The sequence below is a fragment of the Streptomyces sp. 35G-GA-8 genome (assembly GCF_023534745.1).
Taxonomy (GTDB): Bacteria; Actinomycetota; Actinomycetes; order Streptomycetales; family Streptomycetaceae; genus Streptomyces.
On sequence record NZ_JAMHJQ010000012.1, the window covers coordinates 112,007 to 226,570 of the forward strand.

The 114,564-nt window shown below is 68.5% G+C and carries 102 protein-coding genes and 11 pseudogenes (2 of these 113 only partly in view); 54 read left to right on the forward strand and 59 right to left on the reverse strand.

The genetic code is table 11. The features are described from left to right. From M1203_RS26785 to M1203_RS39085, 3 genes and pseudogenes are all read left to right on the forward strand, one after another. Positions 1–488, forward strand: partial view of an aldo/keto reductase gene (locus M1203_RS26785; RefSeq protein WP_249952376.1) — the 3' portion only. The gene continues 565 nt to the left of window position 1, outside the view; the window shows 488 of its 1,053 coding nt (coding positions 566–1,053); its start codon lies off the left edge, out of view; it ends in the stop codon at positions 486–488. 116 nt (positions 489–604) lie between these two features. Next, positions 605–952, forward strand: a complete 348-nt coding sequence (locus tag M1203_RS26790) for a hypothetical protein (RefSeq protein ID WP_249952377.1) — start codon at positions 605–607, stop codon at positions 950–952. Positions 953–959: 7 nt separating this feature from the next. Next, positions 960–1,120: pseudogene (locus tag M1203_RS39085) on the forward strand (IS5/IS1182 family transposase); the annotation flags it as partial. A gap of 421 nt (positions 1,121–1,541) precedes the next feature. Here the strand turns inward: M1203_RS39085 and M1203_RS39295 are convergent. From M1203_RS39295 to M1203_RS26815, 4 genes and pseudogenes are all read right to left on the reverse strand, one after another. Further along, positions 1,542–2,228: a transposase gene (locus M1203_RS39295; protein ID WP_374404067.1), complete on the reverse strand. Its 687-nt coding sequence runs from the start codon at positions 2,226–2,228 to the stop codon at positions 1,542–1,544. A gap of 55 nt (positions 2,229–2,283) precedes the next feature. Then, positions 2,284–2,847: a GNAT family N-acetyltransferase gene (locus M1203_RS26805; protein WP_249952378.1), complete on the reverse strand. Its 564-nt coding sequence runs from the start codon at positions 2,845–2,847 to the stop codon at positions 2,284–2,286. A 44-nt stretch (positions 2,848–2,891) separates the two neighbouring features. After that, a pseudogene (locus M1203_RS26810) lies at positions 2,892–3,714 on the reverse strand (IS982 family transposase). 445 nt (positions 3,715–4,159) lie between these two features. Then, positions 4,160–4,630 (reverse strand): DIP1984 family protein, encoded by a 471-nt coding sequence (locus M1203_RS26815; RefSeq protein ID WP_249952516.1) that lies wholly within the window; start codon positions 4,628–4,630, stop codon positions 4,160–4,162. 461 nt (positions 4,631–5,091) lie between these two features. On the opposite strand from M1203_RS26815, the gene M1203_RS26820 reads away from it, so the two are divergent. Continuing rightward, entirely contained in the window at positions 5,092–5,688 is a 597-nt protein-coding gene (locus tag M1203_RS26820) for a hypothetical protein (protein ID WP_249952379.1), read from the forward strand. Between the two features lie 21 nt (positions 5,689–5,709). Here the strand turns inward: M1203_RS26820 and uppS are convergent, their stop codons facing one another. Then, a complete protein-coding gene (gene uppS / locus M1203_RS26825) occupies positions 5,710–7,326 on the reverse strand; it encodes a polyprenyl diphosphate synthase (protein ID WP_249952380.1) in 1,617 nt (538 codons plus the stop codon). Positions 7,327–7,601: 275 nt separating this feature from the next. Beyond that, positions 7,602–7,919, reverse strand: a pseudogene (locus tag M1203_RS26830) (SAM-dependent methyltransferase); the annotation flags it as partial. A gap of 222 nt (positions 7,920–8,141) precedes the next feature. Between M1203_RS26830 and M1203_RS26835 the strand changes: the two are divergent. The 3 genes from M1203_RS26835 to M1203_RS26845 are packed head-to-tail and all read left to right on the forward strand — an operon-like array spanning position 8,142 to position 9,856. Next, positions 8,142–8,567, forward strand: a complete 426-nt coding sequence (locus tag M1203_RS26835; RefSeq protein WP_249952381.1) for a DUF4259 domain-containing protein — start codon at positions 8,142–8,144, stop codon at positions 8,565–8,567. A 39-nt stretch (positions 8,568–8,606) separates the two neighbouring features. After that, positions 8,607–9,011 carry a hypothetical protein gene (locus M1203_RS26840; protein WP_249952382.1) on the forward strand — a complete coding sequence of 135 codons (405 nt, stop codon included), beginning with the start codon at positions 8,607–8,609 and terminating at the stop codon, positions 9,009–9,011. A 32-nt stretch (positions 9,012–9,043) separates the two neighbouring features. Beyond that, complete coding sequence (locus M1203_RS26845) at positions 9,044–9,856, forward strand: DUF4253 domain-containing protein (RefSeq protein WP_249952383.1); 813 nt, start codon at positions 9,044–9,046, stop codon at positions 9,854–9,856. Here the strand turns inward: M1203_RS26845 and M1203_RS26850 are convergent. The 9 genes from M1203_RS26850 to M1203_RS26890 all read right to left on the reverse strand — a co-directional run bounded on the left by M1203_RS26850 (position 9,853) and on the right by M1203_RS26890 (position 17,423). Continuing rightward, on the reverse strand, positions 9,853–10,179 hold the full coding sequence (locus tag M1203_RS26850) for a transposase (protein ID WP_249952384.1): 327 nt from the start codon (positions 10,177–10,179) through the stop codon (positions 9,853–9,855). The two genes, M1203_RS26845 and M1203_RS26850, sit on opposite strands and share 4 nt — an antisense overlap. 324 nt (positions 10,180–10,503) lie before the next feature. After that, positions 10,504–11,346 (reverse strand): RimK family alpha-L-glutamate ligase, encoded by an 843-nt coding sequence (locus tag M1203_RS26855; RefSeq protein ID WP_249952385.1) that lies wholly within the window; start codon positions 11,344–11,346, stop codon positions 10,504–10,506. Continuing rightward, entirely contained in the window at positions 11,343–12,248 is a 906-nt protein-coding gene (locus tag M1203_RS26860) for a RimK family alpha-L-glutamate ligase (protein WP_249952386.1), read from the reverse strand. Before M1203_RS26860 ends, M1203_RS26855 begins: the two co-directional genes overlap by 4 nt. Before the next feature lie 121 nt (positions 12,249–12,369). Beyond that, positions 12,370–13,431 (reverse strand): sodium:calcium antiporter, encoded by a 1,062-nt coding sequence (locus M1203_RS26865; protein WP_249952387.1) that lies wholly within the window; start codon positions 13,429–13,431, stop codon positions 12,370–12,372. A 421-nt stretch (positions 13,432–13,852) separates the two neighbouring features. Continuing rightward, on the reverse strand, positions 13,853–14,560 hold the full coding sequence (locus M1203_RS26870) for an inorganic diphosphatase (RefSeq protein ID WP_249952388.1): 708 nt from the start codon (positions 14,558–14,560) through the stop codon (positions 13,853–13,855). Positions 14,561–14,709: 149 nt separating this feature from the next. Continuing rightward, entirely contained in the window at positions 14,710–14,829 is a 120-nt protein-coding gene (locus tag M1203_RS26875; protein WP_249952517.1) for a hypothetical protein, read from the reverse strand. Then, positions 14,826–15,140: a hypothetical protein gene (locus tag M1203_RS26880; RefSeq protein WP_249952389.1), complete on the reverse strand. Its 315-nt coding sequence runs from the start codon at positions 15,138–15,140 to the stop codon at positions 14,826–14,828. The genes M1203_RS26875 and M1203_RS26880 overlap by 4 nt, the downstream gene beginning before the upstream one ends. A gap of 532 nt (positions 15,141–15,672) precedes the next feature. Continuing rightward, positions 15,673–16,767 carry a serine hydrolase domain-containing protein gene (locus tag M1203_RS26885; RefSeq protein WP_249952390.1) on the reverse strand — a complete coding sequence of 365 codons (1,095 nt, stop codon included), beginning with the start codon at positions 16,765–16,767 and terminating at the stop codon, positions 15,673–15,675. Between the two features lie 173 nt (positions 16,768–16,940). After that, a complete protein-coding gene (locus tag M1203_RS26890) occupies positions 16,941–17,423 on the reverse strand; it encodes a DUF4396 domain-containing protein (RefSeq protein ID WP_249952391.1) in 483 nt (160 codons plus the stop codon). Between the two features lie 48 nt (positions 17,424–17,471). Between M1203_RS26890 and M1203_RS39090 the strand changes: the two genes are divergently transcribed. The 3 genes from M1203_RS39090 (at position 17,472) to M1203_RS26905 (ending at position 21,761) form a co-directional block, all read left to right on the forward strand. Beyond that, a complete protein-coding gene (locus M1203_RS39090; RefSeq protein WP_308404909.1) occupies positions 17,472–17,669 on the forward strand; it encodes a hypothetical protein in 198 nt (65 codons plus the stop codon). Positions 17,670–19,356: 1,687 nt separating this feature from the next. Next, the gene (locus M1203_RS26900) at positions 19,357–20,466 is read left to right on the forward strand and encodes a PLP-dependent cysteine synthase family protein (RefSeq protein ID WP_249952392.1); all 1,110 of its coding nucleotides are present in this window, start codon (positions 19,357–19,359) and stop codon (positions 20,464–20,466) included. Beyond that, positions 20,463–21,761 (forward strand): MFS transporter, encoded by a 1,299-nt coding sequence (locus M1203_RS26905; RefSeq protein ID WP_249952393.1) that lies wholly within the window; start codon positions 20,463–20,465, stop codon positions 21,759–21,761. Before M1203_RS26900 ends, M1203_RS26905 begins: the two co-directional genes overlap by 4 nt. A 157-nt stretch (positions 21,762–21,918) precedes the next feature. Here M1203_RS26905 and M1203_RS26910 read toward each other — a convergent pair. Further along, a pseudogene (locus tag M1203_RS26910) lies at positions 21,919–22,020 on the reverse strand (SAM-dependent methyltransferase); the annotation flags it as partial. Positions 22,021–22,173: 153 nt separating this feature from the next. Here M1203_RS26910 and M1203_RS26915 point away from each other — a divergent pair. The 4 genes and pseudogenes from M1203_RS26915 to M1203_RS26935 all read left to right on the forward strand — a co-directional run bounded on the left by M1203_RS26915 (position 22,174) and on the right by M1203_RS26935 (position 24,787). Further along, positions 22,174–22,509, forward strand: coding sequence for a metalloregulator ArsR/SmtB family transcription factor (locus tag M1203_RS26915; RefSeq protein ID WP_249952394.1), 336 nt, complete (start codon positions 22,174–22,176; stop codon positions 22,507–22,509). After that, positions 22,509–23,216: a cation transporter gene (locus M1203_RS26920; RefSeq protein ID WP_249952395.1), complete on the forward strand. Its 708-nt coding sequence runs from the start codon at positions 22,509–22,511 to the stop codon at positions 23,214–23,216. The genes M1203_RS26915 and M1203_RS26920 overlap by 1 nt, the downstream gene beginning before the upstream one ends. A 256-nt stretch (positions 23,217–23,472) precedes the next feature. Next, positions 23,473–24,192: pseudogene (locus M1203_RS26930) on the forward strand (transposase family protein). Positions 24,193–24,280: 88 nt separating this feature from the next. After that, complete coding sequence (locus M1203_RS26935; RefSeq protein ID WP_249952396.1) at positions 24,281–24,787, forward strand: hypothetical protein; 507 nt, start codon at positions 24,281–24,283, stop codon at positions 24,785–24,787. Positions 24,788–25,001: 214 nt separating this feature from the next. Here M1203_RS26935 and M1203_RS26940 read toward each other — a convergent pair whose 3' ends face one another. Then, positions 25,002–25,742: an SDR family oxidoreductase gene (locus tag M1203_RS26940; protein ID WP_249952397.1), complete on the reverse strand. Its 741-nt coding sequence runs from the start codon at positions 25,740–25,742 to the stop codon at positions 25,002–25,004. A 172-nt stretch (positions 25,743–25,914) separates the two neighbouring features. After that, positions 25,915–26,859, reverse strand: a complete 945-nt coding sequence (locus tag M1203_RS26945) for an NADP-dependent oxidoreductase (protein WP_249952398.1) — start codon at positions 26,857–26,859, stop codon at positions 25,915–25,917. An 82-nt stretch (positions 26,860–26,941) separates the two neighbouring features. Between M1203_RS26945 and M1203_RS26950 the strand changes: the two genes are divergently transcribed. Beyond that, a complete protein-coding gene (locus tag M1203_RS26950) occupies positions 26,942–27,511 on the forward strand; it encodes a TetR/AcrR family transcriptional regulator (RefSeq protein ID WP_249952399.1) in 570 nt (189 codons plus the stop codon). A 156-nt stretch (positions 27,512–27,667) separates the two neighbouring features. Further along, positions 27,668–28,096 (forward strand): annotated as a pseudogene (locus M1203_RS26955) (IS630 family transposase); the annotation flags it as partial. An 86-nt stretch (positions 28,097–28,182) separates the two neighbouring features. Here M1203_RS26955 and M1203_RS26960 read toward each other — a convergent pair. The 9 genes from M1203_RS26960 to M1203_RS26995 all read right to left on the reverse strand — a co-directional run bounded on the left by M1203_RS26960 (position 28,183) and on the right by M1203_RS26995 (position 35,179). Beyond that, on the reverse strand, positions 28,183–28,560 hold the full coding sequence (locus tag M1203_RS26960) for a hypothetical protein (protein ID WP_030216423.1): 378 nt from the start codon (positions 28,558–28,560) through the stop codon (positions 28,183–28,185). A 256-nt stretch (positions 28,561–28,816) separates the two neighbouring features. Further along, positions 28,817–29,290 (reverse strand): hypothetical protein, encoded by a 474-nt coding sequence (locus M1203_RS26965; RefSeq protein WP_249952400.1) that lies wholly within the window; start codon positions 29,288–29,290, stop codon positions 28,817–28,819. Between the two features lie 135 nt (positions 29,291–29,425). Then, positions 29,426–30,409: a BtrH N-terminal domain-containing protein gene (locus M1203_RS26970; RefSeq protein ID WP_249952518.1), complete on the reverse strand. Its 984-nt coding sequence runs from the start codon at positions 30,407–30,409 to the stop codon at positions 29,426–29,428. A 547-nt stretch (positions 30,410–30,956) separates the two neighbouring features. Then, complete coding sequence (locus tag M1203_RS26975) at positions 30,957–31,289, reverse strand: hypothetical protein (protein WP_249952401.1); 333 nt, start codon at positions 31,287–31,289, stop codon at positions 30,957–30,959. Between the two features lie 240 nt (positions 31,290–31,529). Further along, the gene (locus tag M1203_RS39300; RefSeq protein ID WP_374404129.1) at positions 31,530–31,958 is read right to left on the reverse strand and encodes a DNA/RNA non-specific endonuclease; all 429 of its coding nucleotides are present in this window, start codon (positions 31,956–31,958) and stop codon (positions 31,530–31,532) included. Beyond that, a complete protein-coding gene (locus M1203_RS26980; RefSeq protein ID WP_249952402.1) occupies positions 31,955–32,347 on the reverse strand; it encodes an RHS repeat-associated core domain-containing protein in 393 nt (130 codons plus the stop codon). Before M1203_RS26980 ends, M1203_RS39300 begins: the two co-directional genes overlap by 4 nt. Then, entirely contained in the window at positions 32,314–33,024 is a 711-nt protein-coding gene (locus tag M1203_RS26985) for an RHS repeat domain-containing protein (protein WP_249952403.1), read from the reverse strand. The genes M1203_RS26980 and M1203_RS26985 overlap by 34 nt, the downstream gene beginning before the upstream one ends. Before the next feature lie 311 nt (positions 33,025–33,335). Then, positions 33,336–34,007, reverse strand: a complete 672-nt coding sequence (locus tag M1203_RS26990; RefSeq protein ID WP_249952404.1) for a response regulator transcription factor — start codon at positions 34,005–34,007, stop codon at positions 33,336–33,338. Further along, positions 34,004–35,179: a sensor histidine kinase gene (locus M1203_RS26995; RefSeq protein ID WP_249952405.1), complete on the reverse strand. Its 1,176-nt coding sequence runs from the start codon at positions 35,177–35,179 to the stop codon at positions 34,004–34,006. Before M1203_RS26995 ends, M1203_RS26990 begins: the two co-directional genes overlap by 4 nt. A 225-nt stretch (positions 35,180–35,404) precedes the next feature. Between M1203_RS26995 and M1203_RS27000 the strand changes: the two genes are divergently transcribed. Together M1203_RS27000 and M1203_RS27005 are read left to right on the forward strand one after the other, a co-directional pair. Next, complete coding sequence (locus M1203_RS27000) at positions 35,405–36,325, forward strand: ABC transporter ATP-binding protein (protein WP_249952406.1); 921 nt, start codon at positions 35,405–35,407, stop codon at positions 36,323–36,325. Next, positions 36,322–37,155 (forward strand): ABC transporter permease, encoded by an 834-nt coding sequence (locus M1203_RS27005; protein WP_249952407.1) that lies wholly within the window; start codon positions 36,322–36,324, stop codon positions 37,153–37,155. The genes M1203_RS27000 and M1203_RS27005 overlap by 4 nt, the downstream gene beginning before the upstream one ends. An 85-nt stretch (positions 37,156–37,240) precedes the next feature. On the opposite strand, the gene M1203_RS39305 is transcribed toward M1203_RS27005, so the two are convergent. From M1203_RS39305 to M1203_RS27015, 3 genes are all read right to left on the reverse strand, one after another. Further along, the gene (locus tag M1203_RS39305) at positions 37,241–37,597 is read right to left on the reverse strand and encodes a group II intron maturase-specific domain-containing protein (RefSeq protein ID WP_374404078.1); all 357 of its coding nucleotides are present in this window, start codon (positions 37,595–37,597) and stop codon (positions 37,241–37,243) included. 77 nt (positions 37,598–37,674) lie between these two features. After that, the gene (locus M1203_RS27010) at positions 37,675–38,073 is read right to left on the reverse strand and encodes a hypothetical protein (RefSeq protein ID WP_249952408.1); all 399 of its coding nucleotides are present in this window, start codon (positions 38,071–38,073) and stop codon (positions 37,675–37,677) included. Positions 38,074–38,212: 139 nt separating this feature from the next. Next, entirely contained in the window at positions 38,213–38,875 is a 663-nt protein-coding gene (locus M1203_RS27015; protein WP_249952409.1) for a M15 family metallopeptidase, read from the reverse strand. Between the two features lie 96 nt (positions 38,876–38,971). Here M1203_RS27015 and M1203_RS27020 point away from each other — a divergent pair. Next, positions 38,972–39,278 (forward strand): annotated as a pseudogene (locus tag M1203_RS27020) (IS5/IS1182 family transposase); the annotation flags it as partial. A 25-nt stretch (positions 39,279–39,303) separates the two neighbouring features. Here the strand turns inward: M1203_RS27020 and M1203_RS39095 are convergent. Together M1203_RS39095 and M1203_RS39100 are read right to left on the reverse strand one after the other, a co-directional pair. After that, positions 39,304–39,456 carry a hypothetical protein gene (locus M1203_RS39095; RefSeq protein WP_308404910.1) on the reverse strand — a complete coding sequence of 51 codons (153 nt, stop codon included), beginning with the start codon at positions 39,454–39,456 and terminating at the stop codon, positions 39,304–39,306. A gap of 23 nt (positions 39,457–39,479) precedes the next feature. Then, a complete protein-coding gene (locus M1203_RS39100) occupies positions 39,480–39,701 on the reverse strand; it encodes a hypothetical protein (RefSeq protein ID WP_308404911.1) in 222 nt (73 codons plus the stop codon). A gap of 143 nt (positions 39,702–39,844) precedes the next feature. Here M1203_RS39100 and M1203_RS27030 point away from each other — a divergent pair, with 143 nt between their 5' ends. Together M1203_RS27030 and M1203_RS27035 are read left to right on the forward strand one after the other, a co-directional pair. Then, the gene (locus M1203_RS27030; protein ID WP_249952410.1) at positions 39,845–40,066 is read left to right on the forward strand and encodes an SDR family oxidoreductase; all 222 of its coding nucleotides are present in this window, start codon (positions 39,845–39,847) and stop codon (positions 40,064–40,066) included. A 92-nt stretch (positions 40,067–40,158) separates the two neighbouring features. Next, positions 40,159–40,911, forward strand: a complete 753-nt coding sequence (locus tag M1203_RS27035; RefSeq protein WP_249952411.1) for a transposase family protein — start codon at positions 40,159–40,161, stop codon at positions 40,909–40,911. A 41-nt stretch (positions 40,912–40,952) separates the two neighbouring features. On the opposite strand, the gene M1203_RS27040 is transcribed toward M1203_RS27035, so the two are convergent. Further along, a complete protein-coding gene (locus M1203_RS27040; protein ID WP_249952412.1) occupies positions 40,953–41,195 on the reverse strand; it encodes a hypothetical protein in 243 nt (80 codons plus the stop codon). Between the two features lie 318 nt (positions 41,196–41,513). On the opposite strand from M1203_RS27040, the gene M1203_RS27045 reads away from it, so the two are divergent. Further along, positions 41,514–41,888, forward strand: coding sequence for a hypothetical protein (locus M1203_RS27045; RefSeq protein WP_249952413.1), 375 nt, complete (start codon positions 41,514–41,516; stop codon positions 41,886–41,888). A 12-nt stretch (positions 41,889–41,900) separates the two neighbouring features. Here the strand turns inward: M1203_RS27045 and M1203_RS27050 are convergent, their stop codons facing one another. After that, positions 41,901–42,050 carry a hypothetical protein gene (locus M1203_RS27050; RefSeq protein WP_249952526.1) on the reverse strand — a complete coding sequence of 50 codons (150 nt, stop codon included), beginning with the start codon at positions 42,048–42,050 and terminating at the stop codon, positions 41,901–41,903. Between the two features lie 61 nt (positions 42,051–42,111). Here M1203_RS27050 and M1203_RS39310 point away from each other — a divergent pair, with 61 nt between their 5' ends. Then, a complete protein-coding gene (locus tag M1203_RS39310; protein WP_374404131.1) occupies positions 42,112–43,185 on the forward strand; it encodes a tyrosine-type recombinase/integrase in 1,074 nt (357 codons plus the stop codon). Positions 43,186–43,757: 572 nt separating this feature from the next. Here the strand turns inward: M1203_RS39310 and M1203_RS27060 are convergent. From M1203_RS27060 to M1203_RS27075, 4 genes are all read right to left on the reverse strand, one after another. Then, positions 43,758–44,789 carry an aldo/keto reductase gene (locus tag M1203_RS27060; RefSeq protein WP_249952414.1) on the reverse strand — a complete coding sequence of 344 codons (1,032 nt, stop codon included), beginning with the start codon at positions 44,787–44,789 and terminating at the stop codon, positions 43,758–43,760. A 108-nt stretch (positions 44,790–44,897) separates the two neighbouring features. Beyond that, on the reverse strand, positions 44,898–45,320 hold the full coding sequence (locus M1203_RS27065) for a VOC family protein (RefSeq protein WP_249952415.1): 423 nt from the start codon (positions 45,318–45,320) through the stop codon (positions 44,898–44,900). Positions 45,321–45,575: 255 nt separating this feature from the next. Further along, positions 45,576–46,808 carry a serine hydrolase gene (locus tag M1203_RS27070; protein WP_249952416.1) on the reverse strand — a complete coding sequence of 411 codons (1,233 nt, stop codon included), beginning with the start codon at positions 46,806–46,808 and terminating at the stop codon, positions 45,576–45,578. Between the two features lie 722 nt (positions 46,809–47,530). Continuing rightward, entirely contained in the window at positions 47,531–48,208 is a 678-nt protein-coding gene (locus M1203_RS27075) for a TetR/AcrR family transcriptional regulator (protein ID WP_249952417.1), read from the reverse strand. A 24-nt stretch (positions 48,209–48,232) separates the two neighbouring features. Between M1203_RS27075 and M1203_RS27080 the strand changes: the two genes are divergently transcribed. Then, a complete protein-coding gene (locus tag M1203_RS27080; protein WP_249952418.1) occupies positions 48,233–48,496 on the forward strand; it encodes an SDR family oxidoreductase in 264 nt (87 codons plus the stop codon). Positions 48,497–48,567: 71 nt separating this feature from the next. Beyond that, the gene (locus M1203_RS27085) at positions 48,568–49,632 is read left to right on the forward strand and encodes an aldo/keto reductase (RefSeq protein ID WP_249952419.1); all 1,065 of its coding nucleotides are present in this window, start codon (positions 48,568–48,570) and stop codon (positions 49,630–49,632) included. A gap of 386 nt (positions 49,633–50,018) precedes the next feature. Here the strand turns inward: M1203_RS27085 and M1203_RS27090 are convergent, their stop codons facing one another. Further along, a complete protein-coding gene (locus M1203_RS27090) occupies positions 50,019–50,924 on the reverse strand; it encodes an NADP-dependent oxidoreductase (RefSeq protein WP_249952420.1) in 906 nt (301 codons plus the stop codon). A 158-nt stretch (positions 50,925–51,082) separates the two neighbouring features. Here M1203_RS27090 and M1203_RS27095 point away from each other — a divergent pair, with 158 nt between their 5' ends. Beyond that, positions 51,083–51,448: a MerR family transcriptional regulator gene (locus M1203_RS27095; protein WP_249952421.1), complete on the forward strand. Its 366-nt coding sequence runs from the start codon at positions 51,083–51,085 to the stop codon at positions 51,446–51,448. A gap of 411 nt (positions 51,449–51,859) precedes the next feature. On the opposite strand, the gene M1203_RS27100 is transcribed toward M1203_RS27095, so the two are convergent. Together M1203_RS27100 and M1203_RS27105 are read right to left on the reverse strand one after the other, a co-directional pair. Then, positions 51,860–52,180: a hypothetical protein gene (locus M1203_RS27100; protein WP_249952422.1), complete on the reverse strand. Its 321-nt coding sequence runs from the start codon at positions 52,178–52,180 to the stop codon at positions 51,860–51,862. A gap of 247 nt (positions 52,181–52,427) precedes the next feature. Next, positions 52,428–55,328, reverse strand: a complete 2,901-nt coding sequence (locus M1203_RS27105; RefSeq protein WP_249952423.1) for a glycoside hydrolase N-terminal domain-containing protein — start codon at positions 55,326–55,328, stop codon at positions 52,428–52,430. 400 nt (positions 55,329–55,728) lie between these two features. On the opposite strand from M1203_RS27105, the gene M1203_RS27110 reads away from it, so the two are divergent. Continuing rightward, positions 55,729–57,480 carry a beta-galactosidase gene (locus M1203_RS27110; protein ID WP_249952424.1) on the forward strand — a complete coding sequence of 584 codons (1,752 nt, stop codon included), beginning with the start codon at positions 55,729–55,731 and terminating at the stop codon, positions 57,478–57,480. A 60-nt stretch (positions 57,481–57,540) separates the two neighbouring features. On the opposite strand, the gene M1203_RS27115 is transcribed toward M1203_RS27110, so the two are convergent. Next, positions 57,541–59,979, reverse strand: coding sequence for an RICIN domain-containing protein (locus tag M1203_RS27115; protein ID WP_249952425.1), 2,439 nt, complete (start codon positions 59,977–59,979; stop codon positions 57,541–57,543). Between the two features lie 137 nt (positions 59,980–60,116). Further along, positions 60,117–61,553, reverse strand: a complete 1,437-nt coding sequence (locus M1203_RS27120; RefSeq protein ID WP_249952426.1) for an RICIN domain-containing protein — start codon at positions 61,551–61,553, stop codon at positions 60,117–60,119. Positions 61,554–61,946: 393 nt separating this feature from the next. On the opposite strand from M1203_RS27120, the gene M1203_RS27125 reads away from it, so the two are divergent. The 5 genes from M1203_RS27125 to alaS all read left to right on the forward strand — a co-directional run bounded on the left by M1203_RS27125 (position 61,947) and on the right by alaS (position 69,784). Further along, a complete protein-coding gene (locus M1203_RS27125) occupies positions 61,947–62,930 on the forward strand; it encodes a LacI family DNA-binding transcriptional regulator (protein ID WP_249952427.1) in 984 nt (327 codons plus the stop codon). 515 nt (positions 62,931–63,445) lie between these two features. Beyond that, a complete protein-coding gene (locus M1203_RS27130) occupies positions 63,446–64,372 on the forward strand; it encodes a carbohydrate ABC transporter permease (RefSeq protein WP_249952428.1) in 927 nt (308 codons plus the stop codon). Positions 64,373–64,376: 4 nt separating this feature from the next. Then, a complete protein-coding gene (locus tag M1203_RS27135; protein WP_249952429.1) occupies positions 64,377–65,354 on the forward strand; it encodes a carbohydrate ABC transporter permease in 978 nt (325 codons plus the stop codon). Between the two features lie 62 nt (positions 65,355–65,416). Then, a complete protein-coding gene (locus M1203_RS27140; RefSeq protein ID WP_249952430.1) occupies positions 65,417–66,739 on the forward strand; it encodes an ABC transporter substrate-binding protein in 1,323 nt (440 codons plus the stop codon). Between the two features lie 384 nt (positions 66,740–67,123). Then, the gene (alaS, locus tag M1203_RS27145; RefSeq protein WP_249952431.1) at positions 67,124–69,784 is read left to right on the forward strand and encodes an alanine--tRNA ligase; all 2,661 of its coding nucleotides are present in this window, start codon (positions 67,124–67,126) and stop codon (positions 69,782–69,784) included. 277 nt (positions 69,785–70,061) lie between these two features. Here the strand turns inward: alaS and M1203_RS27150 are convergent, their stop codons facing one another. Then, on the reverse strand, positions 70,062–70,370 hold the full coding sequence (locus M1203_RS27150; RefSeq protein WP_249952432.1) for an immunity 53 family protein: 309 nt from the start codon (positions 70,368–70,370) through the stop codon (positions 70,062–70,064). A gap of 72 nt (positions 70,371–70,442) precedes the next feature. On the opposite strand from M1203_RS27150, the pseudogene M1203_RS27155 reads away from it, so the two are divergent. The 5 genes and pseudogenes from M1203_RS27155 to M1203_RS27175 form a co-directional block, all read left to right on the forward strand. Next, positions 70,443–70,676: pseudogene (locus M1203_RS27155) on the forward strand (IS630 family transposase); the annotation flags it as partial. Positions 70,677–71,368: 692 nt separating this feature from the next. Next, entirely contained in the window at positions 71,369–71,731 is a 363-nt protein-coding gene (locus tag M1203_RS27160; protein ID WP_249952433.1) for a hypothetical protein, read from the forward strand. Between the two features lie 377 nt (positions 71,732–72,108). Beyond that, positions 72,109–72,687, forward strand: a complete 579-nt coding sequence (locus M1203_RS27165) for a carboxymuconolactone decarboxylase family protein (RefSeq protein ID WP_249952434.1) — start codon at positions 72,109–72,111, stop codon at positions 72,685–72,687. After that, a complete protein-coding gene (locus M1203_RS27170; RefSeq protein ID WP_249952435.1) occupies positions 72,684–73,556 on the forward strand; it encodes an RNA polymerase sigma-70 factor in 873 nt (290 codons plus the stop codon). The genes M1203_RS27165 and M1203_RS27170 overlap by 4 nt, the downstream gene beginning before the upstream one ends. 516 nt (positions 73,557–74,072) lie before the next feature. Next, entirely contained in the window at positions 74,073–74,426 is a 354-nt protein-coding gene (locus tag M1203_RS27175) for a hypothetical protein (protein WP_374404092.1), read from the forward strand. Positions 74,427–74,488: 62 nt separating this feature from the next. Here M1203_RS27175 and M1203_RS27180 read toward each other — a convergent pair whose 3' ends face one another. After that, on the reverse strand, positions 74,489–74,959 hold the full coding sequence (locus M1203_RS27180) for a glycosyltransferase (protein WP_249952436.1): 471 nt from the start codon (positions 74,957–74,959) through the stop codon (positions 74,489–74,491). Between the two features lie 368 nt (positions 74,960–75,327). Here M1203_RS27180 and M1203_RS27185 point away from each other — a divergent pair, with 368 nt between their 5' ends. Next, positions 75,328–76,245 carry a MerR family transcriptional regulator gene (locus M1203_RS27185; protein WP_249952519.1) on the forward strand — a complete coding sequence of 306 codons (918 nt, stop codon included), beginning with the start codon at positions 75,328–75,330 and terminating at the stop codon, positions 76,243–76,245. 136 nt (positions 76,246–76,381) lie between these two features. Here the strand turns inward: M1203_RS27185 and M1203_RS27190 are convergent, their stop codons facing one another. From M1203_RS27190 to M1203_RS27200, 3 genes are read right to left on the reverse strand one after another with little or no spacing between them, the layout of a single operon-like run. Beyond that, positions 76,382–79,309 (reverse strand): hypothetical protein, encoded by a 2,928-nt coding sequence (locus M1203_RS27190; RefSeq protein ID WP_249952437.1) that lies wholly within the window; start codon positions 79,307–79,309, stop codon positions 76,382–76,384. A 2-nt stretch (positions 79,310–79,311) separates the two neighbouring features. After that, the gene (locus tag M1203_RS27195; RefSeq protein ID WP_249952438.1) at positions 79,312–81,159 is read right to left on the reverse strand and encodes an HSP90 family protein; all 1,848 of its coding nucleotides are present in this window, start codon (positions 81,157–81,159) and stop codon (positions 79,312–79,314) included. A 59-nt stretch (positions 81,160–81,218) separates the two neighbouring features. Continuing rightward, on the reverse strand, positions 81,219–82,205 hold the full coding sequence (locus M1203_RS27200) for a hypothetical protein (protein ID WP_249952439.1): 987 nt from the start codon (positions 82,203–82,205) through the stop codon (positions 81,219–81,221). A gap of 689 nt (positions 82,206–82,894) precedes the next feature. Here M1203_RS27200 and M1203_RS27205 point away from each other — a divergent pair. Next, positions 82,895–83,254, forward strand: coding sequence for a carbohydrate ABC transporter permease (locus M1203_RS27205; RefSeq protein ID WP_249952440.1), 360 nt, complete (start codon positions 82,895–82,897; stop codon positions 83,252–83,254). Positions 83,255–83,262: 8 nt separating this feature from the next. Here the strand turns inward: M1203_RS27205 and M1203_RS27210 are convergent, their stop codons facing one another. Further along, the gene (locus M1203_RS27210) at positions 83,263–84,147 is read right to left on the reverse strand and encodes a LysR family transcriptional regulator (RefSeq protein WP_249952441.1); all 885 of its coding nucleotides are present in this window, start codon (positions 84,145–84,147) and stop codon (positions 83,263–83,265) included. Between the two features lie 224 nt (positions 84,148–84,371). Between M1203_RS27210 and M1203_RS27215 the strand changes: the two are divergent. Together M1203_RS27215 and M1203_RS27220 are read left to right on the forward strand one after the other, a co-directional pair. Further along, positions 84,372–84,847: pseudogene (locus M1203_RS27215) on the forward strand (M20/M25/M40 family metallo-hydrolase); the annotation flags it as partial. 145 nt (positions 84,848–84,992) lie between these two features. Then, the gene (locus M1203_RS27220; RefSeq protein WP_249952442.1) at positions 84,993–85,499 is read left to right on the forward strand and encodes a hypothetical protein; all 507 of its coding nucleotides are present in this window, start codon (positions 84,993–84,995) and stop codon (positions 85,497–85,499) included. 158 nt (positions 85,500–85,657) lie between these two features. Here the strand turns inward: M1203_RS27220 and M1203_RS27225 are convergent, their stop codons facing one another. From M1203_RS27225 to M1203_RS27255, 7 genes and pseudogenes are all read right to left on the reverse strand, one after another. Further along, positions 85,658–87,358 (reverse strand): discoidin domain-containing protein, encoded by a 1,701-nt coding sequence (locus M1203_RS27225; protein WP_249952443.1) that lies wholly within the window; start codon positions 87,356–87,358, stop codon positions 85,658–85,660. A gap of 453 nt (positions 87,359–87,811) precedes the next feature. Beyond that, on the reverse strand, positions 87,812–88,390 hold the full coding sequence (locus M1203_RS27230; protein WP_283959096.1) for a GNAT family N-acetyltransferase: 579 nt from the start codon (positions 88,388–88,390) through the stop codon (positions 87,812–87,814). Between the two features lie 141 nt (positions 88,391–88,531). Then, positions 88,532–89,152 (reverse strand): annotated as a pseudogene (locus M1203_RS27235) (DUF6000 family protein); the annotation flags it as partial. A 159-nt stretch (positions 89,153–89,311) separates the two neighbouring features. Next, a complete protein-coding gene (locus M1203_RS27240; RefSeq protein ID WP_249952444.1) occupies positions 89,312–90,703 on the reverse strand; it encodes an MFS transporter in 1,392 nt (463 codons plus the stop codon). Positions 90,704–90,939: 236 nt separating this feature from the next. After that, on the reverse strand, positions 90,940–91,395 hold the full coding sequence (locus tag M1203_RS27245) for an RpiB/LacA/LacB family sugar-phosphate isomerase (protein WP_249952445.1): 456 nt from the start codon (positions 91,393–91,395) through the stop codon (positions 90,940–90,942). 311 nt (positions 91,396–91,706) lie between these two features. Further along, positions 91,707–92,702, reverse strand: a complete 996-nt coding sequence (locus M1203_RS27250; protein ID WP_249952446.1) for a LacI family DNA-binding transcriptional regulator — start codon at positions 92,700–92,702, stop codon at positions 91,707–91,709. Between the two features lie 196 nt (positions 92,703–92,898). Beyond that, positions 92,899–94,707 carry an enoyl-CoA hydratase-related protein gene (locus M1203_RS27255; protein ID WP_249952447.1) on the reverse strand — a complete coding sequence of 603 codons (1,809 nt, stop codon included), beginning with the start codon at positions 94,705–94,707 and terminating at the stop codon, positions 92,899–92,901. Between the two features lie 630 nt (positions 94,708–95,337). Between M1203_RS27255 and M1203_RS27260 the strand changes: the two genes are divergently transcribed. Continuing rightward, a complete protein-coding gene (locus M1203_RS27260) occupies positions 95,338–96,234 on the forward strand; it encodes an aminoglycoside phosphotransferase family protein (RefSeq protein WP_249952448.1) in 897 nt (298 codons plus the stop codon). A gap of 356 nt (positions 96,235–96,590) precedes the next feature. On the opposite strand, the gene M1203_RS27265 is transcribed toward M1203_RS27260, so the two are convergent. After that, entirely contained in the window at positions 96,591–97,439 is an 849-nt protein-coding gene (locus tag M1203_RS27265; protein WP_249952449.1) for an endonuclease/exonuclease/phosphatase family protein, read from the reverse strand. Between the two features lie 2,275 nt (positions 97,440–99,714). Between M1203_RS27265 and M1203_RS27270 the strand changes: the two genes are divergently transcribed. Continuing rightward, positions 99,715–100,092: a hypothetical protein gene (locus M1203_RS27270; RefSeq protein WP_249952450.1), complete on the forward strand. Its 378-nt coding sequence runs from the start codon at positions 99,715–99,717 to the stop codon at positions 100,090–100,092. A 102-nt stretch (positions 100,093–100,194) separates the two neighbouring features. On the opposite strand, the gene M1203_RS27275 is transcribed toward M1203_RS27270, so the two are convergent. Beyond that, positions 100,195–100,611, reverse strand: coding sequence for a hypothetical protein (locus M1203_RS27275; RefSeq protein WP_249952451.1), 417 nt, complete (start codon positions 100,609–100,611; stop codon positions 100,195–100,197). 34 nt (positions 100,612–100,645) lie between these two features. On the opposite strand from M1203_RS27275, the gene M1203_RS27280 reads away from it, so the two are divergent. Next, positions 100,646–100,990, forward strand: a complete 345-nt coding sequence (locus M1203_RS27280; RefSeq protein WP_249952452.1) for a hypothetical protein — start codon at positions 100,646–100,648, stop codon at positions 100,988–100,990. A 172-nt stretch (positions 100,991–101,162) separates the two neighbouring features. Then, positions 101,163–101,747 carry an isochorismatase family protein gene (locus M1203_RS27285; RefSeq protein WP_374404100.1) on the forward strand — a complete coding sequence of 195 codons (585 nt, stop codon included), beginning with the start codon at positions 101,163–101,165 and terminating at the stop codon, positions 101,745–101,747. A gap of 367 nt (positions 101,748–102,114) precedes the next feature. Here the strand turns inward: M1203_RS27285 and M1203_RS27290 are convergent, their stop codons facing one another. Then, positions 102,115–103,089, reverse strand: coding sequence for a hypothetical protein (locus tag M1203_RS27290; RefSeq protein ID WP_249952453.1), 975 nt, complete (start codon positions 103,087–103,089; stop codon positions 102,115–102,117). Between the two features lie 665 nt (positions 103,090–103,754). Between M1203_RS27290 and M1203_RS27295 the strand changes: the two genes are divergently transcribed. The 9 genes and pseudogenes from M1203_RS27295 to M1203_RS27335 form a co-directional block, all read left to right on the forward strand. Then, positions 103,755–104,732, forward strand: coding sequence for an SGNH/GDSL hydrolase family protein (locus tag M1203_RS27295; protein ID WP_249952454.1), 978 nt, complete (start codon positions 103,755–103,757; stop codon positions 104,730–104,732). 117 nt (positions 104,733–104,849) lie between these two features. Further along, positions 104,850–105,281: pseudogene (locus tag M1203_RS27300) on the forward strand (SAM-dependent methyltransferase); the annotation flags it as partial. A 1,021-nt stretch (positions 105,282–106,302) separates the two neighbouring features. Next, positions 106,303–107,496 (forward strand): M20 family metallopeptidase, encoded by a 1,194-nt coding sequence (locus tag M1203_RS27305; RefSeq protein ID WP_249952455.1) that lies wholly within the window; start codon positions 106,303–106,305, stop codon positions 107,494–107,496. Between the two features lie 82 nt (positions 107,497–107,578). Then, the gene (locus tag M1203_RS27310; protein WP_249952456.1) at positions 107,579–108,496 is read left to right on the forward strand and encodes a GNAT family N-acetyltransferase; all 918 of its coding nucleotides are present in this window, start codon (positions 107,579–107,581) and stop codon (positions 108,494–108,496) included. Then, positions 108,493–109,599, forward strand: a complete 1,107-nt coding sequence (menC, locus tag M1203_RS27315) for an o-succinylbenzoate synthase (protein WP_249952457.1) — start codon at positions 108,493–108,495, stop codon at positions 109,597–109,599. The genes M1203_RS27310 and menC overlap by 4 nt, the downstream gene beginning before the upstream one ends. A 76-nt stretch (positions 109,600–109,675) precedes the next feature. Further along, positions 109,676–111,355 (forward strand): helix-turn-helix domain-containing protein, encoded by a 1,680-nt coding sequence (locus M1203_RS27320; protein WP_308404912.1) that lies wholly within the window; start codon positions 109,676–109,678, stop codon positions 111,353–111,355. 300 nt (positions 111,356–111,655) lie between these two features. Beyond that, positions 111,656–113,311 carry an ABC transporter substrate-binding protein gene (locus M1203_RS27325; protein ID WP_249952458.1) on the forward strand — a complete coding sequence of 552 codons (1,656 nt, stop codon included), beginning with the start codon at positions 111,656–111,658 and terminating at the stop codon, positions 113,309–113,311. Then, positions 113,311–114,333, forward strand: coding sequence for an ABC transporter permease (locus tag M1203_RS27330; RefSeq protein ID WP_249952459.1), 1,023 nt, complete (start codon positions 113,311–113,313; stop codon positions 114,331–114,333). Before M1203_RS27325 ends, M1203_RS27330 begins: the two co-directional genes overlap by 1 nt. Before the next feature lies 1 nt (position 114,334). After that, a protein-coding gene (locus tag M1203_RS27335; RefSeq protein WP_249952460.1) for a dipeptide/oligopeptide/nickel ABC transporter permease/ATP-binding protein crosses the window boundary here: on the forward strand, positions 114,335–114,564 show its beginning. The gene runs 1,750 nt beyond the window's last position; 230 of the gene's 1,980 nt are visible here — the first part of the coding sequence; its start codon is at positions 114,335–114,337; the stop codon falls past the right edge of the window.

Here is a 114,564-nt window from a genome sequence, read left to right on the forward strand (position 1 = left end):
TCATCGGCCGCGACTACGAATGGGAGCTGATGCCCCTCGGGCTCGATCAGGGCCTCGGAGCCCTCGTCTGGAGCCCGCTCGGCTGGGGACGGCTCACCGGCAAAGTCCGCCGCGGCCAGTCGCTACCGGCCAACAGCCGACTGCACCACACCGCGGACTACGGCCCGCCGGTCGAGGACGAACACCTTTACCGCGTGGTCGACGCCCTCGACGAGATCGCGCAGGAAACCGGCAAAAGCATTCCGCAGATCGCCATCAACTGGCTGCTGCAGCGACCGACGGTCTCCTCCGTCATCATCGGCGCCCGCGACGAAGACCAGCTTCGCCAGAACCTCGGTGCCATCGGCTGGACGCTCACGCCCGACCAGATGGCGAAACTCGATGCGGCGAGCGGCAAGACAGCGCCCTACCCGTACTTTCCTTACCAGCGCCAAGAAGGCTTCGCCCGCCTCAACCCACCAGTTGTCGCGGCTCCGCCTACTGCATGACATCGGCGTCAAGTAACTGGGCGTATAGCCACGGCATCCCGGACTCGGACTGAGGATGCTGCCCCGCCCAACGCCTGGCCGGGGCCTGTGACCGGGTGCTGTGGCAGCCTGCCATCATGCCAGCAGAGCTGAGAGAACATGCAGGTCGTCACTACGCCATCCAGTTCCACTACGCCTTGCCCGACGATTCCTGGGCTGTGGAGCTGAGGGAGGCTGTGCCCGCGCCAGCCGCGTGGGCTGAGACGCCCAACGCGGCAACCCATCTGCCCGGGCCGGCCTTCCTGGTGGCGCTCATCCCCGACGAGGACCCTGATCTGGAGCCGACCGTCCGCCTCTATAGCCCTGACGAGCACGTCATCCCCTACAAGATCATGCAATGGTTCATGGAGCAGGTGGCTGACCAGGTGGAACGCTGCCTCATCGCGTTCGAGGAGGGTGAAGGTGAACCCGAAGCTGTGGAATGATCATGCAGTGGCTGGTGTGATCACGGCGTCGGAGCCGTCCTGGACAGCCCCGTTCACCGGGCTGAGCCCGCGACAGTTTCGGGAAACTCGTGACAGCGCTGCGGCGGGAAAGCACCAAACCGGTGCGCAAAGGCCGACCGTGGAAGCCTTCCGCTGGAGGATCGGGCCCAACGCGGGAGGAGGCGGCGGCCGTTCTGGCAGGTCATGATCTGGCCGAAGACGGGTTCGACGATGGCCTTGCGGCGACTGTCAGCGGCCTGTCTGGCTTGGTCCGCAGCTTGCGGGCCATCCGTTCCTTCAGCGTGGCGTCCGCTGGTATCCGTCCGCGCGGGGCGGGCGGAGCCTGTTCGTCGTGGGCCAGGCGGCCGGTGGCCATGAACGTATCGGTGGCGCAGGCCAGTTGACGGTCTCTCGCGGCGTTGGAGCTGGTCTCGGAGCAGTATCCGGCGTCGACCAGTGCCTGCTTGGCGTGGCGGGCCGCTGCTCCGGGCCGACCGGTCGAGCATGGTGGTGTGGTTCAGCGCGTCCGAAGGGTTGGTCGACACATCGGCGGCGGTGATGACCTGGTGCTTGGCGCCGTCGCTGCTCTTCATGATCCGCGACTCGGGGTCGGTGAAGTTGGCCTGCGCCTTGGCCTTGGAGCGCGCCTTGGCGGCGGCCTGCTGTCCGGCGTCGGTGACGGTCTGCTCGTCGCTGGTGGCGGCCAGCCTCTGGCGGCGGCGTCCCTTCTCCTCGGCATAGCGGCGTGCCCATTCGGCGGCTTCGGTCTCGATCTGCGCGCGGGCTGCCTGCAGTTGGCCAGGCGCTTGTCGCGGCGGTCGAGTTCGGCGGGCAGGTCCACGTCCTCGGCATCGGCCAGCAGCGCGTGGGCCTGGGCCTCCAGCAAAGCGATCTCGGCCTCGACCCACCCCTCCTTGTGGGCCAGGCGGCCGTAGCTCATCGCCTTGCGCTTCGAGGCGTTGGCCTCCCGTTTCGTGCCGTCCAGGGCGACGCGGCCCATCGTGACCATGCCGAGCTTGGTCACGAGGTGCAGCGACTGGGTGAACAGGTCGACGATCGCGTCCAGGTGGCGGCGGGGGAACCGGGCGATCGAGCGGTACTCCGGGGCGTGGTCGGCGGCCAGCAACCGGAACGCGACGTCGTCGGTGCACTTGCGCTCGATCGCCCGCGAAGAACGGACACCGGTGGTGTAGCCATAGATCAGCAGCCGCAACATCAGCCCCGGCTCGATCTCGAACAGTCCGTCCCTGCCACGCGTATCGGGATCATCTCGCATGAAAGACCGCGAAGCGCCGGCGGGTCGCCCGGCGGGCTCTCGTGCGTGGTCGTGGTCAGCTGTGGCGACGGAAGTCCAGCATGTAGAAGACCTTGTCGTAACGGTGTTCCCCGACAGCGACAAAGTCGGGCAGGCGCCCGTATTCGGTGAAGCCCAGCGACCGGTAGAGGTGCAGGGCATGGGTGTTGTCGCCGCGGGCGTCCAGAGTGAGGACCTCAATACCCGTCTGCCGGGCATCAGCGATCAAGGCAGCGGTCAGCGCCCTGCCGACACCACGACCATGGGCAGCGGCGTCCACCGCGATCTTCTCAAGATCGGCGTGCGGCCGATGGGTCGGCCGGGCGTAGCGGAGCCAGTACCCCAGCCCGACAAGCCGACGGTCGAGGTAAGCGGCCCGCAAAGCCGCATCCCCGGCCCGTACCGCAGCCACGACGTGGCCGAGAAGATCCGCCACCTCATCCCGCGAGGGTGGTTCGACCCAGCCCAGCGCAGCACCTCCACCGACCAGGTCCGCCATGATCTGATGCGCCGACTCCGCGAACCGGACCTCCAGCTCCGGATCGCAGGTCACCTCCATGGCGTCGAGGATGGTCGGCTCAGGAGTCACACCGCTGATCATGGCCTGATTCATGCCCCGCAGCCTAGATGATCAATTCCAAGGGGTCAGCAATCGTACGAGGTGAGCGAACGGAGGGTGGCTTGTCCGGTGTGGTCGTTGTGCCAGATCACGGCGGTCAGCGCGAGTATTCATTGCATGACTCGGGCGATGACACCGCAGGGTGTGCGCCCTCGGTGATGTTCGAGGTCGAGCCGTCCCTTGAAGGTCTCGTTCTCCGATTCGATGACCTGCCGCATCGGCTTGAACAGAGAACCGCCCGGCCGCTGCCGTTCGCCCTTGCGAGTCGGTCGTAGCAACTGAACGCCCTGCTGGGCGAGTTCCTGTTCGAAGTCGCGGCCGAAGTAGCTCTTGTCGCCGATCAGTGTCTGGCCGGGCCGGATGGCGATGAGGTGCGATTCGGCCGCGAGCAGGTCCAGCAACAGTCGTGCGCTCGTCCGCCCTGGCACCGGTCAGGGCGTAGGAGATCGGCATGCCCTGGAGAGCGCACAGCAGGTGCAGAGGCGGGCCCCAGAAGATGCGGCTGGGACGGGCGCAGTACCCGTACTGGGCCCATGTGGCCAGGTCGGAGCGTTCCACGGTTTCCCGCGAGCGGCCACATTCCACGGGTGTGGAATCCACGATCCAGACGTCGTCGCTCCACACCGAGGTGCGGTATTTGCGCAGTCGCTTGTTGTAGCCGGGCTGCTGTGGCAGGTACGGGAAGAGATGCCGCAGATGGGACCGCGCATGCCGCAGCCACCTGGCCTCGGAGGTGAAACCGAGCATGGCCCGCATCATCGCAAGGGTGACCAACTCGGCGTCGGTGAGCTGCGGCGCGATGCCCACGGCGGGCCGCCGCCGCGGCCTCAAGTCCCGACGCTCCTTCAGTAGATCGTCGGTCGCCGCATACTGTCCTGGCGCGCTGCGTCTGGCGCATGGTGAGCTGCTGACCTGCGCGGTTGCCGGGTCGTTTGAGACCGCCGGTGACCAGCGGTCTCAAACGACCCGGCGTTCGCGGAAGTCTTGTTCGCGATAGATGTAGGAGCGCCATCAGAATCGCCAACTGTGTCCGTCGGAGATCGCCGTTCCTCATGGCGCTGCGATGTGGAAAGCCCCGAACCCGCCCTCGCCGCCTCGGATCTGCACGTGGTGATGTGCTGTGCGATGTGCACTGTTACCTGTACGCGGTGCTGAGCTGCACTGTAATAAGGGGATTCGAACCCCCGCGTTGCTCTTCACGCGCCAGGAGTGGGCTGGAAAACCGCCAGCCCTCGGTGTGTGCACGCCTCCGAAGCTGCTACCTGCTCCACATCGTCCCAGCTTGCCGGACTACTCAGTCCAGCAGATCGACATCCCAGTTCGTACGCTGGATCCGCACATCGACCTCGCGGATCTCCCGGGCGAGCGCATCCGCCTGGCCGCGTAGTTCTGCGACCGGAAGCGCGGAAAGCATCATCAGCTCGGACCGAAGCTGCCGGCCGTATCCCCGATCGCCCTTACCCGCCGCCGCGTCCGCCGACGCGGTGACCACAGAGTGACGCAACCGCAGGACATCCCGGCGTGCGAGGGCATCGGTGAGCGTGCCGTCCGGCCCCATCTCCACGGTGGCATTGGTGCGGTTGATCCGCCGGATCAACGTTTCCAGAGCATCCAGCACCTCACTGACCTCGGCCAGCAGCTGAACTGCATCCTCGGCGGGTGTCTCCCCCTCCTGGTACCGTGCACTGCCGACGACACGCGCTCGCAGTTGTTCTACACGGCGCGTCGCCTCCGCACGTTCTGCCAGTGCCTCAGCAAGCTTCACTGTCTCCACCTCCCCCTCCATGAACTCGCACGAGTATACGAGCGTGAACCGGCTCAAACGCACCTGGATTTTGATCCGCAGAGGCCCTGACCAGCCACTGCATGAGAGCGGACAGCCACTCAGGGCGCGACGAAAGAGAACCCGACAGCACGAACGAGAACGAGTGGGAATCCGCCAACTGCACTGCGACGGGACACATACAGTGCTGCCGTGAGGGTGTCCAGAGTCCCCGAAGCGACAAGTAACCGTACGTAATGGTCTAGTGAGGGCTGGTGTCCGTGTGGTGCTCGGGGCGGGGGTCTTCACCCCTTCGGGTGGATTCAGGCCCGTTTCTCGGTCTGGGTATCCGAGGGGAGCGGATCATCCATCCTTGGGCCGTGTTCTGCGGCCAGGGAAGGATGGTGTGTACACCGATGAGCGCGACACGACGATCAGTTCTGGGCGCCGCTTTGGCCGGACCCATGCTGGCTCAGTTCATGGGGACGGCGTCCGCGGCCGCGGAGGACAAGTGGGGCACGGTCACCGACGGCTGGGTCGAGGTCCGCTGGACCGAGCAGGCCCAGGCGGAGATGGACCGGTTGGGGGCCGTGGTCGAGGCGGTGGCTCCGGCCCAGCTGGTGAAGGACTCCCGTGGTGCGGCGATACGGTTCCCCGTACGCTCCGGCAAGGGCGATCCCTCACTCAAGCGCTTGTCGAAGGCCAAGGGCGACGGCGCTCTGGAAGGTGGGATCGCGGTCCGTACGCCGACAAGCAACTTCCAGATCACCGACCTGCAAAGCGTCCTGCGGGACGAGTGGGCGTCCGGAAAGGCAACCGTCAACGGCTTCGAGGTCGGGCACTCCAAGATGTTCCGGTGGGGTGTGGACAAGAGCAAGCTGTCAACTGAAAGTGTGCCGGCGGGCCAGCCGATGAGGGTCCGGCTCAGCGAGGTGCCGTTGCACCCCACCCCTGAACTGCTGGAGACGTACAGCGCCTCCTTCGGCACGCCCGCGTTCACGCCCGACACGGTCGTGGCGTATCTGACCGCGGAGGGCGTGTATACCCCGCCGAAGCACTGAGGTGAGGGTCGGGCCTGGGCCTCAGGGGGTCCGGGCCGACTCCACCGGCCGGGCGGGGCCGGGAAGACCGCCGCCGAAGCGGCGCCGGCGGCCCGCGTACACCGTGACAGCCTCGCGCAACTGCGTCAGGCCGAAGTCGGGCCAGGGAGTCGGATCGAAGACCAGCTCGGCATAGGCCAGGTGCCAGGGCAGAAAGTTACTGATCCGCTGTTCCCCGGAGGTTCGGATCAGCAGATCGATGTCCGGCAGGTCGGGCACGTACATGCTCCGGGCCAGATCAGCAGAGCTGATGTCCTCCGGCCTGATCGTCCCCGCCACCGCCTCGGCAGCCAGCGCGCGGACGGCTTCGGTCAGCTCCTCCCGTCCGCCATAGTCGACACAGACGGTCAGCGACAGCACATCGTTGTTCGACATCATGCTCTCCATCAGAGCCAACTCGGAGGCGAGCGACGGCTCGATGCGGTCACGCCGCCCGCACCAGCGCACCCGCACACCCAACTCGTGCAGCCACTCGGTGCCCCGGGCGATCCCTTCGGCCATGGCATCGAACAAGGAGGCCACCTCCTCCTGAGAGCGGTCCCAGTTCTCGGTGGAGAACGCGTAAATACTCAAGTGCCGCACCCCCAGCCGCAGGGCAGCATTGACCAGACGCAGCGCGGCCCGCTCGCCCGCGTGGTGGCCCTGGGAGGCCGGCAGGCCCCGCAGCGCGGCCCACCGCCGATTGCCGTCCATGATCACCCCGACATGGCCCGGCACCACCCCCGCGTCCGGCCAGGCCGGGCGACCGCACACCGCACCGGGCGACGTCAGCGGCTCGATACCGCCGGGGAAGACCCGCCCCTGCCGGAGCGTGACCTCGTCGAACTGCAACTGCGCCCCCAGCAGCAGGACATGCAGAAACGGTTGGTATTCAGGACTCACCATCCAGGTCACCGGCACCGCCTGCTCCAGCAGGCCATTCCAGCGGCCGAGCTGGATGCCCACCAGCTCATCCAGCGCCTCCCGCGGTTCACCACGCCGGAGGTCGGCGAGCTCCAGCCCCAGTTGCCGCAGGTCGGCACGCGGCAGGTAGCACCGGCCGGCGGCCAGGTCGCCCCGCAGGTCCTCGAAGATGTCCACCAACTGGCCCGCCTCGCCCAGCACCGAGGCCAAGGACAGCACCTCCGCTCCCCTCACGCCCAACAGCGGCATCATCATCTCGGCGGCCGTCCCTCCGATCCCCCGCAGATAGCGCCGCTGATCCGCGAACGTCTCGAAGACGGGTGGGCAAGCGCAGTCGTCCGCAATGGCGTCGAGGAACTCCTCGATCACCGCGCAATCGAGATCCCACCGCCGCACCGTATCCACGAACGCTCGCCGCAGCGGATGCGTGCTGCGCCGCGCGCACAGCTCCTCCAGAGTCTCGGAGCGCCACCGGGCAAACCTCTCCACACGGTCCGCCTGCGATCCGCCCTCGTCGGCGATGCGGTCGGTCCGCAGCAAGAAGCCGGACACGGCGAGGACGTGGGGACGGATCGCAGCGGGCAGAGCCTCGGTCGCCCGCCACATCGGTGCCAGGTACTGCTCGGTCTCAGCCGCACACAACTCATAGGACTCATCCAGCTCGGACGAACCGAACGCGGCCTCATCCCCCGACATGTGCCCTCCCCTTCAACCACGCTGCCGGTACAAGACCCGCAGCCCCGACAACGCGGCAGGCAGCGGCACCTCGCCGAGCCGGACCTTCAGCCGCTGGCCATCGGTGTACGCGCCCCCTTCCCCGCCGCAGGACACCGCCCGAGGACGGATCATCCGCTCCCCCAGATACCCGAACCGCGAAACGGGCCTGAATTCACCCGAAAGGGCGAAGACCCCCGCCCCCGGGAGTGTCTTCAAAGGCCCCTCCGCCCGGGGCTGTGTGGTGCGCACGCACCCTAGGACATTCCGGGAGGAACGGGCTCCGCGGTAGCGCGCCGCGCCACGAACACGAACTCCCTGCCCGGTCGGTCGGGTGCGTCGCGTACGTCCTCGACGACGAAGCCGTGCTCGTGCAAGTCCCGCTCGATCTCAGTACGTTCGCGGAAGCGCAGTGTCGATTCCGAGGTCAGTACGTCCCCGTCCGCGGCGAACACGTGCGTACCCCGGAAGCTCACCAGCGGCAGGCTCACGTCTGCCAGTTCGGCCCAGGTCTCGACGTGGCCGACGCCCGGGATGTCCGTCACGCGGTACGTGGTCTCGCGCGTCCACTCCGCCCGCAGCAGCGGTCTCGTCGTCGGGGGCGAGGAGGAACACTATGTCGTTGGCCGTCTGTGCATGTTGGCAGCCCGCCGACCTGACGAGGGTGACGGATATCGAGGCCAGGTGACATCTGTCTCGACCAGTCACATGCGGCTGAAACCCCGCTCTGGACTGCACGGCTTCTGTCAGTGGCCTCTGTCAGGATGCACCGGTCAACATCGTGATCAGGAGAGACCATGGGTACTTGGGACGTCGGCCCCTTCGACAACGACACCGCAGCGGACTTTGGCGGTGTCCTTGATGAGGTAGCCGCAGGCGAACGTGAGGGCGTCGTCCGCAGTGCTCTCACACGTGTGATCGACACCGCGGCTTACCTCGAAGCACCAGAATCCGAGGTAGCCGTAGCCGCGACCGCGCTCGTCGCGGCGCAGTGCCCCGGGGGTGAGCCGACCGATCCGATCTATGGGCCGGAAGAGCCCCTCCCTGATCTCACTGGACTGCGCGATCTCGCCCTTCAGGCCCTCGACCGCGTCATGACCGAACCGTCCGAACTGATGGACCTCTGGGCCGAGTCGGATGGCGGGCCCTGGCGCGCGAACATCCGCCGCCTGCAGAACGTGCTCCTGCCGCAGCCATCAGGAGAACAGCTCAGCCTGATCTGACCCACCCCGATCCGCACCCGTCCTACCCGGAAGGTCACTATGAGCTGGGACGTCCTTCTCATACGTCTACCCGCCGACGTCACCTCTGTGCACGAGATCCCCGCCGACCACACCCCGGACCCGCTCGGCCGACACGACGACGTACGCGCGGCTGTCACCCTGGCTTGCCCCGAAGCCGACCTCTCGGACCCAGTCTGGGGCGAGCTTTCCGGCCCGACTTGGTCCGTCGAACTCACCATCGGGTCGGAAGATCCGGTGGACTCGATCATGCTCCACATCCGGGGCTCCGGCGGCGACGTGCTGACGGACGTCTTCCGTCTTGCCGAGGCTCTGCGGTGCAAAGTGCTCGACTGTGCGAATGGGGACCTGATAACCCCTGGGCATACGTCAGGCTGGGAGGAGTTCCAGGAGTACCGAGGTCGAACGCTCGGACCCTCTCAGTGATACCCATTGGTCGCAGAACTAGCATCCGGACCATGCACCCTGAATCCCGATCGAGCCTTGATGGCCCGCTCCCGCCCGGTCGGATGGTCACATCCGATGAAGGCGACGGAGATCGACAGCCCTTGTGGCTCAGTGACGGGCCGGCCGCGCCTGAGCTGTGGACGCGGATGTACACCGAACACGCACGTTCCGGCTTGTGGCCGCTGCTCCTCGACGCGCTGGACCCGAACGACGGCGAGTTCCGCCCTTGGGAGTCCGGGGAGGTCTTCCCTGAGCAGATGTCCTCCCCGGCAAGCCATGATCCTGCCGGTCTCCTCGCACAGTGGTGGGCGACCTACACGGCCGTCGATGAAGACGACGACATGCTCGACGTCAAAGGGCACCTCGCTGTTACGGCCCCCTTCGGACAGGTATGGCCCGGCCTTGCGGCCGGCCGGGAGACCGTGATGAACCCCGAACAACTGGCCTCAGAGTTCGCGGAGGTGTTCCTCACCGACTGCCCGCGGACACGTCTTGGACTGGTTGCCGCACCGTCCGGTGCTGAAGCGCTGACAGCCGTTGGCTGGAATGGCCCCTGCAACTACGAGAACGACACCGCGAAATTCTCTGCGGTCGTCCGGGATTGGGAAACCCGATTCGGAGCCCGTGTCGTCGCGGTCGGGTTTTCCACGCTGCACCTCAGCATCGCCGCGCCACCGGTGACCGAGCATGAGGCTCTGCTGGTTGCAGCCGAGCACTTTGCGTTCTGCCCTGACAACATCTGGCAGGGCAGCAGACCGTACACACTGGCCGCGTATGCCGAGCGGATCACTGGCGCCCACCGCTGGGATTTCTGGTGGGACTAAAGATTGTGCCGGAGGTGCCGCCGGTCTGCGACCTGGACGGCCTGCGGTGCACCAGCGGCGGCGCCTTCGGCGAAGAACGGCGCACGGTCACGGCAGATGACCTCAATGCCCAGCCGTTTGGTGAGCCAGGCCGCGAGGCTGGATGCCTCCCGGTCCGGCAGCAGATCGACGGGGCGACGGGTTTCGATGTCGACCAGGACGGTGCCGTAGTGGCTGCCCTTGCGGGTGGCGTACTCGTCGACGCCGGCCACACGTGGGGCGGCCAACTCGGGCTCGGGGAGGGCGTCCACCAGTTGGAGCACCGTGCTGCGGCTGACGGACACCCCGAGAATCCGGGCGATGCGGGCCCCGGCCCGGCCCGCGAGGGCCAGACCCTCCGCGGCCAGGGTCGAGCGCGGCCGTTCGGTCCGCTGGCAGTGCCGGCGTGTCAGGGCGGGTATCTGCTCGACGAAGGTACGGCGTGCGCGCGGCCCGAGTTCCCGCAGGTGAACCGACGGACCCTCAGCTGGAGAACGACGCTTCGGCCACCGCTCGGCACATCAGCGGGAAACCACAGGCTCGAAGGGGCCCGGCCGTCACTCAGAGTGGCCGGTCATAGAAGCTGAGCCAGAGCCCGTTCTCGTGAACGAAGCCACTGTGGATCGGTGTCAGAACACGTGGCGCCCTGTGGGCCGAGTGGGAGGCGCTCCGGCGCCCGCTCGCAGTGCGAGTTCAGCGACCGCTCGTGGGGCGCCTTCCTGTCCGCCCATGCCGGGGAAGGCGTTGATGTCGACGATCAAGGGGGTGCCGCCGCCCGCGTCGATGACGTCGACTCCGTACACGTCGAGGAAGAAGACTGAGCCGACCGCGCGTGCCAGGGTGGCCCAGCCGTCGGGGAGGTCGTCGGCTGTGAGCGGCAGGTGCGGTCCCCGGTGTGCACCGGTCAGTTCAGAGCGGCGCAGGGCGGCGAAGATCTGGTCGGCGGCGACCCACAGTTTGTGGTCCCACCCGTTGTTCGCGATGAACGGCTGTACCACCACCGGCTCGTCCGCCCAGCTCGTACACAGACGGTTCAGACACGTGGCGTCGTCAACGCGACTCACGAGGTCGTTTCGCCGGCTGTGCCGGCTCTTCACGACGAACGGCCCGCCAGGTCCGGCCTCGTCGGCGAGCTGCCGCAGCGCGGGCACGGCGCGGGTCGGGGCGAATGGCAGTCCCGCGCGACGGGCCAGTTCGGCCATCGCCGTGCGGTCCTGGCACAGTCCAGTTGCCGCAGCCGAGTTGACCGCCGTTGCTCCCCGCTGCTCCAAGGACCGGGCCAGGGCCTGCGTGGTGCGCGCTTTGAGCAGGTAGACGTCGGCAAGCGGGTCGCGGAGGATGCCATCGAAGCTGTGGGAGTGACCGTACGATCCCGGGTCTGCCCATACCACCACGTGGCGGGGGCGCAGCAGTGCCGTTGTGGCGGACAGGAGGGGGTGGCAGGGATGGGGGGTAATCAGGCCGATCCTCATTCGACCTCACCAGCCAGCGCAGAAACCTGCGCAGGGATCCGCAACGAACCGGGCCGCAGAAGGACCTCGGGGGGCGCGAAGGGCGCGATGACACCGGTGCGGGCCAGGTGGAGGACGGTCCGTGCCACTCGTGCTGCCGCGTGGGGCACCTGACGGAAGCTCGGGAAGTCGTTCACGTCGACGACGACCGGGCCGTCAGGCCCGAGCAGCACATCCACACCGTACAGATCCAGGCCGTACACACGGCCCGCCCGGGCCGCTATCGCCGCCACTTCCGCGGTCAGCGGCACGCGCCGTTCGGGGACCGTGCGCTCCGGGTGCAGCGGCGAGCATCGCTGGGTGGCGAAGAGTTCCCCACCGATGCTGTAGACCTTGAGGTCCACTCCCGAGTTGGGCACGTAGGGCTGGGCTATCAGCATCCCTTCCCGGGGTGGCCGGTCGTGCCGACTGGTCAGCTGTTCCGGCGAGGTCACCAGCCTTACCGCTCTTCCGGAGCTGCCGTCCGCGGGCTTGATGACGAGGGGGTATTGCGCCGCCGGTATCTCTCCCAGCGCTTCCTGTTGCGCGGCGGCGTATGTCATGGGCATGGGCAGTCCGTGGTGGCGGCCGATGGCTGCCGCCAGCACCTTGTCCCGCACACCGCGGATCGACCGCGCGTCGTTGATGGTGGTCAGTCCGGCAGTGGCCGCCGCCTCCAGCAAGGTCAGACCCGGCCCGCCGGACACCGTCTTGAGCACCCAGGCATCGTGTTTTCCCGCCTGTGCTTGCTCCGGGATCCGTATCAGGCTATCGGCGGGCCGCAACACGTCCACGTGGTGTCCCCAGGATCTGAGCTGGTGGATCACCTCGACGGGCATGCCGTCGTGCCGGTACTGCTCCTCCACCAGAAAGCAGAGTCTCATCGGTCTCTCCTGCACCGTCATGCGCTGTTACTGGGATCGCGTCGTCCAGTTGGCAACGTTCGTGAAGTGGGCCCGGTCCGTTGCCGCCCTGGGCTCGGGCGGCAACGGACCGGGCAGGGGGTCAGGACAGGATCGGGATCAGACCCACGGCGAACAGAACATAGAAGCCGGATGCCGTCGCGAGGCGGGCGGGAGTGAGCTTGTGGGCGCGCATGGTGGCCAGGAGGTAGACGATCGCGGCCATGGTGATGATTCCGGACCACAGCAGGGCCCCGTCGAAGTGCCACTTGGTGAACAGCAGGCCGATGCCGCTGGGGACGGTGGCCTGGATCATCATCGAGCCCGAGATGTTCGCCAGCGCCAGCTTGATCTTGCCCTGGCGCACCCAGATGACCGCGTTCATGATCTCCGGGAGTTCGGTGGCGATCGGGGACAGCAGCAGGGCGGTCACGGTGGCGGACAGGCCGAGCATCGGGCCGATGACATCGAGCTGTGCCACGAAGTAGTGCGCGGCGAGGAAGATGACGCCGAGGGTGGCCAGGGTCTGCGCGACCACGGCCCAGGTGGCGGGAGATGCCTTCTTGGGCTGGAACTTCAGCGGCTCCAGCTCCTCTTCCTCGTTGCCCTCGTTGTCCTCGTCCGCGCGGCTGCTGCGGATCTCGCGCCAGAAGTAGACGGCGTAGGCGGCGAAGAACAGCAGGCCGAGGGCGGGCTTGAAGGCGAAGGCGACCAGGCCGAGCGAGACCTTCACGAGGAAGATCGGCAGGAACCACTGCTGGTCCTTGGCCAGGCGCTTCATGTCCTTCTCCTCGCCCAGCGCCTCGCCGCCGCCGGGGCCGCTGGGCGGCATACCGGTATCGGCCGGCACGAGCAGCCGTTCCTTGCGGCGCTTGAGGAGGAGCACCGCTCCGGTCACGCCGTAGGCGACGGTGGCCAGCGCGAGGGGGCCGCCCATCGCGGCGCCCACCCCGATGTTCTTGGCCTCCTCGGTCGCGCCGGTGGTGACCGCGACGAGGGTGACCACGGATTCGGGCAGGGCCGTACCGAAGGCAGCGAGGACCGTCCCGACGGCCATCTTGCCGACCTTGAGCCTTTGGCCCAGCCACTCGACCGCGTTGACGAACCACTCGCACGCGAGATAGATCGCCACCGCGCACACGATGAGCAAAACGAAATGGATCACGGGACTCGGTTGTCCTTCCGGTGCCGGCGGGGGCACCGAAGGACGACCAGCGCGGGGCGGTGGCACGACTTCGGCCCCGCCGACGCACTAGTTGTCATCGACAAAGGGCCGAAGGTCTCACCCGCCCTCATCCACGACAGATGCGGGCCCGGCCACCGGGAATCCCGCTCGGGATTCCAGCATGTCGACGACCGGTTTGCGGGGTTACTCCCCTTCGCGGTTGTTTATCCTACACGTAATGCAACTGCGGTAAAACACGAACTATCTGATGAATTCAGGAGCCTGAGGGGCCGGAGGGGCGTTCGCCGCTGCCGGGTCGGGCACGGTTCCGCGCTGCTGGGGGCGGCGCGGAACCGTGAACCGCACGGTGGCCGCAGGGGCATCACCGCGGTTCAGGCCGGGCCCGTCCGGTACGTGGGTGTCAGGACGAGCACTTCGACTGGTAGTTGTTCACGCTGTCCTTGACGAGACGCGTGGCCTTGGAGGCGTTGTCATAGCCGTTCAGCTCGACCTTCTTGTCGCTGCCGAGCTGCTTGTAGACGTTGAAGAACGCCTCGATCCGCTGCCGTTCCATGGACGGCAGGTCCTTGATGTCCTTGACCTCGGAGTAGGTGGGGTCCACGTCGTCGACCGGGACCGAGATGATCTTCTCGTCGGCCTCGCCGTCGTCGACCATCTTCAGTACACCGATCGCCCGCACGTTGATGACCGCGCCGGACTTCAGCGGCTCGCGGGTCAGGACCAGCCCGTCGAGCGGGTCCCCGTCGCCGCCCACGGACTGCGGCACAGAGCCGTAGTTGGCGGGGTAGGCCACCGGCATCGACATGAAGCGGTTGACGACGAACTGGCCCGTTGCCGGGTCGATCTCGTACTTCGTGATGCTGCCCTGCGGGATCTCCACGACGACGTTGAAGCCGTCCTTCGGGATGTCCTTGGCCGCCGGCTGCGGGAAGGCCAGGGGATGCACGTAACCGCCCGGGGCTGACGGCCAGCAGTCCGCCGCCGCGGACGAGTTTGCAGCGGCACTCGACGAGGTCGTCGCACCGGACGCCGTCACTACCCCCACGGCGAGGACGGCGGTGACAGGGGCGGCGATCACGGCTGCGGAACGGAGAAAAGGTCTTGACATGACAAATCCTTACTAAACGCCTCAATGGCGACAGTGAATGTGACAGCTGTAGGTGTACAGGTCCCGACTTCGTGGTGACGACTTGAAGTTGAGGTGTGCGGGCTCTCACGACCCGGAACTGGCCGGCTGATCAGCGCCGGGGCGATGGGTCAGAGCCAGTGTTTGCGGCGGAAGGCGCGATAGAGGAGCGAGCACGCCAGGACAGTGGCTCCGATGACGAGCGGGTAGCCGAAGACCCAGCGATGCTCGGGGACATGGACGAAGTTCATGCCGTACACGCCGGCGACCATGACGGGCACCGCAATGATCGCGGCGAGGGCACTGAGGCGAGGGCACTGATACGGCGGAGGCCGTTGTTCTGCTGCTCACGGGTTCGGGCCAGGGCGAGGTTGAGGGTGGCGTCGACGATGTGCACCAGGGCGGTGATCTGTTCGGCGGCGTGCGTGTGGCGGTCGAGGACATCACGCAGGGCGTGTGCGATGGCGGTGCCTTCGCGGACATCTGAGGGTCGGCGAGTTGCCGCAGTGGTGTCGCGCTGGGCGACGACGGTCACCGCAGGGGCGGTGTCGTGGCCCGTCATGACTGCACCCGCAACGCGTACGTGCCCGCCGTGGTCAGGCGTGCGGGGTGGGTATGCAAGCACACATGGCTGGCGTGAAGCGCGAAGTGCATCACGGGTCTCGTCTGGGCCTTCCCGCGCTACCGGCGGGGGCTTCGAGGACGACCGCTCAAGGGCAAAGGCGGACGCTTCGGCCCCGCCGACTCGCATACGTCGTCGACAATGGGCCGAAGGTCTCGCCCACCCGTACCGTTACGGCACAGGCCCGGCCACCGGGAACCCGTCAAAAGGCTCCAGTATGTCGACGACCGGTATTACAGGGCTACTCCCCTTCGCGGCGGTAATACTACACATGCTGTGGCGAGCAAGTACATGCTGGATGTGGTCGGCGCGGCCCACTGGCAGCCACCCCTTGGTCCCGTTCCGCGAGGCCGTGCTGATCCTGTGGAGTTGTGCCCTCTGTTCGAAACTGCCGGCGTGGTCACGATACGGACGAGGCATCGGTCGTTGACGTCCTTACGCGGCATGACGGTGCGCCACGGACGCTCCGTCCTCAGTGTTCCGGCACCACGGTGAGGTCGTCACCGAGGGCGGCTGCGATCCGGGCGGCGCGGGAGTGATCGTCCAGTCGACGTGTCAGATAGGCGCAGGCATGGCCGTGTTCGATCGACCACCAGGCGGCGGAGCCGCCGATCCCGCCCTTGGCGATCTTGGCGCGGTCGCGCAGGAAGCCCGGCGTCCAGGTGAGCGTGGTGCCGAAGACGGCATCATGGCCGGTGACCTGGGACGAGAGGTACTCGGTGTGCAGATCGGCCCCGAGCAGTCCGCGTACCGGGCCGTCCGCGCTGGTGAGGCGGGAGAAGAACTCCGCCACGGCGGTCGCGGTCGCGTGCAGGTTGACCCCTCCGAAGACCGCCTGCCGCCAGGCCCGGGAGTTCATCCGCTCCACGTCCAGGACGCCGGCGGGAGGCTCCAACCACGGCGCCGAGGGTAGCTGTCGGAGCCAGTTCTGGTCCGCGTACTCCAGGTCGGCGACGCGGTGAAGTGCGTGCGCCGGTACTCCGAACCAGCCGTCCAGCCCGATCGCCGGGCGCACCACGTCGTTGAACATCTCCCCCAGTGTGGTCCCAGCGGCCGCACGCAGGATGCCGTCGATGAGGTGACCATAGGTCAGCGCGTGCTCCCCCAGAGACGTCCCGGGAACGTACTCCGGCGCCGCCTCCGCCAAGCTCGCCCGCAATCCAGTGTCATCCAGCGGATCCAGCCCTGCGGCCACTGCCGGGAAGCGGGGCTGGCCCGCCTGGTGTGTGAGCACGTGGCGCAGCGTGGTGCCCTCCTTGCCCTGGCGCCCGTACCCGCTCCAGTACCGGGCGATCGGTTCGTCCAATGACAGCGCGCCGTCGCGGACCGCCGCCAAGGCTGCGAGCGCGGCAAACGGCTTGGACACCGAGTACGGCTGGACCAGCGTGCCGCTCTGCCACGGGCGCCGCTGTTCGGCATCGGCCCACCCCCCGCTCAGCCGGACGACCTCCCGGCCGTCCCGCCAAACCGACAGACCCGCCCCGGTCTCCAGGCCGTCATCCACCAACCGCTGGAACACCTGACGCACCGTGTCAAAACCGTCCGCGACGAACCCCTCGACATTCATCGTTTCTGTCTCCCTCGTTCGGCGGCCCGGCGCCGCCGGCCAGTCCCGATCTCCGGAAGCCGGAGAACTTCCGTCGCCACTTCAAGCCGTCCCATGGCGGCCATCGTTGAGGTGCCCGGCCCGCTCCCCCGGGTGGCAGCTGGTGCTGACCCGCAGGGGGGAGCGGGGCCCGGTCAGTGGTAGGCGTGGACAACGGCGTGGCCCTTGCCGCGGTCGATCATCCACTTGTTCACCGGTGTGGTGACCAGGGAGGCGACGACGAAGCCCCCCAGGAGCGAGGACCAGAACAGGGCGTCGGTCAGGTGCGCGTCCATCGCCCCGGTGGCGGCGATGATGCCGTTGTCGACCAGTTCCATCACGGCGATGGATACGGTGTCGGCGGCCAGCGCGACCTTGATCGCGGCCTTCCACCCCAGTCCGGCCCGGCGGACGGCGAACAGCGTGAAGGAGTAGCCGAAGCCGAACGCCAAGGCGATCGCCAGGATCATCGTGGACGCATTGCCCCACAACAGCGCGGTGCCGATGGCCATGCCGAGAATCTCACCGATGGCACAGCCGGTCAGGCAGTGCAGGGTGGCCCGGGCGGCGGTGCGCCACGTGGTGCCGTGGGCGGTGTGATCTCGAACGGCGTGGTCGTGGTGTCTGGAGTGCTCCATGGCCTGTCTCCCCTGTGGCAAGTCGCGTCTGACGGCGTCACTCACTAAATGATACCCCCAGGGGGTATCATCTTCCACTGTCAGGCCATCGCGATGGCCGGGCCGGCCGAGAGTCACACCTCCTCACAGAAGGTCAAGACCCGGAAGTCCACAGGTACGTACGGCCCCGCCACCAAGCTCGCGAATGACATAACCACCGCCCAGGCCGCGGAGATCACGCCGATGAACAAGATCCTCGGCAAGTGACGCAAAGATCCGGACAACGGTGCGGCTGGTGGGATCAAGCACCCGACCGCACCGTTCACCGAGGGGCGCGGGCATTAACCAGCGGATTGCCTTTCGTGAATACCCTTGCCCGGTGGTGTACAAGGGGAGCGCGCCTCGGTAGCAACCGTCCGCGCATGGCTTGTTCACGCAGCGCTCGCGACGTCAGGATGTCACGAAGACGGGCAGAGGCTAGGATCACGACGTGATCACGGGGCAGTTACCTTCAGGCGCACGATGGAGTCGCTCATCAGTGATTCCGCAGCGCCTGCTGGGACTGACTCTGGTCCTCTTCGGCCTGTTGTATGCGCACACGGCGAGCCCCGAAAGCACGTTGGGGCACCTCTCCCCGGCCGCCGAGGTCTCCGCTCCGGCCGCCGGGGTCTCCGCTCCGGCCGCCGGCCCCGCGGATTTGGCCCAGGTGCCACGGGTTGCGAATGCTACGCGGAACCCTGATGACACCGGCATGCCGGGCGGTCATCACGGCGGGGGCCACGGACAGCATCCCGCGTTGCAGGAGTGCGCGCTCGGCCAGCCCCCGCAGGGCCCCGGCGTGGGCATGCCCTGCCTTGCCACGCTGAGCTCGGCCGTGGAGGCCGGAGCGCCTCACACTGAACACGTCCACCCGCCGGCGGTGGGAGGCTTTGCCGTCCCGAGACCGAGTGTGGCGGAGTCTCCGGTTCTACGTATCTAGTGCCGCGACCGGCAATGTTTGCCCGTCAAGGAGCGTCGTCCGGTGCGTGTGATCGCAAGGCGGCCGGAAGCCCACGTAGCGGAGCTACCTGGGCTTTTGGCCAACGCCGCGAGCGCGCGTGCCGGACGACGCGACGGGGCAAACATTGCCGGGAGGGGCACTAGGTCAGTGCCCCACTCGGTCAATCCTCGCTGAGGCATGACAAGGCGGCTCGAAGCCGCCGTCACGTCTCTGTCTGTCGACCGGGCCATGGCGTCTGACCTCCCTCGCGCGCTGTTCTGCACGCGGTGCGGGGACGGTTCGACGGTTCGTCACCACCACCCCCCACTCATCACTGCCCCGCCGTGGACGATTCCGGCGCGGGCAGCCGCCACGCGGAGGATCTGTGCCGCTCTGCTCTGCTCACCTGCCCGCCCGCTCCTTATGGGCCACTTCGCCGTCGGAGCGTTGGGTTCTGTCTTGGGTTCTGTCTTGGGTTCAGGCGCTCTGGAAGTACCGGCTCGTGGAGACCGCACTGAGCATCTTGCTGCTCACTTCGGTGCAATGCGCAACGGACGTGTCCCATCCCGCGAATCCGTCGGCAGGGCGCGCGGGCCATGTCTCGCGCCCTCTCTCGATGCCCGAGGAACGACGTATAGCCGATGCCCTCGACGGCCCCCTGGCGCCCGACGGCTGTTCGGTCTCCACCCCCGGCCCCGCCGGGGTCACTCCCCTGTCCGTTCGCGTCCTGCCATGCATGGCCACTACCGCGGCGCCCACGAGCGGGGCCGGGCCACTCATCGCTGAACACCCCGGTGCTGTGTGCAACGGGAAAGCGCACGGCGGCCGTACCACATTGCGCGCGCTGTGCAGATGGCTGATCTAGGAGCCACCCCCAGCGGCCGGCCGCAGCCGGTTCGCCGCGCCTCGCACGTGACACGCGTGCCGCGCGAGACGAGCACCCGCACAGCTTCTACAGCGAATGAGAGCGAAGCGATGTACTCCCCGACCACGAGCGATTTCACGCCTGCCGACGCGACCCTCCCCGGGCTCGTCGGTAACACTCCCGTCCTTCGGGTGTCCCGGCCGTTCACCCCGCCCGGCCGCGGTTTCTGGGCGAAACTGGAAGGCTTCAACCCTGGCGGCATCAAGGACCGTCCCGGACTCCACATGGTCGAACGGGCCCGTGCCCGTGGCGAATTGCTGCCCGGCCGGCCGATCATCGAGTCGACCAGCGGCACGCTCGGCCTCGGCCTCGCCCTGGCCGGAATGGTCTACGGCCACCCGGTCACCCTCGTCACCGACCCGGGCCTCGAACCATCCATGATCCGGCTACTGGCCGCCTACGGCGCCACCGTCGACCTGGTGCCCGACCCGCACCCCACCGGCGGCTGGCAGCAAGCCCGCCGCGACCGAGTCACCGAGCTGCTGGCGCGGCACCCCGGCTCCTGGAGCCCCGACCAGTACAGCAATCCCGACAATGTCGCCGCCTACACACCGCTCGCTCTCGAACTCGCCACCCAGGTGGGCCATATCGACGTACTCGTCTGCAGCGTCGGCACAGGGGGACACTCGGCGGGCATCTCCCGCGTCCTGCGCCAGCTCTACCCCGCCATGCGCCTGGTGGGCGTGGACACCGTCGGCTCAACCATCTTCGGACAGCCCGCCCGGCCCCGGCTCATGCGTGGGCTCGGATCGAGCATCCATCCGCGCAATGTCGCGTACGAGAACTTCCGAGAGGTGCACTGGGTGGCCCCGGCCGAATCGGTCTGGGCATGCAGGCAGCTGGCCACTTCGCACTACGCCACGGGTGGTTGGAGCGTCGGCGCCGTAGCGCTGGTGGCCGGCTGGCTCGCCCGTACGCTCCCCGCCGACACGCGGATCGTCGCGGTCTTCCCCGATGGCCCGCAGCGCTATCTGGAGACCGTTTACGACGACACATACTGCGCCGAACACGGGCTGCTCGGCGTCTCGCCGGCACCCGAGCCGGAAGTCGTGGACCGCCCCGACGAAAAGGAGGTCACCCGCTGGACCCGCTGCACCACGGTCACCGACCCCCTCGCCCCGGCGGCGCGGTACGTAGGCACCGAGGGCGGTGCCCGGTGAAGCAGACGCTCGCACAGGTCCGCTCCTACGACCGGAGCGTCCAACTGTTGATGGTGAATCAGTTCACCATCAACCTCGGCTTCTACATGCTGATGCCCTACCTGGCCCAGCACCTGTCCGGAACCCTCGGCCTGGCCGGCTGGCTCGTCGGGCTCGTCCTGGGGGTACGCAACTTCAGTCAGCAGGGCATGTTCCTCATCGGCGGCACCCTGGCCGACCGGTTCGGATACAAGCCCCTGATCATCGCCGGATGCGTCCTGCGCACCGTCGGCTTCGCCACTCTCGGACTGGTCGACTCGGTGCCGGCGCTGCTCGCCGCCTCGGCGGCCACCGGCTTCGCGGGGGCGTTGTTCAACCCGGCCGTTCGGGCCTACCTCGCCGCCGACGCGGGCGAGCGCCGGGTCGAGGCATTCGCGCTGTTCAACGTCTTCTACCAGGCAGGGATCCTGCTCGGCCCACTGGTGGGGATGCTGCTGACAGGTGTCGACTTCCGGATCACCTGCCTCGTCTCGGCAGCGATCTTCGGCCTGTTGAGCATCGTCCAGATCCGGGCGCTCCCCGCCCGCAGGGCAGCCGAGGCAGTGAGCCCGGAGACAGGTGAGCGGGAGAGCGTGCTGTCGCAGTGGCGGAGCGTCGTGCGCAACGGCGCGTTCCTGCTTTTCGCCACGGCCATGATCGGTTCGTACGTCCTGACCTTCCAGGTCTATCTGGCGTTGCCGCTGGAGGTACGACGCCTGGGCGGTGGTGGAGAGTTCGGGACCGTGGCAATCGCACTGCTCTTCGCCGTGTCCGGACTGGTCACGATCTTCGGTCAGACCAAGGTGACCGCGTGGTGCAAGGGAAGGCTTGAACCGGGACAGGCCCTGGCCTGGGGACTGTTGAGTATGGGCCTGGCGTTCGTGCCACTGCTCGCGGCCACGGCCCTGCCGGTGCCGGGCGGAGGACTCGGGCGCTGGCTGCTCGCCGCCGTTCCACCGATGCTGGCCGCGCTGCTGCTGGCACTGGGGACGATGATCGCATACCCGTTCGAGATGGACACCATCGTCCGGCTCTCGGGCAACCGTCTCGTCGCCACCCACTACGGCCTCTACAACACCATTTGCGGCGTCGGTATCACCTTGGGCAACCTGCTCACCGGAGCAGCCCTTGATGCCGCCCGGAAGGCCGGCCTGTCCGCGCTGCCCTGGCTGGCGCTCCTCGTCCTCGGCCTGACCTGCGCCGGTTCCCTCTACGCACTGCATCGGACAGGCCGCCTGACACACACCTCACCTGAAGTCCAGCTCACCGCAGCCTGATCCTGACCGAACCCACCTCCGGGGCGGGGCGAGCGGCTCGACACCACTCGCCCCGCCCCGAGCCGGTTACCGCGGGCGGTCGGCGGTGACCGGCCAGGCGGCGTTTCGCGGCAGGAGCGTGCCATCTTCCTGTGGTCGCGCAGGACGCTCACAAGCGGCGCAGAGCGCGTCCGAGATTGGCGAGGGCGGCGACGAGGTCGGCGAAGAACATCTCTCCGTAGCGGCTGATCACCGCGTCGAAGGCGCCGAGTCCGAGTGGTTCTCCCATTCGCTGCCGGCCCCAACTTGGCCCCACCCTGGCCTCGCCCGGGCCACGTCGGTAACCCCATTAGTCCACCAACCAGTGGTGCCGCCTCCACCCGGGCACGATCCACGATCTCCTGAATTCAGGATCTCCTGTACCATCCTTGTCGTGCTGACTGTTGCCTCCGACATCGAGGTGCTGGCCCGGTTCGGCCGCGCGCTCGCCGATCCGATCCGCTGCCGCATCCTGCTCGCCCTGCGCGACGCCCCCGCCTACCCCACCGACCTCGCCGACACCCTCGGCATCTCCCGTACCCGGCTGTCGAACCACCTGGCGTGCCTGCGCGACTGCGGCCTGGTCATCACCGTTCCCGACGGCCGCCGCACCCGCTACGAGTTGGCCGACGAACGCCTCGGCCACGCGCTGGACGACCTGCGCACCGCCGTGGTCGCCGTGGAGACCGACCGTACGTGCGCCGACGCCGACGACAAGGGATGCTGCTGATGACCGTGATATCCCTCGGGCCTTCCCCTGCCCGCCTCGACGTGCTCACCCGCCGGATACGCCTGCTGGTCGCGGCCACCATCACCTACAACGTCATCGAAGCGATCGTCGCCATCACCGCCGGCACCCTGGCCTCGTCGACGGCTCTGATCGGCTTCGGACTGGACTCCGTCATCGAGGTCTCCTCGGCCGCCGCAGTCGCCTGGCAGTTCTCCGCCCGCGACCACGCCGTACGCGAGGCGCGCGAACAGCGCACCCTGCGGATCATCGCCGTCTCCTTCTTCGCGCTCGCCGCGTACGTCTCCGTCGACGCCGTCCGCGCCCTGACCGGCACCGGGGAAGCGGAGCGGTCGATCCCCGGCATCGTCATCGCCGCCCTCTCCCTCGCGGTGATGCCGTTCCTGTCCGCCGCCCAGCGCCGCGCCGGCCGGGAACTCGGCTCCGCCAGTGCCGTCGCCGACTCCAAACAGACGCTGCTCTGCACCTACTTGTCCGCCGTGCTTCTCCTCGGCCTGATCCTCAACGCCACCCTCGGCTGGTCCTGGGCCGACCCCATCGCCGCCCTGGTCATCGCCGCCATCGCGGTCAAGGAAGGCCGCGACGCCTGGCACGGCAAGGGCTGCTGCGTCACCCCAACCGCCGCCAACACGACAAAGGCGCAAACCGATGCGTGCGGCTGCGGGCCCGGATGCGACGGCTGCGGCTGAAACCAACTCGGCTCAGGTGCCCCCGGACCGCCACTGCGGGCACCGGCGTTCTCGCCTCGTCTCACAGACCGTCGCCGGGTCGGAGTTACGCCGGTGACGTCTTTGAACGACGCGGTGCAGCGCCGACAACGATCACCGCGGCTAGCCCGGAGACGAGGGTCGGCAGGCCGAAGAGGCGCGGGTGGCCGCCTGGGGCGTGTCTTCGAAGTAGCGCCGTCCGCCCGCAGGGCAGGCGGGACTTTGAAGACACGCCCCAGTGGAGTGGCCAGGGCGGCTCCGGCGAAAGACGCGAGCGCGGACGCCGTGGTGGCCGGGGCCGCCAGGAGTCCCGACAGGCGGCCGTACTGGCTGTTACCCCAAGCACCGTCGCCGGATCGGGAGCCGCCGGCGCCAACTGAGTGCCGGCAGGCAGGCCCTGCTCGCGCTGGCGCATCTGCGGAACGGGACAACCTACGCCCAACTCGCGGCAGGTTTCCGGGTCGGGAAGAGCACGGTCTACCGCTACATGACCGAAGCTGTCGACCTGCTCGCGGCGCTCGCGCCGACGCTGACCGAGGCCGTCAAGGCCAACGTCGACCACGGCGTACGTGTTGCTGGACGGGACGCTTCTGCCCATCGACCGAGTGGCCGCCGACCGGCCGTTTCACTCCGGCAAGCACCGTAAGCACGGGATGAACGTGCAGGTCGACGCTCTCGACCAGGCACGAATCGGCTGCTGGGCGGACAAGGGCTATCGCGGCGCCGACGGCACGGTCCGTGTCCCGCACTGGGGGCGGGGCCGATGGGGAGACGCTCTCCGCAGGCCTACAAGCGGCGAACCGATCGCACGCAAAGATCCGAGCCCTCGTCGAGCAGGGCCATGGCAACCCTGAAGACCTGGCGGCTCCTGCGCAAGATCCGCTGCTCGACAACCCGCATCACCAACCTCGTCCAGGCCGTCCTCACCCTGCGCCACACCAGCGCGATCACAAGTTGAAGACAGACCCGCAGGAGCTCACAGCCATGGAAGACTGAGGCGTATGCGAAGGTGGAACGCACGCGGAGCAGCATCCTGGGTGGGCCCGTTGGTGTTGCTGGCCGTCGGCTGCTCGACGTCGACCTCGCCCCTGCCGGATTCGCCATCCTCCTCGGCAAGTTGGCCGGACGCTTCTGACACGACGAATGCGGCCTGCCCCGACACTGCTCCGGTCCCTTCGGGCTCCGTACCCGTCGCCGTGCATGAGTTCGACAAGAAGGGCGAATGGTACGGCACTGATGACCTATGGGTGGCCAAGCCCCGGCTTCTGGATCACACGGACGAACGCGAGGAGAGATACCGCACAAAGTACGCGTCGATAACGCTCGACGCTCAGGGGCGGGCGACTGACCAGAAGGGCGCCCCGCACGTCGACGTCGAACGACTGAACCGATCCGGCTCAGCGCACGGCAGTACCGGTGGATTCGCCACCGCCGACGGCGACCGGCGGTGGTGGCCGACGGCCATCAACTTCCCCGAGCCCGGCTGCTGGCAGGTGACCGAAACACTCGGCTCCACCGAAGTCCGTTTCACCGTGCATGTCGCAGCACGCTGAGCAAGTCCGTGCTCAGGACCGGGGTGCCTGACGGACCGCCCGGGGGACGTCTCGTGTCGACTACGGGCGCTGCCCAAGCCCGCACAGGTCCGTCCCGTCCCCCGACATGCTCAATCTGAGGTTGGCAAAGCCCCACTGGAGGAGATCACCGAACTCCCAACTGTCTGAGAGCCCGGTGCATGAGCGGACGTCAAGGCAGACCAGGTGCCAGGTGTCAGAGCTGAGTGCCACCGCCGTCCACGGCAAGTTCGGTGCCGGTGGTGTAGGTGGCGTCAAACGCGAGAAAGAGCGCGGCCTTGGTCACTTCGGACGGGTTCCCCAGTCGCAGCATGGGGATCTGCGCGACAAGCGCCTTCGTCTCCTCGGCCGACTGCCGGGGCCTGGACTCGTCCATGATCCGGGTGTCGATCGGGCCGGGGCTGACCGCGTTGACACGAATTTTTCGCGGGAGAAGTTCACGGGCCAGGCTGCGGGTCATCGAGCGTAGTGCCGCCTTGCTGGCCGCGTACGCGCTGAGCATCGGCAGGCCCAGCACGTTGACGGCCGAGGTCGTGAGCACCACCCCGCTGCCCTCTGCCAGCAGCGGAGCGAGCTTCTGCACGGTGAAGTAGGGTCCCTTGGCGTTGGTGGTCAGCAGTTGGTCGTACAACTCCTCACTCGTTGCCTCGAACGGTGCGGAGCCGGTGACACCGGCATTGGCGAACAGGGCGTCGACCGTGCCGAACTCGGCCTTTACCCGGTCAGCCAGCGCATCGATCTGAGGCAGTGACGCCCCGTCGCTGCGGACCGCGATCGCGTTCTCGCCGAGTTGGTCACGGGCGGCACTCAGCTTGTCCTGGTCGCGCCCGGTGATCAGCACGCGCGCGCCTTCGTCCACGAGTGACCGAGCGGTGGCCAGGCCCAAGCCACTGCTGCCTCCCGTGATGACGACCTTCTTGCCCTCGTACCTGCCCATGTCGAACATCTCCTGTCTGTGAATACGCGTGATGGTTCTCGCCCCGGCGGGCCACCCTTGGCCGGACGGCGTCGAGTGCGACGCGCGAGCACGGTGCCGGCGGGTCCCGCCGAAGAAGGCGGCGAACGTGTTGCGGGCACTCGCTCCCGGCGGGTGGAGCGTGGAGCGGTGTTCAGTGAAGACCTGGCCGCAGGCTGATCACGACCTTGCCGTGGACGTGTCGTCCGGCTTGCAGTGTCACGGCATCGTGGATCTGCCCGATCGGGAAGGTCGCGGCGATCGGTATCGTGATCGCGCCGGCGAGGATCGCGTCGCTGATCCGCTCCATGGCGTCCGGGCTCGCGTCGAAACCACCGGTCGCGCGAACGCCGCCGGGAGGATTGGGCCCCGCGGCGATCGTGGAGATCCGGTCGGGCGGCACGCCGAGCGCGAGCGCGGTCTCGGCCGTTTCGATGCCGAACAGGTCGGTTGCCGCGGTCACGCCCTCCGGAGCCAGGGCCCGTACCCGGTCTGCCAGTCCGGGGCCGTAGGCCACGGGCTCGGCACCAAACTGGCGCAGGAACTCGAACGTGCCCTGCGCGGCGGTCCCGATCACTCTGGCGCCGGCGAGCTTCGCGAGCTGTACGGCGAACACGCCCACGCCGCCCGCGGCGCCGCCGACCAGGACGGTGTCGCCGGGCCGCAGGTCGATCGCGGCCAACGCGGCGGCTGCGGTCATGCCGGCCACCGGAAGCGTGGCTGCTACCTCGTCGCTGATGCCCTCCGGCGTGCGCCAGAGCGGCTCGTGCGCCTCGGTGGGCGTCTTGACCACCACGAAATCGGCAGCGGCCCTACCCTGCGCGCCGCCGTAGACACGGTCACCTACAGCGAAACCCGTGGCGTGGGCGCCGACCTCGTCGACGACCCCGGCAAAGTCGTACCCGAAGCCGGACGGCACGCTGATGCCGAACCGGGCCGCGACCTCGGGCTGCGAGGCGATGCCCCAGTCCATGGGATTCAGACCGGCGGCCGTGACGTGAACGCGGACCTCGCCCGGCCCGGCATGGGGTTCCGGAACCTCCCGCACCTCCAGCACTTCGGGACCACCGAACGTCTCGTAGACAACAGCCCGGCTCATGAGTACCTCCAGCGGACAAGTGACGGGACTTGGTCCCATCACCATACATGGGTGACGGCACCAAGTCCCGTAAGGTGTCCCCATGGCCCGCTGGCAACCCAACGCACCCGAGCGACTGCTCGTCGCCGCCCTTGAACTGTTCGAAGAACGGGGCTACGAGAACACGACTGTCATCGAGATCACAGAGCGCGCCGGGCTGACGAAGAGCACCTTCTTCCGGCACTTCCCGGACAAGCGAGAGGTGCTCTTCGGCGGGGGCACGATGACCGGACTACTCGTCGACGGGATCGACACGGCACCAGCCGGGGCCGGCCCTCTCGAAGCAATAGCGCATGCTCTGGACGCGATCGGCAGGGAAGCCTTCACCTCCGATCGTCGCGAATTCAGCGCCCGACGGTCGGCAGTGATCGCCGCCAACCCGGAATTGCGTGAACGCGAGGCACTCAAGGAACTCGGCCTCATCGCATCGATGATCGACGCACTCAAGCGCCGCGGCGTTCCCGACCTGACCTCACGCGTAACCGCTGAACTGGGCGCGCTCGCCTGGAAGATCGCCTACGAACGCTGGAGGGACACGACCAACCGCGACGACTTCGCCGAACTCGCACGGCGGACGCTCACCGAAGTGCGGGCGGCCAGCGCCTTGTGCTGACGGCCACGCTCTCGGCACAGCCCCGCTCCCACTGCCCGCATCCGCGGCGCCCACAATCAGTCGGAGCGAAGGGGCGCTCCTCGCTGCACCAGCGGTGCGCTGAGCCTTCGACCCGCCCCTCGGAGAGGGCGCGCGACGGAGGGCTTCGCAACTCTGGTGCTCCGACCGAGGCGGTTCGCCAGGTTGGTGATGGCGGCGGTTGGATGTGCGGTGACGTCCGCTCGATCGTTGGGGGGGGTGGCAGAGCCCGTCCGTGTGCGCAGGTTGACCGATCACATGGGCGCCGATATCCGCCGCTGGGCGAAGAAGAACAAGGTCGAGCTGTGCTTCACCCCGGCCCACGCGTCCCGGGCCAATCCGATCGAGGCCCACTCCGGCCCGTAGCGGCAGTTCACCCCGGCCAACTCCCACCACCGCAGCCACCCCACGCAAACCCGGGCACCGCACCGCTACCTGCGTCGGCGCAACACCAACGCCAACGCCCGCCACCCCGACATACTTGCCGCCCAACGCCAGGAACGCGCCCGCATCCGCAGCGAGAAGGGCATCCGCTGGGACGGACGCCCCCTCAACGCCTCAGCCTGACCGACCGCGAACCGCAGCCCCAAAGTGCCGAAAGGGACAAGTCCACGAGAAGGACGGCGACAGAAGGACAGAGACAGAAGGACGACTCAGGAGGCGGACGGCTCGATCTCCCCCGCAAAGACGATGACCTGGTCGATGAGGCTCCGCCGCAGATGGACGACGTCCGTTCCCGCCAGGCGGGGGCCTCCATCCGGCGTGGTGAAGACCCACTGGTACCGGGCCCACTCGTCAGGCATGTCCACCGCTGAGCAGCGCACCATCGTGCCGGTCCCCGCCGGGTGGCGCCGGATGTCCAGCACGAACCGCTCGACCGCCGCGATCCCTTCGCTGCGGCCCAACGGCCCCCAGAAGACCACGTCTGAGGTCAGGGCCTGGGAGAGCAGAGCAGTCACATAGCTGTCGTCCGAGGCGTTGAACGCGGAGATGAACGTGTCGATCGCGGAGCGTGCCGTCTCTTCCTGCATGGTCCAGTAATACCAGCCGACGCGCGTGCGCTCGTCCCGCGAGCCGCATTCCGATCACGGTGAGCCATCCCGGTCACAGCACTAGGGCCTGTCCGGTGGATCTTCGCGCCCGCGACGCCTGGCACCGCGCCTCGCCGCGTTGTCGGAGTCGCCCAAGTACATCCAGTACGAGGGCGATCCTCCGCCTTGCGATCGCACGCACCGGACGCCGCCAGGCCCGCCCTACGGGCGGACGGCGCTACTTCGAAGACACGCCCTAGGCGCCCCCGGAAGCCTCCTGGGACCGTCGCACGACGGCCGCCCCGCGCAGTGCGACGGCGCACCAGACGATCACCAGGAGCAGCGCGGCCGCGGCCAGCCCCGCGACTTCGAGGGGCTCCGGCCGCCAGCCCAGGGACAGCCGGGTGCCGATCATGACGCTGCCGAGGAGGACCTCCGACGGGGAGTAGACCGGCACCTTGGCCGCCACGAACCGCAGGATGGCGCCCAGCCCCAGGCCGATCACGGCCCAGGCGAGCAGATAGGGCCAGAGCGCTCCCGGCGCGGCGGGCGGCAGGCCGTACTCCTCCGGGCCGATACGGAACAGAGCGCCCAACCACCCCAGCGACACTCCGGCGGCGGTGACGAGCGCCGCCCACAACGCATGGCGCCACAGCGGGCCGGACCGCACTCGCTCGTCCTCGTGCTCGTCCTGGGTGTCGACGGGGTTCGTGGTCTCAGGAAGATGCATCACACCCGAAGAGACGCTCGCCGGCCGCGGAACGTTGCGCCGCAGACGGTCTCGCGAGCATGCCGAAACACCACGGACCGCCCCGAGGGCTGTAGCTCGTCGGCGACGAGCCCGACATGATCCGGACGAGAGGCCCTAGATCAGGCTGAGTGCCCGCATCGCATCGCGTTCGATGCGCGAGAGCTCGTGGAGGATGGAGCCGGCCCGCGTGAGGTTCTTCGCCTCGCCGGATTCGCCTGCTCTTGCGACGAGTTCGGCCACCTGTGTCCAAAGGGTGGCGGCCTCGGTATACAGGCTGTGGCCGGTGCGCAGGTGGTTGCTGTCGATCAGTTGGGCGCACTCGGCGAGAAAGTCCCGGTAGAGGTTGCGGAACAGGGCGCCGCCGGTGCCGGCCCGCTCCATGAGGATGGCGGTCCGTGGCAGGTCCGCCTGCGGATTGCCGCTGCGCTGCAACCACTTCGGCACTTGCTTGGCGGTCTTCTCGATGCCCCGGTGGCCCAGGTTCGCGATGGGTGGATTCAGGAAGGCGTCGGCGCAGGTCTTGATCGCGGGGATGATCCGGTCCTGCGGTGACGTCAGGCCGCTGGGCGCTGTGATGGTGAAGGAGCGGTGCTTGGCGGTCATGGGGCCGCGCTCGGCTCTGGCTATTGCCAGGCTGGCGAGGCTGGTGGAGACGGATCCGCCCTGGGAGTCGGTGTCCACCAGGTAGGCGTCCTGTTCGTCGTAGCCGTACATGGCCACGATGTGTCCGCCGAAGTGCACCTTGGTGGTGAAGTAGTCCAGGTGGTAGCTGTCGAGCTGAAGGCCGACCGGTCGGCCGGCGTCAATGGGTGCCACCACGTTCTGCCATGCCTTGCGCGGGGACGTGGTCTCCTCGACCCGCAGCTCAAGTCCGAGTGCGGCGGCCAGGTTCCTGGTGAGCTCGAACGGCTTGACCCGGCCTCCCAGGAAGGGAAAGCCCATGCTTTTGCTGTCCCAGTAGACGAAGGACAACCCGGACCCGAGCCCGAACAGCATGGGCTCGGACAAGTCGACTCCCTCATGCCGCAGCAGTACACCCAGCGCCGTCGTCTCGCAGTGCTGCATACCGCGGACATCGATGTCCTTCACCATGGTCATGCCGCTCATTCTCCTTCCTCACCTGACGAAGGCGAGCGCGGACGCCGATGCGGCGGGATCCGTTTCCAACTCGCCCCGCTCCATCAGCTCCAGGAACTCACGCCAGGCCCTCACGATGCCGGCCTCCAGCGTCGCCCTGACGTGGGCTGCGACGGCGGCGATGTCGTCCGGTCGTCCAGGGCGAGCGATCAGGTGGCCGCGACCATCCCGGCCTCCACCGTCAGGGCCTCAGTCCGGCGCCGATAGCCGCACGCTTCACACGGCCCGGCCGCCCGTTGCTGTGCACAGTCCTTACACGGCAGCACCTGCCGCATCGCGTCGGCGGCAGCCATGGCCTTGCGCTCGTGCTCAACTCGCTGCTGGGCTGTCGCATAGGCAACGTCACGCTCACCTGCCTTAAGGCTTAGCCCTACCCGTATCCCACCTCATTGCGAAGGGATGGGACGCGGGTGGGGCCCACGCTGTCGTCGGGCTTTCTTGCCCTTGCCGTACTCAGTTCTGATTCATTTTCCTGCTTTGGCTCCAGTCTGATCAAGTGGGGCCGCGCTCAGAAGCCCTTCTCCAGAACCCTCATTTCATCCAGACCTGACTCATCCAGGAATTCACTCAACATGGCCTGCATGTGATCGGCGTCTTCCTCGTCTGCACGAATGTACATACTGTAGCCCGGCACTCGGCCTCCCTCGATCATGCTGAGTGCCACATCTTCGCCATTCTTGAGACGCCAGGTGAATGTACGCCTCGAGCCGAGATCCCATTGGTCTTCGAATCTCTCGTAATCTCCCCAGGTCGAAACCAGTTCATCGGATGTCACGTCGATGTGGGCGACATAGATCGATCGCCTCCCGCCGGTCATTTCCCACGTATTGATCCGCCGCATTGAAGAATCATCTCACGCTCGCGACGAAGGCCTTGGCGAGATCGTAATGCTGGTTCGGAAAGGACGGCGCGAGGATGAACGGGTAGCCGTCGACCCACCCTCCGCCTACTCGCTCAATGAATTCCTAGCAGTCGTCCGGGAGTCGGACCCGGAGTTCCGAGTCGATGCCGGACCAGTCCTGCTGCTGTGGTGCCGTGGCATCTGTCTCCAGAACTTCGATCAGACGACGTACGTGCCCGTTCACTGCACCTGTCCTTTTTCAGTTCCTGAGATCGTTGGGTATATAGATCTGGTTGGTAACGGCAGTCTCGACCTGGGGCATGAACTGGAATCCGTCCGAGCCCTGTGCCTCCAGCCAGATGCCTTCGGGGATGACGCTGTCTCCCTCTGTATACGGCGCATCATCTTGGGTCTGTTGGCGTAGGCGTGCATGGTGACGAAGTTCCGCGGGTCCTTGTTGGATCCGCCGATCTGGGCGCCCAGAAGATGGGCACGGTTGTATCCCTTGTTGCTCTGCCATCCGGCTGGGTCGACGCCGGGGCCGGTCTTTCCGCCCATCATGCTGCGGGTGAGAGTGACGGTGACTCCCTGGGCCCGTCCGCCGGGGCCGCGTTCTCGGTAGTGGACACGATCGCCCCAGGTGACGTCGTTCTCATCGCAGGAGGTCAGGCCGCGCGGGTCAAGCTGTGTGTGAGGTTGTCAACGAAGGCGACGGGGTTGGGCGCGGGGGGGGCAGGCCGAGCGGGTCGGGGGGCGTAGCGGCCGGTTGTGGGGTCGTAGTGGCGGAAGTAGTTGTAGTGGAGGCCGGTTTCGGGGTCGGCGTACTGGCCGAGGAACCGTAAGGGGGTGCAGGCGGTGGCGTCGGCGTTCCAGGTGGTGGTGCCCCAGACGGTGGTGCGGGATTGCCAGGCTACGTCGCCTTGTTCGTCAACGAGTTCGGTGCGCGTCCCGATCAGGTCGGTGACGATGGCGAAGAATCGGCTGTCGAACTCGTTCTGGGTACGAGACTTGCGTTCGTACTGGGTCAGGGGCCGGTATCCGTCGGATTCCCAGGACACGAGGGTGCCGGTGGTGGTGTTGGTCCCTCGGCCAGCCGGTCGCCGTCCCAGGTGAACTGGATTTCTTCGGTCCCCTGGCCGACGGCGATGAAGCGGCGTGTGGCGGTGCGGCGCCCCGAAGGGTCGTAGCGGTAGCGCCAGAGGGTGCCGTCGGGGGTGGTGCAGGTGGTGAGTCGGCCTTCCGGGGCCCAGGTGTAGCGCCAGATGTTCGGCTTGTGGGAGAGGCGTCTTTTGCGGCGCTCGACCAACCGGCCGGCCTCGTCATAGTGGTAGGTGGTAGGTGGTGCGTCCCGCGGCCAGCGTCCGGGTGCCGTCCACGGAGCGTTCACTTGCGGAGTCCGGTGCGGCACGGCTGCTCGGCCATTCGGCGAAGCTCTGGTTGCCTGCCGGGTCGTAGCGGTATGTCTCCGGCTGTGGTGATCCAGTCCGGGCAGTGAGGGGGGGCGACCCAGCAGATCCAGTTGGAATTGTGTAGCGCGGCCCGTGGCGAAGTCGTCGATGCCTGTCAGCATTCCGTCGGCGCGGTAGCTGAAGCGGCGGTCGCGCATCCGGTGGTCGGCAACGCGGAGAGTCTGGCTGATCAGCCGGCCCAGCTGGTCCCATCGCGAGGTGATCGCGGCATCCGGGCTGAGGACGCGCTGAATCTCGCGGCCCAGCAGGTCATGTTCGAAGGTCAACTGGTGAGCTTGGCCCAGCCGCAGTCCACTACGGTTGCCGACGGCGTCGCAGGCCCCCTCGCTGACCGCTCCGGTAGGAGTGGTGCGTCCCCACCGCTCCACTCGCTTACCAGGGACTTGGACAGGCGGTTGCCGGAACAGAACCCCCAGGACTCCCAGCCCACTGGGGAGAAGTTGACCAACCTCAGTGGCTACTGAACTTGCTTGGGTGATTTCGGATCGTTCGCCTGACAGTCTGTGGCGGGTCGGGTAGCTGTGGTCTGTGAGATACGCGCAGGGCCGGTGGCTCACAGTGTTGCTGTCAGACGCGCTCAGCCGGGCAGCGTGACGAGCCCCGTCTCGTAGGCGGTGATCACAAGCTGAACCCGGTCCCGGGCGCCCAATTTGGTGAGCAGGCGCGACACGTGCGACTTGGCGGTGGCCACCGTGATGAAGAGGTCCTCCGCGATCTCGGTGTTCGACCGGCCGCGTCCGACCAGGGTCAGGACTTCCCGTTCCCGGTCGGTGATGCCCTCGATCAGCCGTGGGGAGCGTGCCGGGGCGGCTTCGGGGCGCCCGGCGAACTCTGCGATCAGACGACGCGTGACACCGGGGGCGATCAGCGCGTCGCCGGCGGCGACCACGCGGATCGCCGTGAGGATGTCGTCGAGCGCCATGTCCTTGACCATGAAGCCGCTCGCTCCGGCCCGGAGCGCACCGTAGACGTGGTCGTCCTCGTCGAAGGTGGTCAGGACGAGGACGCGGGCGGTCGCCGGACCGGCGGTGATCAGTCGAGTGGCCTCGATCCCGTCCATGCCCGGCATCCGGATGTCCATCACTACGACGTCGGGGCATACGCCCTTGGCCAGTTGGACCGCCTCGGCGCCGGTGGACGCCTGACCGACGACCTCCAGGTCGGGGTGGTCGGCCATGATCACGCGCAGGCCGGACCGCACCAGCGGCTGGTCGTCGACGAGCAGGACGCGTACGGGACTGGCGGTCATCGCACCTCCAACGGAACTACGGCGGGGTCGGGCAGGGGCAGCCGCGCCGCCACCCGGAAGCCGCCCTCGGGACGCGGCCCGGCGCTGAGGCGTCCGTGCAGCAGAGCGACCCGCTCGCGCATGCCCACGATGCCGAAGCCGTGGGCCGGACCGTCCTCGGTGGCGCCGCGCCCGTCGTCGACGATTTCCACGGATAGTTCCCCGTCCCCGTACTCAATGGTCACCCGGCAGTGTCCGGTACCCGCGTGCCGGACCACATTGGTCAGCGCCTCCTGGACGATACGGTAGGCCGACAGGTCGATGTCGGCGGGCAGTGGGCGCTGTTCCCCGCCGCGGCGCACGTCGACGCGTACGCCGGCGTCCGCCGTCGTCGCCGCCAGCCGTTCGAGGTCCGCGAGACCGGGCGAAGGTGTGATCGGTGCCCGTCCCGAAACCTCTGCGTCCGGGTCCGCCTGGCGGAGTGCCACCAGCGTGCGCCGCAGGCCCGACAAGGTCTCTCTGCTGGTGGCTTCGATGGCTCGCAGCGCCTCGTGGGCTTCCGCCGGCTGTGTCCGGATGACCCGGCTTCCCACCCCGGCCTGGATGGCGATGATGCCGATGCTGTGCGCGACCATGTCGTGCAACTCCCTTGCGATCCTCAGCCGTTCGGCGATGACGGCCTCAACCACCTCCTGCGCGCGCAGCTCCTCCGCGTGCTCGCGGCGCTCGCGGCTCAGCAGACCGACCATGCAGGCCGCAGCCATCGCCAGGAGGGTGATCACGAGGTTGACGGTCAGGCTGTCGCCGTGCGTGAAGCCGCCGACGAGCAGGAGCTGGACGACGAGGGATGTGGCCGCGGCGACGGTCGAAGCCCGCCGTGCGCGGGTGGCGACGATGAAGCCCAGGACAAGGTCCACTGGCAGATACGACAGGAACTGGCCCTGGTACGAAGCCGACAGATCCACACCGGCGGAGCTCGGGGGGCCCACCACCACGGCCGTGGATCCGAAGAGCGCCAGGGCCAGGGCCAGGACCGGCCCGCGTCGCAGGACACCGACGAGCAGGCTCGCCGCCAGCAGTGCCCCGACACCGTGGACCGTGCCCGAAGCCCGCGGCGCACCTCCTATGAGCAGAGCCACCGCGAGGACGTACAGAACACCCCCCACCCAGGCCATGACAGTCGTTCTCGTCATTGGCGGTGCGCCCTTTCCAGGAGATGCGCCCACTCAGGAGAACGGTCGTGCCCTGCGACGCGCGCAGGCAACGGGGTGGTCGGTAGGTCGTTCATCCCGCGAGGCTATCCAGCCGCCGATCCCGCGGCATCGGCCCGTGGATGTACGCCCACGGGCGAAGGCCGCCGCACGTTTGCCGCCCACGGCCCCATGACCGGACGGAGCCCTCCCGGCAGGGTTGTCCATGTGATCGAAGTCAACGAACTCACCAAGCGCTACGGCGGCAAGACCGCCGTCGATCAGCTGTCCTTCACCGTGCGGCCGGGCCAGGTCACCGGCTTCCTCGGCCCCAACGGAGCCGGCAAGTCCACCACCCTGCGGATGATTCTCGGCCTGGAAGCCCCCACCTCGGGCACCGCCACCGTCGGCGGAGTCGCCTTCCGCAGTCACGCCCGGGGACTGCGGCACGTCGGCGCCCTCCTCGACGCGGGTCAGGTCCATGGCGGCCGCACCGCCACGGCCCACCTGTCCGCCCTGGCCCGCGGCAACGGTATCTCTCCGCGTCGTGTGGACGAGGTCCTGCACGAAGTGGGATTGACCGACGCGGCGCACCGCCGCATCGGCGGGTTCTCGCTCGGCATGAAGCAGCGCCTCGGAGTCGCCACCGCCCTGCTCGGCGACCCGCCGGTGCTGATGTTCGACGAACCGGTCAACGGCATGGACCCGGAGGGCGTGCTCTGGATGCGCCGCCTCTTCCAGCGCCTCGCGGCCGAGGGCCGCACGGTCTTCCTCTCCAGCCACCTCATGTCGGAGATGGAGAACACCGCCGACCAACTCGTCGTCATCGGCCGGGGCCGGCTCATCGCCGCCGAATCGGTACGGGACTTCGCGGCCCGCAGCACCGGCCTCGGAGTGGTGGTGGGCACGCGGCAGGCAGCCGAGCTGACGGCGGTGCTGACCGCCGCCGGCGCAGCGGTCGAGCCGGAGGGATCGGCGGGCGCCGAGAAGCTCGCCGTGACCGGACTGCCGACGGACCGGATCGCCGCGCTCGCCTTCGAGAACGGGATCCTGTTGAACGAGCTGACCTCCCGAACCGCCTCGCTGGAGGAGGCCTTCATGGAACTCACGGCCGACAGTGTCGAATACCAGGCAGGACAGCCCCGATGACCACACAGACATCTGTCCCCGCGACCCCTTCGGCCGCGTCCCTCGCTGAGCCGCCCGCCCGCTTCCGCGATCTGATCGCCTCCGAGTGGATCAAGATGCGGTCCCTGCGCTCCACCCCGTGGGCCCTCGCCTTCATCACCCTGTTCGTCGTCGGGTCCGGCGCCGTGGCCACCCGGGCGGACAAGGCCGCGGGTTCCGAACCCGGCAGCTTCCTGGCGTACGACGCGTTCCCGTCGGCCGGTTACATGACGCTGATACTCGTCGCCGGCAGCATGGGTGCCCTTACCGTCGTGAGCGAGTACAGCAGCGGGCTGATCCGCACCACCACCGTGGCCGTCCCCGCCCGTGGTGCGGTGGTGCTGGCCAAGGCAGTCGTCACCGCCATGCTGTGGACCGCCGTCGGCACGGCCGCCACCATCGGATCCTTCCTGGTCTCCCAGGCCATCCTGGACGGGCACAATGCCAGTGTTCCGATCACCCACTCCGACGTGTTCCGGCCGCTGGTGGCATCCGCGTTGCTGGCTCCGGTGTGTGCCTTGGTCGGTCTGGGCCTCGGCGTTCTGCTCCGGCATGCCGCCGGGACCATGCTCACCAGCGTCTTCACCCTGCTGATGCTGCCCACCATGTTCTCGGAGGGCAACCGCTGGTCGGCGGACGTCAAACACACGATGGTGTCAGCCGCCTGGACTCGCCTGGTCCAAACGTGGGAGCCGGATCCCGGTTCCCTGGGCTACACCGCCACGCTCCCCGGCTCCTGGATCGTGTACGCCCTCTGGGCGCTGGTCGCGGTCGCCCTCGCGGTGGTCGTCGTACGGCACCGCGACGTGTGAACGTGCCTCCGAAAACGCGCGCGTCGCACCCCGGAGGCACACCGGTAAGGCGGTAGCCCCGAGCCGTGTGATCCACCCATAGGCGTTAGTCGTGGCCCAGTTCCGGCCCGCTCGGCCATGTTTCCGTCTGGAGGAGATCGCCGGCCGCTGACGGACGTAGCCGTCGACCACGTTGGACTTCCGCCCGGACTCCTCGTTTGCGAGGATACGCGCCCCAGCCGCGCAGGACCGGACGAAGATCGGCGACCACAGCGGACACGGGCCGCTCGGTCTTCGAGCGGCCCGTCGCCGCACGGATCTTCTCCCGCAGCATCCGAATCGCTCTGGCCGAAAGCTGGGCCAGCGCTGCAAGCAGAACCTGTGCTGCCTTTCCACGACTCGGCTTTCCGATGGTGGAATCCGAGGAAATCAATGCCCTGCCCGCCTCGGGTGAGACAGCCATGCTCCAAGGCGAATGAGCCCCGTCCGGCACTGGTCACACTGGCGCCGGTGAGCCTGCTTCTTCTTCGGCACTCCGATTCAGGCGCCGTCCTCGATGTCGGAGATGAGTTTGGTGCTCAGATCGCTCTGCACGGCCAACTTCGTGTGTCCGGCATCCGGACCGGTGCCCCAGGTGAGGGTGACCGTGGTGAACAGGTGGCCGGCGCCGTTGTCGTGGTATCGGACTTCCCAACGGGTGGGTACGTCCTGGGCGCGCAGGACACCATCAGCGTGGTTGGCCTCTTCCCAGGCGGCCAGGCGTTGTTGAAAGTCTTCCGTCAGGTAGTGGGCACGCAGCTCCGTACCCAGGTCGTCGGTGCCGTCAAAGACAGCATCGATGTAGGCCCCGTAGAAGTCGGCCACCCGGTCCACTGCGGAGTCCGGGCTCCCGCTACGGATTGTGGTGTCCTGCGCCGTGATCAACTGATTGTCCGACATGGATTCCCCTCTGGATCAGCATTGTTGGGTCCCGTCCCTGGAACGCCTACGGGACCTCGCCAGCCTCCCCGCTCACGCGCGCACGACACCCCGCAGCACATTTATCCACCCAGACGAATGATCACTTTCCAGCCCCTGTTCATGCCGAATCCAGTTCCTTGAGCCCGTAGTGGGCGGCATCCGCTCCTGTCATCAAGGCCCAGTAACGGTCTCCGTATGACCAGTGCCACCATTCTGTGGGGTAGTTGACCAGGCCAGCAGCGGCAAGCGCCGTGCTCAGGATGTCTCGATTGGAGCGGGCCTGGTCACTGATGTTGTCGGCCTGCGTGTAACAGGCGCCCTCGCTCTCCTCAGGAGTCGCGTTCATACGGGTGCCCATGTCGAGTTCACGGCCGTCGGCGTCTGCGAGCGTCAAGTCAACGGCCGCGCCGGCGCTGTGGGGTGCGATCTCAGGCGGGGACACATAGCGGCTGGCTGCCGAGCGGACCTGCTCCAAGGACCAGTTCGGGTGATCGGCCCGCAGTTGATCTCCGTATTCGTCGAAGTAGTGACGTTGCAGGGACGGCGGGCGATACCCCTCGACGAACAGCAACCGTATTCCTTGAGGAAGCTGTGCCTGGGCCTTGAGGAGTCGATCGAGCACTCCTTGCCGCAGGTGGGCGAAGGCGCCTGCGGGGTCCTGCCACTTTCGTTCATCGACCAGCAGAGAGCTGTCCCGTCGCACATCGACGAGCCGTTCACCACACTCCCGAACAGGCACGGCTGCAACCCTCGGGTCGGACATCAAGACGATCTCAGTCATGACGAGATCATCTCGTGACCTTGCGCCTCCATAGCTCTCTTCCCGTCACGCTCCGAGGAAGGTCTCTCGGCCTGAAGCCGCTCGTGCGCGGGATTTCCACCTATCCGCTCCCGCCGCGGACCCCGTCGCCGACGCCCTCCGACAAGCTCCCCGCTGACAAGCGGTACGACTACGAGCACCTGCGTAGATGGTTACGCGAGAGGGGTATCCGCCACCCCACCGCATCGCCCGCAAAGGCGTCGAGTCGTCCAAGCGGCTCGGCCGTCATTGTCGGGTGGTCGAGAGGACCGTGTCCTGGCCGGCCGGCTGCCGACGTCCGCACCGCCGCTACGAGCGGTAGTCGGAATACTTCCTCGCCTTCGTCGGCATTGCCGCAGCCCTCATGTGCCACCGCCGGCTTTGACGCAGATGTGCACCTACAGATCGACTCATCGAGGGCGGGCCTCCTCCCGCCCGAACGCCAGCACCTGGGCGAGTACCTCCCGCATCCGCTTGATGTCCTCGTCCGGTGCGCCGAGCTCCGCCTCGATCTCGGCGTCCTCCAGTCCCAGATCATCCAGCGAATCGGGGTCCAGCGACACCGTGAGCAGCCCATCCGACAGAACTACCTGACGGATACAGCCGTAAGCCGTCCCTGGTCCTGCGTCACCAGGCAGTGGCTGTCGAGCCCGAGCGGCACGCTCCGGGGAGATGATTCGCCGATGTTGCTCATGAACAGCAGGAAGAAGCCTTCGCCGTTCTCGTCCTCGGCAACACCGGCCTGCATCAAGTCGTTGTCCGGGTCCACCCCTGCCGCTACTACGCGAGCGGTGAATCTGTATGCCATGGCTGGGTTTTAGCAGAACGTCCGAGCCCGCCGACTGTCAGGTCGACTACCAACAGAAACAACCTCCAACACGGTAAGCGGATGCACCCTCCGGTAATGGTGGTGAGGACTCTTGACGCTTTCTCGGACGGAGCGGGGACAGCATGATTCTTGTGACGGGTCCGACCGGCACCATTGGCCGACACCTGGTACGGGCTCTCGCGGAGGCGGACGTGCCCTTTCGGGGTCTGGTGCGGGACGCGCACAAGGGCAAGGAGTTGGACCGCGAGTTCACGGTCGGGGACTTCGACGATCCGGTGTCGATGGTGTCCGCACTGAAGGGCGTTGAGCGTCTTCTGCTCAACGGTGAGCCTCTTCCAACCTGACGAGTGGCTGGACTGTCGCCCCGGTGACGGGCATGAAGAAAGCTCCTGGTGGGCGGGTCGCGATCAAGATCACCGGTCCGCCAGGAGCTCTCGTGCTTGTCTACACGTCTGCCATCGATCTATCCAGCCGCACCCTGCAACGCCTTTCCGGTCTTCTTGCAGGTCACCGGCGTCGGATCGGCTCTCGCCGGCGCCGCCTCACCTATGGCCGACAGGCCCTGCTCGTCCTCGCGCATCTGCGCTGCGGTGATACCTACACCCGCCTCGCGGCGGGTTTCCGCATCGGGATCGCGACGGTCTTCCGCTACATACGCGAGGCCGTCGATCTACTGGCCCCGCCCGCTCCGACGCCGGAGCAGGCCATGGACACCGCCCGCAGGAAGGCGTACGCATTCCTCGACGGAACACTCCTGCTGACCGACCGCATCGCCGCCGACCGCCCGCACTACTCGGGGAAGAAGAAGCACCACGGCATGAACGTGCAGGTCCTCGCCGACCCGGCCGGACGCCTGATCTGTGCATCGGACGCACTGCCGGGAGCCACCCACGACCTCACCGCGGCCCGGACCCACGACATCCCAGCCGCTCTGACCGCCGACGACATCAAGTGCTGGGCGGACAAGGCGTATCAAGGTGCGAGCCCCGCCATCCGCGTCCCGTTCCGAGGCAGGAGCCTGCGCGGCTGGCGCCGGCGTCACAACCGGGACCATGCCAAGATCCGCAGCCTCGGCGAACGCGCCATGGCGATCCTGAAAGGCCGGCGGATCCCGCGGAAGCTCCGCCGCAGCACCACACGGATCACCGCCATCGTTCGAGCCATCGTCGCCCTCGAACTCGCCAACTGATCAGGTTGGGAAAGTGTCACTGACAGCGAGAGGCTGGTCCTTCACGCCAAGAGCAGGAGGAGCACCGTGTAGAGCAGGGCTGTGCCGATCGCGGCGAAGAAGAAGCCGCCGTCGGTGGTCTTCCAGACTGGCCGCTCAAACTCCCATGCTGACATCGCCCTTCTCGGATTCCGCGGATCATAAACGATCTCGATGACAGACGAGCTGCCTCTTCTTGGCAGGTCCTCGGGGGCTACCGTTACGTAGTGGCGCTCCCCCAAGTGATCTCGATAGATGACGTCCACGGAGAGGACGCCAGCCCTCCAGCTATCGCCGCCCTTTCGCCCTTGCGTGCGCACGCCTCGCCGCCGCAGAGTCAAGCGCGCCCAGTTGGCCGCCACAGCAAACACCAGAATGGCCAACGAAGGTATATATCCCATCAGGTAGGCACCCGGCATCACAACCCCCAGTCAGCGATCACCTGCGCATGATGCCATGCACCGCCGGACTGGTCATCGGGATAGATGGTCCGGCCGCAGACCGGCGTCATCGACATGGCACGGGCTGTCAGGTTCTCGTGGGTGGTGAAGGTATCAACTTGGCAACCCGGTCCGGATGCGAAGTTGTCCGTACGCGCGCACTGGGAGATCGAGCGGCACCTCAAGGAGTCGGGGCTGCGATGGGCGTCACTTCAGCCCACCGGCTACATGCAGAATTTCTTCACCGGCGAGGGCGGCTTCACCCACAGCGGTGCCCTGGAAGGTCCGTACGGTGAGGGACGCGTGGCGTACATCGACGCCTACGACGTCGCCGCCTGTGCCGCAGTGCTGCTGACAGGTCCGCTCCAAGGCGGCGAGACCTATGCGCTCACCGGGCCGCAGGCGCTGACGCATGAGGAGATCGCCGCCAAGCTCGCCATTCCCTTCCGTGATCTGACACCTCAGGAGGCATCTGAGGGTCTACGGGCACGGGGGGTTGCCCGGATGGTTCGTAGATGACCTTCTGCGGCTCTACGCGGAGATGGCAGCCAGCGCGATGTCTGAGCTGACGACGGCGGTGCGGGAGCTGACCGGGCGCGAGCCGCGTACGTTCGACGAGTTCTTGGCGAACGGGTAGCCACGCTCGTGGAACCGTCGATCCCGCAATGCGAAAGCGGCCACAGCCTGGTCGGTGAACTCGACGTCAGCGCCGAAGGCGGTGATCCGGCCGGAGGACCGCCGGATGCCGGGGGGTGTCCTTCACCGTCCACAAGATCCTGGCGGGGATCGCGGAGGAGGAGCACCGCCAGCGGTCACCGGTTGCAGCCGCTGTTCGCACTCGCTCTGCATACAGGGCTCCGCAAGGGCGAACCCCTCGGCCTGCGCTAGGAAGACCTCGACCTGGCCGGCGGAACCGCCAGCATCCAACGCACCAACTCCAGCGGCTTTACCGCCCTCCCGGCCAAGAGGCAAGAGCTCCGAACGACCCATCGCCCTGCCGACGCCGCGCCTGTACTTCCTCGAACAGCACCGCAGCCGACAACTCCAGGAAGGCGAGGCGGCGGGGACGGGCTGGCAGGAAAGCGGCTACGTCTTCACTCGCCCCGACGGCGCCCCGATCGCAGGTTCCACCCTCACCTGGCACGTCAACACCCCGCTGGGCCTGGCCAGGCTCCGCCACATCCGTTTCCACGACCTCCGACACGCGACCGCCACCTTGCTCCTTGAGCAGGGGGTTGAGCTGGTCGTGATCAAGGAACTTCTGGGCCACGCCCGCATCGGCGTCACCGCCACCGTCTACACCCACGTCCGACTCCGCCTCCAACGCGACGCCATCAACCCCCTCGGCCACACCTTCCGCAACCCCGCCGAGATCACTGGCAAAGCCCGACGACGACGGCGGCGAACCAGCACTCTGCGCGGTCCCCGTCCGCTGACGTTGCCGTCAACTACTGCCGTCAGACCACGATGGGGCCCCGCCAAACGCTGCCTGGCGGGGCCCATGCTTGCCAACGCACACTTCTCAGCGAATCCTCAGTGGTCCTGGAGAACCCAATCGCGGGCGGCCGCAAGGCAGGACTCAAGATCATCAGGCGACGCCAGGCAGCCGCTCCGCGTCCGAACTTGGCCCGTTTCCGCGTTCGCTAGATCCTCCTCGAATTCCCCGGTATCCCACAGCACCACCTGGGCCATGAAGTTACCGCCATCAAGGATCCAGCTCACCGACGTCAACCCATCCTCATTAGGGGATCTCTCAATCTCCGAAATATCCCGTAGAGCCTCCGTCTGGTGGATTTCCTGTCGGATCCACTCCTGAGCCCGCTCCAGCAGCGCACTCCTTAGGAACATCCCCGTCCTCCTAGCTTGCTGTTCTTGGCCTCGGGAAGTTGAGGAATAGGGTTCCTCTCCTTCTGCGCCAGACGAGCAAAGATGGTGTCGGAAGGGGGAAGTTCTTCGCCGACCGCGGCTCGGAATTCCGCACTCGACAGCAGCCCCACGGTGTGGCCGGCACTTACCGCCGCCTGCGTGAGCGGGATTGAGGGCAGTATGTGACCACAGTCAGGGGTCGCGCTGAACAGCAGTTTCATGGACATCCCCGGAGTTTTGCCGCATCGATTCGGTGACTGTGGAGCATGTGTGCCGGGCAGGACAACGAGCCCTGCCCGGGGCGGGCGCCATTCGTCCTACTCGATCGGGTCGAGGACATCGTTGCCCGGAATCTGCCGCAGGCAACGCCCCCTACGGCCCGTCCAGTTGTTTGGGTTTGAAGTCGGGCGGGCGGGATCGCAGCACGGTGAAGGGTTCCTGAGGATCCTGCGCCTGAGCAGATGCTGGCGGACGAGGGTTGCGCGATTGAGGGCACGGGCGGCAAGGACAGTCATGGCATCCTCACGCGACGGCTCGCTCGTGGGACGGCCGTCGGCGCAGGTCCGTGTCGGTGAGGGAGGGGGGTGTATAGGAGATGTCCAGCGGGCCGATGTCGGTGCCGGGTGGGACGATCGCGTCGATCTTGTCGAGTATGTCGTCGCCGAGGGTGAGGGTGGCGCCGGCGAGCAGGTCGTCCAGTTGGTCCATGGTGCGCGGGCCGATGATGGCGGAGGTGACGTCGGGATGACTGGTGGCGAAGGCCATGGCCAGGTGCGTGAGGGAGTGGCCGGCTTCTTCGGCGAGGGTGAGCAGCTGCTCGACCGCGTCGAGCTTGCGCTCGTCGGTGAGGTGCCGGGAGACCCAGTTCATGCGGGCGTTGTCCGGCCGCGGCGCGTTCTTGCGGTAGCGGCCGGTGAGCAGGCCCATGGCCAGCGGGCTCCACACCAGAACGCCCATGCCGTAGCGGTGGCAGGCGGGCAGGATCTCCCGCTCGATGCCGCGGTTGAGGATGGAGTAGGTGGGCTGCTCGGTGCGCAGGCGGTGAAGTCCACGCCGCTGGGACACCCACTGGGCTTCGACGATCTCCGAGGCCGGCAGGTTGGAGGAGCCGATCGCCCGGACCTTCCCGGCCCGTACGAGGTCGGTGAGCGCGGAGAGGGTCTCCTCGATGTCCGTGTACGGGTCGGGGTGGTGGATCTGATAAAGGTCGATGTAGTCGGTCCGCAGCCGCTTCAGCGAGCCCTCGACCGCCTGGACGACCCAACGCCGGGAGCTGCCGCCGCGGTTGGGGCCCTCGCCCATCGGTCCGTTGAACTTGGTCGCCAACACGACCTCGTCGCGGCGTCCCTTGAGGGCCTTTCCGACGATCTCCTCGGTCTCGCTGTAGCCGTAGACGTCGGCGGTGTCGACGAAGTTGATGCCCTCGTCCAGCGCCCGGTGGATCATGCGCACGCAGTCGTCGTGATCCGGATTGCCCATCTTGCCGAACACCATGGTGCCCAGGCAGTAGGCACTGACCTCGATGCCGGTCCGTCCCAGCTTCCGCATCCTCACGGTGCCCCGTTTCCTTCCGCTGCCGTACGTGTTCGGTGCCCGTGCCGTCCGGGCCGCCCGTGCGGCGGCGTCCCGGACGGCACGGGAATGTCAGGTGGGTCAGTTGGTTCAGCCGTTGTACGGAGCGGTGACGTCCAGGACCCAGGTGACGCCGAAGCGGTCGGTGAGCATGCCGTACAGCGGTGCCCACTGCGCGGGCTCCAGTGGACTCACGATGGTCGAGCCCTCGGCGAGCTTGCCCCACAGGGCGCTGATCTCCTCGGCTTCGTCTCCACGCACGGAGACGAAGAACGAGTTCTCGCCCTGGTTCCAGGGCAGTTGCGACGGCACGTCGTAGGCCATGACGTGGAAGCCGTTGTCGCCGACCACCTCGCCCCACATCACCCAGTCCGCCTCGTTCTCGTTCCGTACGGCGCCCGCGTCCTTGTAGGTGACGGCGACAGTACGTCCGCCGAAGACGGACTGGTAGAAGTCCAGCGCCTCACGTGCGATGCCCCGGAAGTTCAGGTGAGTGGTGGTCGTGACGGACATGACCTGCTCCTTGCCTCAATGTGACGAATATGTGCCGTCGGCCGTCGATGCCGAGCGGCGCTGCCGTGACCAGGGGCCATGCCTCCCGATCGGCTCGTACGCCACGATGGCAGAGGTAGCGGACAGGTGGTGTCCGGCACTCCGAGAAGCATGGGTGTCATGCGAAACGTCCGCCCGACCACTCGCGCTGCTCCCACTCCTTCAAACGCCCCCGCGCACGACACTGGCCGTGCATACGCGGAATCCCCCGGTAGCTCAGCCACCCGATCCCCCATCGACCGGGGCCCCGGTGATGGCCTGCATCTCCTGTCCGATCATCTCCTGCAGCGGCATGCCGTCGCGGTTGCTGAGGATGACACCGACCCAGCCGGTGTACGGGTAGATGTCCCAGTTGGCGCCGACACCGGGGTTCCCACCGGCGCGCTGGTAGATCCACTGGCCGTTGACGATGGAGACCGGAATCCCGTACGCCCCGAACGACGCCGGTCCATGGGGGACCTTGGCAGCGGTGAGCACGTCGGCCCAGGGCCGGTCCAACACCGTGCCGTCGCCCAGCGCACGCGCGAACCGGACCAGATCCGGCGCGGTGACGAAGCCACCGTCCCCAGGGGCATCGATGAAGGCGCGGCCCGGATTCTTGCCGAGTACGTGCGGGTCCGGGCTGCTCTGGTCCAGGTTGCGGACGGCGTCCACCACGCTCCCATCGGCCAACTCCATGTATGGGTGCGCGATGTGCTCGTCGGTGAGCCACTGTCGCCTGGTGCAGAACGCCGAGCCGGTCATGCCGCAGCGCCCGAAGATGTTCTCCTGCACGTAGTCCCAGTACGTCTTGCCGGTCACGGCCTCCACGATCAGCGCGGAGATGGTGATTTCCGCCTCCGCATGGGCGGTGTCAGGAATGCCCGGGACGCCCACCAGTTTCGCCTGCCGGGCCCGCTGCTCGTAGTACTCGTGCACCTCGTCCCGGCTCTGGAAGACGCGTTGCACGTCCTCCTCCGGGCTGTCCAGCCCGGAAGTGCCGGACAGCACGTGGTGGACCGTCACCTGATCGGCGATCTCCTTGGCGAAACCCTTCAGATGGGTGCCCACCGTGTCCGACAGCTTCACCTTGCCCTGCTGCGCCAACTGCAACATGGCCACCGCGCCGAACGGCTTGCCCGCCGAACTGAGGCTGAACGCGACGCCCTCGTGGTTGGCGATCCCCTTCTCCTTGTCGGCCATGCCGTAGCTGCGCGACAGCACCGTCCGGCCCCGGTGCGACAACAGCACCACGCCGGAGAACTTGCCCTCGGCGGCCAGCTTCGCCACATACCGGTCGTAGGCTCCGCCAGGCCGGGTCTCCGGCGGGATCGGGTCGGTTGGGGCCTGGTCTGCGTGGCCGGGCTGGGCGCCCACCAGCGACGCGCCTGCCATCACGCCGGCGGCCGTCAACCCGCCCCACCCGAGCAGCCGCCGCCGGTCGACACCCCGTACGGAATCCGAGTCCATGAGCACAATCCTTTCCCGATGAACGAACCGACCGTTGATGCACCGTGGTCCATTCCTCCACTGAAGACGGGAGACCGTTGCGGTGGCGTATGCGATTTCCGATACGTCCGCGCTACACATTCCCGGGAGACCACTGGTCGTCGTACCGAAGCCAGCCCGGCGCGAACGACCCGCTGAGCCTTCCGATTCCCGGTATCCGCGTAACGACTTCGCAGACTTCGTTGAACGCGCCCGTCCTGGTTGGTTGTCCGACGTTGGCCGTCCCGTTCGTGCCCCTGGGCCTGCGCTCCTCGGTGCCCCTGTTCGGCACCGATCTCTGGAACGGGCTCACTCACCGCGAACCGGCAGCGCACGCCGGGCTCCGTCTCGCGCATCCACGACATCGACGAAGCGCGCCAAAGAAGCGCGCCACATCGGCTACGTGAGAGACGAATCCGGTCGCCGTTGCGCAACGATGGGCACGCCGCCCCGCGCCGCCTTGGCTCAGGAAACGGGTGTGGGCAGCACCGAGGAGTCGCCGCTGCTCCAAATTCCCCGGATCTAACGCCTGGTGATTTTCCAGCCCTCGTCCGTGCAGCGGAGTGTGTCTTGACGTGCTCCCTGGCCTAAAGTCCAGGGATTCCGGCCTGGGTCGTCTGACCCTTCCGGGGGCTTCCTGCTTCGGACTCATCGGACTCGTCGGTGAAGGACATGATGGCCACGACCGGACCGAACACTTCCTCTCAGCGGGGCCTGAGTCCATCGACGACTACGGCCAGCATGCGGTCCAGTTGGGGGCGCTGCTCGGGCGCGCCGGCCACGGAGAGCAGACCGGCGAGGATGCCGCCGACGTCGATCGGGTCGATGTCGCTGCGCAGTTCTCCTGCCGCAGCCCCGGTCTTGAGCATCATCGCCAGAATCTGCTGGACCTCGTCGCAGACCGGTCCGGTGCCGAAGCGGCCGGAAGCGCTCATGGCGACCAGGGCTTCGCAGATGCCGCGTCGTTCGCCGGCCCAGTCGGCGAATCGGCGCATCCACGCATGGAGGGCCTGCGCGGGGGGCTCGGTGGCCAGCAGGGTGCGCGCGTCTTCGCGCAACGGGCGGATCTGGTCCCGGTAGACCTCTTCGACCAGGTCCTCGCGGGTGGGGAAGTGCCGGTACAGGGTGGCGTTCCCCACTCCCGCGCGCTTGGCGATCGCATCCAGCGAGATCGCGCTTCCGGATGCGAAGACTTCGGTGGCCGTGGCGATCAACTGCTCGCGGTTGCGCTGCGCGTCGGCGCGCAGCGTGTTGCGTGGAGGTGTCATGACCTTCGCGATCGTGAGTGTCGGACGGGGCTCGGGAACGAATCGGGGATGTCCCCGGTTCAGTGTACGGTGAGGCAAAGCGGGGAGGTCCCCGTTACGGGTGATCTCACCCATCGCTTCAGCGACGAAAGGTTTGGCATGCCTAACGTGCTCATCACCGGCGGGACGACCGGGATCGGCAGAGCGACGGCCGAGCTGCTGCACACCCGCGGCTACCAGGTCGCGGTCACCGGGCAGAATCCTGATTCCCTCGCACGGGCACGATCCGAACTCCCCGCCGACGTACTCGTCGTCCGATCCGATGCGGTCGCGGAAGTCGTCGCCTTCCTCGCCTCGGACGCCGCCGGCTACATCACCGGCCAGGGCGTCACCGTGGCCGGCGGCTACGGGCTCGGCGCCTGATGAACATCCACGGGCCCTCGACCGGCCCGCACGCAGCACACGCCAGGAACCACACCTCACAGGAGAACACGATGGCGCTCACGCTCGACACCTACCGGCAGCTTGGACGTTCCGGCCTGCGGGTCTCACCACTCGCGCTCGGCGCGGCCACCTTCGGCAACGACTGGGGCTGGGGCGCGGAGCAGGACGAGGCGCGGAAACTGTTCGACCTCTACGTCGAGCGCGGTGGAAACTTCATCGACACCGCGGTCACCTACACCAACGGCACCTCCGAGCGCATGCTCGGCGAGTTCGCCCGAAACCGACGCGACAGCCTCGTCCTGGCGACCAAGTACACGACGCTGCGCCGGCCCGATGACCCCAACTCCGGGGGCGCCGGCCGAAAGAGCCTGTTCGGCGCGGTCGAGACCAGCCTGCGACAGCTGAACACCGACTACATCGACCTGCTCTACCTGCACGTATGGGACTCCACCACTCCCGTGGAGGAGATTCTTCGCGGCCTGGACGATCTGGTGCGCCAAGGCAAGATCCTCTACGTCGCCATCTCCAACACCCCGGCCTGGCAGATCTCACGCATGCAGACGATCGCCGACCTGCGCGGCTGGTCGCCACTGACGGCGCTGCAATTGGAGTACAACCTGGTGGAACGCACCGGGGAGCGTGACCTGCTGCCGATGGCCCAGGAGCTGGGACTGGGAACCGTGCTGTGGTCCCCCTTGGCAGGTGGAGTCCTCACCGGCAAGTACAGCCGCCAGGACTTGACCGCACCGACGTCCGACCAGAGCGAGAGCGCCCGCAAGAGCTTCAACCTGGCCCTGGGCGGAGTGACCGAACGCAACCTCGCCATCGTGGACGTCGTCAAGGAGGTCGCCGCGGAACTGGGCAGTACGCCTGCACAGGTCGGACTCGCCTGGACCTTGCACAACCCACGGGTGACCGCGCCCATCGTCGGGGCGCGAACCGCCGAACAGCTGCGGGAGAACCTGGGAGCCCTCGACGTCGACCTCACCCCGTCACAGATGGCGCGCCTGGACGAGGTCAGCGCGATCGACCTCGGCTTCCCCCACGCCATGCTCGCCAGTGACCACATCCGCGTACAGACCCGCGGCGACCTGAAGATTCAGGCCCGCCGTTGACGGACGCGCGCGGGGCGCCGGCCCTCGCCCTCGCGCGCGCCCGCGCGAATGGCAATCCGTACGGCACCGGGGGCAGGGAGGACGCCGCGCAGGCAGCAGCCTTCGGCGATGGGGGCGTTGAGGTAGTACAGCAGGTGGCGGCTGACGCCTGCCTACTGCTCCCGGTCTTCGAGGTCGGTCATGAACTCATCCAGGCAGGACACGGGTTGTGCGGCTGGTTACGGCACAGGTCTCCGTCCTTGGTCTTGCGGAGACACTGCACGATGACGGTGAAGCGCACCTGAGCGGGCCTGCCGCCGGTCCTCACGGCAACGCCGTCGTACTCCGGACGCCCACGGGGCTTCCCGTGGCCGAACCCACGGGAAGCGCCGAACGGTGGGACAAGCTCAAACGCGGACCACGATCTTCCCCCGCGTGCGTCCGCGCTCGGCGTACGCGTGCGCTTCCGCGATCTGTTCGAGCGGGTAGGTCCGCTCGATGCGCGGTGTGTAGCGGCCCTGCCGGCCGAGTTCACCCGCTTCGGCGAGGAGCGTGGAATCGTTCTCCGCGTTGGCCAGATGCACGCCCAGGCGATGCGCGTTGGCGTGGTCGGCGATCGTCGACACGCGAGCAGGGTCGCCCACGATCGCGATGAGATCGCCCAAGGACCCCGAGGCCGCGGTGTCGAGCACGATGTCGACACCGTCCGGAGCCAGGGCGGCGAGTCGCTCCGCGAGGCCGGCGCCGTAGGTGGTGGGAACGGCTCCGAGGGAGGTGAGGAAATCGTGGTTGCGCTCGCTGGCCGTCCCGATCACAGTGGCGCCCTGAGCCACCGCGATCTCGACCGCGGCACTGCCCACGCCTCCGGCGGCGCCCTCGATGAGAAGGGTGCGCCCCCGCAGAGGCCCGAGCGCCTTCAGCCCGCCCATCCCGGTCACGGACGCCAGACCGGCACCGGCGGCCTCCTCGTCGGTCCATGTGGTGGGCGCGTGTGCCCAGGCCGAGAACACGGCCAGCTCCGCCGTCGCGCCGGTGACGCCGCCCAGCCCGAAGACACGGTCGCCAACGCTCACCCCCTGCACCCCCTCACCGATCTCGTCGACCACGCCGACGGCATCACGTCCGGGAATCGCGGGCAGATCCACGGAAAGCACCTCTCGCACCGCGCCGGAACGCACCTTCCAGTCGACGGGATTGACGCTGGCCGCCGCGACGCGGACGCGGATCTCGCCGGGCCCGGGATGCGGGTCCGGTACCTGTTCGACCACAAGAGTCTCCACACCGCCGTACTCGTGATAGCGGGCTGCGCGCATGACGTTCTGCCTTTCCACGTGGCCGGAACCGGCCGTTCGTGAGATCAGTGGGGTGAGTGGGGCGAATGTTCGGCGAGCGCCGACGCCCACTACGCTAAAACCTGACGTTGGTGTCAGGTGCAAGTCGGGCTGGTCGCCCGAACAGAGGAGGAGGACCGGTGCGCATCGGTGAGGTCGCCGACAAGGCGGGAGTGAGCGTTCGCGCGCTGCGCTACTACGAGGAACAGGATCTGCTCCCGGCCTACCGCAGCCCAGGCGGCCAGCGGCATTACCCCGACACGGCCGTCGGCCGAGTCCGGCTGATCCAACAACTGTATGCCGCGGGCCTCCCCAGCAGAGTGGTCCGCCAGGTGCTGCCGTGCGTGGACTCGGGTGAAGCGGCCCCGGCACTCCTGGGCCAGCTGACGGCCGAGCGTGTCCGCATCGACCAGCGGATCACCGACCTGCTCGCTGTGCGCGACCGGCTCGACGACGTGATCGCCATCACGCGCGACCCTGACGCCGACTGCTCTCACATGCGGTGAAGACCACGGCGAAGACCACTGCCGTAATGACCTCGGACGCCGCCGGACGAGGCCGAAACGCCTGGCCAGGTCCGTCTCAGTACGTGTGGTTCCGGGTACGTGTGGTTCCGGACGGGTGTCGTCGTCGGCTGTGCCCGGCCGTTCCCGGTCAAGCTCTGGCCGATTGCCTGTCCGGCGGTTTGAGCGGCTTCGATCACCTATTCGAGTCGTCGACGCGGAGATCTCCCCATACACGGAGGTCTCGATCACCACGGCGGACGGAACGGTCCTCGACGCCTCGTTGAGTGTCCCGCACGACCTCGCCCCCGGACAGAGCTGTCCGCGGTCGTCCTGCCCGCCCAGCTGATCAATATCGGGCAGCGGGCCGGCCGGCCGCAGGGCCTCGGGACGGATGAGCTCAGCCGCACCCGGTCACAGACCCGTGGCGTCCCTGGCCTTTTTCAGTACGGAGCCGATCGCGTCCACCGCGGCGTCGTGCCGCCTCGCGCGCGCCGCCCGGTCCGCCGGCACCAGCCGCGCGGCGGCCTGCACGGCATAGTCGTCCGGGGCTCCGAAAGCGGACTGCGGGTCCTCTCCCGTATCCGCGCAGTGCGTCGTGACCTCCTTGACCGCCTGGAGCACCACTGCCCGGTCCACGCCCGGCTGCATGGCAAGCCGTACCTGGAAACGCGCCATCCACTTCTCGCGGTCCTTCTCGCTCGCCGCGTCTGTTGTCGGGTCCTTCTTCGCCACGTGCTCTCCCGGGTGATGGCAGTCGTCCGTCATGGAAGTGGACGCCGGAAGATCGAAATGGGTTCCACAAAAGAGAAAGTGGGTTCCACAAAAGAGAACGTCACGGATCACCGGTCCCGGCACAGCTTCCATTCCCGCGCACACCCACGACAGCCTCCCTGACCTCGGCCCGGCGACCACCCTCGTCGTCATCGTTCTCGCGGACGCGTACTCGCTCCGCCACGAGGACAGGGGAAGGCCGTGGCGGTCAGAGGCCGGCGAGGAACCATTCCTGGCCGGCGGAACCTCGGAAGGGCATCTGGACGATCCTCGCGCCGTCGGCCGTCGAACCGTTCTCCACGTCCGCGTGCAGCCCACTGGTTCCGTTGACCAGTTGGTAGTGGCCCTCCGTCCCCCCGGGCAGCAGATTCCACCACTGGTTGGGGGCGTCCGTGTCCGTCCACTGGTCCAGGGGTCGACCGTGGTCCGTGGACGCCCCCGGGTTGTCGAGGACCTTGCCGCTGTTGACGTTGGCCAGGCGGAAGGATCCGTCGTAGTTCGGCAGCAGTCGCCACTTCTGGTTCGCACCGCCCGACCAGGGCCATTGGATGACGGATGCTCCGTTGCCGGTCGACTCGTCGGCCACGTCGAGGACCTTGCCGCTGGCGCGATTGATCACTCGGAAGGTCCCGGTGAGCAGACCGACGGTGACCTGGGTGCGGGACCCAGCGGTGAGGGACAGTTTCCTGGCGTGGTTGCCGAGCGGGGAAGCCGCCACGGGCGCCGCGGTGGTGAGCGATGTGATGCCGCGACGGCACACGAAGTCGAGAGTCTGGGCGATGTCCGAGACGAGGGTGACCGTGGCCGTACGGGCGGCGGTGTCCCACGTGAGGCTCTCGACGAGGACGCGGTTGCGGCCTCTCACACCGCGGATCGTGCCCCGTACGAGCTGATCGGGCAGGGCGGGCAGGATCTCCAGCAGGCCCGGCCTGGTGCAGACCAGGGACTCGGCGATGACCGCCGGAAGCGCGTTGGCCGCATCGCAGTTGTAGATATGCAGGTCGGGGTTGTGCGAGGTCACCAGCGAGCGCCACACCATGTTGCGGGCGAGGATCTTACGGATGTTGTCGTAGACGCCCGCTCCGTCCTTCAGGCGGCTCCAGGCCAGGGCGCGGTGGAGGCTGCCGTGGGCCGAATGGTTCTCGTCGCCGCGCAGTCTCAGCGCCTTGCGTGCCGCGAACACCAGGTCGGGCTTCTGCTCCGGGTTGATCTCGTGCAGCGGCCATGCTCCGTACAAGTGCTGGACATGCCGGTGGTTGTAGCGGTCGTTCAGGCCGGGCCAGGACCATTCGGCCAGGGCGCCGTCGCCGTTGACGCTGTAGTCGGGCAGCTTGGCCAGCAGGGCGGTCCAGCGTGCCACGCCCTGACCGGCGCCCTGCTCCGCGTTGAGCAGGTTCGCCGCGTCGACAGCCGCCTGCAGACCATGACGGCCCGCCATGATGTCGCCAGTGGCGTTGATGGAGAGCATCTGGCCTGTGTTGGAGGGCGAGTTCTCCATGGAGACCGACGGAACGAAGACCGCCCTGCCGTCGGCGTCGGTCCTGGTGAGGAAGTCCTCGTAGAACAGGGCGAGTTCCATCAGGGCCGGGCCGAGCTTGTCCCGGAGAAACGCTGTGTCGCCGGTCACCTGGTAGTACTCAAGGAGCGGGTACAGCATCCAATCGGCGCCGCCGGTCCAGCACTGGCCGGGAAAGTCCGTGGTGTTGAAGTGGAGCATGTGGCCGTGCTCGCCATCGGTACGGGACGGCGCGAGGAAGCCTCGGGTGCCGTACAGATCGGCAGCGTTCCGCCGCCAGTCGTCGAGCTGTCCCAGGACCAGGTCGAAGTAGCCCTGCATGGCCTTTCCGTGGTTCAGGATGTTGCCGCCGGCCACCTGGAGGTTGATGTTGGCGTCGGTGGTGAAGTCGTCGGCCCAGGCACCGTTCCAGCTGCCCGACCAGATGCCCGTCAGCCGCGGGGGCAGTACTCCGCTGGAGCTGACGAAGAGGTACCGCCCGCTGTCGTACATCCGCTCAAGGAGCGCGATGTCGACAACCGACCGGTCGTTGTTCTGCCGTGCGGTCAGCTCGGACGTGGACAGTTGACGGTCGGCCGCGGAAACGCCGAGGTCCAGACTCGAACCGTCGAACATCGCCTGGTGCAACGGCGAGTGCCGCCCCAGAAGGGTGGTGTAGCCGGTGGGGAGTGCGGCAAGTGCGGCGTGCAGTGGCTTGGCGTTCCAGTCGCCGGCGTTCTCGTACCGCCCCAGTTTGGTCAGCAGGAGCACCTTGGCCGCGCGGGAGACGACCAGGGTGTCACCGCTGACCGACACCGAGGCCATGCTGCCCGTGGCCACGACCCTGGTGACGCCCTCGTATCCGTACGCCCCCTGGCCTGACGGATAAGTGCCACGCAGGTTGAGGTAGCCCTGCCCGCCGGAGGCGGTGGCGATCGTGGTGAAGGAGACGTCGCCGGAAACGCCCTCAAGTTCGGTGTTCACCGTGAGCGTGGTGTCCACTGTCCGGCCGCCGGCAGGGAGCAGTTCGTGCACGATGACCTTGTCGGCCCGGGAGACGAAGGCGCGCCGCTTCCAGATGCCGGCGCTGTCGGTCCACGTGTGAGTGACCTCGCCGGTGCGGAAGTCGGTGATCCTGGCGTAGTCGTTGGAGGTGGTTGCGCCGGGCGTGCTGAGCCGCAGCTCGTATCCGGGGTGGAAGGTCTGGGTCCAGTGCAGGGACCAGCCCTCGGCGAAGGTCCCGGCGGCGCCCCAGTAGTCGCCTGCCAGAGCCATGTCCCGTACCGCGTCCAGACGGTCGGCCAGGACGGGAGGCGTCACGTCGCGGGTGGCGTTCGGCAGCACGAAGCGGTGGTGGTTGAGAACGATCTTTTCCAGTGTCGGTGTCCCGTGGAGCACCGCGCCGTACTCACCGTTGCCGGTGACGAAACCGTCGGTCCACGACGACGCCGGAACGGTGTCATATATGCCCCGCTGCGGCAGCGTCACCTGGGGCGGAACGGCGGCTGCGGCGTGCGTGGACAGGATTCCGCCGGGCAGCACCGCCGCGCCGGCGGTGAGGGCGGCCGCGGTGAGGAAAACTCTGCGGTCGAGCGGGCTGTCGGGAGAGGACATGGCGTGACTCCTTGGGCCAGGAGAACGGCGGGGCACAGCACCGGGGCGGCGGTGAGCGGCGGCGAGTGAGGTCAGGTCCGCGTCGGCTCGCCTACGGTGGGAACGTAAACACGCGGAGCGTGAATCACACTGCCGTGCGCCGGGCCAGTGCAGCACGCGGCATGACAACGCGTCAATATCTGTGCGGTCCTGTTAATTCTTGGGGAACTTACGGAACCCGTCATGGTCCGGCCAGTTCCGCTGCCGCCCTTGGCCGATCGGCCCGGTCGTGGCCCGGTAGCGGATGTCCGCCGCCCGGAGGCTTGCCACACCCCGTGTGTTCACGTAAACATACTGAGGCCAGGCTCTTCTCGTCACCGCGACAGCGCGCCTCACTCCCCGGCACAGGAGCATCCCGTACATGTCTCTTCTCCAGATCGACGACGACGGCTTCACCCTCGATGGCGAGTCGTTCCGGCTCCTGTCCGGCGGGCTGCACTACTTCCGCGTCCACCCCGAACTATGGGCGGACCGGCTGCGCAAGGCCCGCCTCATGGGGCTCAACACCGTGGAGACCTACGCCCCCTGGAATCTGCACCAGCCGCGGCCCGACAGTTTCAGCCTGGACGGCGGCCTCGACCTGCCCCGCTTCCTCGACCTCGCGGCGGCGGAGGGCCTGTACGTACTGCTCCGACCCGGCCCGTACATCTGCGCCGAGTGGGAGGGCGGCGGTCTCCCGTCCTGGCTGCTCGCCGAACCGGACATACGGCTGCGCTCCCGCGACCCCCGTTTTCTCGCCGCGGTCGACGACTACTTCGACCGCCTGCTCACCCCGCTCCGGCCCTACCTGGCTTCCCGCGGCGGCCCCGTCCTGGCCGTACAGGTGGAGAACGAGTACGGGGCGTACGGCGACGACACCGGCTATCTGGAGTATCTCGCCACCTCACTGCGCCGCTGCGGTATCGATGTTCCCCTCTTCACCTGCGACCAGCCCGCCCACCTGGAACACAACGCGCTGCCGGACATCCTCGCCACGGCCAACTTCGGCAGCCACTCCACCCAGGGTCTGGCCGCCCTGCGGGCCCGGCAGCCGAAGGGGCCCCTGATGTGCACCGAGTTCTGGATCGGCTGGTTCGACCGCTGGGGCGCGCACCACGTGGTGCGTGATCCCGACCACGCGGCCCGGGAGCTGGACGAACTCCTCGCCACCGGGGCCTCGGTCAACTTCTACATGTTCCACGGCGGTACGAACTTCGGGTTCACCAACGGCGCCAACGACAAGCACACCTACCGCCCCACCGTGACGTCGTACGACTACGACGCCCCGCTGGACGAAGCCGGCGACCCCACCGCCAAGTACGCTGCTTTCCGCGACGTGATCGCCAAGTACGCCCCCGTACCGGAGGGCCCCGTCCCCCCGCCCGGTCCCAAGCTCGCCCCGCGCACCGTGCCTCTGACCGAGAGCGCGGGCCTGCTGGCGCATGCCTCGCTCCTCGGGAACGCTGTCGACGCGCGCCGGCCTCTCACGATGGAGGAGTTGGAGCAGGACTTCGGTTTCGTCCTGTACGAGACCGACCTGCCGCTCAAGGGCCCGGCCCTCCTGGAGGTCGAGCAGGTCCGCGACCGCGCTCAGGTGTTCGTCGACGGGCAGCCCATCGGCGTCCTTGAGCGCGAGAACCACGAGCACGCCCTCGCCTTCACGGTGCCCCGGGCGGGCAGCACGCTCGCCGTCCTCGTCGAGAACCAGGGTCGGGTGAACTACGGGCAGGGCATCCACGACCGCAAGGGCCTGCTGGGGACGGTCCTCCTCAACGGCGCCGAACTCGCGGGCTGGACCAGCCGGCCTCTTCCCCTTGTCTCCCTGAAGGACGTCCCCTTCGCTCCCGTTGCCACGTTTCCCGTCGGACCCGCTTTCCACCGGGGTACCTTCGAGGTGACCGACCCGGCCGACACCTTCCTGCGCCTCGACGGCTGGACCAAGGGCAACGCCTGGGTCAACGGGTTCGCGTTGGGCCGCTACTGGTCGCGCGGCCCTCAGCGGTCTCTGTATGTGCCGGCTCCGGTGCTGCGCGCCGGAGCCAACGAGATCGTCGTGCTGGAGCTCCACGCCGCGCACCGAGCCCGTACGGTCCAGTTCAGCGCCACGGCCGATCTCGGACCCACCGAGGAGTAGGTCGCGGGCACGCGAAGGAGCCGGGATCCAGCCTCTCGATGGGATCCCGGCTCCTTGGCGTCAGCCCTGCCGGAGCCGCTGAGCGGCGGTGCCGTCACAGGTTCGCTGAACGACAGCCGCACCCTCCGCGATGGAGGCGCCGCCCACTTCCAGGCACTTGGCGCTGTGCCGGGCCGTCAGGGTGAAGAACCCGCCGCCGGCACTTCGGACCGCCCATTCCTGGTTGCGGCCTCCGTTGCAGGAGTATTGGAAGACACTGGCGCCGTCGCTCGTCGACAAACCGCTCACATCGAGGCACTTGCCGCTGTGGCGGGCGACAACGTTCACGTATCCACCGCCGATGGAGCGGAGCGACCACTGCTGGTTGGTGCCGGCGTCGCAGCCGTACTGGACGACGGCCGCGCCGTCGTCGGAGGCGGCGCCACTGACGTCGAGGCACTTGGAGGTGTGCCGGAAGGCCAGGGTCTTCCAGGCGTCCGGTGCTGTGCTCGGGAAGGTCCAGGACTGGTTGCCGCCGGTGGTCGGCTGATGGACCCCGACCGGCGCCCCTTCATCGGTCGAGGCGCCGGCGACGTCCAGGAGCTTGCCTCCGGCCGCATTGATCAGGGTGTTGTGGCCGTCGCCGGTGGTCGAGCGGATCCACTGCTGTGCGGTGGACGACCCGGGCGGTGCGAAGGTGAGGGCGCCGTTGGAGACGGCGAGCGCCTTGCCGGTCTTGTTGTTGGTGACGCGGTAGGCGGCGGTGTTGCCCCAGTCGGAGGCGACCAGCTTGGTGAAGGTCCACTGCTGCGCGGTGTCCGCCGGGGCGGACGTGCGTTGCACCACGGTGGTCTTGCCGTTGACGGTTGCCACGGCGAGCGCCTTGCCGCTGTTGTCATTGAGCAGCTGGCGTGGTGAGCCGGTGGGCGCGGTGGTCGCCGCCGTGTTCACGCCGGTGACGGTGGGCAGGACGAACGTGGTGACGGAGCCGGGCCCTACGGTGGTCTTGAGCGTCCGGCCGAGCACTGCCGCGTCGCTGTCGCGTTGGAGGTTCTTGGTGCCGTCGGTCGTCCACCGCTCGACGGGCCCGTTCGATGCCGTCCGGAAGCCATCAAGGTTCAGGGTGAGTTCGCGCGCCTCGCCGGACGGGTTGGTGTGGACCACCACCACACCGTTCCCGCCCGGTCGCACCGCCGCCAGGGTCTGCGGGTCGTCGGTGGCGAGGATGCGCGCGCCGGGGCGGACAAAACGGCTGTAGTTCGCCATCGCCCAGTACTTCTTGTTCTTGCGCAGTGGTTCGGTGGCCGCGTCGTCCGGGGTGAAGTCGGTCTGTATGAGGCCCCAGTTCGCGTTCTCGTGGCCCGGGGTCATGTTCTCGTAGTCCTCGACGGCCTGCCACAGGACCCAGGCGCGCGGCTCCAGCTCTCTGATGTCATCGTTGACGCGCTGGGCAAGGTCGAGAGCGGGGCTCATGTCGGTGAAGCTCTGGGGGACACTGCCGCCGATGTCCACCTCGGACATCCACAGAGGCTTGGTCTCGCCCTTGGCGATGTCCCGGACCCCGGTACGCCCGTTCGTCCCGTAGGTGTGCGTGTTGAGCCGGCCCACCGTCTCGCGGACGTCGGTGGCGTACGACTCCCAGTCGGAGCGGAACTTCCCCGGGTTCGTCTCGTCCATGGCGGCGATCGGGGTCGTCATGCCCTCGGCGTCGAGCGCGGCGCGCAGCGTGGTGATCATGCGGGCCTGGGACGCCGGGTCCCAGTGCGAGCCCTCCTGGCGGCCGCCCGCGTGCCAGTAGTCCGTGTCGGGCTCGTTGACCGGCGAGACGGAGTCGAAGGTGACGCCGGTGGCGGACTGGGCCCGTTGGAGGGCGCCGGTGAGGTAGCCGGCGAAGCGGTCGTACTGGTCGGAACGGAGGTTGTCCTGCCGGCCGTTGACCGCGCCCGAGACCAGGCCGCTGTTGGTCATGAAGTACGGCGCCGAGTTGGAGAAGGCCTCGAAGGTGGTGGCTCCGCGTTCCTTCGCGGCCGTGAGCCACCAGCGCTGGTTGGCGTCGGCGCCGGGGTTCCAGTGGTCGGCACGGTTCGGGTCCCACCAGTCGGGGGTCTCGGGGCCGGGCCGGTTCCAGTAGCCGGGGACGGCCGCGCCGGCCCGCATATAGGGGGTGGTTTCGGGGCTGTCACCGCCGCCGATGTTGTAGCGGGCGATCGTGAGGCCGAGGCCGTCGGCACCGTAGAGGGCGTCGGCGAGTGCGTTGCGCTGCGCGTCCGGCCATCCTCCGGTGACGTTGGCAAACCAGGCGAGGGAGGTTCCCCATCCCTCGAAGGACGGATGCTGGTAGCTGGGGTCGAGGCGAACGGTCAGCGCCGCGGTGGGGGTCTCGGCGGCGCTCGCCGGCGACGAGCCGTGGCCGACAGCTGTGACGGCTGTCGCGACGAGGGCCGTGGCGGCGCCGAGGGCGGCCAGGCTCCTGGGGAGCCGGGACCGGGCCGACGCCGATCGGTTGCGGGTGGGGAACACGACCTGCTCCTTCTAGGGATGGGGGTTGGGGATGCGGTTCTCGCCGCAGCGCCTCCTGGCCGGGGCCAGGAGGCGCGGGTGAGTGGGGCCGGGGACGCGGTGCCCGCCCCTCGCCGGTCTCACGGCGGGTGGCTCGGTCAGGCTGCCGAGCGCTGCCATTTCTGGTTGTCGCCCGTGTTGCACGTCCACTGCTCAAGGGCGGTTCCGTCGGCTGTCGACTGGTTGACGACGTCGAGGCACTTGCCACTGTGCCGAGCAATGAGCTGGACGTACCCGGGGACGTCGGTCGTGCGGACCTTCCACTGCTGGGAGGCCGAGCCGTCGCAGGTGTTCTGCACGGCGAACGCGCCGTCCGTGGTCGAGGCACCGGCGACGCCGAGGCACTTCCCGCTGTGCCGGGCCATGATCTGGACGTAGTCAGTACTCAGCTTCTTCATCCAGAAGTGCTGGTTCACGCCGCTGCCGCAGCCCCACTGGACCACCTGTGCGCCCTCTGCGGTGTCGAAGTTCGCCACGTCGGCGCACTTACCGCTGTTGCGAGCGGTCAGCGTCTCCCAGGGCACGTTCATTCCGCTCACGGTCCCCGCGGCGGTGTTGATGGTGATCCGCGGGGAGTAGTCCATGGTCATCGTGGTGCTGGTGGGGAAGTCGAGCGGAAGCCAGACGTACTGGGAGTCGTTCACCGTACCGCCCATGGAGTTGCCCCAGCGGTCTCCCATATAGAGGAAGCCGGTGCCCTTGGTGCCCTGGACAGGCAGGACGTAGGCGGTCTGGCTGCGATAGGTCGTCGGGTCTCCGATGTCCTTCAGATCGGTCCAGGTACCGGTGACGCTGCTGGCGGTGGCGTACTTCTGCTGGTTCGGGGCCCATCCGGTGGCGCCGGAGGTCAGGAGGAAGTACACACCGCCGCGCTTGAACATGGCGGGGGCCTCGCGCCACTGGCCCGGCCACAGCTTCTGGACCTGGGACTCCACCGCGGTGTAGTCCGGGGTCAGGCGGTAGACGTGCAGATCGGCGTTCTCATTGGCGGCTGAGATCATGTAGCCGGTGCCGTCGGTGTCGACGAAGGTCGTGATGTCCCGGGACATATGGCCCAGGGGCCGGAAGCTGCCGCGCCAGGTGTAGTCGCCGTCCACCGTGGACGACACGGCGACGGCGGCGCGCGCCTCCCCGTAGTCGGAGCCGTTCTCCTTGTGCATCCACATCACGAACTGGTTCGTGGAGCTGTTGTACACGACCTTGGGCCGCTCGATGTTGGCCCGGTCGAGCTCCGGATCGGAGGCCTCGCTCAGAACGTGGTTACGGAACTCCCAGGTCTTCAGGTCAGTGGAGCGGTACGCAGAGACGTACCGGAAGGAGTTGTCGGTGTTTCTGTCCTCTCCGAACCAGTAGTAGTACTGACCGACCTTGACCACACCGCCGCCATGAGCGTGCACGGGATTGCCGGCCGGGTCGGTGAACTGCGTGCCGTTGGCGATGGGTGCCGGGGCGGCGTGGGCGGCGCCCCCGGCGGTGAGCAGGGAGAAGAGGAGGGCACAGAGAAGTGCCGCCGTCCCGGAGATCTTCAGTCGCATATCGCGATGCCTCGTGGTGTCTCGTCGGACTGGGGATTCCGCGCAAGCAGCGCGGGCAGACGACCGCCCTCGGGGAGTGGGGAGTGCGGAGTGGCAGGGAGTCGAGGGGATGGCCGTTCGGACCGTGTTGGCACCACCGTCTACGAAATGTTTTCGTAAACACGATGTAGCCGGAAGTTTGGAAGGGGCGTGGAAGCCTGTCAAGGATTCGGACGGAAGCGATCGAGAGCGATCGCGGCTTTGACCCGACGCGCCTGTTTGCGTCAACATGACTCCATGGGGTGCGTCGCGTGTGTGCCGTGCGCCCACAGAGCCTCGGGGAAGGAACGGTCGAAGGTGGCGGACAAGGCAACAAGGACGCCCCGCTCGCGCCCGCCTCGGAAGTGGCCCTCCATGGCAGAGGTCGCGGCCAGGGCAGGCGTGTCCTCACAGACCGTCTCGCGTGTGGCGAACAATCACGACAACGTGGACGAGACGACGCGCACGAAGGTTCTGGCCGCGATGCAGGAGCTCGGCTACCGCCCCAACGCGGCGGCACGGGCACTGGTGACGGGCAAGTTCGGGGCGATCGGCGTGGTCAGCTTCGACGTGGGTGCGCACGGCAACGCCCGTACGCTCGGCGCCATCGCGGACGCGGCGCGCGAGGCGGGCTTCTCCGTCAACTTCATGGGAATCCGGGCACAGACCGAGGCCGCCGTGCGGCAGGCCTTCCGCCATCTCATGCTGCAGTCCGTCGACGGCATCGTGCTGGTCGAGTCGAAGATGCTCGACACTCCGTCGCTGCATCTGCCGCCCACGATGCCGGTGGTCGTCGCCGATGGCGACACCGGGCACCAGTACCCGAACGTCGACTTCGACCAGGCCCGCGGCACTCAGAGCGTGGTCAGCCATCTGCTGGAGCTCGGCCACCGCACCGTCTACCACGTCAGCGGCCCGAGCGACTCCTTCGCCGCCCGCCGGCGCGCCGAAACGTGGGAGCGTACGCTCATCGCGGCCGGCGCCCCGGTACGTCCCACTCTGCACGGGGACTGGACCGCCGAATCGGGCTACCAGGCCGGCCGGACGCTGGCTCAGATCCCGGATGCCACGGCGGTCTTCGCGGCGAACGACCAGATGGCGCTCGGGGTACTGCGGGCCATGCACGCGGCGGGGCGGTCGGTACCGGACGAGTTCAGCGTCGCGGGTTTCGACGATGTACCCGAAGCGCCGTTCTTCGAGCCGCCACTGACCACGGTGCACCAGGACTTCGACGTGGTGGGCCGACACTGCGTGACCCTGTTGCTGGAACAGATCGAACGCCGCGGGGGCGGCCACCGGCGACTCGCCGTGGAACCCACCCTCGTGGTGCGGGCCAGCACGGCACCACCGCCCGCCTGAACACATTCCAGGACCTTGACGGCGCTACGGGTCCACCCGCGCGCACCCGTCGGGCGACCGGCGTCCGCTCCGTTCCACCATCGGGCCTGAGCGTCCTCCCCTGCCCGCACGCGGAAGATGCCCGGCCATGTGCCAGGGCGTTCACACCGCCGTTCCCGTCTCGCGCTTGCCATGCGCACACGCCTGGGGCCGGCCCGGTCGCGGTGCCCCTGTTCGACATGCCGGCGCATCTCATCGGTCCGCGGGCCCACTGCCTCGGTGTGTCAGCCCATCCGTACGCGATAGCGCGGGCGACACACCTCGACGGACCAGCATTTCCCGGTTCAGCACCAAGTCCCGCTTGATCGCTGTGTCCTTGCGCTTGACGCCCATCTGACGGTGGTGCAACCATCATGCCACTCGATGATTACGTAAACATCACTCGTCGGCTCAGCCGTAACCCGGCCTTCCCGTCCAAAGCCTTTGCCTACTCCGCCCCGTTCCCGACCAGTCGGTCACCGACGCAAGGAACCACCATGACGCTCCTGACGACTTCCGCGCAGGCGGCCCCACCGCCCCGCCGACGAGCCCGCTTCCGTCGTCGGAAGGAGGCCCTGGTGGGCTGGGGCTTCATCGGCCCGTTCGTCGCGGTCTTCGGCCTCGTGTTCCTCGCCCCGATCGGCTATGCGCTGTACCTGAGCGTTCTCCGGGACCGGCTCATCGGGGGCACTTCCTTCGTCGGCCTCGACAACTACGGTGAGGCGCTCACAGATCCCCGGTTCTGGGAGGGGCTGGTCCGCGTGGGCCTCTTCCTCCTGGTCCAGGTACCGATCATGCTCGGCATCGCACTTCTCGTCGCCCTGGCGATCGACAGCGGCCGGCTCTACGGCACGGCGTTCTTCCGCGTCTCGATCTTCCTCCCGTACGCCGTTCCCGCCGTTGTGGCCAGCCTGATCTGGGGCTTCATCTACGGCACTCGTTTCGGCCTTGTCGGCAACATCAACGACACCTTCGGAGTGGATCTACCCGATCCGCTCTCCCCCTCCCTGGCCCTCGCCGCCATCGGCAACATCGTGACCTGGGAGTTCGTCGGGTATAACATGCTGATCTTCTACTCCGCGCTCAAGGTCGTCCCGCGCTCGCTCTACGAAGCCGCGGCGATCGACGGCGCAAGCGAGTGGCGCGTCGTGGCGTCGATCAAACTGCCGGCCATCCGCGGCGCGCTCGTCATCGCAACGATCTTCTCGATCATCGGCAGCTTCCAGCTGTTCAACGAGCCGAGCATCCTCCAGAAGCTCGCCCCCAACGCCATCACCAGCGACTTCACCCCCAACCTCTACACCTACTCGCTGTCCTTCTCGGGCCAGCAGCACAACTACGCGGCGACCGTGGCCATCGTGATGGGCGTGATCACCGCGATCATCGCCTACGCGGTCCAACTGCGCGGCATGCGGAAGGGCTGAGCCGATGAACATCTCCCCCACCACAACGGCGGCGACCGTAACCGACGAACCCACCGACGAGCACACCGGCGCCGCCGAGGCAACCACCCCCCGGGCCGCCGCATCCAGACGCCGGAAGCGGCTCCCGCACACCCCGCTCCACCCCCGCCCCAGCGTCCCGCTGACTCTCGTCACCGGCCTGGTCCTCGCCTACACCCTGCTCCCGCTCGCCTGGCTGGTCATCAACGCCACCAAGAACCAGAACGGACTGCTCAACTCCTTCGGCCTCTGGTTCGCCGACGACTTCAGCCTCTGGGACAACATCACCCGCACCGTCACCTACGACGACGGGGTCTTCGTACGCTGGCTGCTCAACACCCTCCTCTACGTCGCCGCCGGAGCGGGCGGTGCCACCGCCCTCGCCGTCCTCGGCGGATACGCCCTCGCCACGTACAACTTTCCCGGCCGCAGAGCCGTGTTCGCCGTCGTCCTCGGAGCCGTCGCCATCCCAGGCACTGCCCTGGCCGTCCCCACCTTCCTGATGTTCAGCAACATGGGTCTCACCAACACTCCGTGGGCCGTCATCATCCCGTCTCTGATCTCCCCGTTCGGGCTCTATCTGATGTGGGTGTTCGCCGCCGAGGCGGTCCCCACCGAACTCCTGGAAGCCGCGCGCATCGACGGCTCCGGCGAGCTGCGCACCTTCTTCAGGATCGCTCTGCCGCTGCTGATGCCGGGCACCGTCACCGTCCTGCTGTTCTCCATGGTCTCGACCTGGAACAACTACTTCCTGCCGCTGATCATGATCAAGGACCCCGACTGGTACCCCCTGCCCCTCGGCCTCAACGCCTGGAACTCCCAGGCCCAGACCGCCGGCGGCGAGGCCGTCTTCGACCTCATCATCACCGGCTCCCTGCTCACGATCGTCCCGATTGTGGTGATCTTCCTGCTCCTCCAGCGGTTCTGGCAGTCCGGCCTGGCCGCGGGCAGCGTCAAGGAATAGCCCCGCCCCACCCTCTGCTCGCCTCCCATCCCACCCGCACCACCGATCAGGAGCACAAGTCCATGAGAACGCACACCACCCGCAGGCTGTTCGGCGCGCTCGCCGTGGTCTCCGCCCTCGCGCTGAGCGCCACCGCCTGTGGTTCCTCCGAAGGCGGCGGCCCGAAAGACGTCAAGGCCGCGTTGGAGAAGGGCGGAAAGGTGACGGTGTGGGCCTGGGAACCCACACTCAAGAAGGTGGCGGCGGACTTCGAGAAGAAGTACCCCGGAGTCGACGTCGAACTGGTCAACGCCGGTACGGGCGACAAGCAGTACACCGCCCTGCAGAACGCGATCGCGGCCGGCTCCGGCGCTCCCGACGTGGCACAGGTCGAGTACTACGCCCTCGGCCAGTTCGCGATCGGCGAGTCCGTCGAGGACCTGTCCTCCTACGGCGCCCGGAAGTACGGCACGGACTTCACACCCGGCCCATGGAACGCGGTCACCGACGACAAGGCCGTCTACGCGCTGCCCATGGACTCCGGTCCGATGGCGTTCTTCTACAACAAGAAGGTCTTCGACAAGCACCGCATCAAGGTGCCGACCACCTGGGACGAATACGTGGAGGCGGCCCGCACCCTCCACAAGGCCGACCCCAAGATCTTCATCACCAACGACACCGGCGACGCCGGCGCCACCACCAGCCTCATCTGGCAAGCCGGCGGCCGTCCTTACAAGACGGACGGCACCAACGTCACGGTGAACTTCGGCGACGAAGGCACCAAGAGGTACACCGCCACCTGGCAGAAGCTCCTCGACGAAAAGCTGGTCGCACCGATCAGCTCCTGGAGCGACGCCTGGTACAAGGGTCTGGCCGACGGCTCGATCGCCACGCTCTCCATCGGCGCCTGGATGCCCGCCAACCTCACCTCCGGCGTCGCCTCCGCCTCCGGGGACTGGCGGGTCGCGCCACTGCCCCAGTGGACGAAGGGCGACACGGCAAGCGCGGAGAACGGCGGCAGCGCGCTCGCCGTCCCGAAGGCCGCCAAGAACAAGGAACTCGCCTACGCCTTCACCGAGTTCGCGACCACCGGAGCCGGCGCGAGCGCCCGCGTCGCCGAAGGCTCCTTCCCGGCCACGCGGGCCGACCTGGAGTCGAAGGCATTCCTCGACGCCCCGTTCCCGTACTTCGGCGGCCAGAAGGCCAACAAGATCTTCGCCGAATCGGCCCGCAACGTCGCCACCGACTGGTCCTACCTGCCTTACCAGGTATACGCGAACTCGGTGTTCAACGACACCGTGGGCAAGGCGTACGTCTCTCCCACCACACTCACGAACGGCCTGCGGGCATGGCAGGACTCCAGCATCAAGTACGGCAAGGACCAAGGCTTCACCGTCAACAAGTAGACACACCGTGGCGCCGACCGCCCGGCAGAAGCCGCCGCACTCGCGGCGGCCGGGGCCACGGTCGTCCCGGATCGGGCCCGGCCTGCGGGACTACGCGTCCCGTCCGCCGGCAGCGCTCACGGCGACGACGGACCTTTGCTGAGCGATCTTGACGCCGGACCCGCTACAGTCGGTGGTGCAGTGGACCAGGACAGCGGTCCTGCGCGGTCTGCTGCGCCACCGATGTGACCAACGGATCTGGAGTCAAGGTGCGGCCCATGGGGGCGCGAGCTATCTGCGTCGAGCTGGAGAACTGAGAACCCTCTCAGTCCTGGTTCTCGGCCCGGCTCGGCGTGCGATCTTCCCCCACCACCTTCCGTGACTCTTCCGTGAGGCCATGCCGCCATGCGCTCGACGCAGATCCGTCAGACGTTCACCGACTTCTTCACTTCCCGCAGCCACCATCTGGTCCCATCCAGCCCACTGGTTCCTGACGACCCGACCCTGCTGCTGGCGAACGCCGGGATGAACCAGTTCAAGCCCTACTTCCTGGGCGAGACCACACCGCCGTTCTCCCGGGCGACCAGCATCCAGAAGTGCGTACGGACCTCGGACATCGACAACGTCGGCCGCACCAACCGGCACGCGACGTTCTTCGAGATGATGGGCAACTTCTCCTTCGGCGACTACTTCAAGGAAGACGCCATCGCCTTCGCCTGGGAACTCCTCACCCAGGGCTACGGGCTGGAGAAGGACAAGCTCTGGATCACCGTCTTCGAGGACGACGACGAGGCCGAACGCCTCTGGCGCCGCATCGGTGTCCCCGCCTCCCGCATCCAGCGCCTCGGCATGGAGGACAACTACTGGTCCATGACAGTCCCCGGCCCCTGCGGGCCCAGCTCTGAGGCTCACTATGACCGCGGCCCGGCCTTCGGCAAGGAAGGCGGCCCAGCCGTGGACGGCGAGCGCTATATGGAGATCTGGAACTTGGTCTTCATGCAGAACGTCCGCGGCGAGGGACCGCCGAAGAAGGACTACCCGATCCTTGGCGAGCTCGCCAACAGGAGCATCGACACCGGCCTCGGCCTGGACCGGCTCGCCGCGATCCTCCAGGATGCCCAGAACGTGTGCACCACCGATCTGCTGCTGCCCACCTACCACACCGTCCAGGACCTGGCCGGCCGTGAGGCGCCCAGCGAGGGTGAGGACAAGGTGTCCTTCCAGGTCGTCACCGAACACGCCCGCTCCATCGCCTTCCTCATCGCCGACGGCGTCCTGCCCGCGAAGGACGGCCGCGGCTACATCCTGCGCCGTTTGATGCGCCGCGCGATCCGCCATGCGCGTCTGCTCGGCATCGACGGGCCCGTCCTGCCCGCCGCGACCGCCTCGGTGATCGGCAACCTCCGCGACGTCTGGCCGGAGCTTGCGGCCCAGGACGCGCTGATCGAGCAGGTCGTCACCGCCGAGGAGGCGTCCTTCACCCGCACCCTGGCGCAGGGCACGAGGCTGCTGGACGCCGCGATCAGCCGCACCCGGCACGGCGGCTCGGCCGCCCTGCCCGGCGAAACCGCCTTCGAGCTCGCCGACACCTACGGCTTCCCCTTCGAACTGACCGTCGAGGCCGCCCGCGACGCCGGGCTGACCGTCGACGAGAACCGCTTCGCCGCGCTGTTGGACGAGCAGAAGAAGCGCGCGAAGGCCGGGGGCAAGGCCAAGACCGCCGAGGCCCTGCGCAAGATGGACACCTACCGCGAGCTGGCCGCCCGCCTCCCGAGGACCGAGTTCCTCGGGTACGAGCACCTGACCGCGGAGGCCACCGTCACCGGCCTCATGCTGGGCGGCGCCGTCGTCGACAGCGCCGGCGAAGGCAGCGAGGCCGAGCTGGTGCTCGACCGCTCGCCCTTCTATGCCGAGGCCGGCGGACAGATCGGCGACACCGGCACCCTCACCATGAGCGACGGCACTCGCCTGAAGATCACCGACACTCGCTACGGCCTGGAAGGCTTCCGAGTTCACACCGCCCGTGTCCTTCGGGGCGAGCTCCGCACCGGCGCCGGCGGCGAAGCCGTCGTTGACGCCGGGCGCCGGGCCGGTCTGACGCGGTCGCACTCGGCCACCCACATCCTGCACGCCGTCGTCATGGCCGCCCTGGGCGATCACGCCCGCCAGCAGGGCTCCCTCGTCGAACCCGACCGGCTCCGCTTCGACTTCGCGCACTTCGCCGCGCTCAGCCCCGACCAGCTCCGGCAGATCGAAACGGCCGTCAACGGCCACGTCCTCGATGACCCGGAAGTCCGGGCCTGGCATGCCGACCGAGCCGTAGCCGAGGCGGCGGGCGCCATCGCGCTGTTCGGCGAGAAGTACGGCGACCGGGTCCGCATCGTCGACATCGGCGACTTCTCCCGCGAGCTCTGCGGCGGCACCCACGTCGCCCACGGCTCCCAGGTCGGCGCCTTCCGCCTGCTGTCCGAGTCCTCGATCGGCTCCAACCTCCGCCGCGTCGAGGCCCTCACCGGCCATGGCACCCTCCGCCACCTGGACATCGAGCGGCGGCTGCTGAACGAGCTCACCGGCCTGCTCGGCACCCGCACCACCCTGGCCCCCGACGCCCTGCGCAAGCGCCTGGACGCCCTCGCCTCCGCCCAGACGGAGCTGGAGCAGCTGCGGGCCGCTGAGCTGCGTTCCCAGGCCGCGCGACTCGCCGACACGGCCCACCCCACCGACGGCGGCGGCCGGCTCCTCGCTCAGAAGGTCACCGGCATCGCGCCGGACGAGCTGCGGCAACTGGCCTCCGAGACCCTGGCCCAGCTGCCCGCAGGACCCGCGGTCGTGGTCCTGGCCCTGGAGCACTCCGGCAAGGCCCTGCTCGCCGCGGCCGTCTCGCCCCACCTGCTCGGCCGCGGAATCCAGGCCGCGCAGGTCATCGACCGCGCCGCTAAGACGGTCGGCGGAGGAGGCGGCGGCACCGGCGCCCTCGCCGGCGCCGGCGGACGCCGCCCCGAACACCTCGACCAGGCCCTCGCCGCCGCTGCCGAGGACGCCACCACCCTGCTCGGCGACCGTTAACGTCAGACGCCTCGGGCCCGCCCAGACCCCCGCTGGGCAGGCCCGCAGGCTGAAGAAGGACCCGCGATCACATTCACCCCCGCGGAACGGACAGCGGCCGACCCGGCAGTTGCCGGACAGCGCGAGCACGACACCTTCAGCGAACTCGCCCAGAAGCGCGGACGCACGATCGAACAACTGCTGCTCCGCTGCCTTCCTCGCCGACGACGCCCTCTGACGGCGCTCGTGTTCTGACCGCATAGGTTCCGCGGTTTGGTATCTCCGGTTCGGTACCGGCTCAAGAGGCGGTCGTTGTTGCCCAGGTTCGGAACAGGGTGAGGGCCTCGGCGAGGTTGCCGGGGCCGCACGCGGCGTGGAAGGTCTTCTCAGCGGTCCACGCACGAACCCAGTCCCGCGAGCTGCGGTCGACCTCCTGGAGGGTGTACTCGCGTCCTTCCAGGTCCGTTTCCTCCAGATCGATCTCAACGGTCCAGCCGGGGTTGTCGAGCGTGGCGATCTTCACGCCCCACTCGTGCTCCCAGTCGCCGTCGCACTGCTGCGCGTACCAGTTCTGCAGCCAGTCGAGAAGGGGCTCCGAATCGCTCATGGCAGAAGATGCTAAGCGAGTCGCGCGCCGGGTTCGGGCGTGACCGGACCGTCCTGCAGAGGAGAGGTAAGGGTGGAACCGGTACGAGTGCGCACACTGACCGATCAGGAGGGGCGACGACTGCAGCAGATAGTGCGCAGAGGCAGCACCAGCTCGGTGCGCTACCACCACGCGATCACGCTGCTGGCGTCGGCCGGCGGAAACCGAGTGCCCGTCATCGCCCAGCGCGTGGCGGCCGACGAGGGCATCGTGCGTGATCTTGTCCACCGCTTCAACGAGATCGGCCTGGTCTGCCCAGACCCTAAGACGGTGTCCTAGGAGCGCGACGTACTACGACTTCGCCGCCTGGCGAAACGACGGAACCCACCAGGTCATTCATGAGCTCCTGCGCTGCCAGGTCCGTGAAGGCGCCTGACGATGAGAGGCCCCGACCCTGGTGGTGCTGGATAGCCAGAGTGTCCACGCGGCCGTCAGAGCCCCCGCCGCCCACGACCGGATACGCGGCCTGCTCACCTAGTTCCACCCCAGCCTCGAACGCGTCCTGGGCCCCCGCCTGGACCACGGTCCTGTGCGTCGGTGCGGTACTGGGGCCCCGGGCACTGACTTTGACCTCCACGGCCGCGGCAGCCGCCGGACCAGGCTCGATACTGGCGTGGCCCGGACTCGTCGTGGTGAGCCTGCCGAACGCCTGGGTGTTCGCCGTGCTGGGCGCCCTGCATCCCGATGGCGGCGGGGTGGCGGCCTTCACTCGCGGACCCTTCGGACCGCGACTCGCCGCGCCGGTGGGCTGCTGGTTCTACTGGGCCGGTCCCCTGGGAGTACTTGCCGCGGCACTCATCGGCAGGGACTACACGGCCGCCGCCGCGGGGTGGGGCATTCCACCGCGACCGTGGTTGCCCTGCTGGTCCTGGCCACGGCCTACGGCAGCAACCTCGTCGCCCTGCGCCTGTCGGGCCGGATGCCGGGGCGCGCTGGCAGCACACACCCAACCCGCCGCCGTGTCCGCAATGGTGTGCACGGGCGACACGCTGACCCATCTGCCAAGCAAAGGCGAAGTCACAGCACTGCTGCGCGACGCGGCCCGGTGCCTCGCCACAAACGGCCAACTGGTCCCCAGCTACCGCGACCTGACCCGGCCTCTCACAGGAACCGACCGCGCCCTTCCCGTATGCGCCACCGACGAGAGGATCATGACCTGCTTCCTTGAGTACGTCGTCGACACTGTCATGGTCCACGACCTGATCCACACGCGCGCCAGCCCCGCCTGGCTCATCGATCGCTGCCGCGATGTGGGCCTGCACATCCAGCACAGCGCCGACGGGCCACGCGGTCTGCACATCATCACCGCGACCAAGTCTTGACCTCGAACAGTGGCGGAAGGACCGCAGTGACCCCTCATCCGGCTACCGCCGCAACCTGGCCGCGGGCTGTCCACTGGTACCGAGCGGAACCGCAGAACCGCCTTCGTACCGCTTGCGATCCCAGTGCCGAACAACGGCGCCAGGGAGGCCCGCGATGAGCCGCATATCCGTGAACGACGCCACGCTGCACTATGACGACTTCGGCCCCTCGGACGGCATTCCGGTCGTTCTGATCCACGGGCACCCTTTCAACCGCACGCTGGTGCGGGTTGGCCTGTGCGCGCCGACGATCCACGCGCGGTGGCGATGGTGGTTGTCACATTCGCGGGCCCGGCGGTGTCTTCATGCCAAACAGGCAATCGTTCAAGGAGAACACCATGGCGCTACGCGTCCCGAAGGCCGAGCTCCCCGCCGAGCTGCGCGAAAACCTGATCAAGCAGCTCGGTTCCGTGCCCGAGCCCTACGAGGTGCTGTGGAACAACCCCAAGCTCGCCGAGGCCAACCAAGAGTTCTCAGCCAAGGTGGGCACCTGGGACGCGGCCGACGCGAGCCTCAAGACGTTTGCGCACATGGCCGTCGCGGCACAGATCGGCTGCAGTTGGTGCCTCGACATCAACTACTTCGCGGCACTGAACCAGAACCTGGACCTGGCCAAGGCGAGTCAGGTACCGCGCTGGCGGGAGTCGGAGGTGTTCACGCCGTTGGAGCGGGAGGTGATGGAGTACGCCGAGGCCATGACGAACACGCCGACGACCGTCACCGATGAGCTGTCGGCGAGTCTGCTCAGCCGACTCGGCCCGGCGGCGCTGGTCGAGCTCACCGTGTTCATCGGCTTCGCCAACCTGGCGGCCAGGTGCAACACGGCGCATGGGATCACCTCGCAGGGCTACTCCGCTGCCTGCGAGATCCCGCTGGCCACGCGTCCTGAGACATCCGGCATAGCCTCGACGGCATGACCGAGGACCCGTTCATCGCCCATCGCAGCCTGCTGTTCACGGTCGCCTACGAGATGCTCGGCTCCGCGGCCGACGCGGAGGACGTGCTGCAGGAGTCCTGGCTGCGGTGGGCCGAGGTCGACCAGACGCGGGTGAGCGACGCGCGGGCGTACCTCGTCAGGACCGTCACGCGGCAGGCGCTCAACCGGCTGCGGACGTTGGCGCGCAGCCGCGAGGACTATGTCGGCGAGTGGCTGCCGGAACCGTTGCTGACCAGCCCTGATGTCGCCGAGGACGTAGAGCTCGCGGAGAGCGTCTCGATCGCGATGCTGACCGTCCTTGAAACGCTCGGGCCGGCGGAGCGGGCGGTGTTCGTGCTCCGCGAGGTCTTCGAGCTGCCGTACGGCGAGATCGCCGAGGCCATCGGGAAGTCCGCGGCCGCGGTGCGGCAGATCGCGCGGCGGGCACGCGAGCATGTCGCGGCCCGGCGGCCGCGGGTGCAGGTGAGCCGGTCTGAGCAGCAAGCCGTGGTGGAACGGTTCCTGCTCGCATTGCGCACTGGGCAGTTGCAGGAGCTGGTGGAGGTCATGGCGCCGGACGTGGTCCTGATCGCCGATGGTGGCGGGCTGGCGGCCGCCGCTCTGGCGCCGATCCACGGGGTCGAACTCGTGGCGAAGGTGCTCGCGCGCACGGGCCAGGTGGAAGTGGCCCCGCTCGCGACGACGTTCGTGTGGCTCAACGGCGCACCTGCGGGGCTGGTCGAGATCGACGGCGAGCTGGCCACGGCGGTGAACCTCGTAGTGGAGAACGGGCAGGTCACCCGGGTCTACTTGGTGAGAAACCCGCGGAAGCTGACGAGACTCGACGAACCAGCTGAACTCGCCAGGTAAGCCGGCTGCTGCTCTGGCGGTGTGAGTGGTCCGGGCGAAACCGCCCGGACCACACACCACCGCAAGCCGGGCCAGANGAGACTCGACGAACCAGCTGAACTCGCCAGGTAAGCCGGCTGCTGCTCTGGCGGTGTGAGTGGTCCGGGCGAAACCGCCCGGACCACTCACCACCGCAAGCCGGGCCAGAGCCCGACGGCGGCCAGGACCGAGGATCCGGGACGGACGCAGGATTGGCGCGCGATCCGACACGGTTGTTCCCTGACCCTCGAAAGGCCCGAATGCCCACCTGAGACGAGTGAGACGCCACCGGGCCAAGTGAGACCGCAAGCAACGAGTCCTGACTGGCCAACGGACCACATCATCTGAGACGCCTGGCCTTCATCAACCCCGGCGGCTTGCTTCCTCACCGACCTGCTCGGTCCCTGCATCGCCTCCGGCGTCGGAGGCGGAGGCGCACAGGTTCTGGCCCCGGTCGCCGCCGCCGCGACCACGGGCGTCGTCCCCCGCCAGGCGAGCATGGCCTCCGGCCCTTTCAACAGCTCCCGCCAACTCGGCGGCCGCGTCAGCCTGACCGCCCTGGCCACCATCGCCGCACTCCGCACCGGCCCCGCCACCGACCCCGCCGCCCTCAACGACGGCTACGCCCTGGGCCTTTCCGCCACCGCGGGCCTCCTCTTCGCACTCGCGGCAATCGTGGCGATCGGGGTGTTGCCCCGACGCCAGGCCGCCCTGCCTGACCCGCAACCCGCCGTCCCCACAAAGAACCGACTGGAAGGGACGCCATCACGACGACGCCCCGCAACGACCTGTTCGCCCCCGCGCTGCAGTTCCGCCCCGACGGCGATGTCCGAGCCGTCGAACGACGGATGACGAGCAGCGACTCCGGCGTCTGGCGGATCGCGTCCTGGATGCCTCTCGCAGCGTTCGCGGTTTCATCCGTCGGACGCGACGCCGATGCGGGCCAGTACCGCGGCGGTGCCGTCCTCTGTGGCGATGCGGCGCGCGAGTTCGACCGCTCGTTGTCGATGGTTCGGATCGGCCGTGCAGGCTGTGATCGCCTCGACGAGGGTTTCGGCGGTGAGCTCGTGGAACGGCAGCGGCCGCGGGGCGACCCCGAACCGGTGCAGCCGGGCTGCCCAGAACGGCTGGCCGGCCATGGCGGGTACCGGCACGGCGGGCACCCCGGCGCGAAGTCCGGCCGCAGTGGTGCCCGCCTCGGCGTGGTGAACGGCAGCAGCCGTGCGGGGGAACAACCAGTCGTGCGGGAGGTCACCGATCGCCTGGACGTCATCGCCGGCCGCGCTCAGTCCGGCCCACCCCGCGTGCACCACCGCGCGTACCCCCGCCCGAACCACCGCCGCCGCCATCAGGCCGCCCAAGCGTTCCCCCTGGCCGGGTGCCATGCTGCCGAACCCGATGAACACCGGGGGCGGACCGGCATGGAGGAAGTCGACCAGCTCGGCCGGCGGCCGCCAACCTCGCGGCCGGGCAGGCCACCAGTAACCCGTCACCTCGACCTCGGACGGCCAGAGTCCGCCGGGCGCGGTACCACCTGTGGACTGAAGCCGTGGAAGACGGGCCGGATCCTTCCCGCCTGCCCCGGCCCCACGGCGGCGGGCAGCCCGAGCCGGGTGCGCAGCCTCGTCAGGACCCCTTCCTGGAGCGTTTCCGCCTGCGCCAGCAGCGCCCGGCCCGCAGCGAGGTTGCCGTCCGGCCCCAGGTCGTCGGCGCCCGGCACGCCGGGCAGCGGGAATCCCCTACCGGGCTGCCGGTGAAGACCATCCGCTACTACTCCGGCATCGGGCTGCTGCCCAAGAGCGGACGCAGCCGAGGCGGCCACCGCAGCTACACCGCGGACGCGCTATCCCGGCTCGGACTGATCCAGCGCCTCCGCGCGCTCGACACCCCGATCGCCGCGATCGCCAGGGTGATGACGGGGGAACGCTCCCTTGCCGACCTCGTCACCCGCGAACTGGACACCTTCCAGGCGCACATGCGTGAGCTGACGTGGCGCCAGGGGATACTGCGGGCCCTGGACGACTGCCCCGAGCTGGAACGACTTCGCCGCCTCGCACTGCTCGCCGAGGTGGGCAAGCTCGCTCCCGACCAGCCTGCCGCACCGCTTGCCCCGGGCCGTCATCGAAGGCGCGGTGCCCGCACCACCAGCCAACCCCACCACTACGACCGCCCTCGCCGGCGCCGAACTCCACGCCCTCACCAGCGGAGACGACCGGCGCCGCCAACCGCAGAGCCACCAGGTCGGCGACGTCGCGTCGTTCTACTCCGGCATCATGGACGCCTGCACACTGGCCGCCGAGGCCCTTGCCTCCGGCTGCCCGCCCGACGCACCGAGGCCCTCGACCACTTCGTACCCACCTACGCCCGCATCAGCGGTCGCGACGACACCCGGCGTTCCGTGCACACCTCCGCACCCGGTTCCGCCACGCAGCGCACCACGGCTCGTTCCCGCTGCACTACTGGCGACACACCTTCGCTGTCACCAGCGAAACGCCGCCTCACTTCCCCGCCACCGGCCAGGGACACCTCGCCGCTTCCCTCGCCACCCTGGAGGTCACCGAATACGGTCAAGGCGTACGCCCACGACCTGGTCGAACTGACGTCACCGCCCGTCCAACCGTTCCTACCGCCAACGCGGCGAACCTTCTCGGTCAGAGCACTGGACGAGTAGTTCCGACGCCCATCGCCCAGGCGCTGATCGGTCGGCCGGGCTGACCGATCAGCGCGGCTCCGTCAGTGCAGGAGAGGGCGGTGCTCACGGCGCCGCGCGGGCCGTCGCACCGGCACCGCCCCCGTCGCGTCACTCCTCACTCCTCGTCGCGCAGTCGGGCCGCCAGGGAAGTCAGCTGCTCGGTCTCCTCGGTGTGGCCCAGGGCGGTCAGGCGGGAGACCGCCGCATCGAGGCGGGTGAGGGCAGGGGCGGGGCGTTCCAGGTAGATACCCTCCACGGCACCCGCGAGACGGACGCACTCGGCCCACTCGCCGACGCGGTCCTCCTCCGGTCCCGGCTCGTCGAGCAGGGCGATGGCCTTCTTCAGGGCGGCGAGTGCGTCCTCGTACTCGCCGACGTAGGCATTGACCCGACCCTGTTCGTAGGCGAGGGCGGTGTCCAGGGAGCGGCCGTGGGCCTCGTATTCGGCAACGCGCGCCTCGTCGGCGATCCGGCCGGCGTCGGTGAGGTAGGCGAGGGCGTCGGCCAGGCCGTCGGGGCCCTGCTGCTGGGCCTGAAGGCGGGCGAGTTCGCGCAGGCCGTTGCTGAGCTGCTCGTAGCGCGGGGCCCGGGCGTGGGCGGCGAGCGCCTGGTCCGCGGCCTCGCGGGCCCGGCCGAACTCGCCGGACTCGCCGAGGAGTACGGCCGTCTCCGCGGCGATCATGGCGTGGCTCCCGGGGTCGTCGTCCCAGCCCGCCGACTCGGCCGCAAGGGCGACGAACTCCACCACGGCGGCCTTGAGGTCCTCCCCCGCGCGCAGCGCGCGGGCGCGGGTCAGGCGCAGCTGAGCGACAAGCCGGCCGTCCAGCTCGCCGGAGGCGACGTCGGGTTCGGCCAGAAGGGAGTCGAGCAGGGCGATGCAGTCCTCGATGCGACCCAGGTCAAGGCAGAGCTGAGCCGCGTTGCTGTAGGCGCAGAACGCGTCCGTCCGGCTGCCGCAGCGCAGGTCCAGGTCCGCCGAGCGCGTCAGGTGCCGTAGTGCCTCGTCGGGGCGACCGAGGTGCATGCAGGCCTCGGCCAGATCACCGTGGAGGCGGGCGGTGTCGACCGCGTCGGCCGGCCAGTCGGCGGCCAGTCGCAGGCCCTCGGCCAGGTCCGCGTGCGCGGCCTGCGCGTTCTGGAGGCCGAGCTGGAGCCGGCCACGCAGTCCGAGCGCGCGGGGCAGGTGCCAGGCGGGGCCGTGTGCCTTCAGCCGGTCGAGGAGGCCGTCGACCTCGGTGACCGCGGCAGACAGGTCGCCGGACATGGCGTATGTGCCGGCCCTCAGCAATAGGGCGCCGGAGATCTGCCCGACGACATCATGCCGGGTGGCGAACGCGTGCAGCAGGTCCACCTCGGCGAAGACCGGCGCGACGTGCTCCTCGCTCTCGGACGTCTGCAGGCGTATGCCGAGCGCGGTCGCTCGCAGCCGCAGCAGGCGTGCCTCTTGGTATGGGGCGAGGCCGGGCGTCTCCTCGTGCAGGCGGACCATAGACGCGTGGGCGGCGCTGAACGCGGCGGCCTTCGTCTCGGCTCCGTCGACTCCCTCCTCGTGGATCTCGGCGGTGGCGAACAGGGCGCAGGCGCGGGCGACCGCCGCCTGACCCGGCACCCCGGCGTCGTCGTACAAGCCCGCGGCCTCCTCGTAGAGGGCGGCGCTGATCTCGCCCTTCTCGCCCGCCCAGCTCGCCTCGTCGGCCAACAGGTCCGCGCGCAGCTGTACGAGCGGGCCCACGGCCGGGTCGTCGGGGTGGGTGTAGCCGCGGGCGGTGGCGAGCGTGCGCAGCCGTGCCCAGCATGCCTTTGCGTCCGGGTGCCCCTGCTCGTCCAACGCCCTTGCCTGGCGGATGAGTTCGGGCAGCGTCTCCGGGACGGCGGCGGTCGTACGGGCGGCGGACGCGGTAACCGGGGCGGCGGGGAGCACGTCGTCGAGGCCACGGGTGCGCAGGGCCAGTTCCAGCGTGTCCAGGAGCGGGGCACGGTCGAGGCGGGCCCGGCGGCGGTCAGTGTGGGCCGTGGTCCCGTTGCGGGCGTCGAAGCGGGCGGCGAGGTCGTCGGCGCGGCCCCGCACCTCGGCGCGCAGGCCGGCCACCGTCCAGGTGTGGCCCGCGTATCCGGCGGCGGGCAGTTCGCCGTGGCCAAGGAGCTCGACGCGCTGAAGGAGGACCTCCGCGCCGGTGAGGAAGTCGAGCAGATCCAGCGGCGAGCCCACCTCGTCGAACAGGCTCCGGTTCTCGGCGAGCAGTTCCAGGCCGCGTGCTTCGTTACCGGTCAGCGCGCAGAACTCCAGGTGGCGGCCGACCTCCCCGGACATCGAGGGGTTGCGGCGGCAGCCGCGGTAGCCGGCGAGGTGCAGTTCGCGGGCCCGGTCGACGCGGCCGGTGCGCAGCAGGGGCAACAGGGCGTACGAGAAGGAGCGGGCCGGCTCCTCCTGGCAGGACTCCTTTCCGTCCAGGACGGGCTCCCAGGCGCCCAGCGCCCGCTCATCGTCGCCCGCCGCGAGGTGGTGGAGGGCGACCTCGCAGATCTCGCAGGCCTCGCAGTCGCTGAGCGGGGTGCGGGTGCGGCCCGCCCACAGCTCGTAGGCGAGGGCGGTGTCCTCGCCTACGTGGGCGGCGAGCTGGTACGCCTGTCCGTAGTAGGGGTGAAGGCCCAGGCCGGCCCTCCCGTACCGGTCGCGCATCTCCGTCAGCCACTGGCGCAGGCCGGCCAGCGGAATCTCGGGCAGCGTGCGCAGGGCGTTGGACACCCACTTGAACCGCCAGAACAGCAGGTGGCGCCGGCGCTCGTCGAAGACGTCGGGCTGCTCGTCGAACAGGGTGAGCAGGCGGGCGAAGACGACGGGCGACTTGCGGGGTTCGGAGCCGTAGGTGTACGCCTCCTGGAGTTCGAGGAGCGCGTCGACGAGCGGGACGGGCTCCGCGAACTGCTCGGCGGCGTCCACGAGTTCCTCGGCGGTGACGGTGCGGGTGCGGCCGTAGGGGCGCCGGCCGTTCTCCTGGAGCGCCTGGTACAGCTCGTCGGTCGTCTGGGGTGCGGTCGGCATCGTCAGCTGTCCTTGCGGAGGGCGTGGGCGAGAAGGTCGAGGAAGGAGCGGTTGATGAGGCTGGATTCGGCGGGCCTGAGCGGGCGCCGGGACAGCAGCACGGCCTGCCCGTAGAGGGCTTCGGCGCTGGTGCGGGCCAACTCGGGCTCGTCGATGGCGACGGCGGTGCGGACCAGCGGGTTGAGCTGGTTGAGGATCAGCTGGGCCCGTGGGCCCTCCTGCCGCAGAGCGCCGAGGATGTCGCCCCACAGGCCGCCCTCCTGCTCACGGGCGATCTGGGAGCGGGTGCGCTCGTGCCGGGCCTCGCGGCTGTCGACGAGGAGGGCGGGGGCGGAGGCGGGCTGGAAGGTGCGCAGCGCGACGTCGCAGTCGAAGACGGCGAGGGCGTCGCGGGCCAGGGCGAGGTAGGCCACGGCGGCCAATTCCGTCTCACGGTCGACGGGGTCGAGGTGGGCGGTGAGGGTCGCCGGGTCGAGGTCGGCGACGCTGGCCTCGGACCTGATCTCGGGCAGCCGGTGGACCAGTTCACGGTCGTATGTGTAGCCGCCGTTGACGACGCCGAGCCCGGCGGCCGAGGCGATCGCCGCGACCTGGCGGAACTCCTCCACGCTCGATGTCACGAGCACGGTGCGGTGGGTGCGCGCGAACTCGTCGAGGGTGGTGTGCCCGTCGGTGGTCTCGAACGGCAGCCAGGGCAGCAGCATCCGCAGGATCTCGTCGTCATGCACCGCGAGTGACTTCACGGCCAGGTGGTGGGCCTGGAGGAAGCGGGCGAGCAGGTCCGGGTCGCTGGCCGCGGCCCGGGCAATCCACGCCCGCAGCCGCTCGGCGAGGGCGTCGCGAACGGCGGCGAGCGTGTCGTCCTCGTACAGGGACTCGCGGGACGCCGTCGGGCGCAGGCTCTCGGCGTCGACGACGCAGCGGACGAAGAACGCCCACTCAGGCAGGATCTCCTCGGCCTGCTCGGACAGGAGCATGCCCTTGACGTGCACGCGGTGACCGTGTCGGCGCCCGGCCGGCACCGCCTCGGGCAGCACGCACGCGATGCCCTTCAGGCCCACGGCCGGCAGGTCCAGCTCGATGGTGTCCAGCGGCGTGAACCCGAAGACCTCCTCGCCGTACGCGGCCAGCCCGCGGGAACGGGCTCCCGGGGTGGGGTACGTACGTGCCCAGGGTGCGGGCTCGGGGTTGACGGAAACGCCCGGGCCACCCGTGCCGTCGTCGAAGATCACCGGGTGGCGCAGCAGGGAGCCGAAGTGCCGGGCCAGCGCGTGTACCTGCACCGGCCGGGTCCACTCGCCCGCGTCGGCGCGCGGCGTCAGCGTGACGGTGGTACCTGGCCGGGGACGGGCGGATGCGGGCAGGGTGCGGACGGTGTAGCTGCCGTCGCCGCGGCCCCGCCACTCCACGACACCCGCGTCGGGGGTGCGTGCGGAGCGGCTCAGGACGTGGATCTCGTCCGCTACCAGGAAGCAGGAGAGCAGGCCGATTCCGAACTGGCCGATGAAGTCGCCGCGTTGCTCGGCGATCCGATCGGCGCGCTTGCTGCTGCGGCCGATCGTGGCGAGGAAGGTGTGCACGTCGGCCTCGGTGAGACCGACACCGTCGTCCTCGACGCGTACGACCGAACCGTCGGCGTAGAGGCTGATGCCGAAGGCGTCGGCGGGGGCGGCCGGTTCGAGGCCGTGCCGGGCGGTCAGCGCGTCCACCGCGTTCTGCAGGAGTTCACGCAGGTAGACGCGAGGGCTGGAGTAGAGGTGGTGGGAGAGGAGATCGACGAGGCCGCGCAGATCCACCTGGAAGGTGCGGTCGGCGCCGGCCGGGGTCGCGGCGGGGTCAGGCAAAGTCATCGGGCAGTCCGAGGTGGGGAGGGGCGACGGATGGGGGCGGGACCGGGATCGGCGTGCGCTCAGGCGCGGCGTTGGTAACGGGCGAACTGCTTCTCGGGCTCGGCGAAACAGGTCCAGGGCTCGCTGGTGTAGGCGCCGTCGAGCGCCTGGAAGACGCGCCGGACCGTATGGCGCTCGCCAGCCAGAGACAGAGCCATGGCGAACATGTTGAGGTCGTGCTGCCAGCCCGGGCGCCGCACGTAAGCGGGGTGGAGGATGCTGTGGTCGGCCGCGTCCCGCAACTCGGCCTGGATCTGGGGAGTTTCGAGGCAGTCCTCACGTTCCGACTCGACCCAGTCCTCGATGTGCGCCATGGCGATCACGCAGCCGAGCCGGTGCCCCTGCGGGGCGCGGCCGAGCGCGTCGCGGGCGAACGCCAGGGCCTGGCCCGGCTCGCCGCCCCAACGGGGCTGCAACTGCGTCACCCATTCGACGTGAATCTCCAGGTCCAGCGGGTCGCGACGCCGGGCGGCGTCGAGCCGGGTCTCCTTGATGGCGGGGCCCAGCGACATGCCGCGGCCGGAGGTGAGGAGGCGGCGCCACGGCGTGACCCATTCCGGCCGCATCTCGGCGGCCTCGAGCAGTTGCTCCTCAGCGATGTGGAGCCGCTCATGGAAGATCCGCCACTGCTCCTGCGTGACGTTCACGGCACGCTCGGTGGTGCGTGCCTCCCAGCCCCAGCTGAGGTAGCGCGTCCCGGATATCAGCAGGGCCGTCGCCCGGTGCTCCTTGTCCTGCTCGACGGCTCGGCCGATCCAGTCCTGCACGCCGTCCAAGTCGGCCAGCTCGCCCAGTACTTGGTGGTCGCGACCGAGGTCGAAGGGGGTCAGCGCCGCCTTGACGGCCTCCCAGTCACCCGCGTCGGCCGCCTCCACCAGCGCGAGCACCCGCTTGTCCCCGAGCGCGCGCAGCGTGTACATCCCGTGCTTCCGCCTGTGCGGGATGGGAAGGGCGTGCGGATCCACCGCCGGTCTCTCCCCTCCCCCGCCGAACAGCTTGCCGAACATGCCGAGCCCTCCCCTGGTCCCGAGTGATCTTCCGGTGCAGCATAAGCGGCCCCACCGACATCGATTCCACAGGGTATTCACGGTTACTTCACGAGTCCGGTCCCGGTTCCGTGTTCTCGCCCTCTCCCGGGCCGCCGTCGGCGCCGCCGCGAATTCCCGCTCGTGATCGAGCCGTTGCGGGCCCGGGCGGACGGACTTCCTCGCTCCCGTGATCGAGTGCCCACTTCTTACCGTCACCCGGCGCACGAGGGCAGACTGCCGACCACCACCGAATCGGTCGCGCGATGCCACCGATCACACCGGCGCCGTCCAGGGTGCGGGCGGGGACCGTGGCGTCCCGGTCGTGAGCCACGTCGAGATCATCCGAAGGGAGCGTGATCCCGTGGCCGTCATGCACGTCGAGCGGCCCAAGGCCCGGCCCCCAGGCCCCGCCCGCACGACCCGGCGCAGCAAACTGCGCCGCGCCGGCATCGGATTCGCCTTCATGGCACCGCTGTTGGTGGTCAACGGCCTCGCCATCGCCGTGCCCGGCGCCCTGTCGATCGGGTACTCCTTCACCGACTGGTCCGGGCTCGGCTCGGCCAGTTTCGTCGGCCTGGACAACTACCAACGCCGGCGACGCGGAGTTCCGCAACGCCCTGTGGCACAACGTCCTGTGGACGGCGTTCTTCCTCACGGTGCCCATGGCGATGGGCCTGTTCGGAGCGTTCCTCCTCTCCCGCGTCAAGCGCTTCCAGATGCTGCTCCGCGTCGCCTACTTCATTCCGTACGTCGTCGCCACGGTCGTCTCCGGCTCGACCTGGGAGAGCCTGCTCAGCCCCGATCACGGCATCGGCCAGGGCCTCGCCAACCTGGGCCTGCCGTTCCTGAAGGACGTCGCCTTCCTCGGTGACCCGGACCTGGCCCTGGGCACGGTCGCGTTCATCAACACCTGGCAGTGGTGGGGCTTCCTCGTGGTGATCTTCCTTGCTCCGATGCAAGCGGTGAACCGCTCACAGTACGAGGCGGCACGTATGCCGAGACCGCTTCGAGGCCGCGGCGGCCTGTAGCCTCTGGTTCAGTCAACGGCGTCGTGCAGCAGATCCCGCAGCGTCAGTGCCGCCGGAAGCGGGGTTTCGGGCAGCGCCACATGGACGGTCCGGCGTAGGGCCGGGTCGGTGAGGCGGCGCAGGACGAGTTCGTCGGGGACCATCCGGGCGGCCAGTGAGGGGACCAGTGCCACCCCCAGTCCGGCGGCCACGTAGCCGAACTTCCCGGTCCATTCCGCGATCCGGATGATCTTCCTGGGGGTGAAGCCCGCCCGTGCGCAGGCATCGGCAAGCATCGTAGGACGGTCGCCGTATGCGCTGTGAAGCCACGCCTCGTCGTGCAGTTCACGCAGGTCGACCGTGACGGCTCCGGCGAGGCGATGTGCGCGCGGGAGAGCCACGAACAGTTCGTCTTCGCACAGCACTGTCGTCGTGACGCCGTCGGCCGACGGTAGACCAGACGGGTAGTCGCTGACGACAGCAAGGTCCAACGCCCCGTCCGCGAGGCGCTCCATGAGCGTGTCGGTCCAGCCCTCGACCGCGATGACCTCAACATCCGGCTTGGCGTGCTGGAGTGCCCGCAGGGCGGTGGGCATGAGCGAGATGTTGGCGGTGGCGAAGGCCCCCGTGTGCAGCAGTCCGCCGTTCCCCGCGTTCAGCACCGCCAGCTCCCGCGCCGCCCGCGACAGCCGGTCGAGCACGTCCACGGCGTGCCGGTGCAGCGTACGGCCGAGGGGATTGAGCCGTACGCCCCGAGGGAGCCGTTCGAACAGCGGTCCGCCCGCCTGCTGTTCCAGTGCGGCGATCCGCCGGGATACCGCGGACTGTGTGTAATTGAGCCGGACCGCCGCCTTGGTGAACGATCCGGTCTCCGCCACGGCCACGAGCAGCCGAAGCGCGTCGACCTCGAACACGCCCCTCCCCCTTCACGAACCTCCGGGCCCCGCCCGTCTTCCCACAACCCATTCTCCAGATGCATGGGTCCTATGCAATCCAGTCGCTGGTGGAATGCATAGGCCCGCCCTAACGTCGTTCACACCGGGGGGCTTCGCAGGGGGAACGACCCGCCGCACCGCTGCCCATGAGATCCGAGGGGGAAATGTGTCGTCACGACGGGGAGCACGACAGGGAGTTGGCAGTGGGCATACCGGTCAACGGGAACGAGGAGGTCGGCTCGGCGACCTCCCGGCAATTGATCGAGGAATACGTGGAATCCGTGCGAGGGTGCGCGGCCGCCTTTGTTCTGGAGGCGTCCAGGGACAACGAGGGTGCGCTCAAGACGGCCCGCAAGGGCACTTCGCGGTACGAAGTCGTCGTGCATGGCAGGGCGGCGCACGCGGGTCAGGACCCGCAGAAGGGCCGCGACGGATGCCGTCGACGGAACTCGGACAGGAACCGCTGCGAGGGATCGCCGTCGGCGGCGCCTCGGACGGCAACTGCACCGCGGCCGCGGGCTGTCCGACGCTGGACGGCCTGGGCGCCGTGGGCGGTGGCGCCCACGCGGACACCGAGTACGTCAAGGTCGTGCGGATGGTCCCCCGCACCCGTCTGCTCGCTCAACTCATCATGCGGACACGGCGCCGGCCCGCCCGTGACCGGCGTGGCTCTGTGTGAAACACGGCCGGGACTTTCTCTCGGCCTCTCGAATCCGGCGATGCCGTTACGCTGCCGCTGTCCCGTCAGCCGTGCCTTGTTGGCTGATGGCCGGGTCCGAATCGATGGGGAGATCATGGCTCTGCTCCAGGGGAGACGATTCATCATGCGACATGGCGTGGACGGGCTCGGCCTCGGCCCCGGCCTCGGCGAGAAGCTCGGTAGTTTTCCCATCGCGGGGGTGGGAGGCGGCCTGGCGCAGATGGCGCGGCGGGGCGGCGTGGTGCTGTACGTCATCGTGATCGTCTGCTTGGCAGCCATCACGCCCCCGGCGGCGTTCGCCAAGGGCGCCGTCATGACAGCGGTGGTGTTGGTCCTGTTCGGCCTCACGCTGGCGTGGCGTCGTCTGTCCGCCAGATTCGGGCTCAGGCGGTGCTACCTCTACTCGAACGGCCTGGTCGTCACCAATCTGTTCGGCGGCGTGCAGGACGCGGTGGCGTGGAGCGAGGTGGCCGGGCTGAAGCGGCTCAGCGGCGCGTCGGTCTTCATGACCTTCCACCGAGTCGAGATCGCGCGGCACGGCCTCAGGCCCCTGGCCTTCCTGGCGATGGGCCTGAAGCCTCCTCTGGTGGACGCCCTGCTGAGTCAGCTGGCCAAGAACGGTATTCGCTGAGAGCGGCACGTGCCGACCGAGTCGACGCCGTGGCGGACCTTGAGCGCAGCCGCGCTGCCGAACCAACAGCCAACGCGGTTACGGTTACACCGAGTTCAGCCCAAGCCCGGGTGTCCGCCGGCGTTTCCGCCCAGCATCATGGCGATCAGCACCCGCCCTCAGTCCGCGTACACGCTCAGTCCCGAGAGCTGTCCCGCCGGCCAGCCGCTGTTCCCGGTGAATTCGATCCGTACGAACCGCGCCGACGAACCCACGGCGACCGGGATCGTCACGCTGTTGCTACTCGCCGGGTTGAAGACGTACGCGGCCGAGGCGCTCAACGGGGACATGGCGCCTCCGCCGGCCACCGTCGAGCCGAGGACCGACAGTGTCTGGGTACGGGTCGTCCAGGCAGGGTTCGGGGGCAGCGACAGGACGACGCGCTTCACCGGGCTGACCGAGCCTAGGTCGACCTGGATCCACTGCGGGAAGCCGGCGTTGTTGGCGCTCTCCCAGTAGCTGTTGCTGTCACCGTCGACGGCGTTGCCCGGGGCGTAGTTCTGCGTCTGGCTGCTCGCGCTCGCGGGCCTGCGCAGTGCCAGGTCCCCGGTCGGCGGTGGAGTCGTGCCGCCCGGCGGGGTGGGGCGGACCGGGGTCAGTGCCAGTTCGCCCTTCAGCATCCGCCCGCCGTCCCCGGTGAGTCGCAGATAGTAGTCCGACGAGCAGGCCGTACCGTCCTCGTCCAGGGCCCGGATACCCGAACCCACGGGAATCTGCGAGGAGTTCTCGGCGGTCTTCGCGATCTGGTTGCCCTCGTTGAACTCGTCGAACATGGAGATATAGATCCCCGCGACCCCGAGCCGGCACATGTTGTAGAACTGCCGCCACATGAAATCGCCGTGCGCACGGTGCCCCGACTGGAGATCACCGGGAAGGACACAGGGCTGGTAGTCGATGCCATGGGCGTCGCAATGTGCCTGGTCGGGTGAGTTGACGTTGGTATAAAAGTTGTCGGCGCCCGCGATGTTCCCGATCCGGCCGACCATCCAGGGCGAGAGCATGTCGAAGGCGTGGTACACGTCCAGGAACCCGGTCCGTGAGTCCTCGTTGCCGCTCCGCCAGTGGGTGGGCACCCCGCCCATCACATAACAGCCCTGCGCCTTGAACCAGTTGACGACATCGAGACAGACCGGCGCCGACCAGGCCTTGTTGGGCTCGTTGAAGCCGAAGCCCCAAATGCCCACCACAGGCTTGCCGTTCTGCCGGGCATAGGCGGGCGACGCCGTGTACGCCTTCATTTTCTCAAGCCAGTCGGCCTTCATCTCCGGCTGCATATTCGTCCAGCCGGTGGCGTCGTACATGATGTAGAACTTCCGCTCGTACTTCTCGGCGGCGCTGCGCACCTTCGCTGCCATGGCGTCCCTCGTCGCGCCCTCGCCACCATTGGGGTTGAAGCGCTGGAGGGCGGCGGTGTCCATGCCGTACTGCCGCATCCACGAGAAGTGGGTGTCGACGGTCTGCTGGTCGTACGAGGAGAACAGCGTGGCCGGCTGACCGCTGCCGAGCGCCGGATAGGCGGTCCGGTAGGTGTGGGTGTAGTCGCGTACGTCGGGCCAGCTCACGATCGCGGTATTGGTCGGGGAAGGCGACTGGCCCCAGTTCTGCGACCAGTGCCACCAGCCGTTGATGGGCGCGCCGTCACCGGAGCAGGCGAACCAGCCCTGGTAGCCGACGGTGATCTTGCCGACAACGTCTCCCGGCGGGGAAGCCGCCGCCTGTGCGTTCTGGGCCTGGGCGCTCTGGGCCTGGGCCCCCAGCCCCGCAGCCACTCCGGCACCTGCCAGTGCGGACGCGATGACGGTCCGTCGGGAAACGGCCATGGGATTCCTCGCAATCGGCTCGGTCCGGTCCGTGTCCCTACGTCCCGGCGCGCGTGGTGCGAACGCCACTCAACGTAGGGACGCGGAAGGCCATGAGCAAGACGAGGAACCGAAATTTATCGACCAACCGACGTCAAGAGCTGACAGGTTGAGCGAAATAACCGTTCAGAGCGGGTACGTAGGCCCGGGGTGCGGGAGTACGTAGGCCCGGGGTGCGGGAGTCGGAAACACAGGAGTCCGTGCCACGGCGGTCGCGGATCAGGCATTCACCGAGACTGCGTCGGGTGATGTCGTTTCGGCGGTTCAGCGACGACCCCGTCCGGAGGGCTACCGTCGCGCACCCGAGGCGCACCATGCCGCTCGCCGCGCCTCCGCCGACAGCGACGCGGCCCGCCCCCACCGGGCGGGATTCGCGGGAGGCGCGCGACAGGCAGGATCCTGTTGCGGAACTCGTCAGGGAGCCGTGGCCTCCACCCTGGCGGCTTCGGCAGGAAGACCCGTGGGCGTTCGCCCGGTGGTGGCGCCGGCCAGAGTCAGGGGTTTGGCGTAGCAGAGGCTGAGTTCGTGGAATCGGTAGTGGCCGAACTTGGCGCAGGGTTCGTAGCCGCTGGAGACATAGAGAGCGATGGCTTCCGGCTGTTTGGTACCGGTCTCCAGGACCATGCGGGTACGGCCCGCGGCACGCGCGTTGTCCTCCAGTGCGGCCAGTATCCGCCGGGCCAGGCCGTGGCCACGGGCCTCCGGGGTCACGTACATGCGCTTGATCTCCGCGTCACCGTCCGCGTACCCGGCGTCGTTCTTCTCCTGGGTGCGCCAGCCGCCGGTGGCGACCGGGGCGCCCTGATCGTTGTAGGCGATCAGGTAGAGGCCCTGCGGCGGTTCGAACATGTCAGGGGCGAGAGGCGTGACGTCGCCCTCGTCCCCGTATCGCTCGGCGTACTCGAACTGCACGCGATCGTTGAGCTTGACGGCGTCGGGGTGGCCGAAAGAGACAGTCCGAATATTCACGCCACAGATCGTACTTGCATGCATCGCGGAAGGCGGAACCGTGCCCAGCCAGCCCACCGCCCCGGACCTGACGACCCAGGACAGACGCCGTCGGCGCGGGTCAGGCGGCCTTCGCCCTGTGGACGAGGGCAGTGAGGCGAGGCGCTTGTCGGCTTCGGCGCACTCGTCGGCAAAGGCGCAGAGCCGGCGTATGAGGCTCAGGTAAGTGGCGGGGTCCATGGTGTCCCGCATGTGGGACGCATCCTGGAGCCACTGTCGCCACAGGCCGTCCGGGCCCAGGAAACCGGCGGCTTGGTCGCCTTTGAGATTCAGGTCGAGGAACAGGAGAGCGCCCATGGCCACGGGCTGGTCGTATGCGAGGTCGGGGCGGCGAAGGTAGCGATCCAGGTACGCGACCAGCATTTCGGAGTCGCGCGGCGTTCCGAAACTGGCCAGGGCCACACAGTAGGCCGACCCGGCACAGCAGTGCTCACTGGCCAGTAGCAGTTCCCCGAGGCGCTCACGGAACTCGGTCCGGCGGGAGACCGCCACGAGCCATGCCGCGGTCCTCCGCTCCCGCCACCCGCCCTCAAGGAGGGTGGCGATCTCATTCGCGGTGATGACTCCCGCGTCCTCGCTGAGATTTCGCACGAATCGGCCGTACTCGGGACTCCGCATGCACAGCAGGCCGCCGCCGAGCTTCAGGTAGCGCCGCTCGGGTGTGACATAGCGGCGGATCAGGGTCAGCGGTTCGGGATCCTCGTGGGCATGGCGCGTCACAGGGCCGACCCAGCCTCGCTGGTGCACAACGAGGCCACCTCTTTTGGCGTTGTGTTCGGCTGTGGAACGGGGCGACAACTTCCGCGCCTCGGTACAACCACCCGCACCCGAACGGCCCCTGCGCTACGTCGCTGTCGCTGACGCCGGACGACCTCTAGGCTCCCACGCAACCGAAATCACTGGCACTCAGGTCCATCGGTCATCGGACGAGGACGGCAGGGTGTCACTTGCCGGCCTCGCCGAAAGGCTCCGAGTGCGGCTTTCCTCCGCGACGAGGACGAGCACGCGCTCGCGCTCGCGTCGGCTCCAGGTCTCCTTGGTCGAGAGGATGCCGATGAGGCCGATCACGGCCGCACCCAGGTAGAGCAGCGCGGCGCCCGGCCAGCCGAAGGCACCCACCAGCGCGGCGGCGAGCAGTGGCGCGAAGCCACCGATGGCCGCGGCGACCTGATAGCCGAGCGAGGCTCCCGAGGTACGGGTCGCGGTGCGGAACTGCTCGGTGAGCAAAGAGCCCTGGGTCCCGGTGAGTGATGCGTGGATGAGACCGATACCGACGATGAAGACCGTCACCACGAGCACGGGTCGGGCTGAGTTGGTGAGCATGTACATCGGGAAGGCGAAGAGTATCGCCGCCGTGCAGGCTGCTATGTAGATGGGGCGGCGCCCGATACGGTCGGTGAGCGCACCCGCGAGGAAGGTGACCGCGATGGCGAGGGCGCTGGCGGCGGTGATCGAGCCGAGGGCGACGGGCCTGAGGTCGGGATGGCGTTCGGTGATGTAGCTGAGCAGATAGGTCGCCGTGGAGTAGTAGGCGAAGGATTCCACGACGCGCAGGGCGATGACCCGCAGGATGCCCCGCCAGTCGTTGGCCAGAGTAGCGAGAAACGGGTTCTTCTCTGTCGTGCCGCCGGCCTGGGCCTCCTGGAACTCGGGGGATTCGGAGAGCCGGGAGCGCACAATCAGCGCGACGATCACAAGGACGGCGCTGAGCAGGAAGGGGGTCCTCCACCGCCAGTCGCCGTCCAGCGTGTCACTCCAGGCGAACACGCCGCTGGCCAGAGCGATCCCCAGAGGATTGCCGGACTGAGGGATCGCCGCGAACATGCCGCGGCGGTGCCACGGAGCATGCTCGTAGGCCATGGTGATCGCCCCGCCCCATTCGGCGCCGAACGCGAGACCCTGGATCATGCGGATGACCACGAGCAGGATCGGTGCGAGCACACCGACCTGTTCGTAGGTCGGAAGTACGCCGATGAGGAAGGTGGCGGCGCCCATGACGATCATCGCCGCGACAAGCACGGGTTTACGCCCGATTTTGTCCGCGAAGTAGCCGCCGACGGCGCCGCCGAGCGGGCGCATGACGAAGCCGACCGCGAGGGTGGCGAAGGAGAGCAGGGTGCCGACGAACCGGTCGCTCTCGGGGAAGAAGACGGCTCCGAAGTAGAGCGCGGAGGCGGTGCCGTAGGCGATGAAATCGTAGTTCTCGACACTGGTGCCGAAGGCCGCGGCGATCGCCGTTTTCACGCGGTCCTTCGAGCCGAGCACGTTTCGCCGTTCGGCGGTGGTGCTGGTGGACATGAAGGTCTCCTGGGTAGGTCGCCGGACTGGTACCGGCGTCTGCGCGGTGAGAAGGATGGGGCCGCACGAGGGACGGGGCCGCACGAAGGATGGGGCCGCACGTGAGAGACCGAATCCTCTGACGGAGTTTTTCGGGCATGCCGGGCAAGCGCCCGGCGGAATCACTTGAGAGCTGGGCGTTCGATGCCGAGGCGAAAGAGAGCGGTCACCCGCTCAAGGCGTGCGTGGGTGACCTGTCACTGGGCCGGGGACAGGGCGTCGAGCGCGTTGAGTTTCGCGACCCGTCGGCGGGTTTCCTCGTCATCGTCGAACACGGCGCCGAGGAACTCACGGACGATGTCGGGCACGAGCGCGTGCGGGACCAGCCAGGCCCCCATGGCGATGGCGTTGGCGTCGTCGTGCTCGACGGCCTGGTGGGCGGAGTACGGCTCGTGGGCGAGGCCGCAGCGTATGCCGGGCAGCTTGTTGGCGGCCATCACCGCGCCCTGGCCGGTGCCGCAGACGAGCACCGCTCGATCGGCGCCGCCGGAAAGCACGGCCTCGCAGGTGGTGCGGGTGATGTCGGGGAAGTCGACAGGGTCGCGGCTGTGAGTACCGCAGTCAATCACTTCATGTCCAAGAGCCTCAATGGCCTGACGGACGGTGTCTTTGAGCGGGTATCCAGCGTGGTCGGCACCGAGGGCGACCCTCATCGGCAGGTCCTTTCAGGTAAGTCACACTGCGGTTCCGCGGGGCGGACAACGGACGGTGCAGTACTCGATCGGGTGTGAGAGCGGCGGTGAACATGGGGAGCGAACGATGCTCGCGCGTGCTGTGCGGCTGCGGATACGGCTACGGCTACGGCTACGGGGGCGGCTGCAACTGCGGTTGCGGCCGCATAAGCGCGGCCGACGTCCAGGACGAGGAACGACGCGTACCCGGCGCCTGGCGCCAACTCCATGCGTGGCTCCGTCACTTGTGGAGGTGGCGCCCTCCCACTGAGCGGCCCTGTCGGTCCGGGCACTCACCTGACGTCCCGCACAGCCCGGTCGGCGAAGGTGGTGGGGACGCGCTGTCCGGGAGCGGCGCGACCGGCGATGAGGTCGACGAGCCCGCGGACACCGAGTCGGCCGATCGACGCCGCGTCGTTGCGGACCGCGCTGATGGGCGGCGACGCGAACTCGAACCAGTCGAGGTCGTCGAAGGAGACGATGTCGATGCTGGCGGCCCGCTCCGCGCCCAGCCGCTCGCGCAGCGCGCGCACGGCTCCCAAAGTGGTCAGACCGTTCGCGCCGAACACGGCGGTGAACGTCACACCGCGGTCGAGGATGCGGCACATGGCCTCGGATGCCCCACCGGCCAGGAAGTCACCGGCATCGATCAGCCTGTCGTCGGCGCTGATGCCGTACGCCTGGCGCCCGGCGAGGTAGGCGGCGCGGCGCTCGGCTCCGGTGGAGATCGTGTCCGGGCCGCCGACGAAGGCGACATCGTGGTGACCCCGGCGTTGCAGCCAAGCAAGTACCTGCTCCACGCCTTGCGCGTTGTCCGTGCCGTACAGCGGGGCGTCGACGGCCTCGATCGTGCGGTTGAGGAACACCAGCGGTAGTCCGGACGCCAGCGTGGCCGCGAGTTGCGGCGAGACGGTGCCCTGTGGCGAGAACAGCAGGCCGTCGATGCGTTGGGCGGCGAAGGTCCGAAGGTAGTCGTCGGCCTGTTCGATGTCCTCGTTCGCGTTGGCCAGCAGCACGGTGTATCCGTGGCGGCGTGCCTCCTGCTCGGCAGCCTGAGCCAGCTCGGAGAAGAACGGGTTGCGAATGTCCGACACGAGCAGCCCCAGCACATCGGTACGGGCACGCCGCAGGGAACGGGCGGGACCGTTGGCGATGTATCCCAACTCGGCCGCGGCCGCGAGCACGCGCGATCGGGAGTCCGCCGAGGTCTGGCTGCTACCACTGAGCACCCGGGACGCGGTGCCGAGCGCGACCCCGGCCCGCGCCGCGACGTCCTTGATCGTGGCCATTCGCCCCACCTCCTCGTGGAAACGTTTCCATGGATCGAATGACACCAAGGTCGCACACCGAGCACGAAGGGAGCAAGGCCCAGAGGCGAAAAGCGGAGGGCGCTTGCGTTGTTGTGCTCGGCGGGCACGGTGAGCGCGGACGCGGTCGTTCGCCTCGTCCTGACTGGCCGGAAGGTCGGCTCAGGTGGGAAGGGCTTCACCCAGGACGCGTCGCCGCTCCGGGCAGCGCTCCGGGCAGCGCTCCGAACTGCTCGGGGTTGGCGGTCGGCCGCCACTTGCGTACGAAGGCGCGGCGCAGCGCGTGGTACGGCGCCCGGGGGTCGAAGAAGATGTCACGCATCCGAGCGAGTTCTTCCTCGCGATAGGCGGAGAGCGGTTTGACGGACCGGTCGTTCTCCGGCCGGGTCCGCTGCGGGGCGTCCGGTACTTCCGTCGCCCCCGTTGTCGCCCCCGCCCTCGCCACTGCCGCCTCCGCATCCGCATCCGCATCCGCCGACACTCGTGCCGCCAGCGCCCGTACCTGTCCGGCGAAGTCCTCGGGCCCGCAGTGGACGATCCGGTCGACCAGCCCCAGTCTCCGCGCGGCCGTCGCGCTCACCGGCAGCGCCTCCTGGGTCAACCGCCGGGCGGCGTCCGTGCCCACCCGGCGCGGCAGGGTGTACGTCCAGTACTCCGAGCCGTAGAGACCCATCAGCCGATAGTGCGGGTTGAGCACCACGCCCGAGCGGCACCACACCTCGTCGGCGGCCAGCGCCAGCATCACGCCCCCGGCCGCCGCGTTGCCGCCGAGCGCCGAGACGGTGATCCGGTCCGTGGTCGTGAGGACCGCCTCGACCAGGTCGTCCATCGCCTGGATGTTGGCCCACGATTCCTCGGCCGGGTCGGCGGCGGCCTCGATCACATGGAGGTGGATGCCGTTGGAGAAGAAGTCCCGGCCGCCGCCCAGCACCAGCACCGAGGTGGGGCGCGTACAGGCGGCGCGGTAGGCGGCGAGCAGGCGCCGGCAGTGGTCGGTGCTCATCGCGCCGCCGGGAAAGGCGAAGTCCAGTACGCCGACCGACTCGGTCTCCCGGTAGCGAATGTCCGTCCAGGAGTCACCGTCCACCGCCGTGCCAACTCCCGGCACATCCGTCCGCTCCGGCGACGCGGGCAACTCGGGCAGCTCCGGCAGCTCCGGCAGCAGCGCGCCGAGGGCGCGTACGGCGGGGAGCTTGATGCCCGACGGCCCACCGGGGCGCTTGCGGGCGCGCAGTTCGGGAATCCACACCGCGCCGTCGGCGGTCGCCCGGCAGACGGCGCCGGCATGAGTGGCGAGCAGTTCGCCGGGGCGTCCGCGCAGCCGGTACTCGGGGTGGCCTCCGTGCAGGAACCACTCGGCGCCGCAGAGTTCGTCGGCGACCCCGGGTTGTGAGTCGGCGGCTCGCAACGCCCGTAGCACCGCTGCCGTACCGTCCCGTTGCCAATCGACGCGCCTCAGGCTCTGCGCGAAGTACGGACGCGTGTGGCCGACGGCCGACAGATCCGCCTGGCGTCGCGGTACGTAGTCGCCGGAAGCGACCCGTTCGACGGCGAGCAGCACGGCCTCAAGCGCCGCGTCGGAGATCTCACCCCGGTAGAGGCCGCTCTTGGTGACGCCCGCCGGCACCGCGCAGGACGCGGTGGCCCAGACATCGCCGCCGTCCATCACCGCGTCAGCCTGTAGGACGGTCACGCCCCACTGCGGGGCGCCTTCGTGGAGGGCCCAGTCCAGCGAGGAGGGCCCACGGTCGCCGACCGGCCCCGGATGGACGATGAGGCAGGTGTGTGCGGACCACACGTCGGCGGGGATCGCGCTCGTCAGCATGGGCGCCAGGATCAGCTCGGGCGCGTACCGCCGCACGGCTTCCCGTAACACGTCGTCACCCAGGGCCAGTTGGACGCCGACCAGGTGACCGCGATCGCGCAGTTCGACGAAGACGCGCTGGGTCAGACTGTTGAACGCGCTTGAGACAAGCAGGATCCGCACGGTTGCCTCCAGGCCGCCCGGCGCACGGGAACGCGACGAGCCCGACCGTCAGCGATCATCACGCCGCGTCGGCCGGCCGCCGCAGACGCGCGCCCGGAAGCCATCCGATCGGCGCAACTCCGAGGTCCGGCGCACCCGCACGCGGCAGGTCGTGCCTCCGCTGCTTGTCCGAGTCCCAGCCGGGGGGCGGGCGGGGCGACGGAACCGGGCAGGGTCGCGCACCGCGCCCTGTGGTCGGCTCGCGTCTGCTGGAGGCGGATCCTGGGCACGCGCCGACGCCTTCCGGATGCGGCACATGCACGCATCAGTGATGTCTCCCCTACCGAGAGGTGCTGAGACTGGCCCCCGGCCCTCCTCTACGACGGGTTTCCGGTGACAACGCGATTGTGCTCGCCGGCACGACGTCCGAAGCGGCCGCGGCCCGCCCCGGGCCTCCCATCTCCGCGCCGGCAAGCCTGAGAACCTGATCCGCCTCCCACGCCTACTACGGGCGCATCTGGTTCCAGGCTTACAAAATACTGGCCGCTGTCCCGGGTGATCTGGTCTTCTGGAGGGACAACCCGCCTCAACACCTGGCCGTATCGCCGGGATGAGTTCCGGACGCCGGACTAATGAAAGAGCATGCGAAAGATGACCATGCACGATGATCAAGTGGACGTGACCACCGAAACGGTCGCGACCTTGATTCAGGAACAGTTCCCTCAGTGGAGCGGCAAGGAGATCCGACTCCTGCAGTCGACCGGGACTGTCAACACCATCTTCCGCATCGGAAACGACCTCTCGGCACGTTTCCCGTTGCGTCTGACCGATGCCACTGAGGGGCTGGCGGTTCTGAAGCAGGAGGCCCGAGCGAGCACGGAGCTGGCGCAGGTGTCTCCGTTCCCCACCCCGCAACCCATCGCCCTGGGAGAACCTGGAGCGGGCTACCCCATGCCGTGGTCGGTCCAGACGTGGCTACCGGGAACGGTCGCCTCGGACGCCGACCCGAGTGCGTCGGAGGTTTTCGCACAGGACCTCGCGACTTTCATCGCCGCCCTCCGAAAGGCCGAGACGCGGGGACGGCTCTTCAGCGGCGGCGGTCGGGGCGGCGTTCTCACTCAGCACGACGCATGGGTGGAGAAGTGCTTCGGGGAGAGCGAGGGACTGCTCGACGTGCCCCGGCTGCGCCAAGTGTGGAGCCGCCTGAGGGAGCTGGCACGCACGGGTGCCGACGTGATGAGCCATGGTGACCTGATCCCCGGCAATGTGCTGGTCACGGGCGACCGGCTCAGCGGCGTACTCGACACCGGCGGCTTCGGCCCGGCCGACCCCGCACTGGATCTGGTCGGTGCCTGGCACCTGTTGCAGCGGGGTCCGCGAGAAGTACTCCGGCGGGCACTGGGATGCGACGACCTGGAGTGGGAGCGCGGAAAGGCATGGGCGTTCGTACAAGCGATGGGAACTGTCTGGTACTACGTAGAGAGCAATCCGACGATGAGCAGGATGGGAGGCCGGACACTCGATCGCATTCTTGAGTCGACGGAGTGATGTCGCCCTGCTGCGGCCGCTCTCGTCCAGGGTGCCGGTGATGCCGCGGAAGTCATAGCTGGTCGCGCCGAGTTCGTGCGCTTCGGACCCTGCATCCGCCTTCCCACGGAACGCGGTCCTCCTCGTCCACCCGTCGTCTCCGGGGAGCATGGAGGATCAGGGAGAGGGCATCGTGGTGATTCAACGTGAGGCAGATGATCTTCTCACCGACGCGGGGCGCCACCTCCGGCACGCTCCGGTAGCCAAAGAACCAAGCCGTCAGCGTCCCGGCATCTGCCCATGCTGTTCGCGCAACCGCTGCGGCTGGGCCCGGCACCCCACCGTGATAGGCGGCGCCGGGCGCAGCGACTGCCTGGTCAGACCAGGCGGCAGGGCCTGTGGGAGGCAGGACCAGCGGTCATGTCACTGACCACCACCCGATGGTCCAGGTTCACCGTGTGCAGTATGCATGCGCGGGAGCGCACCGCGCCCCTGGTGAGGATGTAGTCGAACTTCTTGCCTGACTTGACCTGCGTGCCATTGCAGCGACGGTCCCAGGTCTTCTTGCAGTACGGGTCGACGTCCGCGAACCCCTGCGCCCAGATCGGCGCCATCTCCCAATACCAGGGCTGGGCGTTGAGATCACCGGCGACCATCGCGTTCGGCGTGCCGGGGGTCAGTTTCGTCAGCTGAAGGAGCTGAGAATGGCGCAGGTTGGCATCGCCGCCGTCGCTGAGCTGGGTGTTGAACACTCGGACGTTCCTGCCCGCCAGGCGGGTCTGGAACATCGTGAATTTCCGCCTCTCGATCCCGTCGCTTTCGTCGTAGAGCGCGGTTTCGACACTTCCGTAGATCTTCGTGCCCTTGGCCACCAAAACCGCCGACTCCAGCTGTCCCCAACAAGGAAGGTCGGGCCAGTCCGCGTGATGAGCCTCGTACACCAGCCCCTGTCGCTTCAAGAGCTTGACAGCGTCGTCCACTTCGCCCCGGCATGATTCCTGCAGCAGCACGATCTGCGGCTTGAAGCGCCGTATCTGATCAGCGACGAGCTGCGGTGTGCCGAGGTTCTGTCCGTTGGAGTTCCAGGACATGATGCGGTTGCGGACCACAGAAGCCTGGGCGGTCTGCCCCTCCCCTGACATCCCGCTGGATTCGGTGGCGTGCGCGGATGTCATCACTCCTGCCGTCACGAGCAATGCCAGCGCTGCTCTCGCGGTGAGCCGCAAGCCACGCCTTGTCCTGCTGATCGTCTCCCTTACTCCCCGGGGCCGGGCCAACGTCCCCCATATGCGCATCGTCTCCCCCTTGCGGTCAGAAAGATGACCTTCGTGTCCTGGACCAACAACTCAGCGCTTAGCGAGAACATCGTGGCCAAGGACCATTTGAGCGATCGGCTCTCAGGATGCCGACCCCAATGGCTCGCTTCCTTGCCACTCCGCGCACGGTTGTTGCCGATTCGCACACTCCGTCTGCGGCACGTTTCCGTGGTCTCGGGGCGGTATCCCTTACGTGGTTCCGGAACAGGCGGCTGAAGTGGGTCGGGGTGGTGAAGCTCCAGCGTTCTGCGATGGTCTGGAACGGGCGCATGCTCAGTTGGGGGTTGGCCAGGCCGAGGCGACAGCGTTCCAGACGGCGGTAACGTGTCCAGGCTGGTTGACAAGTAGAAAGAACCTGGGTTCGCCGGGTGCGTCGAACGCCCTTCTGAATGGTGTCGTCCTCCTCCGGTGCTGAGCGTGGATCGTTACAGCAGCCAGGCGCTGAGCAGGGTCAGGAGGGCCAGCGCCAGCGTCATGACCGCGGCGAAGGCGGTTCCCCTCGCAGGCATGCCGCGGGAACGGATGCTCCGTCCAAACGGTGGAGCATGCCCGCGATGACCGCGATGCCAGTGGCGACCAGCGCGACCGCGATGAGGAGCAGGACGATGAAGACGACGCGCGTCGGTGTGAAGTGGATGAGTTCCCCTTTGATCCCGGAGTGATTCCCGCCTGCCCGCAACTCGGGCGGCCTGCGTGACACTCGCAACCAGGGGAGCTGTCCGGCACTCCAGCCGGACGGCATCGGTGCAACCGCCCCTCCGTTGCTGGTCGAAGGCATACGCTGGGACACCAGTCGTCCGGCAGGTGTCCGGACACCATCACCCGAGCAGCCGGTGGGGCGAGGCAGTTGAGCAACGGCAGCAGGGACGGACCAGCTCAGTACTTCACGGACCTCCTTCTCTCACTTGGCCGACTGCGCACGCTGACGGGTCCTTCCTGGAGGGATCTTGAGAAGCAATCAGGCGTGGCCAGCAGCACCGTTCACGACCGGCTGAAACAAGGTTCCATCCCGGTTCCATCCCGGATGAGATCGATGGGGTGAAGCAGGTGGCCGAACTGATCGTCGACCGGGCCAGGCAGGACCACCGAGCGAGCCCAGAGGTTGTCGCTCGTGTCGCCCGCGTGAACTGGTCGGCCGCGCAAAGTGACGCTCAGGCAGCTCGGGCTGGTCTGCGCGGGGAGCGGGCCGCCTCCAAGAGATCGCAACGCGTGAGCGCAGGACATACGGCTCGGGAACGGATCGCCGCGTTGCCGGACCAGCCCATTCCTGTGGTGGACTGGGACGCCCGGCAGTTGAACGTGCATGCAGCGGCCGCACCCTCAGTAGGCAGCGTGCCTCAGCCGCGTTCGTGCTGCCCGCCTATGTGCAACGCCCACACGACGAGGACATCAGTCGTCTGCAGACCATCGCCGGCGGTTCGGAGGCAGAACTGCTGGTGCTTCGTGGCGGATCGTGCACGGGGAAGACGCGCACGGCCTACGAGGCCGTGAAGCGGCACCTTCCCGACTGGCACCTCATCTACCCCAAGACCGGGGGATGCGCTGATCGCCGCTGTGAAGGTGAATGCCATCACCGAGAAGACGGTGCTGTGGCTCGACGATGCTCAACAACCCTTCGAACAGCCTGCCGGTGAGGAAGCGGCTGCATCTCTACGTCGGCTGCTGAAGCGACGGGGACCCGTCATCGTCCTCGCCATCATATGGTCGAGCGCCTACACGCGGCTGACCGCGTCCCCGCGGGACGAGCAGGACACCCACCCCGACGCCCGAGCCCTGCTACGCCCATGGTCCGCTATCGACGTGCCGGAGGAGTTCACCGGCCAGTCGCTGGACGAGGCCTACCGCAAGGCGGAGGAAGACTCCGCACTCAATGCGGTGCTCGTATCCGCCTCCTACCGCGGAGCCCTCACGCAGACGTTTGCGGCCGGCCCCGATCTCTTGGACCACTGGCTCCATGCCACCTGCCCCTACGGCAAGGCGATTCTGACAGCCGCGATCGACGCCAGCCGCCTGGGCACGAGCAGGCCAACGACCGCGTCTCTGCTCGGTGCGGCACCGGGGGTGCCTCTGAGCGCACGAACGAGCCGAACCCCCGCACGACTGGGGACGGAGAGCACTGGACTACGCCTACGAGCTCAGGAAGGGGGTCGCCCGTGCCCTCAACCTCGTCCCCCTTGCCGATGGAATGGGGGCCGAGCCTGACGTCCACACCCTTGCCGACTATCTGCAAGAGCCCGCCGCACCGCTGCGAGGAAGCGCAGTTCCTCCTTCCAGTTTCTGGGCGGCTATAGCACGCCAGGCCCGTACACCGGACGAACTGTGCCTGATCGGGCTGGAGGCCGGACGCCTTGGGTTCGACGCCCAGGCGGAGCAGTTGTTCGCCAGAGCAGTTGAGGTATCCGGCCATGCCGAAGCGCTGTGGCAACTGGCCAGGTATTGGGAACTGGAGTACACCGACGACTGGAACAGCCTCACCGAGGTGTGGCAGATGGCGGCGCAAGCTGGGAGGAGGATTCCGGACTGGGTGCCGAAGGAACCCACGAGGAAGAGCGAGCGCCAATAGACCTGCGGGTGCCGCCATGCTTCCGGGCCTGCCCCGTTCGAGGCCGTCATGTGATCAGCCCTGGGCCGCTTGAGTGTCCGGCGGGCAGCGGAAGTGACGTGCTCAACCAGATCGCTGGGCGTGCGGGCCGAGATCGCGCCCGTCCAGAACTTCAATGTCGGTGATAGTGGCCCGGGAGGGATCCAAGCTCAGCCAGATGATGTCCACGCCATCGCGTTCGAGTTGGATCAACGAGGAACCCGACGAACCGGGCGGCGAAGTCAGCAGGTTGACACAAGTTGCGGTACATGTGCACGGGCCGTAGTAGGGCAAGTCAGCGACCACCTCGGCCAGCGGTTCACCCTCAGCACGGAGCAGTTCAGCGATCTCGGTAGCAAGTGCCGGAAACGCTTCCGCCAGCCGTGGGTACAGCCCATCTGTCACCACGGCACCGTACATGTGACAGGCCATGGGAAGCACCAGGGGGTTAAAGAACAAGCTGAGTAGCTGTGCGGAGGCCTGTTGGGTAGCTTTGCCCATCCACCGTGCGAACCGCTCCGGTTGGATCAGGATTATGAAAACCAGCCTCCCCGCCGCTCCTGCCACTCCTGAGCTCACCGCCGACGGCGGACGGCGGCTCCGCGCGTGGTCCACCATCTCGGCCATCCTTCTGCTGCCCGCGACGATCCTGGCCGGAATCCTCGCACTCACCGGCGAGAACGTGTCCAGCTGCATCGCCTACAACGAGAACTGCGGTACCACCCCGGGCTGGGTGTACGAGGGAAGTCTCCTGATCACCGGCATCGCCTGGGTGGTCGTTCTCTGCCCTGGACATGGCGCCGTGCGCAGGACCGCGCTCTGGATCCAGCTCGGCGCCCAGTGCACCTTCCTAGCGGCGGTCCTCACCATCTTCTGGTAAGACACAGCACTTCGAGCTCCGATGCGCTGTACACACCGCGCGCGGAAGTCCTGAAGCGAGGCGTTGCTGTGACGATGTCCGTCGCCTACTCCGCGACGTGGTTGAGGCACAGAACCATGCCCCCGTTTCACGACCGGTGCCGTTGGGAGAGCACCAAAGCTACGGTGGGCCGATGCCACTGATGCCACACCGTGCCGCGCTCCTCATCATCGACATGCAGGAGGAGATGATGCCCATCATGCACCTCCCTGACCGAACCATCGAAACCATCGCGGGTCTCAGCTTTCGGGCCCGTGCTTCGAACGTTCCCGTCATCACAGTTCGACAACAAGGATGCGGCGACGCCCTGCCTGAACTCGCGCCGCGGGACGGAGAGCTGGTGGTCACGAAGACCTCCGCTGACGCCTTCTTGGACACCGATCTCGATGAGGCGCTGGTCCGCCTCGGCGTGACCGAGGTCCTGGTCACCGGTTTTGCCACGGAGAACTGCGTGGAAACGACGGCACGCCAGGCACTCAGCCATGGCTACGACCTGGTCCTCGTGGCGGACGGACACACCACATCCGTTCGCACTCAGCCGACAGACTTCGCCCTGCCGGACCAGTCAATCGCCCATCACAACGAAATCTACCGGCACATCGACTTTCCTGATCGCAGTGTTCGGGTCCTGACTGCCGTCGAGCTCGACTTCATGGCACCGAAGCCGGATACACACCAGGGCACCAGGGGTAAGGCCGGGGACGTCCGCCGCGTGTGACCGTCACGCTCCCGGGGGGCCGCACTGTCGAAGCCCGCCTGCCGACTCGCGGGCGGGACACCGACGGATGGTGGCGCCAGTTACCAGGTTTCAATCGACTCGGGGCACCCCGCACCGACGGCGCCTTGCTCCTCCATCGGGCCGGCCGCGGGGTGGCCGAGGGACGCCTCACTCCGGCCGACGCCACCCTCGGCGGCCTGCTGCTCGGTGGTGCCCTGCTCCCGCGCGGGTCGGCCGACCAGAACGCCGTCGCTTCGTACGGCCGGCCGACATCGCGCTCGACTCGTCGAGGTCCGTGTCCAGAAGCAGGGATGCCGGCCTGAACGGCACCTCAGGGGGAAGTGCCGCGGCTCTGTCGGAGCGGGGCTCAGTAGCCGCCGCCGAAGCCTCCGCTGAACCCGCCGCCGTATCCACCACCGCCGAAGTCCCCTCCGATGCCTCCGTAGTCGCTGCCGGAGTGGCCGTACGCACGGCCCGGGCCGTCCGGAGGATGCGGGGACGGGGGCGGCGAGGGCGGCGGCACCTGCCGGGAGGAGTGCCAGTGGCGCGCGGTGACGGTCGCCCACCAGACCTCGAACGGCACGGGGTCGTCCGGGGTCGAGCACTCCGCCACCACGCGATCCATCGCCGCCTGTTCCCACCGGACGTCCGTCAGGTCCAGCTCGTCCCGTAGCCCGAGCAGCTTTCGCTCCAGACTCCGCGCCGTCAACGGTCGCTCGGACCGCCGTGAGGAGGCCGGCAGCGGCTGCCCGGCGCGCACGTCATGCCGGCCAACCCGGATCTCCGTCGCGCCTCGCGCCTCGTCCTCGACGACCGCCCACTCCCAGACCCTCCGCCGCGCCAGCTCATAGCAGCGGGCCTTGCGTGCTGCCGCAAGGGCCTTGGCGGCCTGTCGTCGTGCCTTTTCCTCTGCCCGTTCAGCCTCCCAGCGGCGCTCGCGCTCCTCCCGATCCCGGCGTGCCTGCTCCTCCTCGACGGCCAAACGGCGCTCGATCTCCGCACGTACCGGCGCGTAGTCCTCCTCGGCGGCTGCCATCGCCTCGTGGAACCGCCCCGCCGCTCGCTCCTTCCTGCGCCGCGCGCCCGGCAGGCGGCGGGCTCTCCCCCGGACGACCTCCCCATACGCGTTCTCCGCTTCCCCGACTGCGCCGTAGAACCGGTCCGCGGCCGCCCGCCACTCGGCCTGCTCGGCCGAAGTGCCCCGGACGGCATTCCAGCCGAGCATGCCCCCGTGCGAGCGCCCGACGTGGTAGTACGAGCACCCTGTCCCCCTCAACGGCCCGGGAAAGAACGTCGAATTCGACACCCCGATCACCACGAGCCGCTGCCCGTCGTCGAGCATGAGGCGACCACCTCCCCTCCGTCCAGGATCCGCCCCACTGGCCCGAGGAGGGAACAGCGCGGCAAAGCGAGTTCGGCTGAGGCAAAGCTTCCGATGGCGGGGTTGGTGCAGCAGCGCGGCGGAGGAGAGGTTCCGGGCGCCCAGCAGCAGGAGGATCGCTGCCCCCGCGTAAGGACCGTCACAACGGCCCTCCGGCCGGCGGACGTACGAGCCGGAGTGGGCTGAGGCGTTGGATGCCGCGCTCCTGGAGGGACGGGATCCGGGGCTCGATCACGGCTCTCTCCGCCTACCGACGGCATGGGTGCCGATGCCCGGAATGCCGTGAGGCGTTGGCCAACTCACGGGGCCCGCGCGCCTGACCATGCCGTGATCACCTCATGCGGGTCACCGTCAACAGCCGGTGACGTCCATTGCTCACCAGCACCTCCACCACCAACCGCGCACACCCGCCCGCGATAGCAAAGGAACCGGTGGCCGGTGCTGCTGATCGGCACCTCGGCGTGGGAGGAGTTCGCTGGTGTGGCAGGGTTGGCCGATTTGATGTGAAAAGACGATCTATTTGGATCTACTACCGACGCCATGATCGGCACTCTTAGTATCTGCATGGCTACCCGGCGCCGGAGTCGCTGTCCTGTCAACCACCATGTCCTGACGGAGATTTCAGCATGCCCCGATTTCGTAAGAAGCTGGCGGGAGCCGCAGCGGTTGCGGCTCTCTGCCTGCTCGGTGCCGGCACATCAGCGTCCGCCCCGGCCGCCGCAGCGGCAAGCAGCTTGCAGTGGGTCGCGCTCGGTGACTCCTACACCGCCGGCGCCATCCCCGCGGCGGGCGACACCTTCGAGTACCCCCGCGACGGCTGTCAGCGCACCACCGAGTCCTACCCCGAGATCATCAGGCGGGACTTTGGCTCGCTGGTCCACCTGCGCAATGTCAGCTGCGGCAGCGCGACCATCGCCAACGTCTACCGCGAAGAGCAGACGCCGACCGGCTACGAGCTCCACATCCCCGGCTTGATCGACCAGAGCGACCCCGACTACCCCTTCGCGCCCGTCCCCCCGCAGATCGACGCCCTGTCCCCCAGCACCGACCTGGTCAGCGTGGGGGTCGGCGGCAACAGCCTCGGCTTCGGTGAACTCCTCGGCAAGTGCATCGAGCTCGGCCCCACGGGATCCGTCGGCTCCAGCCCCTGCAAGGACCACTTCGAGGCCGGCATGCCGGCCCGCCTTGAGACTGTCCGTCGCGAGTACGACCAGATGCTGACGGCGATCCACGCGAAGGCTCCCTTCGCCAAGGTCATCACCGTCGGCTACCCGACGGTCATCCCCGACGACCCCGCCAACTGCCTGTACAGCAACCCTCTGCAGTTCTCCACCACCCGACACGCGGACCTGAACTGGCTGCGGGAATCGGCTCTTGAGCCGCTCAACGCCATCATCCAGCAGGTCACCGCCGCGCACGGCGACCGTTACGTCGACATCTACTCGTCCAGCAAGGGCCACAGCGTCTGCGCTCCCGGCCAGGAGAAGTGGACGGAAGGCATCCTGCAGCGCCTCCAGCCCCCGACCTGGGCCCTCGTCCACCCCAACGCCCGTGGCCATGCCAACGCCGCCGCACAGGTCGAGGACGCCATCCTCGGCGGCTGACCGTCGTACGCCGGACAGCTTGAGGCGTCCGCCGCACCCTCCGGGGGGTTGCGGCGGACGCCGCGTTTCATCTTGTAGGTCTGCTGGACCTCGCCGCCGAGATGGATGGGCCGATCAGAGGAGCTCGATCTGGGCGAGACGTTCGACGCGGTGATGCTCGCGTCGTTCCTCGTGCACGTCGGAGACGTCGAAGTGCGGCGGGCGCTGCTGCGTACCTGCGTACGGCACCTCGCGGTGGGCGGCTGCGTGCTGATCCAACGGGAGGGTGCGGACTGGCACACGAACCTGCCGCGTGAGCGTGTCGATCCCAGCGGTTACACGGTGCGGATCGTGTCGTCGGAGCCGACTGGTGATGGGGCGAACTCGGTGCACGCGGAGTGCGCGTTTCCGGACGCCACGTGGACCCAGACGTTCGTGTCCCGGCCGCTGACGAAGGAGCAGTTCGAGGATGCTCTCGCAGAGGTGGGTCTGAAGGTGGATACGTACCTCACGGAAGACCGGACATGGGTGCGGTCGAGTCTCGCGGCCTGGGTCGTGTCTTCAAAGTAGCGCCGTCCGCCCGTAGGGCGGGCCTGGCGGCGTCCGGTGCGTGCGATCGCAAGGCGGAGGGTCTCCCCAGTACTGGACGTACTGGGGTGATCCGACAACGCGGCGAGCGTGCGTGCCGGGCGTCGCCGGGCAGGCGGGACTTTGAAGACACGACCCAGGCGCATGTCGCGCCGCGGATCGGTTTCGTCATGGAAGCCCGTAGGGGACGGGAAGAGCAGGTCCAGCCAGCTCGCCGGCGGCGGGCTTCAACTCGTCCGGCGGAACGAAGCAAGGGATGATCACGGCGAGAGCCGCAAGCAACCGTTTTCGGTGGTCGACCACCCGGTGGGCACCGGCCGTGCTCGCCGACGCGGCCTTGGCGGGCCCTGACCAACAGCGCCCAGTACCTGTTCGAACCACTACGCCGGACGATCCAGTCGTTCGTCCCGGTGCCCCGACACACCCCCACGGATTCGTCAGGTTGGACGAACAGTGGTCGCCGGTCCCCTCCTAGGGTCTGGGGCGACAGCAGGTGCTCCAGCGCGTTGTTGAGGAGATGAAGGCATGCAGACACTCTTGCGCGGCGGCCGTGTCATCGACCCGGAAACCGGGTTCGTTCGGCGTGGCCGACGTGGTTGTGCCGGGCGGCGTGGCCGGGGCCCTCGGCGCAGGGCTCGTCGCACCGCCGGGGTGTGCGGCCCCCGGCATGACGGGGCGGGTCGTCGGTCCGGGGTTCGACGACCCGCGCGGAGCCATGTGCACTCGGTCGCGGGGCAGCGGCTCCAGGCCATGGACGGCGTGACGACGGCGTTGGATCGCTCGCGGCGCTCCGGCTCCCGGGTGACCGTCGAGGTGTATCCGTACGGAGCCGGAAGTACGGCGATCGGGGGCGCCTTCCTCGACTCCGAACGGTCGCGGATGAGGGGTGCCTGCCCCCGTCGAGCGTCGTGATGTCCGGATCCGGCGAACGTGAACCGGTGCTCGTGGAAGTCGAGTTGCGGACCGACGCGCTTTTGGGCCGACCGCTGCGGGGTGAGCCGCGATGACCGCGACAGGCGTTGACGCGGTGGTACGGGACCTGCTCGCCGACATCGAAACCCTGGTGCGCTGCGAGTCTCCGTCGTCCGACCACGAGGCCGTCGCCCGCAGCGCGGACGTGGTGGCGGCCATCGGACGCCGGCTGCTCGACGCCGAACCGGACCGCGTCGTGGTCGACGGGAGTACGCATCTGAGGTGGCGGCTCGGCGGGACGCCGCGCGTACTGCTGCTCGGGCACCACGACACGGTGTGGCCCATCGGCTCGCTGGAGACCCACCCGTACTCGGTCCGCGACGGCGTGCTGCGCGGGCCGGGCTGCTTCGACATGAAGGCGGGCGTCGTGATGGCGCTGCACGCCGCCGCCTCGGTCCGTGACCGGGCGGGGCTGTCGATCCTGATCACCGGCGACGAGGAGGTGGGCTCGCCGTCGTCACGGCGCCTGATCGAGGAGGAGGCGCGCGGCTGCGACGCGGTGTTCGTGCTGGAGGCGTCGGCCGACGGGGGCGCGCTGAAGTGTCGTCGCAAGGGCGTCTCCCTGTACCGGATCGACGTGGAGGGACGGGCCGCGCACGCCGGGCTCGAAGCGGAGAAGGGCGTGAACGCCGGAGTGGAGATCGCCCACCAGATTCTCGCCGTCGCCATGCTCGCCGACCCGGAACGTGGCACGAGCGTCGTTCCGACGGCCCTCTCCGCCGGTACGACGACCAACACCGTTCCCGCCCGCGCGAGCGTCGCGCTCGACGTGCGGGTGTGGGACTCGGCGGAGCAGCGGCGGGTCGACCGGTCCGTACGCGAACTGAGACCGGTACTGGCGGACGCGCGGATCCGGATCTCCGGCGGCATCAACCGCCCGCCGCTCCACGCGGAGGCGTCGTCGGGGCTGTTCGGCCTCGCCGCGTCGCTCGCCGCGTCACTCGGCCTCGGCGCGCTCACCTCCGCCGCCGTGGGGGGCGCGTCGGACGGGAACCTCACCGCCGGCCTCGGGATTCCCACCCTCGACGGACTGGGCGCCGTGGGTGGCGGGGCGCACGCGGACGGCGAACACGTCGTCGTCGCCGAACTGCCCCGGCGTACGGCGCTGTTGGCGGCTCTGATCCAAGCCGTGATCGACGGCGCGAACGCCCACGGGACCGCCCCGGCCACCGACGCCGACACAGCCGACACAGCCGGCGCCACCGGCGCCACGTCGCCGAGGTGAACCCGTGCGGCACGACGAATCCGGCGCCCTTCTGGTGCGTCACCTCGGAGACGGGCCCGGCGGGTCCGGAAAGGAGCGTCCCGTGACAGATCTCGCGACGAACGTGCCCAGGCTGGTCTCCCCGGCCGTGCGAGCGGAAGCGGTGGCCGCCGCGACACTGGCCGCCGCCGCGTCGAGGGTGGTGATCAGGGACCTGTCGGATGTGGCCGAACTGGCCGAGGTCGCCGGACTCTTCGGCTCGATCTGGCAGCGGGGCGCCGGTGCCGAGCCGGTGACGACGGAGCTGCTGCGGGCCATGACCTCCGCGGGCAACCCTGTCGCGGGCGCGTACGAGGACGGTGAACTCCTGGGCGCCTGCGTCGGTTTCTTCGGCAACCCGGCGGAGGCGAGCCTGCACAGCCACATCACCGGAGTGGCGCCCCGAGGACGCGGCCGGGGTATCGGCTTCGCCCTGAAACTGCATCAGCGCGCCTGGGCGCTGCTCCACGCCGTCTCTCTCGTCACCTGGACGTTCGACCCCCTCGTTCGGCGCAACGCACACTTCAACCTGGCCAAACTCGCCGCCCGCCCCGCGTGTTACCTGCCGGACTTCTACGGGCCGATGCGCGACGGCATCAACGGATCGGGCGAGTCCGACCGGCTGCTGGTCCGGTGGGAGCTGGCCGACCCCGCGGTGTCGACCGCCGCGCGCGGTGAGCCTCCGCGCGTCCACATCGACGTCGATGTGGGTGTCGCGGACATGAACGTGAACGGCGCCGCGCTCGCTCTGTCGGTCGGACTCGACGGCGGGCCGCGCACCGGCCCGACGGACGGGCCGGTCGTCCTCGTCGCCGTACCGCCCGACATCGAGGCGCTCCGGCGCACCGACCCGGGCCGGAGCCGGGCGTGGCGCCATGCGCTGAGGGAGGTGTTGAGCGGCCTGATGGCGGAGGAAGAAACCAAGGTCGTCGGATTCGACGGCGCCGGCAGGTACGTGATCTCAAGGGAGTGGTCCACATGAAGCTCGACGGTCTGGAACTCCTGCGTGTCCGGATGCCGTTGGTGGCCCCGTTCCGGACGTCGTTCGGCACGCAGGACGAACGTGATCTGCTGCTCCTGCGCGTCGTGACGCCGTCGGCGGAGGGCTGGGGCGAGTGCGTCGCGATGACGGGGCCGGTCTACTCCTCGGAGTACGTCGACGGAGCCGAGCACGTACTGCGGAACTTCCTGATACCGGCGGTCCTGGCGGCGGACGGCGTCACGGCGCACATGGTCGCGCCCCTCCTCGCCAGGTACAAGGGTCACCGGATGGCGAAGGCCGCCCTGGAGATGGCCGTGCTCGACGCCGAACTCCGCGCGCGTGGCCAGTCCTTCGCCTCGGCCCTCGGCTCCACCCGCGACTCCGTGCCCTGCGGGGTCTCGGTCGGCATCGTGGACTCGATACCGCGACTCCTGGATGTCGTCGGCGGCTATCTGGACGACGGCTATGTCCGCATCAAACTGAAGATCGAACCCGGCTGGGACATCGAGCCGGTACGCGCGGTCCGCGAGCGCTTCGGCGACGGCGTACTGCTCCAGGTCGACGCCAACACGGCGTACACCCTGGCCGACGCGCCCCGCCTCGCCCGTCTCGACCCCTTCGAACTCCTCCTCATCGAGCAGCCGCTGGAGGAGGAGGACATCCTCGGCCACGCCGAGCTGGCCCGCCGTATCCGAACGCCGATCTGCCTGGACGAGTCGATCGTCTCCGCCCGGTCCGCGGCCGACGCGATCACGCTCGGCGCCTGCCGGATCGTGAACATCAAACCCGGCCGTGTCGGCGGGTACCTGGAGGCCCGGCGGGTGCACGACGTCTGCGCGGCCCACGGGATCCCCGTGTGGTGCGGCGGCATGATCGAAACAGGGCTCGGGCGGGCGGCCAACATCGCGCTCGCCTCGCTGCCCGGCTTCACGCTCCCCGGCGACACGTCGGCGTCGGACCGGTTCTACCGGACCGACATCACCGAGCCGTTCGTCCTGCGCGACGGGCACCTGCCCGTGCCGTCGGGGCCCGGCCTGGGCGTGTCCCCGGTTCCGGACCTGCTGGCGGCCGTCACCACCTCGAAAGTCTGGATCGGTTCATAACACCGTACGAAATCGGTGGTAACTTCGGTTGGACCGGACCAACGGGTCCCGGTACGTCCGGGGTTACCTTCAGGTGGTGCTGACACCGGTGCCCGGCAAACCACATACCAGCCTGGCACGTGTCCTCGACGACCTCGGGGACATGCTGCTGGAGTCCATCGCGGGCGGCCGGAGCGCCCGCCGGCGGCTCGGCGGGGTGGTCATACACGACCCGCTCGACGCATCGGAGTTCCCCGCCCAGGCCGTCGTCCTCGGCGTGGGGGTCCATGAACCGGACGACGTCGTACGCCTCCTGCACGACCTCGGCCACAAGGGCGCGGCGGCGCTCGTCGTCCGGTCCCCGTTCATCCCGACAGCCGGGGTCCGGCGGGCCGCCGACCTGTCCGGCGTCGCGCTCCTCGGACTCACCCGGGGCGCCTCGTGGGCACAGGTCGCCGCCATGCTCCGGACCCTGCTCGTGGAGGGTGACGTCGGCGACGTGTCTCCGCAGACGCTCGGCGGCATGCCGTCGGGTGACCTCTTCGCGCTGGCCAACGCGGTCGCCGCGCTGCTGGACGCGCCCGTGACGATCGAGGACCGCAGCTCACGGGTGCTGGCCTTCTCCGGCCGCCAGGACGAGGCCGACCAGTCACGCGTCGAGACGATCCTGGGCCGCCAGGTGCCGGAACGCTTCACTCAAGGCCTGGAACGCGACGGCGTCTTCGAACGGATCTACCGCGATCAGGCCCCTGTGTACGTCCCTCCGCTGCGCGATGAGTCGATGACCATCCCACGGGTGGCGCTCGCGGTGCGGGCCGGCGACGAGATCCTGGGGTCGATCTGGGCGGCGGTGCCCGGACCCCTGTCCGGGGAACGGACGCAGGCGCTGATCGACGCCGGCAAAGTCGTCGCGCTCCATATGCTCCGGCTGCGCGCGGGTGCCGACGTCGAACGACGGCTGCGGGCCGACCTGGTGAGCACGGCGCTGGAAGGCGGCACGGGGGCGCCCGAGGCGATCGCGCGGCTCGGCCTCCAGGGTCAGCCCGCGATCGTGCTGGCACTGGGTCTGTTCGGCGGCCCGGAAGGGGATCTCGCGGGTGATCCGTTCGCCGAGGACGATCTGCGCCGGGTCGCGGACCGCCAGCGCATCGCGGACGCGCTGGCCATGCATCTGAGCGCCGTCCAGGCACGCTCAGCCGTGGCACTCTTGGGCGACGTCGCCTACGGCATCGTGCCGATGCCCGGGAACGGGGCGGACTTCGAGGAACGGTCGGTCCGCGTCGCGGCCACGTTCCTGGAGCGCACCGGGCACCGGGTGGCGGCCGCGATCGGCATCGGCCCGCCCGCCCTCGACGGCACCGGCCTCAGCCGCTCGCGCGACGGCGCGGACCGGGCGCTGCGGGTGCTGCTCACCAACCCGGGCGCCCGACGGGTCACCACCGCCGAAGACGTCCACGTCGACGCGCTCATGCTGGACCTCGCCGATCTGGCCGCCTCGCGCGGGGATGTGGCGACCGGTCCCATCGCCCGCCTCCTCGCCTACGACGACCGGCACCAGTCACGGCTCGTCCACACGCTGTGGTGCTGGCTGGACGCGTTCGGCGACGTGGCCGCGGCGTCGGCGGCGGCGTATGTGCACCCCAACACCTTCCGGTACCGCCTGCGCCGGCTCGCGGAGGTCGGCGGGATCAATCTCGACGACCCGGGCGAGCGGTTCGCGGCGATGCTGCAACTGCGGCTGCTGCCCCCCGCCGTTCGGCGCCCCGCCGGGGAGTGAGAGCGGGAAACCGCTGCGAGACATCGTTGGCCGGCGCTGCCGGAAAGGCTTCCGAAGGGTCGTGGAACTCCACGGACCCCCGCCACCACCGGATGCTCAGGACGGGACATCACCGCGACGGCGGCCAGGGCGGCGGCGGACCGCGCGGCTTCGGCGCCGATCACCGCGGCGGCCGTCGAGTTCGTCCGCCGCGATGAATATCCGCCCCGATCTCGTCATTTCTCACGAATCGGTGGCGACGGCAGCGGTCGTATCATCCCAGAATCGCCTGCTCTCCCTCTCAGAGATCACGAGGTGCGCATGTCGAAACTCAACGAACCGGGCCGCCGAGGCGGCAAGGTCGTCGACGCGGGCTCGACAAGGCGCGCGGCCTTACTCATCGGCACGGTCACCGCCGTCGCTCTGACGACGAGTGCGTGCGGCGCGGGCGGGCAGTCCGGCCAGGACAGGACCGCGAACGGGAAGCCGGTGAACGGCAGGACATTCACCCAGGCGATCGCCTCCGACCCCGGCACTCTCGACCCGCACATGGCCGTCACATCGGTCGCTCTGCAGGTCGACCGTTACCTCTACGACCCACTGCTCCATCTCGACCCGGACGGGAAGCCGGTGGCGGGACTCGCCGAGAAGTGGACCGTCACGACCGACAAGGCCACCTTCACCCTGCGCAGCGGGATCACCTGCGCCGACGGCTCGCCGCTGACCGCGAAGGATGTCGCCGCGAACATCAACTTCGTCGGCGACCCGGCCAACAAGTCGCCGATAGCGGGCCTGAACATCACTCCGGGCACGAAGGCGACGGCCGACGACGCGACCCGCACCGTCACCCTCACCAGCGGTGCGCCGGACGCGTTCCTGCTCCGTAACGCGGGCAGCCTGCCGATCGTGTGCGCGGCGGGCCTCAAGGACCGTTCGCTGCTCGCCAAGGGCGGCGCCGGTACCGGGATGTTCAGCCTCACCGACGCCGTGCCCAACGACCACTACACGCTCACCCGGCGCAAGGATTACACATGGGGGCCGGGCGCGTGGAAGAAGGACCAGCCGGGGCTGCCCGAGCGCGCGATCATACGCGTGATCCCCAACGCGAGCACGGCGTCGAACCTGTTGCTGTCCGGCGAGCTCAACGCGGCCGAGATCTACGGGCCCGACAAGAAACGGCTCTCCGCCCGGAAGTTGTTCCACATCGACTATCTCTCCGTCATGGGCGAGATGTTCTTCAACCAGGCCGAAGGCCGGGTGAGCGCGGACGACGGCGTCCGGCGCGCCCTGGTCCAGTCACTCGACCTGGCGAAGATCGGCAAGGTCCTCACGGGCGGGGACGGCGAACCGGCCACCGGGATGGTCACCGCCGAACCCAAGTCCTGTACGGGCGACTCCGTGACGGGCAATCTGCCCGCGTACGACCCGGCCGCGGCCAAGTCGGCGCTGGACGCGGCCGGTTGGCGCACGGGCCCGGACGGCGTACGCGCCAAGGACGGCAAGCGGCTCGCCCTCGATGTGATCTACGGGAGCCAGTTCGGGCCGACGGCGGCGCCCACCGCCGAGCTGGTGCAGAAGACTTGGCAGGACATCGGCGTCGATGTCGCGCTGAAGAGCGCCGACAGCAGCAGTGTCAGCCGTGCGATGTTCGACACCGGCGACTGGGACGTCTCGATGAATCCGGTGGGCTCCGCGCTGCCGAGCCAGGTCGTGGCGTTCCTCTCGGGGCCGAAGCCGCCGCAGGGCACGAACTTCGCGCACATCGAGAACGCGACGTATGAGGCGAAGGTGCGCGAGGCGATGACGAAGACCGGCGAAGCGAGCTGTCCCGACTGGCTCGCCGCCGAGACGGCACTGGTCAAGGAGGTCGACGCGGTGCCGTACATGAACTCCGTCAACTCGTACTTCGGCAACGGCGCGCGGTTCGAGCTCAGCCAGGACAGCATCACCCCGACATCCATCCGGATGTATTCCTGATGGCGGCCACCGTCCCCGCACCTGCTCCCGCGACATCCACGACCGTGGCGCCCGGCGCGCGTGCCGGAGTCCGGGGCAGCCCCTGGCTGCTGTTCGCCCGGCGCCGGCTCGGCCGGTTCGTCGTGTCGCTGTGGGTGCTGGTGACCACGGCGTTCCTGATGATCCAGCTGGTCCCGGGCGACCCGGTCCGGGCGTCGTTGGGGCTGAGCGCGCCCGCCGAACTGGTCGAGGCCCGGCGGCAGGCGCTGGGCCTGGACGACCCGGTGTGGGTGCAGTACGGCCACTATCTGGGCGGTCTGTTCACCGGTGACTTCGGCATGTCGATGGGGAGTGACCTGCCGGTCTCGCAGGTGATCGGCGACCGGCTGCCCGCGACGCTGGAGCTGGCGGTCCTGGCGTTCGCGGTGGTGGTCGTCGTGGCGATCCCGGTGGGTGTTCTGTCCGCGGTACTGACCCGGGGCGGCAGGCGGCGCGGTGGCGAGCTGGCTTTCACCTCGGTGAGCGTTCTCCTGGCCGCCGTCCCCGAGTTCCTGGTCGCGGTCGGTCTGGTCGCGCTGTTCGCTGTCCGTCTGGGCTGGTTCCCGGTCGCCGGCGGCGACGGCGCGAGCGCGTACGTACTGCCGGTGGTGGCAATGGCGGTCGGCCCGGCGGCGGTGCTGGCACGGATCGTACGGGTGGAGATGCTCTCGGTCCTCGGCGCCGACTTCATCCGCACCGCGCGGGCGAAACGGCTGCCGGCCCGTGCGGTGTACCTACGGCACGCGCTGCCGAACGCGCTGACCGCGGCGCTGACCCTGGGCGGGCTGATGTTCACCTCGATGGTCGCGGGCACGGTGCTGGTGGAGAACGTCTTCGCCTGGCCGGGACTGGGCTCGACGATCGTGTCGTCGATTCTGGAGAAGGACTATCCGCTGGTGCGGGGCATCGTGCTCGTGTACGGCATCGCGGTACTTCTGGTGAATCTGACGGTCGATGTGCTGCTGGCGCTGATCGACCCGCGCTCGACGATCCGGGAGAGCTGAGATGACGGCTGAGACGACGGAGAGCCCGCGGAGGGCGGAGCCGGAAGCGGCGGCGGGAACGCGAAAGCGAGCCGCACGCTGGCCGGCGGCCGTACGCACACCGATCGGCGCGTGCTCCGCCGTCCTGCTGGCGGCCGTGGTCCTCCTGGCCGTCCTGGCACCGGTCCTGTGGGGCGACAGGGCAGCCGCGATCGACACCGACGCGATCGGCCAAGGCCCCTCCCGGGCACA

Coding starts and splice junctions, on each gene's coding strand:
- M1203_RS26790 (WP_249952377.1), top strand. CDS start 605: ATGCCAGCAGAGCTGAGAGAACATGCAGGTCGTCACTACGCCATCCAG.
- M1203_RS39295 (WP_374404067.1), bottom strand. CDS start 2,228: ATGCGAGATGATCCCGATACGCGTGGCAGGGACGGACTGTTCGAGATC.
- M1203_RS26805 (WP_249952378.1), bottom strand. CDS start 2,847: ATGATCAGCGGTGTGACTCCTGAGCCGACCATCCTCGACGCCATGGAG.
- M1203_RS26820 (WP_249952379.1), top strand. CDS start 5,092: ATGCTGGCTCAGTTCATGGGGACGGCGTCCGCGGCCGCGGAGGACAAG.
- uppS (WP_249952380.1), bottom strand. CDS start 7,326: ATGTCGGGGGATGAGGCCGCGTTCGGTTCGTCCGAGCTGGATGAGTCC.
- M1203_RS26835 (WP_249952381.1), top strand. CDS start 8,142: ATGGGTACTTGGGACGTCGGCCCCTTCGACAACGACACCGCAGCGGAC.
- M1203_RS26840 (WP_249952382.1), top strand. CDS start 8,607: ATGAGCTGGGACGTCCTTCTCATACGTCTACCCGCCGACGTCACCTCT.
- M1203_RS26845 (WP_249952383.1), top strand. CDS start 9,044: ATGCACCCTGAATCCCGATCGAGCCTTGATGGCCCGCTCCCGCCCGGT.
- M1203_RS26855 (WP_249952385.1), bottom strand. CDS start 11,346: ATGAGGATCGGCCTGATTACCCCCCATCCCTGCCACCCCCTCCTGTCC.
- M1203_RS26860 (WP_249952386.1), bottom strand. CDS start 12,248: ATGAGACTCTGCTTTCTGGTGGAGGAGCAGTACCGGCACGACGGCATG.
- M1203_RS26870 (WP_249952388.1), bottom strand. CDS start 14,560: ATGTCAAGACCTTTTCTCCGTTCCGCAGCCGTGATCGCCGCCCCTGTC.
- M1203_RS26875 (WP_249952517.1), bottom strand. CDS start 14,829: ATGAACTTCGTCCATGTCCCCGAGCATCGCTGGGTCTTCGGCTACCCG.
- M1203_RS26880 (WP_249952389.1), bottom strand. CDS start 15,140: ATGACGGGCCACGACACCGCCCCTGCGGTGACCGTCGTCGCCCAGCGC.
- M1203_RS26885 (WP_249952390.1), bottom strand. CDS start 16,767: ATGAATGTCGAGGGGTTCGTCGCGGACGGTTTTGACACGGTGCGTCAG.
- M1203_RS26890 (WP_249952391.1), bottom strand. CDS start 17,423: ATGGAGCACTCCAGACACCACGACCACGCCGTTCGAGATCACACCGCC.
- M1203_RS39090 (WP_308404909.1), top strand. CDS start 17,472: ATGATACCCCCAGGGGGTATCATCTTCCACTGTCAGGCCATCGCGATG.
- M1203_RS26900 (WP_249952392.1), top strand. CDS start 19,357: ATGTACTCCCCGACCACGAGCGATTTCACGCCTGCCGACGCGACCCTC.
- M1203_RS26920 (WP_249952395.1), top strand. CDS start 22,509: ATGACCGTGATATCCCTCGGGCCTTCCCCTGCCCGCCTCGACGTGCTC.
- M1203_RS26940 (WP_249952397.1), bottom strand. CDS start 25,742: ATGGGCAGGTACGAGGGCAAGAAGGTCGTCATCACGGGAGGCAGCAGT.
- M1203_RS26945 (WP_249952398.1), bottom strand. CDS start 26,859: ATGAGCCGGGCTGTTGTCTACGAGACGTTCGGTGGTCCCGAAGTGCTG.
- M1203_RS26950 (WP_249952399.1), top strand. CDS start 26,942: ATGGCCCGCTGGCAACCCAACGCACCCGAGCGACTGCTCGTCGCCGCC.
- M1203_RS26960 (WP_030216423.1), bottom strand. CDS start 28,560: ATGCAGGAAGAGACGGCACGCTCCGCGATCGACACGTTCATCTCCGCG.
- M1203_RS26965 (WP_249952400.1), bottom strand. CDS start 29,290: ATGCATCTTCCTGAGACCACGAACCCCGTCGACACCCAGGACGAGCAC.
- M1203_RS26970 (WP_249952518.1), bottom strand. CDS start 30,409: ATGACCATGGTGAAGGACATCGATGTCCGCGGTATGCAGCACTGCGAG.
- M1203_RS26975 (WP_249952401.1), bottom strand. CDS start 31,289: ATGCGGCGGATCAATACGTGGGAAATGACCGGCGGGAGGCGATCGATC.
- M1203_RS26990 (WP_249952404.1), bottom strand. CDS start 34,007: ATGACCGCCAGTCCCGTACGCGTCCTGCTCGTCGACGACCAGCCGCTG.
- M1203_RS26995 (WP_249952405.1), bottom strand. CDS start 35,179: ATGACGAGAACGACTGTCATGGCCTGGGTGGGGGGTGTTCTGTACGTC.
- M1203_RS27005 (WP_249952407.1), top strand. CDS start 36,322: ATGACCACACAGACATCTGTCCCCGCGACCCCTTCGGCCGCGTCCCTC.
- M1203_RS39305 (WP_374404078.1), bottom strand. CDS start 37,597: ATGGCTGTCTCACCCGAGGCGGGCAGGGCATTGATTTCCTCGGATTCC.
- M1203_RS27010 (WP_249952408.1), bottom strand. CDS start 38,073: ATGTCGGACAATCAGTTGATCACGGCGCAGGACACCACAATCCGTAGC.
- M1203_RS27015 (WP_249952409.1), bottom strand. CDS start 38,875: ATGACTGAGATCGTCTTGATGTCCGACCCGAGGGTTGCAGCCGTGCCT.
- M1203_RS39100 (WP_308404911.1), bottom strand. CDS start 39,701: ATGGCATACAGATTCACCGCTCGCGTAGTAGCGGCAGGGGTGGACCCG.
- M1203_RS27030 (WP_249952410.1), top strand. CDS start 39,845: ATGATTCTTGTGACGGGTCCGACCGGCACCATTGGCCGACACCTGGTA.
- M1203_RS39310 (WP_374404131.1), top strand. CDS start 42,112: ATGCCGGGGGGTGTCCTTCACCGTCCACAAGATCCTGGCGGGGATCGC.
- M1203_RS27065 (WP_249952415.1), bottom strand. CDS start 45,320: ATGTCCGTCACGACCACCACTCACCTGAACTTCCGGGGCATCGCACGT.
- M1203_RS27070 (WP_249952416.1), bottom strand. CDS start 46,808: ATGGACTCGGATTCCGTACGGGGTGTCGACCGGCGGCGGCTGCTCGGG.
- M1203_RS27075 (WP_249952417.1), bottom strand. CDS start 48,208: ATGGGTGAGATCACCCGTAACGGGGACCTCCCCGCTTTGCCTCACCGT.
- M1203_RS27080 (WP_249952418.1), top strand. CDS start 48,233: ATGCCTAACGTGCTCATCACCGGCGGGACGACCGGGATCGGCAGAGCG.
- M1203_RS27085 (WP_249952419.1), top strand. CDS start 48,568: ATGGCGCTCACGCTCGACACCTACCGGCAGCTTGGACGTTCCGGCCTG.
- M1203_RS27090 (WP_249952420.1), bottom strand. CDS start 50,924: ATGCGCGCAGCCCGCTATCACGAGTACGGCGGTGTGGAGACTCTTGTG.
- M1203_RS27105 (WP_249952423.1), bottom strand. CDS start 55,328: ATGTCCTCTCCCGACAGCCCGCTCGACCGCAGAGTTTTCCTCACCGCG.
- M1203_RS27110 (WP_249952424.1), top strand. CDS start 55,729: ATGTCTCTTCTCCAGATCGACGACGACGGCTTCACCCTCGATGGCGAG.
- M1203_RS27120 (WP_249952426.1), bottom strand. CDS start 61,553: ATGCGACTGAAGATCTCCGGGACGGCGGCACTTCTCTGTGCCCTCCTC.
- M1203_RS27125 (WP_249952427.1), top strand. CDS start 61,947: ATGGCAGAGGTCGCGGCCAGGGCAGGCGTGTCCTCACAGACCGTCTCG.
- M1203_RS27130 (WP_249952428.1), top strand. CDS start 63,446: ATGACGCTCCTGACGACTTCCGCGCAGGCGGCCCCACCGCCCCGCCGA.
- M1203_RS27135 (WP_249952429.1), top strand. CDS start 64,377: ATGAACATCTCCCCCACCACAACGGCGGCGACCGTAACCGACGAACCC.
- M1203_RS27140 (WP_249952430.1), top strand. CDS start 65,417: ATGAGAACGCACACCACCCGCAGGCTGTTCGGCGCGCTCGCCGTGGTC.
- alaS (WP_249952431.1), top strand. CDS start 67,124: ATGCGCTCGACGCAGATCCGTCAGACGTTCACCGACTTCTTCACTTCC.
- M1203_RS27150 (WP_249952432.1), bottom strand. CDS start 70,370: ATGAGCGATTCGGAGCCCCTTCTCGACTGGCTGCAGAACTGGTACGCG.
- M1203_RS27165 (WP_249952434.1), top strand. CDS start 72,109: ATGGCGCTACGCGTCCCGAAGGCCGAGCTCCCCGCCGAGCTGCGCGAA.
- M1203_RS27170 (WP_249952435.1), top strand. CDS start 72,684: ATGACCGAGGACCCGTTCATCGCCCATCGCAGCCTGCTGTTCACGGTC.
- M1203_RS27175 (WP_374404092.1), top strand. CDS start 74,073: ATGGCCTCCGGCCCTTTCAACAGCTCCCGCCAACTCGGCGGCCGCGTC.
- M1203_RS27180 (WP_249952436.1), bottom strand. CDS start 74,959: ATGGCACCCGGCCAGGGGGAACGCTTGGGCGGCCTGATGGCGGCGGCG.
- M1203_RS27190 (WP_249952437.1), bottom strand. CDS start 79,309: ATGCCGACCGCACCCCAGACGACCGACGAGCTGTACCAGGCGCTCCAG.
- M1203_RS27195 (WP_249952438.1), bottom strand. CDS start 81,159: ATGACTTTGCCTGACCCCGCCGCGACCCCGGCCGGCGCCGACCGCACC.
- M1203_RS27200 (WP_249952439.1), bottom strand. CDS start 82,205: ATGTTCGGCAAGCTGTTCGGCGGGGGAGGGGAGAGACCGGCGGTGGAT.
- M1203_RS27205 (WP_249952440.1), top strand. CDS start 82,895: ATGGGCCTGTTCGGAGCGTTCCTCCTCTCCCGCGTCAAGCGCTTCCAG.
- M1203_RS27220 (WP_249952442.1), top strand. CDS start 84,993: ATGCGACATGGCGTGGACGGGCTCGGCCTCGGCCCCGGCCTCGGCGAG.
- M1203_RS27225 (WP_249952443.1), bottom strand. CDS start 87,358: ATGGCCGTTTCCCGACGGACCGTCATCGCGTCCGCACTGGCAGGTGCC.
- M1203_RS27230 (WP_283959096.1), bottom strand. CDS start 88,390: ATGCATGCAAGTACGATCTGTGGCGTGAATATTCGGACTGTCTCTTTC.
- M1203_RS27240 (WP_249952444.1), bottom strand. CDS start 90,703: ATGTCCACCAGCACCACCGCCGAACGGCGAAACGTGCTCGGCTCGAAG.
- M1203_RS27245 (WP_249952445.1), bottom strand. CDS start 91,395: ATGAGGGTCGCCCTCGGTGCCGACCACGCTGGATACCCGCTCAAAGAC.
- M1203_RS27250 (WP_249952446.1), bottom strand. CDS start 92,702: ATGGCCACGATCAAGGACGTCGCGGCGCGGGCCGGGGTCGCGCTCGGC.
- M1203_RS27260 (WP_249952448.1), top strand. CDS start 95,338: ATGACCATGCACGATGATCAAGTGGACGTGACCACCGAAACGGTCGCG.
- M1203_RS27270 (WP_249952450.1), top strand. CDS start 99,715: ATGGGGGCCGAGCCTGACGTCCACACCCTTGCCGACTATCTGCAAGAG.
- M1203_RS27275 (WP_249952451.1), bottom strand. CDS start 100,611: ATGGGCAAAGCTACCCAACAGGCCTCCGCACAGCTACTCAGCTTGTTC.
- M1203_RS27280 (WP_249952452.1), top strand. CDS start 100,646: ATGAAAACCAGCCTCCCCGCCGCTCCTGCCACTCCTGAGCTCACCGCC.
- M1203_RS27285 (WP_374404100.1), top strand. CDS start 101,163: ATGCCACTGATGCCACACCGTGCCGCGCTCCTCATCATCGACATGCAG.
- M1203_RS27290 (WP_249952453.1), bottom strand. CDS start 103,089: ATGCTCGACGACGGGCAGCGGCTCGTGGTGATCGGGGTGTCGAATTCG.
- M1203_RS27295 (WP_249952454.1), top strand. CDS start 103,755: ATGCCCCGATTTCGTAAGAAGCTGGCGGGAGCCGCAGCGGTTGCGGCT.
- M1203_RS27305 (WP_249952455.1), top strand. CDS start 106,303: ATGACCGCGACAGGCGTTGACGCGGTGGTACGGGACCTGCTCGCCGAC.
- menC (WP_249952457.1), top strand. CDS start 108,493: ATGAAGCTCGACGGTCTGGAACTCCTGCGTGTCCGGATGCCGTTGGTG.
- M1203_RS27325 (WP_249952458.1), top strand. CDS start 111,656: ATGTCGAAACTCAACGAACCGGGCCGCCGAGGCGGCAAGGTCGTCGAC.
- M1203_RS27330 (WP_249952459.1), top strand. CDS start 113,311: ATGGCGGCCACCGTCCCCGCACCTGCTCCCGCGACATCCACGACCGTG.